Below are 111,693 nucleotides of genomic sequence, written 5' to 3'. Positions count from 1 at the left end.
GTAGACCCGGCCGCCGAACCGCAGGACGCCCAGCGCCGCGGCCACCGGCAGCCGCCTCAGACGGCTCGGGACGTGGAAGCTGCGCCCGCCCGCCGACTTCACGGCGAACTCGACCTTGGGCTCAAGGGCCAGCCGGAACCCGGCCGCGTCGAGGATGCGCCCGGCCGTCTCCAGCGTCGGCGACTTCCTGCCGTGCTCGTAGGCCGACAGCGTGGTGCGCGAGGTGCCGCTCCTGCTAGCCAGCGCCTTCTGGTTCATGCTCGCCGCGTGGCGCGCCTGCCTGAACAGCAGCCCGCCGCGCCTGGCCCAGAAGGCGACGTCGGGCGCGAGCGAAGCCGCCTGGCGCAACGCCCCTTCGGCCGGGGAGGACACCATGCTCACCTCCTGCGAGTATCCGGACGGATACTACGCCAAGATGACACCACGTGGCGACCGCGTCGCGCAAAGTCAGGAGTGCAGCTCAAGCATAGTGATCTCCGGCGGCGCGCCGACGCGTACCGGCGGTCCCCAGAACCCCGCGCCCCTGGTGACGTACACCTGCACGCCGTCGATCGTGGCCAGACCCGACACGACGGGCTGCTGCAGGCCCACCACCAGGTTGAACGGCGCGATCTGGCCGCCGTGCGTGTGTCCCGACAGCTGCAGGTCGACGCCGAAGCCGGCCGCCTGGTCCACCTGTACGGGCTGGTGGGCGAGCAGCACGGTGGAGCGCCCAGGCGTCCGTCCGCCGAGTGCCTTGGCGAAGTCGGGCCCGTCGCCCACGGCCTCGCCGTTGAGGTCGTTCACCCCGGCCAGGTCCAGTACGGCGCCCTGGTGGCTGATCTCCACGCGCTCGTTACGCAACGAGCGAACGCCGAGCTGGTCGAGCTCCTCGATCCATTCCTGGGGGCCGTTCTGGGTGTAGTACTCGTGATTACCGGTCACGAAATATGCCCCGTAGCGGGACTCAAGGCTTTTGAGTGGCTTGGCGAGGGCACCCAACTGGGCCACGGACCCGTCCACCAGGTCGCCGACGATGGCCACCACGTCGGGACGCAGGCCGTTGATCATCCTGACGATGCGCTCGGTGTGGCCGACGCCCGTGAGCGGGCCCAGGTGGATGTCGCTCACCACGGCGAAGCGCAGGCCGTTCAGCCTCGGGTCGAGCTTGGGCAGCCGGACCCGCACCGGCTCCAGCACCGGGTCACCCAGGGCGCTGGTCATGCCGTAACCGACCGTGCCGAGCGCGCCGACCCCGGCCACCGCCGCGGTGGTGCGTCCCAGGAAGAGCCGCCTGCTCATGGTCGGCGCGGTCACGGGCGCAGCGGCGGGCTCAACGGCACGCCCAGTGGCAGGCTCGGAGGGCGCGGGGGCGGACGCCACCGCCGGGACCGGCTCCTGCACCGGGCTCGCCACCGCCACCGCCCCGCGCTCGCCCCTGCGGATGAGCATCGACGCGACGGCCCGCGGCGCCTCCAGCACGAGCAGGAACACCACGAGGTAGAACATCAGCGCCACCCACAGGTAGCCCGGCCAGGCCAGCCAGTTGCCCAGCTCCATCCGCGTGCCCGCGAACGCGGCCACCACGAGCAGGACGAGCCCGACCAGGCCCCAGGTCAGCGCCTTGCGGGCGCGCCCGGGGCGGGTCGCGGAGCGCACCATCCGATGCCACAGATAAAAGTGCGCCCCCACGACGAGAGCGACGAAGACCAGCACGATCACACGTCGATGCTACTTACGATTTGGCCGCCGGCTTCTTCGCGGTCGTCTTCTTCGCCGGGGCCTTCCGCGTGGTCTTCTTCGGCGCGGGCGCCCGCTCGCGGCGCTCGGCCAGCAGCTCGGCGGCCCGTTCGATGGTGATGTCCTCGACCGTGTCGCCCTTGCGCAGCGACGCGTTCGTCTCGCCGTCGGTCACGTAGGGGCCGAAACGCCCCTCCTTGACCACGACCGGCTTCTTCGACGCCGGATCGTCGCCCAGCTCCCGCAGCGGCGCCGCCGCGGCGGCCCGCCGCCCGCGCTGCTTGGGCTGCGCGAACAGCTCCTTGGCCTGCTCGATCGTGACCGTCAGCAGGTCCTCTTCGGAGGTGAGGGAGCGGGAGTCGGTGCCCTTCTTGATGTACGGCCCGAACTTCCCGTTGTGCGCCACGACCTCCTCGCCGTCGAGCTCGCCCACCACCCGGGGGATGGCCAGCAGCTTGAGGGCGTCGTCGAGGGTGATCGTGTCCAGGGACATCGTCTTGAACAGGGAGCTGGTGCGCGGCTTGGGGGCGTCTGCCTTCTTCGTCCGCTTCTTCGGCGTCTCGTCCTCGGCCGGCTCGGGCAGGATCTCCGTCACGTACGGCCCGTAACGGCCGTCCTTGGCCACGACCATGTGCCCGCTCACGGGGTCGCGCCCCAGCTCACGGTCGCCGGTCGGCCGCGAGAACAGCTCCTCGGCCTTCTCCGCCGTCAGCTCGTCGGGCGTGGTGTCCTCGGGCACGTTGACTCGCGCGCCGTCTCTGTCCAGGTACGGCCCATAACGCCCGACCCGCAGGACGATGTCCGTCCCCTTGATCGGGAACGAGCTGATCTCCTTGGCGTCGATGTCACCGAGGTCGGTGACCATCTCCTTCAGGCCCTCGTCGCCGTCGCCCGCGCCGTAGTAGAAGCGCTGCAGCTCGGGCACCCGCTCGGCGCGGTCGTTGGCGATGTCGTCGAGCACCTTCTCCATCTCGGCCGTGAAGTCGTAGTCGACCAGGTTGCCGAAATGCTGCTCAAGCAGGTTGACCACGGCGAAGGCCAGGAAGGACGGCACCAACGCGGTGCCCTTCTTGAACACGTAGCCGCGGTCGAGGATCGTGCCGATGATCGACGCGTACGTCGAGGGCCGCCCGATCTCGCGGTCTTCCATCTCCTTGACCAGCGAGGCCTCGGTGTAGCGGGCCGGCGGCTTGGTGGAGTGGGCGGCCACGTCGAGCCGCGACACGGTCAGCGCGTCGCCCTCGGCCAGGTTGGGCAGCCGCTTCTCGGAGTCGTCGCGGTCGGTCGAGGGGTCGTCGGCCCCCTCCACGTACGCCTTGAGGAACCCGTAGAAGGTGATCGTCCGGCCCGAGGCGCTGAACTCGACGTTCTCGCCGGCGGCCGAACTGCCGATCACCTTGACGCTGATCGACTCGCCGACCGCGTCCTTCATCTGCGAGGAGACGGTGCGCTGCCAGATCAGCTCGTAGAGGCGGTACATGTCGCCGGAGAGGTTGGCCTCGCCCGGCGTGCGGAACTCCTCGCCGGAGGGCCGGATCGCCTCGTGGGCCTCCTGCGCGCTCTTGACCTTGCTGGTGTAGACGCGCGGCTTGTCGGGTACGTACGCGGCGCCGTAGAGCTTGATGGCCTGCGAGCGGGCGGCCGCGATCGCGGTCTCCGACAGCGTGATGCTGTCGGTACGCATGTAGGTGATGAAGCCACCCTCGTACAGCCGCTGGGCCACCTGCATCGTGTACTTGGCGGAGAAGCCCAGCTTCCGGCTGGCCTCCTGCTGCAATGTGGTCGTCCGGAACGGCGCGTACGGCTTGCGCGTGTACGGCTTGCGCTCGACGGACCTGACCGAGAACGACGTGCCCTGGAGCCGCCCGGCCAGCTCACCGGCGGCGGCCTCGGACAGGTGCAGCACGTCGGCCGTCTTGAGCTGCCCGGTGCTGGCGAAGTCGCGCCCCTGGGCCACCCTCTTGCCGTCGACCGAGGTCAGCGTCGCGGTGAAGTCACGCGGCCGCTCCTCGGGCTTGCCCGAGTCGAACAGCGCCTGCAGGTCCCAGTAGTGGGCGGAGGTGAACGCCATGCGCTCCCGCTCACGCTCCACCACCAGCCGCGTCGCCACCGACTGCACCCGGCCGGCCGACAGCCGCGGCTTGACCTTCTTCCACAGGACCGGGCTGACCTCGTAACCGTAGAGCCGGTCGAGGATGCGGCGGGTCTCCTGGGCGTCGACCAGGCGGAGGTTGAGGTCGCGCGGGTTCGCGACGGCGTCGCGGATCGCCTGCGGCGTGATCTCGTGGAACACCATGCGGTGGACGGGCACGGTCGGCTTGAGCACCTCGCGCAGGTGCCAGGCGATCGCCTCGCCCTCCCGGTCCTCGTCAGTGGCCAGGTAGAGTTCGTCAGCGCCCTTCAACAGCTGCCGCAGCTTGCTGACCTGCGCCTTTTTGTCGGGGTTGACGACGTACAGCGGCTCGAACTCGTGCTCGACGTTCACGCCAAGGCGCGCCCAGGACTCCTTCTTGAAGGCCTCGGGGATGTCGTCGGCCCGCTCCGGCAGGTCACGGATGTGGCCGATGCTGGACTCGACGGTGTAGCCGGCGCCGAGGTATTTCTCGATCGTCTTCGCCTTGGCGGGCGACTCGACGATCACCAGGCGTGTTCCGCCGGAGCTGCCGTTCTTGGCTGGCACGCTGCTTCCTACCTCACTGTTCGCTTGCAATCCCCCTGCCGGGAGTCGGCATAGATCTGAAAGGTAACCCGACTCGCGGAAATTTCCTTCCCCCGGGCTACCCACTAGCTTCCGGGTCCACCCACAAGCACGCAGAATAAGCCCCATCGAGCGGCATGGCGCCCTGACTCACCCTGGAGACTAATCGTTGTGCTCGACTACTCCTACATGGATATCTTCATTCCGCGCGACCTCACTCGCGAAGCCGCACGTCAACTGCTGACCGAACACGCAGAGTACGGCCAGTGGGAGCTCGCGCGGGTGCGGGTGCACCCCGATGGGAGCCGGCACGTACGGCTGCGACGCAAGGTCATCCGTGTCCGCAGCACGCTCTGAGCCTGGACATGGCTTTGCCCGCTCCGGGCCGCGCCCCCGGAACGGGCAAAGCATCTATCGCCTACCGCTCCCAGGCGGTGGAGCGGTAGCGGTATCTGTGGTTACCGACCTATGCCGTATATCTACTTACGGCCGAACCGGAACCGGCGGGCGGTCGCGAACAGCGTGGCCGAGGCGGCGAACATCGAGCCGAGCAGCAGCGCGAGCAGCGAGCTGGAGTTCATCCCGGTGAGACCGGCGGGCTGGGCGGCGCTCATCAGGCCCAGGTTGCCGACCGGCAGGCCGCCGGTGGCGGAGGTCACGGCGCCGCCGACCGGGGTGGAGGAGAGCAGGTCGGTGGCCGGGGAGAGCGGCGACGAGGGACGGGCCGGCCCCCTGCGCACGTTGTCGGACCTGTCGGCCATGTGACGCTTGCCGGGCCGGACGGGCACCCGCTTCTCCCAGGACCTGGCCGGCATGTCCACCTCGCCGGGCCTGGCCTGCGCCGGACCCTGCACCGGAGCCTGCGCCTGGCCGGGAAGGCCGGGCAGCTCGGGCAGGGCGGGCAGGCCCAGGGTCTTGGACGCGTCGTCCACGAGCGGCAGCGAGGACAGGCCGCCGCCGACCGGCAGGCCAGAGCCCTGGAGCTGCTGCGTCACGTTGCCGGGAACCGGCAGGCCGCCCGCCTTCGGCAGGCCGCCGACGTCGGGCAGCCCGGGCACGGCGCCGGTGCCGTTGACACCGTTGAGCGCCGGGACGGCGGGCACCGCGGGCAGCAGCCCGCTCTTGGCCGCCGCCTGGTGGCCGGTGGAACGCAGGAACTGGTTGTAGCCGCCGCCCGGGTTGCCCGGCTTGCCGACGTGCGAGCCGCCCAGGCAGCCCGCCGCGGCGTCGCCCAGCACGGCCACGGCGTTGCCGCAGACGTTGACCGGGGCCGTGATCGGCGCGATCACCTGGTTGCCGCTCAGCACGCCAGAACGCCCGGAGGTCGTGTTGCCGCCGCCGCCCACACCGTTGTGCGGCCAGACGGCCGCGCCGCCCTTGCAGTGGGCGGTGGACGCGCCGAGCACCGCGGCCGCGTTGCCGCAGACGTTGAGCGGGGCGGTGATCGGGGCCACGACCTGGTTGCCCGCCCCGACGCCCGACTGCCCGGAGGTGTGGTTGCCGCCGGCGCCCCGGCCGCCGTTCTTGACCGAGACGACGCCCCTGCACCCGGCGAACGCCTTGCCGAACGCGGCCACCGCGTTGCCGCAGACGTTGATCGGAGCCGTGATCGGCGCGATCGCCTGGTTGCCGCTCAGCACGCCAGAACGCCCGGAGGTGGTGTTGCCGCCCGCCCCCGAACCGGCGCGGGTGTTCAGCACCGTCGCGCCGCCCCGGCAGTTGGCCACCGCGTTGCCGACGGCGTTGCCGCAGGCCGTGATGGGCAGGGTGACGGGGGTGATCACCTGGTTGCCGCTGCCCGCGCCGTAACGCCCGTCGGTGTCGTTGCCCGTGGAGCCCGGCGCGGCCATGTGGTGCAGCCAGCCGCCGCCGCCCGAGTTGGTCACGCTGGCGCCGCCCTGGCAGCCCGCGAACGCCCGCCCGAACACCGCCACCGCGTTCCCGCAGATGTTGATCGGCCCGTTGACCGGCGCGATCACCTGGTTGCCGCCCAGCGCGGAGGAGCGCCCGGACGTACGGTTGCCGCCCGCGTTGCCGACGCCGCTGTTGTGCACGGAGGCGCCGCCCTTGCAGCCCGCGGTCGCGTCGCCGAAGATGGCCAGCGCGTTGCCGCAGGCGTTGATCGGAGCCGTGATCGGCGCCGTGAGCTGGTTCCCGCCGATGAGGCTGGAGTCGCCCGAGGTCTGGTTGCCCCCGGCGCCGCCCTTGCCCTTGTTGTGGACGGTCGCGCCGCCCCGGCAGCCCGCGTCCGACTTGCCGAACAGGGAGACCGCGTTGCCGCAGGCGTTCAGCGGCGCGGTGATCGGCGCGTTGACCTGGTTGCCGCCCAGCACGCTGGAGTTTCCGGAGGTGCTGTTGGGGATGTCGCTCGGGCCGACGTTCTCGACCGAGGCGCCGCCCTGGGAACCGGCGGACGACTGGCCGGCCGCGCCGACGGCGTTGCCGCTGATGTCGATGGGCAGGTTGATCGGCAGGTTGACCTGGTTGCCGCCGCCGACGGAGGAGTCTCCCGAGGTGTCGGCGATGGCCGCGCTGCTGCCGAACGACATGACCGCGACCGCCAGAAGGGCCGCAGGAGTAGATGCTTTAGCCCACGTACGCATGGTGAATGCTCCTAGTGGTTCTTGGGGGGATAGCTGAAACGGTTCGCGGGCAGCCGAGGCCGTGCGAGGTCGCACACAACGGTGGCCTCGGATTCGCGAACAGGTTGACTGACGTCTCACCCGCCGACGGAGGGGATCTGACCACGCTCCGCCGTCGCTCTCCGGACGGAACGTCCGGGGCGTGTTGAGATGGCGGGATCAGTCAGGTGAGAAGGAAGGGTCGTCCGCCGCTGTGCGGACGACGGGGGGCAGCACACGCGCCATGACGGCGGACTGGTACTGCAGCCGCGGGTCGACACCGGACCGCGCGACATCCCCCATACCGGGCCCGAACGGGCCGCTGCCACCACCGTTGGGCACCAGTCCATCGGTGTCCAAGATCTTTCCGGCGGAGGATGGTGGTGGCAGGCCAGGATCCTGCTGGCTGTTGAGACCGTCCACGGTGCGGCCCGCCATCGCCTCGGCGTTGTCCGACGCCGAGAGGTAGGCGGGGACCGAAAGTGGAGCGGGGGCCGCGTCGGCGGCTCCTGTGGTGGCCGCGGTGGCATCCGCGGCCGCCGGAGCGGCGGACATGGCTCCGAACACGACGGCGAGCAGCCATCCGGCCGCCACGAGGGCGCCCATCGTGACTGCCCGCACGACAACCCTGCGGGCACCGGCCGCGAACCGCGCCATCCGGTCGGCCCGCTCGGCGGTCGTGTCCTGCTCCGGGAGCGTCGTGGGCACGCGGCGCACAGCGAGGGACGACGCCCTCGACTGCCCGACCTTCGTGCGTGCCACGTGACCTCCCAGCTTCCGGAACCGGCCTCACGTCGTGAGGCCGGTCCGTGGACTCACCCCTCAACGATCCGTAACCGTAGCAGCACCCAAAGTTGCCGCAAGGGCTTTTCAGCAGAGACCCCGAAAATGGCCAAGGACACGCCGGCCCGCTTCACGGAACTCACCTGGGAGGGTCATCCGGACGGTCCGGCGGTGCCGGCGGCGAGCCGCAGGAGAGGCGGCGCCTCTCCCCTGTGCCGATACTTGGTATGACTCACCCCCCAGAGTTTGCTAACCTTACGGAGCCGACGCGAGATGACGGTCCCGCGTGCAGGCACCAAGTCCGGGTGGCGGAATAGGCAGACGCGCTAGCTTGAGGTGCTAGTGCCCAGTGATGGGCATGGGGGTTCAAGTCCCCCCTCGGACACACACCCCACACATGTGGAGGCACCGGTTCAACCGGGCCTCCACATTTTGCTTTCCGGGCAGTGATTCAGTCCGAGGTGCGGGCAGCCCGAGCCTGCGGACTCTCCTCTCCATGACGGCGATGCGCCGCGCCACCGTGAGCGCGCCCAGCTCGATTCCGCTGTAAGGCGGCGCATGGCCATTTCCCGTACGGAGGTACTCCGATCTTGGACATCAACGGTGGAGCCGAGGTCACGTTGCGGCTGCCGGACGCGATCGAGCACTTCAGCGACCTGGAGGAGTTCGTCGTGTCGCTCGACCGGATCCGGTCGCGGATCGCCTTCGCCGACGCGAGCCCGCAGATCCTGGTGGACTACATGGTCGATCGGGAGCTGTTCCAGCGCCTGGCCAGGGCGCGCGGACTCGTCGGCGACGCGGTGGAAGCGGTGATCGGAGCAGCGAGGTTGGAGGAGATCGCCGAGGAGGGATACGTGTACCCCGGCGATCGCTGACCGTTCGGATCCAGGGCCAGTGGGACGCGGCGATGAGTTTCGTCGGTGGGGGTGGTCAGTATGGGGGTGACGAGGACTGCTGACGAGACCGACAACCGCCAGGCCGGCCGTGACGAGGTCAGGCCCGAGACCGATAGAGGTACCGTGTCCAGCCCACAACTCGAATCATCCACCGAGGGCGTGTCCGCCGGTTCGGGGCGTACGCCCGCCGTGATCCGGTTGCTGGTGCTGGCGACGTTCGTGGTCGTGCTCAACGAGACGATCATGATCAACGCGATCCCCCGGCTGATGGACGCCATGCACATCACCGAGCAGACCGCCCAGTGGCTCTCCACGGCCTTCATGCTGACCATGGCCGGGGTCATCCCGATCACCGGCTGGTTCCTGCAGCGGGTCACCACCCGGACGGCGTACACCACCGCCATGGGGCTGTTCCTTCTGGGCACGGCGCTGGCCGCGGTCGCGCCGGTGTTCGGGGTGCTGCTGGGGGCCCGGATCGTCCAGGCGTCCGGCACGGCCGTGATGATGCCGCTGCTGATGACCACGCTGATGCAGGTCGTGCCGGAGAAGGACCGCGGGCGGGTGATGGGCAACGTGACGCTGGCGATCTCCGTCGCCCCTGCCATGGGTCCGGCGATCTCCGGGGTGATCCTGCACTTCGGGTCGTGGCGGCTGCTGTTCGCGGTGGTGCTGCCGATCGCCGGGCTGATCACGTGGAGCGGCCTGCGGCAGCTCAGGAACACCGGCGAGCCCGAGGTCGGCACGATCGACTGGTTCAGCGTGGTGACGGCGGCGGCCGGTTTCGGCGGCCTGGTCTACGGGCTCAGCCGGTTCGAGGGCGGGGACGTGCGCGTCGCCGCCGCGATCACGTCGGCCGGGCTGGTCACCATCGCCGTCTTCGTGGTGCGCCAGCTCGTGCTGCAGAGGCGCGGCGCGCCGCTGATGGACCTGCGCACGTTGCGCCACCGTACGTACACGGTGGCGCTCGTCCTGATGTCGGTGGCCTTCATGGCGATGCTCGGCTCGATGATCCTGCTGCCTCTCTACCTGCAGAACGTCCGGGCGCTCAGCCCGCTGGAGACGGGGCTGCTGGTGATGCCCGGCGGCCTGGCGATGGGCCTGCTCGGCCCGGCCGTCGGCCGGTTGTTCGACAACCACGGCGGCCGGGTGCTGGTCATCCCCGGCGCGATCGGGATCATGCTCGCGCTGGCCGGGTTCACCCAGGTCACGATGACGATGCCCTACTGGCAGCTCCTCGGCCTGCACGCGCTGCTCATGGTGAGCCTGGCCGCGACCTTCACCCCGGTCTTCACGCTGGGCCTCGGGGCGGTCCCGCCGCACCTGTACCCGCACGGCAGCTCGATCCTGAGCACGCTGCAGCAGGTCGCCGCGGCGATCGGCACCGCGCTGGTGGTCACCGTGATGAGCGCGCGGGCCGACACCCTGCGGGCCGAGGGCCTCACGCAGGCACTGGCGACCCTCGGCGGCATGCGGCTGGCGTTCGTGGTGGGCGCGGTCCTGTCGGTGGCGGTGGTGGCGACCGCGCTGCTCCTGCCGTCCCGGGCGGAGCGTGCCGTCGAGCACTAGAGGCCGGTGGCGCCCAGGTAGGTGAGGACGGCGCGCACCCGGCGGTTGGTGTCGTCGTCGGCGGCGAGGCCGAGCTTGGCGAAGATCGTGGTCGTGTACTTGCTGATGGCGCCCTCGCTGAGGAACAGCCGGGCCGCGATCGCCGCGTTCGACAGGCCCTCGGCCATCAGTTCGAGCACCGAGCGTTCGCGTTCGGTGAGGGTGGCGAGGGGGTCGGCGTGGGCGGGGCGGCCGAGCAGCTTCGCGACCACCGTCGGGTCGAGCGCCGTGCCGCCGTCGGCGACGCGGGCGAGCGCGTCCATGAACTGGCCTGCGTCGAGTACGCGGTCCTTGAGCTGGTAGCCGACGCCGCCCTGGCCGTCGGCCAGCAGTTCGCGGGCGTAGAGCTGCTCCACGTGCTGGGAGAGGATCAGCACGGGCAGGCCCGGCACCTCGCGGCGGGCGGCGAGCGCGGCCTGGAGCCCCTCGTCGGAGAAGGTCGGCGGCAGCCGTACGTCCACGATCGCCACGTCGGGACGGTTGCCGACCAGCGCTTCGAGCGCCGCGGGCCCGGAGTCGACGGCCGCGACGACGGTGTGCCCGTACGCCTGGACGAGACGGACGAGCCCGTCGCGGAGCAGGAAGAGATCCTCGGCTATGACAATTCGCACGGCACCGCCACTGAGACGCGGGTGGGACCCCCGAGGGGGCTGTCGATCTCCAGACGGCCGCCGAAGGCAGCCATCCGGCGCCTGACGCCGTCCAGCCCGGAGCCGGAGGACGCGGTGGCCCCGCCGGCGCCGTCGTCGGTGACGGTCGCGGTGAGTGTCCGCGCCTGCGGCTCGTAGCCGAGCTCGACGGTCACCTGGGTGGCGCGGGCGTGTTTGGCCACGTTCGCCAGCAGCTCGGCGACGGCGAAGTAGACCGCGGACTCGACCGGACGCTCGGGCCGTGCGGGCACGGAACTGCGTACGGCGACCTCGACGGGCGCGTCGAGCGCCAGGGCCCGGACGGCGTCGACCAGGCCGCGCTCGGTGAGCACCGGCGGGTTGATGCCGCGGACCAGCGAGCGCAGCTCGGCCAGCGCCGCGATCGAAGAGGCGCGGGCGTCGGCCAGGATGGCGCGGGCGGCGGCGGGGTCGGTCTCCAGGAGGTGTTCCGCGGCCTGCATCGACATGCCCATGCCGACCAGCCGCGCCTGGGCCCCGTCGTGCAGGCCGCGCTCGATGCGTTCGAGCTCGGCGGCCTGGGTCTGGGTCAGGTCGGCGCGCACGGCCTCCAGCTCGGCCACCCGTCGGCCGAGCCGCGAGTCCGGGATCGGGCCGAGGAGCCGGCCGGCCAGGGGGCCGAGGACGCGCCACGCGAACGGCGCGGCGGCCAGCCCGGCGACGATCAGGGCGATGCCCGGGCCGCGGAAGCCGGGGACGAGCGTCAGGTAGGCGCCGCCGGCCAGGCCGACCAGCGGCAGGGCCGCGACCGGCAGCACGGTCAGCCCGGCGAGCACGCACCACAGCCCGTCCCAGTGCAGCTGGGGGTCGTGGAAGCGGGCGTTCATCCGGGCGCGGCGGCGGGCCTCCCGTTCGGACTTGTGGTACTCCTCGCCGTCCCACCAGTGGCCGGTGGCCATGCGGGTGACCGGTGAGGGGGTGCGGTAGGCGACCTCGATGCGCAGGCCGAGCCAGCGCGCGGCGAGCCGGCGGGCGGCCTGGCTGAGGGTGCGGCTGGTCAGCGGGTGCACGACCCACAGGGCCACGGCGATCCACACGATCACCACCAGCGTCTCCCCCAGCAGCGCCAGGGCCACGACGAACGGGGGCGCGGTCAGGTTCGCCGACCAGGAGTAGGCCAGCTTGGCGCCGAAGTGGCCGACGACGACGCCGACGATCGGCATCAGGCAGGTCAGCAGGACCAGGACGGCCGAGCGGCAGAGGCCGAGCACGATCTCGACGCCCCAGCGCAGGGGCCCGCCCCTCGCGGGCGATCTCACCTGCCAGCGTCCTTCGGCACGGCGCCAATTGTGCCAGGGTGCACCTTTTGGTGATGTCCGGGCACCCCATCGGGCTGTCACGTCTGTCTTCTCCGGTTCCCGGGCGGTGCCGCCCGACCTGGGAGAACGTACGACTGAAGAGCCCTCCCCCGGTATCCCGCTACGCCCCCGTACGAAGTGGGCCCAGACCCACCGCGACGGCGACGGCGGCGCGGACGAACGCGGCCACGGCCGGTGAGCGGGACCCCTGCGGCCACCCCACGGCCAGCTCCGACGGCGACAGGTCGGCGACCTCCCGGTAGGCGATGCCCGGCCGGGGATGGCGCCGCGCCACCGAGACGGGGACGAACCAGACGGCGCTGCCCAGCTCCACCAGGTTGCAGATCTGGGCCAGGTCCAGGCCGGTGCGGCGCGGCCGGTGGCCGGGGAGGGGTTCGGCGCCGTCGCGCTCGGCGGGGGTGCCGTCGGGCAGCGGCCGGCCGGTCAGGTCGGCCATGGCCAGGACGGGCCGGGCGGCCAGCGGGTCGGCGGCCGACAGCGCGACCAGGCGGGGCTCGCTCAGCAGCGGCTCGGTGTCGAGGTCGCGGTGGTCGAAGGGGGTGGCCAGCAGTGCGACGTCGGCCCGGCCGTCGCGCAGGGCGGGGGCCTGCTCGTTGCGCCCGCCCAGCAGCAGCTCGACCGGGAGCGCGCCCTCCTCGTCGCGGTAGGCCGCGAGGATCCGCGGCAGCAGCCCGGCGTCATAGTCGGCCTTGAGCGCCACCCGGAGCTCCGGCTCGGGACGGGCCGCGTGCCGGACCCGGCGGGCCGCCGCGGCGACCGCGTCGAGGGCGATCCTGGCGTCGCGCAGGAAGACCTCGCCCGGCGGGGTGAGCGTGACCTGCCGCGTGGTGCGCTCCAGCAGGCGCACGCCCAGCCGCCGTTCCAGCTCGCGGATCGCCCGGGACAGCGGGGGCTGCGCCATGCCCAGCCGCTCGGCGGCCCGCCCGAAGTGCAGCTCCTCGGCCACGGCCACGAAGTAGCGGAGCTCGCGGACCTCCAGGTCATTCATATCCGCAGGGTATCAATGGTGATCGGATCGGTCCTTCAGGTTCGCCGCCGGGCTCGGTTGACTGGCCGTGCCCCCCAGCACGACATCCCCGATTCCCCCTGGAGTTTTCCTTGATCGTCATCACCACGCCCACCGGCCGGATCGGCCGGCAGGTTCTCGACCTCGTCCTGGCCACGGACGAGCCGGTCCGCGTCGTCGTGCGGGACCCGGCCCGTCTGCCTGCGCCCGTGCGCGAGCGGGTGGAGGTCGTGCCGGGTTCGCACGGCGACGCCCGCGTCGTCGAGGAGGCGTTCGCGGGCGCCGACGCCGTGTTCTGGGTCGTTCCGCCCAATCCGCGGGCCGCTAGCCTCGACGCCGCCTACCTGGACTTCAGCCGTCCGGCCTGCGAGGCGTTCGTGCGCCGCGGGGTCGGCCGGGTCGTCGGGGTCTCGGCCCTGGGCCGCGGCCTGCCGCTGAACGCCGGTCTCGTGACGGCCTCCCTGGCCATGGACGACCTGATCGCCGGCACGGGCGTGCACTACCGGGCCCTGACGCTGCCTTCGTTCATGGACAACCTGCTCGAGCAGGCGGCGGTGATCAGGGACCAGGGCGTGTTCTTCTCGCCGATCCACGGTGACCTGAAGGCCCCCGCCTGCGCCACCCGCGACATCGCGGCGGTGGCCGCCGGGCTGCTGCTCGACCGCGACTGGACCGGGCGGGCCGACGTCCCGGTGCTCGGTCCGGAGGATCTGTCGGGCGAGGACATGGCGCGGATCATGTCCGAGGTGCTGGGACGGCCGGTCGCCCTGCGGCACGTGCCGGTGGCGGCGTTCAGGGCCATGATGGCCGAGCAGGGCAGGTCGGAGGCGATGGCCCAGGGGATGGCCGACATGATGGAGGCCAAGAACCAGGGCCTGGACAACGCCGAGCCGCGCACCCCGCACGCCACCACGCCCACCGGTTTCCGCCAGTGGTGCGAGGACGAGCTGCGGCCGGCCGTCCTGGGCTGAGCGGTCCCTTGTGTGCGGCTCCGGTGCGGCGTAGCGTGACTGATGACCAGATTTCATATCTAGTCATGAGGTGTAGCGCATGGTGGAAAGGGCGGACCGGATCCTCGACGCCGCGGGCGAGCTGCTCCTGCGTCACGGCTACCGGAGGGTCACCGTCGACGACATCGCGGGCCGCGCCGGGGTGGGCAAGGGCACCATCTACCTGCACTGGCGGACCAAGAACGAGCTGTTCGAGGCGCTGCTGCTGCGGGAGTCCATCGAGGTCCTGGAGGAGTTCGCGGCGCTGCTGCGGCACGATCCCGCCCAGGTGCTGCCGCATCGTTTCTCGCGGGCGGCCTTCGTCTCCATGAGCCGCAGGCCGCTGCTCCGGGCGCTGTTCACCACCGACATCGAGCTGCTGGGCAAACTGGTCAAGCACCCGCTGCGCAGCCACGACGCCCTCGCGGCCGAGCGGTTCCAGCGGGTGGCCGAGCGGTACGGCCTGCTCAGGTCCGACATGCCGCACCCCCGGTACACGTGGAGCGCCGCGTCCACGGGGTTCTACCTGCTCGACGGCATCGACACCGTCGGGACGGAGCTGAGCGTGGAGGAGCAGGCGGACGCGCTCGCCTTCACCGTGCGCCACGCCTTCGAGCCCGCCGTGCAGCCGTCCGCCGAGGTTCTGGAGGCGGCGGCGGCGGAGTTCATCGCAATTCTCGAGGAACTGATCCCGCCCTACCGAAAGTGGATCTACGACTAAGGAGAGGCGATGTCCGACATCGTCGAACGGTACAACATCTCCAAGCAGCACTTCTGGCTGCATGGGCCGCGATCGGGCCCGTCCGTCGAGTACGACGCCACCGCCGGGATGTACAACGTCCACGGCTACCAGGAAGTGCACGACGTCTTCGCCGACCCCGTCACGTTCTCCTCCGACACCATGCGGCTGATCCCCAAGGGGCTGCTGCCGGAGGGCGACGACTTCTCGATGAAGGGGTTCATCACCCAGATCGACCCGCCGGAGCACGGCAAGCTGCGCAAGCTGGTCAGCAGCGCGTTCACCCGCAAGGTCGTCGCGGACCTCGAACCGCGGATCGCCGAGCTCACCCACGAGCTGCTCGACGCGACCGACGGCCGCGACCGCCTGGAGCTGGTGGCCGACCTGGCCTACCCGCTCCCCGTCATCGTCATCGCCGAGCTGCTGGGGGTGCCGAGCAGCGACCGGGCCCTGTTCAGGCAGTGGGCCGACGGGCTGTTCCAGCGCGATGCCAAGGTCTCGCTCGCCGAGCCGGTGGAGAACCAGAGCGCGAACGTGGCGAACACCCTCAAACCATGGCGGGAGATGACGCACTACCTCGCCGGGCACGCCGCGGAGCGCCGCGCGCGGCCCCGCGCCGACCTGCTCACCAAGCTGGTCGAGGCCGAGGTGGACGGCGAGCGCCTGCCCGACGACCAGGTCGTCAACTTCGCGATCCTGCTGCTGCTCGCCGGGCACATCACCACGACGATGCTGCTCGGCAACACCGTGGTGTGCCTGGACGCCTTCCCCGAGCAGCAGGACAAGGTACGGGCCGACCGCTCCACCGTGCCGGCCGTGATCGAGGAGTCGTTGCGGCTCTTCACCCCGTTCGCCGGGCTGGCCCGGTCGACCACCCGCGAGGTCGAGCTGGGCGGGGTGACGATCCCGGCCGACAAGATGGTCATGCTCTGGCTCGGCGCGGCCAACCGGGACCCCAGGCAGTTCCCCGACCCCGACGTCTTCGACGCCGGCCGCGACCCCAACCCGCATCTCGCCTTCGGCCGGGGCATCCACTTCTGCCTGGGCGCTCCCCTGGCCCGGCTGGAAGGACGGGTGGCGCTGAACATCCTGCTCGACCGGGTCGGCGTCCTGCGCACCGATCCCAGCGACCCGGTGGTCTTCATGCCCACGCCGACCATGACGGGGGTGAACCGGCTTCCGCTCGTGCGGTGACCCGCCGCTCCGCGGCCCGGGGTGAACCGGTTCCCGCCCTCGTCAAGGGCCGGTCCAGGTCGCGGCAAAGCGCCGCGCGTCGCCGTGGGCGTCCCGTCCTGTGGGGGCCAAGGTGGCTTGTTCACCTTCGTCGCACCACAAGAGGGGACGATCCTGGCTATGAGCGGCAAGCAGCGGAAACTGGAGCTGAGCGTGCCGCAGATCGCGGGGAGCGCCCTGGCCGCGGTCACCGCCGCGGTCGCGGCCTCCTACCTCGGGACGGCGGGGACGGTGATCGGCGCCGCGATGATGAGCGTGGCCAGCACCGTCATCGCCGACGTCTACACGCATTACCTCAAGCGCACGGGCGACAGGGTGAAGCGGCGCACGGCGGTCGCCCTGCGCGGGAGAAGGCCGCGGTGGGCCAGGGTGGGCGGGGCCGCGGCCCTGGTGTTCACCGTCAGCATGGGGAGCATCGTGATCTACGAGGTCATCGTGGACCGCACGGTGGCCGACCAGGTCGCCGGACGGGCCCCGGACGAGGCCGGCAAGGCTCCCGGCCGCAAGGACCGCCGGGACGGGCGGGCGGCCGGCGAGCCGCGGCACGAACGTCCCGCGACCCGGCCGCCGAGCCCGACGCCGTCACCCGGGCCGTCCACCGGCCCGGCCGCGACACCCACGCCGTCCGTGCCGGCCACGGTCACGCCGACGCCCACGCCGGGCTGGACGGGCTCGGCCGGCCCCTCCCCCACGGCCACGCCGGAGGCCACCCCCTCGGACCCGGCCCCCACCGCCCTGCCCTCGCCGACCGACAGGGACCCGGGCGAGCCGGCCGACCCGAACTTCGGCGACCTCCTCTTCCGCTGACCCGAGTGTCAGTCGGCCGCCGGCGGGCGGTGCGCCGAGCAGTGGATCCCAAGTGGCTTCCAAGTAGGCGTTCCTAGGCTGGCCGGGACTTGAGTGGAGAGGCAGGTAAGCCATGGGGGTGGCGGGCGACGGTTCCAGGCGGGGGGCGCCGGCCTTGAACGATCCGTACGGCACGACGCGCCCGGCCCCGCGCCACGCGGCACCCCAGACGCGGGACCGGCGGGACGCGCAGGGCATCTACCGGGAGGAGGCGTTGCGGCACCGGGCGATGTCGCGGGTCACCCGGATGCCGCCGGTGATCAGCACCCCGTCGTTCCTCGCGCTGTGGCTGCTGGTGGCCGTGCTCCTCGTCACCGGCCTCCTGCTGACCATGGTCGCGGTCGAGGCGGTCGCCTGATGTTCCGCCGCCTGCCCGTACTGCTCCAGAACACCGACACCGAGTGCGGCGCGGCCTGCCTGGCCATGGTGCTGTGCCATCACGGGCAGCGCACCACGCTCCACCAGGTCGCCGAGCGGCTCCAGGTCGGCAGGGACGGCCTGAGCGCCAAGGCCGTCGTGGACGGCGCCCGCGACCACGGTCTCAAGGCCCGCGCCTTCTCCCTGGCCCCCGAGGACCTGGCCCGCGTGCCGCTCCCCGCCGTCGCGCACTGGGAGTTCAACCACTTCATCGTGGTCGAACGCTGGTCCCCCGACCGCGTGGACGTCGTCGACCCCGGGCACGGCCGCCGCAGGCTGACGCCGGAGGAGTTCGGGGCCGGGTTCACCGGCGTGCTGCTGGTGTTCGAGCCGGGCGAGGGGTTCCGGCGCGGCACGACCTCGGCGGCCGGGGCCTGGCGCAGGGAGTTCGTCCGGACGCTGTTCCGGCGGCGCAGGGGGCTGCTCGCGCAGCTCATCGCGGCCTCGTTGCTGCTGCAGGTGCTCGGGCTCGCGCTGCCGATGTTCTCGCAGCTCCTCCTGGACTCCATCGTGCCCAGGCGGGCGGTGGACGTGCTGTCCCTGCTGGGCGTCTCCGTGCTGCTCGCGGGGGCGGCCCAGCTGGTGATCGGGTACCTGCGGGCGGCGCTGCTCGTCGCCGTACGGGCCCGTGCCGACCAGGAGCTCACCGAGAGCCTGGTCGGCCATCTGGTGACGTTGCCGTACCGGTACTTCCAGCAGCGCGGCAAGGGCGACCTGGTGACCAGGGCGGGCAGCGTCTCGACGCTCGGCGACATCCTCACCGGGCAGGTCGTGGCGGCGCTGCTGGACGGCCCGCTGGCCGTGGGCTACCTGGTGCTGGTCTACCTCTGGGACCCGGTGTTCGGGCTGGCGCTGACCGGGCTGGCCGTGCTGCAGACGGTCCTGCTGCTGGCCACGACGAGCCGGATCGCCACGCTGACCCGGCAGGAGCTGACGGCGCTGTCGGCGTCCCAGACCAGTTTGATCCAGACGATCACCGGCATCGAGACGCTGAAGGCGTCGGGCGCCGAGAAGCGGGCCGTGGACCAGTGGTCGTCCCACTTCGCCAGGCAGCTCAGCGCGGACGTGCGGGCCGGGCTGACCAGGGGGCTGCTGGAGTCGGCGCTGGCCGCGATCCGGGTGACGGCGCCGCTCGGGCTGCTGTGGCTGGGCGCCTGGCGGGTGCTCGACGGGCAGCTCACGGTGGGCGCGCTGGTGGCGCTGAACGCCATCGCGCTCGGCGCGCTGACCCCGCTCGGCTCGCTGATGACCGGGCTGCAGAGCCTGCAGCAGGCGGGCGCGCACTTCGACCGGCTGTCCGACATCCTGGCCTCGGAGCCTGAGCCGAGCAACGGCATCGAGGTGCTGCGGCTGCGAGGCGCGGTCGAGCTGCGCGGGGTCAGTTTCCGCCACGACCCGCGCGCCCCCTGGACCGTGCGCGACGTCTCGGTCTCCGTCCGCCCTGGTCAGAAGGTCGCCCTGGTGGGTGCGTCCGGCTCGGGCAAGAGCACGCTGGCCCGGCTGCTGCTCGCGCTGCACACACCCGTGCTCGGCGAGATCCGTTACGACGGCGTCCCGGCCGCCGAGCTGAACCTGCGCACGCTGCGCCGCCAGTTCGGCGTGGTCACCCAGGACCCGTCCCTGTTCAGCGGCTCGATCAGGGAGAACATCGCGCTGAACGAGCCGGGCGCGTCCCTGGAGCGGGTGGTCGCCGCGGCCCGCCTGGCGGCGCTGCACGACGAGATCATGGACATGCCCATGGGGTACGAGACGATGCTCACCGACGGCGGCGGCCTGTCGGGCGGGCAGCGGCAGCGGCTCGCCCTGGCCCGCGCCGTCCTGTCGCGCCCGAAGGTCCTGCTGCTCGACGAGGCCACCAGCAACCTCGACAGCGCCACGGAGGCGGTCATCGAGGCCAACCTGAGCCGGCTCGTCCAGACCAGGATCGTGATCGCCCACCGGCTCAGCACGGTCAGGGACGCCGACCTGATCCTCGTGATCGACGCCGGCCGGGTGGTGCAACGCGGCACCCACGACGAGCTGACGGCCATGGGCGGCAAGTACGCCGAGCTGGTCGCCGCCCAGGCCGTGCTCTCCTGACCCGTCACGACAGCCGGACGGTCACCGTCACCGAAGCGCCCTCCAGGCCGGCCGTCGGCCCGAAGGTGAGCGCCAGCCGGTCGCCCGTCCTCGCCCCCGCGAGCGGCGGGTCGCCGCGCAGCACACCGGCGACCGGCCGGTCCCAGGTCACGGTCAGCCCGTCCAGGTCGCGCCGGGGATCGGCCACGGTCACGGTGGCCGTGCCCGCGGCGTGCTCCCTGACCAGCACGGCGCAGGGCCCGGAGGCGGAGAGCGGGCCGGCGGCGCCCGCGTTCCAGAAGGCGGCCGCGGTGACGCCCAGCGCGTCCACCCGGACGGCCTGCCGCCGCGCGGTGTTGACGAGCACGCGGACCCACCCGGGATCGGCGGCCCTGGCGACCGTGCGCTCGCGGCTCGCGCCCGGCAGGAGCAGGTAGACGTAGCCGGCCTGGTCGGGGTCGACGCCGTGGTCGAGCCAGAGCGTGACGTAGTCGCGGTCGCCGCGCCGTTCGCGCAGGGTGCGCAGGCCGTCCGGCACCACGTAGCCGCCGTGGCCGTCGAGGTGCGCCCACCCCGCCCGGAGATCGGCGGCCAGCGGGGCGGCGGTCCTGCGGTTGTCCACGATCGTCTCGACCGGCACGCCGTCCGCGCCGCTGATCCCCGCGCCGAGGCAGACCACCGCGTCGTCGAGGAAGAACCACGACTTGAACGCCTCCATCGTGCTGTCGAGGCCATTGAGGTGCTGGCCGACGACGGCGTACGTGCCGTCCGTGGCGCCGCCGACCCAGCGGCCGGGCGGGCAGGTGTCGCCCCAGGCCGGGCCCGCGCCGTCGGGCAGCCGCCGGGTCGAGACGGTCGTGCCGGGCAGCCGGTAGGGGTCGACGGTGGTCCAGAACGAGTCGGAGTACTGGTCGGCGTGGCCGCCGGCCCACCAGTAGAGCATGCCGGAGCCGGTGTGCCAGCCCCGCAGGTTCTCGCCGTTGCCGTGCTCGTAGTGGCCGATGGTGGCGGAGGCCATGCTGAGCGCCGCGCACCAGCCCGGCCTGCGGTGCACGGCCCGCGCGCTCATCGGGAACAGCCGGTGGCCGACGGGCTCCGGCGCGGCGGGCACGGCGTCGTCGGCCAGGACGGCGGTCAGGCGGGCGTGGAAGGCCGGGTCGGCCTCGTCCGTCATGGGCCGGCACGTCCGGCGTACCGCCCAGCCCTTGACCATCGCCTGCCAGCGGGCCCGGTCGGCGGCCGGGGCCACCTCGCCGAGCAGCAGGATCGCGGCGGCCAGCTCGCGGCCCCTGTCGTGGTCGCCGAACGGCTTCCTGCCGATCCCCCTGCCGCGCACCAGGTCCATGCAGAACCCGTCGTGCACGAACGGCGCGAACGACCGCTCCACCATGGCGAACACGGTCGGGTCCACCACCTCCCACGGCGTGCCGCGCAGCACCGCGAACAGCGTCGCCAGCCCGGTGAGCAGCGTCACCCCGTAGGCCCCTTGGTAGGGCACGGTCGAGTGCTGGACGAACGACCCGTCCCGGTAGAAACCATCGCCCTCGGAGACCGTGCGGAACACCGGGGCGAGCGCCGAGACCGCCAGCGCCGCCTTGCCGGGGTCGGCCCTGAGCATGGCGCGCAGCAACATCACCACGCACAGGTCCACCCGGTTGGCGGCGGTGCTGGTGCCGCTGTAGTCGCCGAGGCGGCTCTCGGGCACGAAGTGGTCGACCGCGTCCCGCAGCGCGGCGCTGCGCCGCTCGCCCAGGTGCGGCCCGACCAGCACGGCCGCGTCGAGCAGCGCCTTCGGCACGCCGATCTCCCAGTGCCACCAGTTGCCCGCCGGGTCGGCGCCGTCGGCGTAGACGTGGCGGCGGTAGTGGTCGATCCCGGCGGCGACGGCGGCGGCCAGGGTCGCGTCGCCGGTCAGCCCCGTCCCCGGCAGCGCGTACGCGCGGGCCATGGCCAGCAGCCGCCGCGGCGTCGCGGCGAACGACGGGAACGGCTGGTCCGCCCAGAGCGACGTGCCCGTGTACGCCATGGCCGCGCGGTGCCGGGCCGCCCGCCGCCCCATCTCGGCCAGCCGCGTCCGGTACGGCTCCGCGCCCGCGTCGAACCCCGACCCCGCCGTCACCTCCCGCCACCGGCGACGCAGCCTGACGAAGGCGTCGTCGGGCGTGTGGGCGGGCTCGGACCGGGCGAGCGCCCCCGCCACGGCGGCCACGGCGACCGCGCCCGCTTGGAGGAGGAGTCGCCTGGACGGCCGGTGCACGCCTCGATTATGACCCCGGCATCCCACCGAGAGCCCGCGGGCGGTCAGACCTCCAGAAGGGCCTTGCCGTTCACCGCGCGGGCCTCGATCGCCGCGTGCGCCTCGGCCGCCCGCTCCAGCGGGAACGTGCGCCCGACGACCGCCTTGAGCCGCCCGGCCGCCGCCTCGGCGAGCGCGCGCACGGTCCGCTCGTTCCCGTCCTGGCCCAGGGTCGCCAGTTGCTCCAGGCCGATCACGGTGACGCCGCGGCGGTCGGCCTCCGCCGGATCGACGGTCGTGGCGCTGCCGCTGGACGCGCCGTGCACGGAGAACCGCCCGCCGCGCGCGGTCACCTCGAACGCCTGGCGGCCGAGCTCGCCACCCACGCCGTCGAAGACCACGTCGGGGCCGCGCCCGCCGGTCGCGTCGAGCACCTCCTTGGTCCAGCCGGGACGCGAGTAGTCGACGGTGGCCTCGGCGCCGAGCCCGGCGACCACCGCCAGCTTGGCCGCGCCGCCCGCCGCCCCGACCACCCGCGCGCCGGCCCCGCGCGCGAGCTGCACGAGCAGGCTGCCGAGCCCACCGGCGGCGGCCTGGACGAGCACCCATTCGCCGGGCCGGATCGCGGCGTTCGCGAACAGGCCCACGGCCGTGTTGCCGTCGACGAGCAGCGCCGTGGCGTCGGCCAGCGCGAGCCCGTCCGGCACCTCGATCAGGTCCGCGGCCCTGGCCACGACCAGTTCGGCGTTCCCGCCGCCGAAGCCCGGCGTACGGGTCACCACCCGCCGCCCCACCAGCCCGGCATCGACGTCATCGCCCACGGAGAGCACGAGCCCGCCGACGCCCGCACCCGGCACGTACGGCAGCTCCGGCAGCGGCGGCCCCGGCGTGAACCCCCGCCTGAGCTGCGTCTCGATGAAATTGATCTCGGCGAAGCCGACCCGCACCACGACCTCGCCCGGCCCGGCCACCGGATCCGGGACGTTCCGCGTCTCCAGCACCTCGGGCCCGCCGAACCTCGTCACCTGCACCACTCTCATGACCACTCCTCATCCGGAACGACTCCACGCCCAGCGTGCAACCTCAAGACGACTTGAGGTCAACTCGTCAGCCCGGCGCCCGCCCGCTTGACGGTCCTGATGATCGGCGCGGTCTCGATGTGCCGGATGGCGGGCAGCGCGCCAAGGCTGTCGGTGAGGTAGCGGTAGAAGGCGGTGTCGTCGCGGCACACCACGTTGGCCGCCAGGTTCGTCGGGCCCGTGGTCGCCCCGGCGAAGGCGACCTCCGGGTGCTCGGCCAGCGCCCGGCCGGTCGCGTCGAGGTCGGCGGGCGGCACCGACATCCACAGCTGGGCCTCGACCCGGTAGTCCAGCAGCCGGGGCAGCACGTCCATGTCGAAGAACAGGGCGCCGGCCGCGCAGAGCTGGTCCATCCGCCGCCGGACCGTGGACTCCGACCAGCCGGTCACCGCCGCCAGGTCGGCGTGGCTGGTGCGGCCGTCACGGGACAGCTCGGCCAGCAGCGCGTCGTCGCCGGGGCCGAGCGTCACGTCCTCGCCGGTGTCGCGGGGGCCGTGCACGCGGCCGGCCCGCAGGTGGGCGACCTGGTCGGCGGAGAGCGCGGCGAGCCCGGCCCAGCCGATGCGGCCGCCGACGAACATGTGCAGGGTCCGGTGCGCCGACACCGCGAGCACCCGGTTGGTCCTGGCCAGCTTGGTCAGCAGCAGCGGCTCGCGTTCCCGGTCGAGGCGCTGGATGGCGCCGCAGGAGATCTCGGTGCCGCCGGACAGCAGGTGCACCCAGAACGTGTCGGGCCGCCGTCCGAGGGCCTCGGCGATCGAGGCGCCGGCGTCGGGCGTGCAGCGCAACCGGATGGCCCACGACTGGTGGCCGAGCCGCTGCCGGTCCACCACGCCGACGACCCGGACCGTGCCGCTGGAGCGCAGCCGCCGGTAGCGGCGGGCCACGCGCTGGTCGGACACCCCCAGCACCTCGGCGATCCGGCTGAACGAGGCCCGCCCGTCCACCTGCAACGCGTGCAGCAGCCCGCGGTCGACCTCGTCGAGCGTGACGTTTTCCACCAGCTCAGGCTACAGAGCGCGGAAAACCGGCAGAACGGCCTCGACGGCTAGGGTCATCCCCCGTCCGGGCCGGACCCTTGCCGCCATGACCACGACACTGACCCGTACGAGCTGGTGGCCGCTGACCGCCGCCTGCCTGGGCGCCTTCATGCTCCTGGTGGACGTGACCATCGTCATGGTGGCCCTACCAGGCATCACCGCCGACCTGAAGATGTCCTTCACCGACGCCCAATGGCTCCTGGACGGCTACGCCCTGGCCCTGGCCGCGCTGCTCCTGGCGGCCGGCTCGGTCGCCGACCACGCCGGGCGGCGCAAGGTGTACCTGATCGCCCTCGGCGTGTTCGCGCTCGCCTCCCTGGCCTGCGGCCTCGCGCCCACCGGGGGCCTGCTGCTGGCGGCCCGCGTGCTGCAGGGGGCGGGCGGCGCCGCCATGATGGCCACGACGCTGGCCCTGATCAGCGCCACCTACCACGGCCGGGAGCGCGGCATCGCGTTCGGCGTGTGGGGCGGCGTGAACGGGGCCGCCGCGGCGCTCGCCCCCGTGCTCGGCGGGCTGCTCACCGAGCACCTGCACTGGCGGGCCGTCTTCCTGGTGAACCTGCCCATCAGCCTGGCCGCCGCCTGGATGACCTGGCGCACGGTCGGCGAGTCCCGCCTGCCGGGCGGGGGCCGGCTGGACCGGGCCGGGATGGGCACGTTCACCCTGGCGGCGGGCGCGCTCACGTACGGGCTGATCGAGGCCGGCCCGAACGGCTGGACGTCGGCGCGCACGCTGGTGCCGCTCGCGGTGGCGGTGGTCGCGTTCGCCGCGTTCGTGCTGGTGGAGTCGCGCGGCGCGCATCCCATGGTGGACCTGCGGCTGTTCGCGAACCCGGCGTTCAGCGGGATCATGGCGGGGGCCGGGCTGCTCATGCCGGCCGCGTTCGCCTGCCTGGCCTTCACCTCGCTGTGGTTGCAGCAGGCCGGCGGGCTGGGCCTCGGGCCGGTCCAGGCCGGGCTGGCGCTGACGCCGATGGCCGGCACCTCGCTGGTCGTCTCGGTCGCCGCCGCCCGCCTGCTCCCCCGGCTGACGGCACGTGCCGCGGTCGGCGGCGGGCTGCTGCTGATCGCCGCAGGCGCGCTCCTGCAGGGCATGCTCGACGAGCACTCCACCTGGACGGCGCTCGCGCCGGGCCTGGTGGTGACCGGGATCGGCGTCGGCCTGGCCATCCCGGCGCTCAGCTCGGCCGCCATGGCGCACGTCCCGCCGCACCGGGCCGGGATGGCGGCGGGCGCGGTCAACACCGTCAGGCAGCTCGGGTACGCCCTCGGCATCGCCGCGTTCGGCATCCTGTTCCAGGACGGCATGACCGGGCCGGGCTCGTTCCCCTCGGCGCTGAACGCCGTCTACCTGGCCGCCGCGCTCACCGGGCTGTTCGCCGGCCTGCTGGTGCTGGCCGCCGTCCGGCCCGCGCGGTCAGCGTGAGCGGGGCAGCGGCTCGCGGGCCAGCCAGGTGAGGGCGGCCAGCAGGTGCACCCGCCACCAGTAGCCGTCGTGGCCGCCGATCCACGCCTCGCACCGGTGGGCCACGCCCGCCCCGGCCAGGCGGGCGGCCAGCGAGCGCGCGCAGTCGAGCAGGGCCGGTTCGAGCGTGCCCGCCGCCAGGTAGCGGGGCACCCGTACGGTGGTGTCGAGCAGCTGCGGCAGCAGGTTGGGGCTGAGGGCGACCGCCGCGGCGATCCTGCCGGGGCACCGGTCGGCGGCGGTGAGCGCGAAGCCGGCGCCGTCGGAGAAGCCGGCGCTGATCACGTGACTCGCCTCGGGGAAGCCGGGCAGGACCTCGCCGATGACGAAGGCCAGGTGCGCCGCGAAGCGCCGCGGGTCGGCGTAGGGCAGGTACTCCCTGGCCCGCCCGTCCGGGTACGGCCCCGGCGCGTCGGCGGCGTGCGGGCCGGCCAGGATCAGCGGCGGCAGCGTGCCGGACAGGATCGCCGGCTCCAGCACCCGGGCGTGCGACTCGGCGGCCTGCCCGTCGGCCAGCAGGCACAGGGGCATCGGCCGGATCGGACCTGGCGGCCGGTAGACGGTGATCGCGCGGCGCTCCCCCAGGTGGACGCTGCTGATCTCGCGGGTGACCAGCGTGCCGGCGAGCCGGGCGGCCGTCGCGGGGGCCGGGGCGGCGCGGGAGCCGTGCCAGATGCGCTCCACCGGCCGGCCGCCGGGAGGCACCGCGGTGACGCCGATCACGGCCCGGTCCAGGTGCCGTACGCGCAGGGACAGCTCCCACAGGTCGGCCGCCCCCTTGACCGGCCACATCGGGAACCGCACGCCCGAGACGAGCTGCGCGTTCGGCCCCTGCCAGAGCACGTGCAGCACGTCGTCGTCCTCGCCCCAGACGGCCAGCGGCCCGCCGGTCAGCATGGGCCGCAGCTCGGCCAGGGCACGCCGCCGCCACACGCGCGCGAAGTGCACGCCGTCGGGCAGCTCGTGGGCGTAGCGGCGCCTGGCCCGGCGGCGGTTGCCCCGCAGCAGCGCCTGGTTGCGCTGGGCGAGCGTCTCGCGGCCGGCGGCGGCGCGTTCCTCGTCCGTCACGCCGGCCTCGCCGAAGGCGACCTTGTCACCGTGGAACTCGATGGTCTGCACGGCGAGCCGATCACCTGGGGGCATACCTGTACCAAAGCCTGCCGGCCCGCCCGGCGCAAGAATCCCAGGTCAGTGGACGCGGCTCCGGATCAGCCGGTCGAGCAGGCCGTGCACCTGGGCGGGTGACAGGGCGGCGCCCTGGCGCAGGCACTCGGCCAGCTCGGCGGCGGGCAGCGCGTGCCGGATCAGCTGCTCCCGCTCGGCGCCGTCGGCCGGGTCCAGCTCCGGCGGCGAGAAGCCGACCCGGGCCCCGACCGCCTCGACCGCGCCGAGCAGGCGGGCGCCGTCCCGCGGCAGCCCGCCCGCGGTGAGCACCCCGGCCAGGGTGTGCGCCATGACCAGCCAGGACGTGACGTCCTTGTCCTCGTCGAGCATGCGCAGGATCGGCAGCCCGGACGCCAGCGGCCGGTCGGTACGGCCGCTCAGCAGGTCGATCTTCATCAGCAGCCAGGTCGAGGAGGCGGTGACGAAGCGGTGTCCCGTCCTGGTGGCCACCTCGATCGACCGGGTCAGCCACCCGGCCGCCTCGCCCGTCTCCCGGGCGAACACCAGCAGCATGCCGAGCACCATCAGCGCCTCGGCGTGCAGCCACTCCATGCCGGCCACCTCGGCCAGGTCGAGCGCGGCACGGGCGTCGGCCAGGGCGTTCGGCGCCCCGCACAGGCCGCCGAAGAGCGCGCGGTAGGTGAGGGCGCGCCCCTCGGCGACCAGGTCGTCGGCCAGGCGGGCCATCTCGGCCGCCTCCCTGGCCCGCCGGCTCGCGGCGGGGAAGTCACCGGCCAGGTAGTGCAGGCCGGCCATGCCGATCAGCGCCTGGGAGCGCACGCCGGGCTCGGCGTCGGGGTAGAGCTCCATGGCCGCCGACAGGCTGGCCAGCCCCTCGGCGACGTGGCCCCTGCGGTACCAGAACCACGACAGCAGGCCGGTGAGCCGCAGCGCATACCCGCCGTCGCCGGCCAGCATCGCCGAGGTGAACGCGGCCCGGTGCTCGGCCTGGTCGGCGAGGAGCACCTCCATCGCGGCGGTCGCCCCCTCGCCGCGGATCCTGGCGTCGGCGGCCTCGGCTCGGCCCAGCACCCAGGCGCGATGCGCGGCCTGGGCCTCGGCCAGCTCGGCCGGGTCCTGCCGGGCGCGGGCGAACTCCTTGATCGTCTCCAGCAGCCGGTAGCGACGCGGCGAGGTGCCGGGCTCGACGGCGACCAGCGACTTGCGCACCAGCGCGCCCAGGCCGCCCAGGACCGGCCGCCCGCACACCGCGGCCGCCGCGTCCAGGTCGAAGCCGGAGGCGAACGCGCCGAGCCGGTGGAACAGCTCGCGCTCGGCGGGTTCGAGCAGGTCGTAGCTCCACTCCACGGTACGGGCGAGCGTGCGGTGCCGCCGCGGGCCGGCGCCGTCGGTGAGGACGCTGAACCTGTCGTCCATCGAGGTGAGGATCTGCTCGACCGACAACATGCGGCACTGCCCGGCGGCCAGCTCGACCGCCAGGGGCAGCCCGTCGAGCCCCAGGCAGAGGCGTTCGGCGTTGGCCAGCTCCGCGGGCGTCGGCTCCCAGCCGGGCGCGGCGGCCCTGGCCCGGCTCAGGAACAGGTCGCGGGCGTCCGCCGTGGACAGCGGCGGCACGTCGTACAGGGCCTCGCCCGGCACGCCGAGCGTCTCGCGGCTGGTGGCGAGCACGCGTACGCCGCCCGCCCCGGCCAGCAGCTCCGACACCGTGTCGCGGACGGCCGCCACGAGGTGCTCGCAGTTGTCGATCACCAGCAGCGGGCTCCGGCCGCGCAGCGCGTACGCCAGGCGTTGCCCGGTGACCGGCCCGGTGAGCCCGAGCACCTGGGCGATGGCCCCGGCCACCAGCGAAGGGTCGGCCAGCCCGGCCAGCTCGACCAGCCACGGCCCGTCGGCGTCGTCCCTGGCCCGCGCGGTCTCCAGCGCCAGCCTGGTCTTGCCGATGCCGCCCGGCCCGCTGAGCGTGACCAGCCGGTGCTCGGCGAGCAGCGCGGCCACCTGCTCGACCTCGGCCGCCCGGCCGACCAACGCGGTCACGGGGAAGGGCAGGTTGCCGCCGCGTTCCGGCAGCGGCGCGGCGACGCCGGGGCGCAGCGCGTCGTCCTGGGCCAGCACCGCCGCCTCCAGCTCGCGCAGCCCCGGCCCCGGGTCGATGCCCAGCTCCTCGGCCAGCACGCGGCGGGCGGAGCGCAGCGCGGCCAGCGCGTCGCCCTGGCGGCCCGACCGGTACAGGGCCAGCACCAGCAGCTCCCAGCCGCGCTCGCTCATGGGCTGCTCGGCGGTGAGCTTCTCCAGCTCCGGCACCACGGCCGCGTGCCGCCCGAGCGCGAGCTGCGCGGCGTACAGGCTCTCCCGCGCCGACAGGAACAGCCCCTGGAGCCGCGCGATCTCCGGCACGGCGAAGGCCGCGCCCGCGAACTCCCCGTACGGCTGCCCGCCCCACAACTCCACGGCCTCGCTCAGCACGGCCAGCGCCGAGCTGTGGTCGCCCGACTCCAGCAGGAGCTGCCCTTCCGCGACCTTGCGGGCGAACCGCTCGGCGTCCACGGCGTCGGGCTCGACGCGCAGCGTGTAGCCGTTGCCGACGCGGGCCAGCACGCTCTGCGGCGACCGGCTGGTCCGGCCGGGTTCGAGGGCCTTGCGCAGCCTGGTGATGTAGGAGTGCAGGGTGGGCATCGAGGCGGGCTCGCCCTCGTCCCAGGCGGCGTCGAGCACGCGTTCCGCCGAGACCACCTGCCCGCGCGCCGCGACCAGCACGGCGAGCACCGCGCGCTGTCTCGGGCCGCCGAGCGCGACCTCCACCCCGTCGATCTCGGCCACGATGGGCCCCAGCACCTTGACGCGCAGCGCCACTTTCCACCTCGGTTCAGCGGCCCGGGCCACCCCGGGTCAAGGAAGCTTAAATGAGGTTTGGCACCGATTGCTGCTTTGTTACGACTTGACTTATTCGTCATCTCCCCAGTTCGGAGCCAGGTTCCTGGCGATCCGGATGTCGTCGTTGCTCGTGCCGGCGGGCACCATGGGCCACACCATCGCGTCCCGGTGAGTCGATCAGGCGGCCCTTGTCATCCGCTGGTGGCCAGTTGCAGGTGCTTGCGGCCGGACCCCCGGCGGGCCTCGGCCGCCCGGTCCCGCCACCAGGTCAGGCCATTGCGGGCGGCCAGCCGTTCGAGCTCGGTCAGGTGCCGGAGCGCGCTCTCGTGCCGGCCGGTCGCCTCGGCCAGCAGCGCGAGATGCCAGTCCACCGGCCCCACCCAGGCGCAGGCCGACAGGACGGTGATCCGGCCGCCGAAGGGCAGCAGCGCCTCGTAGAGCACGCGGCACTCGTGCACCCGGCCGAGCGCCGCCGCGGCGGCGGCCCGCAGGCACAGGGTGGACGGGCGCGACCGGTCGAGCAGCGGCTGGCCGTTCAGCTTGCGGGCCTCGTCCATGCGCCCCTGGGCGTGCAGGTGGAGGGTACGCGCGGCCTGGTCGAGGGCGTGGTTCGCGCCGCTCAGGACATCGATGAGCGGCCCTGCGGCGGCCATCGTGCCCCGGTGGTAGGCCAGGGCCAGGCGGCCGGCGGTCACGGCGCGGGTGGCGTGCCAGATGCCGAGGCCGGTCGCCTGGTCGGCGGCATCGGCGTACAGGTCGTCCGCCTCGTCGAAGTGGCCGCCGAGCACCAGCCGGCCCGCCCGCCACAGCGTGTGCTGGAAGCGCGGCCAGGGCAGCGGGAGCCGGTCGAGCAGGTCGTCGCAGCGGGCCGCGGCCAGGTCGGCGCCGGTGACGTCGAAGAGCTCCATCCGGTTGTGGGTGTCCATCATGTTCGCGAGCAGCTGGTAGGCCGGCTCGCCGTCCGCCAGCTCGTGCAGCTCGGCGGCCAGGTCCGTCAGCTCGTGCACGTGCAGGGGACGCGGCAGCGACAGGTGCCTGGCGTTGAGCGCGCGCATCAGCAGCCGCCGGTCACCCAGCCGCCGGGCCATGGCCACGGCCTGCGCGGACAGCCCATGGGCCCGCGGGTCGCCGGAGGCGTCGTAGAGCTCCTGGGCCAGCCCGGCCAGCAGCATCGCGCGCTCTGCGCCGTCCGGTTCGGGCAGCTCGCGCAGCGCGTCCTCGAAGCGGCGGACGAGCAGCGGGTCGGCCGCGCCGTACGGGTCGCGCAGCGTCCAGATCGACGGCGTGTCGAACGAGGTCAGCGCCCGGACCCGGAGCGCCGCTCCCCCGTCCGCGATGCGGTCGGCCGCCCGCACGGCCTGGTCCCTGACCCGGCGGGCCCTGGCCGGCTCGCCCGCCGCGAGCAGCGCGCGCACCTGCCGCAGCAGCAGCTCCACGTGCTCGGCCGGGTCGCCGCCGCAGGCGTCGTGCGCGGTCACCGCGTGCCCCAGCCAGGACGCGGACTCGGCGTAGCCCAGGCGCAGCTCGGCCTGCTCGGCCGCGGCCCGCGCCCACCGCACCGCCTCCCCGTACGCCACCGGCCCGGCCTGCACGGCGTGATGGGCGATCACCTCGACGTCGGTCGCCGGGCGGGCGGACAGGGCGGCGGCGAGGTCGCGGTGCAGCGCGGCCTTGCGCAGCGGCGGCAGGTCCCTGACGAGCGCCTCGCGCACCAGGTCGTGCACGAACGCCAGCCGCCCGCCGGCCCGCGCCGCCAGCAGGCCGCCGCGCACGGCCCGGTCGAGCGGCCCGTACGCCTCCTCCCCCGCGACCCGGGCCACCACGGCCGGGTCGAACTCCCGGCCGGCCAGCGCCGCGACCGCCAGCGCGTCCGTGACCCCGGCGAGCGCGTCCAGCCGCAGCCGGACCAGCTCGGTCACCGCTTCGGGCACCCCGTCCACATCCGGGTTCCGAGCAAGCAGCCTGATGCTCTCGCGCAGGAAGAACGGGTTGCCGCCGGTGCGGTCGGCCATCCTGGCGCACGACTCGTCGTCCAGCTCGACGCCGAGGTCGGCCGCGATGGCGCGGACCGCCTCGGGGCCGACGCCGGTCAGGCGCAGCCGCGACAGGTCGTAGCGGACCAGCCGCCCGAGCACGTCGCCGGTCCCGGTGCGGAAGGCCGCGACCAGCGTGACCGCGCCGCCGCGCAGCAGCATGACCAGGTGCCTGAGCAGGTCGAGCGAGGCGGGGTCGGCCCATTGGAGGTCGTCCAGGACGATGACGAGCGGCTGGGCGCGCGAGGCCGTGACCAGCCACCGGGCGGCGGCCTGGTTCCGGCGCGACAACAACGCCTCGGCCGGGCCCCCGGCGTCCGGCGGCGCTTCGGGGCGGGCGTCGAGGAGGCCGGACAGGGGCTCGCGGTCCGGCGGCGGGCAGTGCGGCTCCAGCGCCTGGAACACCTGCGTCCACGGCCACAGCGCGGGCGTGCCCTCGGCGTCGTGGCAGCGTCCACGGAGCACGAGCCGGCCGAGCCGCGCGCAGTGCTCGCCGAACGCCTCCAGCAGCCGCGTCTTCCCGATCCCCGGCTCACCGCTGACCTCGGCGACCGCGAGCCCGGCGGGCGCGGCCCGCTCGGCCACCGCCACCAGCTCGGCGAGCTGGGCCGCCCGCCCGTGCGGGATGTCCAGCGGGCGTGGCGCGGCCACCAGCGCCGGGGTGTCGTCCACCGGCGCGAGCGAGCCGGCCTGGCGCAGGATGTCCGACTCCAGTGACCGCAGCTCTGGTCCGGGATCCAGGCCGAGCTCGTCGGACAGCCGCCCGGCCGCCGTGCGCAGCACGGCCAGCGCCTCGGCCTGACGCCCGGTGCGGTACAGGGACAGCGCGAGCAGGCACCACAGGCGCTCGCGCAGCGGGTTGGCGACGGTCTCGGCCTCCAGCTCGGTGATCAGCGCCTGGGGGCGGCCCAGGTCGAGCAGCGCGCGGGCCCGCCGCTCGACCGCGACCAGGCGCAGTTCGCGCAGGCGGCTCACCTCGATGATCGCCCACGGCTCGTCCTGGAACTCCTCGTACGGCGAGCCGCGCCACAGCCCGAGCGCCTCCTCCAGGCAGGCCAGCGCCTCCTCGGCCGACCGGAACTCGGCCCGGTTCACCAGCTCGGCGAACCGGAGCGCGTCCACGTCGCCGGCGGCCAGCAGGTAGCCGGGCGGGCGGGCGATCAGCGTCCTGGGCCGGGCGCGCGGCCCTCGGTCCGGCTCGATCGCGCGGCGCAGGTTGGAGACGTAGGAGTGCAGGGTGGGCAGGGCGCTGGGCGGGGGGCGTCGCCGTACAGGTCGTCGATCAGCGTCTCGGCGGGGACCACGGCCCCCTGCGCGACCAGCAGCCGGGCCAGCACGGCTCGCGGACGGGGGCCGCCGAGACCGACCGCGCCCCCGTCGGCGTCGCGGACCTCCAGCGGCCCCAGAACTCGGAATTCCACGTTGTCCCACTCATCGGCTTCGTCCTAATTGATCACAGTATGGTCGGGCCGACTTGAAGGAGACTGGAACCCTCTACGTGCCCGCCCTGATCGGCACGACGTTGCCGGGCCCGCCGCGGCGTGGCAGCGCGAACCAGGTGGCCTTGCCGACCAGGTCGGGATGGGTCAGGTAACGCTGGGGATGGCAGCCGTAGAAGCCGTCGGAGAGCCGGGCGACGATGCGCAGCCCCCGTCCGTGCTCGGCGGACGGGTCGGGGACCGAGGGGGCGGGCAGGGGCGGGCCGGCGTCCACGACGACGCACATGACCTCCTTGGCGTCCACGTGGAGGAGCAGCTCGTAGGGGCCCTCGCCGTACATGAACGCGTTGGTGACCAGCTCGCTCACCATGAGGACGGCGTCGTCCACGACGTCGTCGTGCAGGTCGAGCCCGGACAGCTCGTCCCGGATGATCGACCGGGCGTGGCCGACGGTCCGGGCGTCCGGGCGCAACGGCCATACGTACTGCATCCGGCTCCGCCGGGCCGACCGCAGCCTGGACATGGCCTCTCCATCCTGGGAAGGGCGGCGACGAATGCTCGTTTCAGTCAACACGAGACCTGCCTCCGAGTTGTCGGACATGCGGCTGTCCAAACCTGTACGCACGGAACGGCCATTCGGGTCGAACGTTTTCCGAGAAATCCTGACTTTCTTCGCAGCTCGACATGTCCTCCCAGGTCAGCGGGTACGGACAGGGCCATGAGCAGTCCTGACGAGAGCACCTCCGCAACCGACACCACGCCGCTCCTCGACGCGGCCAGGCGTCCGGCCGAACGTCCGGCCGAACGTCCGGCCGAACGTCCGGGTGAGCGCCCGGCCGGGCGTCCGGACGAGGCGGGGAAGATCGTGGCCGAGCACAAGCCCGCCGGGCAGGCGGCGCTGGAACAGGCCCTGTCGCAGGCGGGCATACACCTGGAGGACCTGACCGGCGAGACGCCCGACCGGCCGCGCGGCTAGGACCGGCCAGGCCCGGGGCGAGCGCCCCGGAACCGGCCAGGCCCGGGGCTACGGGCGGCCGATGCCCGCGCCCACCTCCTCGATGAGGTCGTCGACCCGCCTGGCCAGCTCCACGTCGAGGGCCGTCACCGCGCCCACGGAGACGGTCCTGACCACGATGGCCAGGCCGCCCTCGGTGTCCTGGAGCTGGGGCTGCCGGCCGTGGGTGACCTTGAGCCGGTCGAGCGCGCGGCGGACGGCACGCAGGTTCTCCCGCGGCAGGGCGATCTCCCGGCGCAGCGCCGAGCGGTCGCCGCTCCACAGCGGCAGGGTGGCGAGGGCCGCGGCGATCTCGCCGGCGGTGAGCGGGGCGGCGTGCCCCTTGGGGCCGGTGATGCCGCCGCCGCTGTCCGGCGGGTCGAACAGGGGGCGTACCTGCTCAGGGATGTGCAGCCGGGCGACCAGCTCGGGATCCTGCTCGGCGACGGCGGCCAGCACGGCCTGGGCCCTGATCCTGGCCTGCTCGGGCGGACGGCGGCCGAGCAGCGCCGCCTGCCGGACGAAGCCCTCCTCGGTGCCGTCGTTGCGCGGATGGTCCATGGGGAAGTCGTCGGTCAGCTCGGGCGGCAGGGCGTCGATGAGCTCGCGCCGGTCGTCGTCGTCGAGTGTGCGGGCGAGCGTGGTCAGCGTGGCCTCCGCCGCCGCTCTGGCCGGGCCGGCGCCCAGGCCCGTCATGCGGCCGATGGACGCCAAGAGTGCACGATATTCCATGATTCGTCCCCCGATCCGAACCTTCAGGCTCCCCGTGCCCAGGTCAGAGGTGTCGACACCTCCACACGACCTGCGGGGTGAGGGGCACGTCGGTGAGGCGTCCGGCCAGCTCGGGCATGGCGGCGGCGACCGCGTTGCCGATGGCGGCGGGAGGGCCGATCGTGCCCGCCTCACCCGCCCCCTTCATGCCGCCCGGGGTGAGCGGTGAGGGGGTCTCCAGCAGCACGACCTCGATGTCGGGCACCTCGCGGATGGTCGGCAGCAGGTACTCGGCGAGCGGCTGCCCCTCCTCGGTGTGGACGATCTCCTCGGTCAGCGCCATGCCGATGCTCTGCGCGACCCCGCCGCGGATCTGGCCCTCGACCAGGGACGGGTTGACCAGCGTCCCGGCGTCGTTGACCACCCAGTAGCGCTCCACCTCGACCGCGCCGGTCTCGGGGTCCACCGCGACGGCGGCGGCGTGCGCGCCGTAGGCGAAGGTGTAGGCGGCCGGATCGTAGCTGACCCGCTCCTCCAGGCCCGGCGTGACGCCTTCCGGCAGGTCCCAGGCCCGCCAGGCGGACGTGGCCAGCTCCCGCAGCGACACCGACGCCCGCGGGTCGCCCTTGACGCGCACGGACTCCTCGGCGATCTCCAGGTCGCCGGGCGCCGCCTCCAGCCGGTGGGCGGCGATGGCCAGCAGCTTGTCCCGCAGCCGGGCGGCGGCCTGGACGAGCGCCCCGCCGCCGACCGCGAGCGACCGGCTGGCGATCGACCCGATCGACGAGTACGGCGTCGCCGCCGTGTCCCCCAGCACCACCCGCACCCGCTCGATCGGCACCCCCATCCGGTCGGCCGCCACCTGGGCCAGCGCGGTCTCGATGCCCTGCCCGATCGAGACCACCCCGGACGACACCACCACCGACGCGTCCGGCTCCATCCGCAGCACCGCCGTCTCGTAACCGCCCGCCTGGATGCCCGACGCCTTCATCTCCATCGACGGGCCAAGGCCGGTGGTCTCGACGTGGCAGGAGTAGCCGACGCCGCGCCGGCGCCCGTCGTCCACGCCGGTGACCGGGGTGACCAGGTCACGCAGGGTGCGCAGGGCCCGGGGGTAGTCGCCGGAGTCGTACTGCTGGTAGACCCGGCTCGTGCACGGCAGCTCGTCCGGCGCCAGCATGTTGCGCAGCCGCAGCTCGACCGGGTCGAGGCCGAGCCGCCGGGCCGCCTCGTCGATCAGGCGCTCCCTGGTCCAGGTGCACTCGGGCTGCCCGAAGCCGCGGTAGGAGCCGGTCGGGGTGGTGTTGGTGACCACCCCGCGCACGCGTACGCCCACCCGCTCGAACCGGTACGGCCCCGGCAACAGGGTGGCCGAGACCGCGAAGGGCGAGATGCCCACGTTCGAGGGATGGGCGCCGAGGTCGCCGAGGATGTCGGCGTGCAGGGCGACGAACCGGCCCGCGCCGTCGAGCGCCAGCCTGGCCCGGTGGACGGCGGCCCGCGCGGGCAGGGTCGCCGACAGCCGGTCGCCGGGCGACTCGGTCCAGCTCACCGGGCGGCCCGTCCGCATCGCGGCCAGGCAGACGAGCGCCTCGTCGGGGTAGACGTGCTCCTTGCCGCCGAACCCGCCGCCGGTGTCCCGGCTGATCACGCGTACCCGGTCGTGGACGAGCCCGAACGCGTCGGCCAGGTGCTCGCGCACGTGGTGCGGGGCCTGGGAGGAGATGTGCACGGTCAGCTCGTCGTCGGCGTAGGAGGCCACGACGCCGCGCGGCTCGATGGGATGCGGCGAGATCCGGCCCATCCTGAACGTCATCTCGACGACGTGCTCGGCGGACTCGACGAGCTCCGCGCAGTCGGCGTCGCCGAGCAGGAAGTCGGTGACCAGGTTCGTGCCCCATTCGGGATAGAGCAGCGGCGCGTCCTCGTCGAGGGCGCGTTCCGCGCCGACGGTCGCGGGCGACTGGTCGAGCTCCAGGTCCAGCAGGTCCGCGGCGTCCCGGGCGGCGGCGGGGGTGCCGGCCACGACGACGGCGAGCGGCTGGCCGGCGTACCTGATCGTGTCGTCGAGCACCCGGTAGGAGGCCGACCGCTGGCCGGGGGCGAGGGTGACGCAGGGCAGCCGCAGCCCCGCGGCGTCGGCGGGGGTGATGACGTCGATCACCCCCTCGACCGTCCAGGCCGCCTTGGCGTCGCAGCCGAGGAGCCGTCCGTGCGCGACGGGGCTGCGCACCACCACCGCGTACGCCATGCCAGGCAGGCGTACGTTGCCGACGTATCTCCCCTTTCCGGTCAGCAGTCTGGCGTCTTCCCTGCGAGGCGTCCGCGCGCCGACATAGCCCATGGGCCGATTGTGCGCGCCGCGAGGCGTGCGGTCCATATACGATCTCGCCGGGCGGCAGGCGGGAAAGACCAGGTCAGCGAGGGTATCGATGCAGACTTTTCTTCCATATCCGGATTTCACGGCCAGTGCCGGGGTCCTGGACGCGCTGCGGCTGGGCAAGCAGCGGGTGGAGGCCCTGCAGGTGTTGCGCGCCCTGACCGTCCCCGGCTACGGCTGGCGCCACCACCCCGCCGTCAAGATGTGGGCCGGCTACGAGGAGGCCCTCGTGCGCTACGGGCTCGACGTGTGCGACCGCTGGTGCTCGACCGGCCGGGCCGACACCTGCGCGGCCACGATGTCCGTCGAGCTGGGCCGCGCCTGCGGCACCCCCGTCATCCGCACCCAGCACGAGCTGGCGGCGGCCGGCGAGCTGCCGCCCTGGCTCGGCGACGACGCCTTCCACCGCAGCCACCGCTCCGCCCTGCTGCGCAAGGACCCCGGCCACTACCGCCCGCTCTTCGGCGACGAGCCCGACGACCTCGAATACGTCTGGCCCGCCTCCGGCCGCCCGCCCGCCTGCCTACCGGCCTGACCCCGCTCCGGCGCCGACGCGCGCACCCGTGAGAAGGGCCTCTGCGTGCCGCGTCGCCGTGGCGGCGCCGAAGGCGACGAGCCGCACCAGGTCCTCGTCCGTCGTCGTGGCCCCGCGCCAGGCGGCGACGTCCGCGTCGGTGACCCGGTAGGGAGCCAGGGCGGCGAGCAGCGCGAGCCGAGCTCCCGGCCGTTCCTCGTCGGGCACGCCCGTCAGCGGGCCCGACAACCGGTCGCCGCCCATCGGCGGGTGCTCGCCGTCCCAGGCCGCGACCGCCTCGGTGACGGCCGTCCGCGCCGCCTCGCCGAGCAGGTCCCCGCCCGTCCCCGCGACGGTCATGAGCGTGGCGTACGCCGTGCCGACCGGCGTGCCGCCCACCCAGGCGGGCTCGACCGAGGAGGGCAGGCCGTCCAGCACGTCCAGGCCCGCCCCGGGCGGCAGCTCCCTGCGTACCGTCCGGGACATGGCCCGGCCGCCCACGCTGCGCACCAGGCGCGACTTCTGCAGCTTGCCCGGCAGCAGGTTCTCGGTGAGCAGGGACGAGGCGATCCGGTTGACGAAGTGGAAGGTCAGCGCGGTGCCGACGTACGCGGGCGCCTGGTCCGCGGGGAAGGGGGCGGGCACGCGCCGGTCCTTGGCCCACCGCAGCAGCGCGGCGTGCCCGGGATCCGCCGGCACGCCCCCGGCCGCGACGGTCTCGGCCAGCCGGTGGTCGCCGGTGGCGTGCAGCAGCGTCGTGTGCGCGGCCACGCAGAACGGGCACCGGTTGGCCAGTGACACCCCCAGCGCCACCACCTCCCTGCCGGTCCTGGACCCCGGCCCGGCCAGCAGCGACTCCCGCAGCAGCGCCCAGGTCCCGGCCAGCACGGCGGGGGCGGGCGACAACGTCAGGAAGACCGCCATGCGGGCCATGCCGAAGTCGTCGGCCAGGCGCGCGTAGACCTGGGCCACCCGGCCCGTGGCGTCCTGCGGCCGGACGGGCGTGACGTAGCGGAACTGGCCTGCGGCCGTCGGCGTCGTGTTCATGGCCGCCATGGTGGGGCGCGGGCAGGGCCGGAGTCGTCCTGCCCGGGATGACTCCCGCGGCTACGGCGCGGGGCGCAGAGGCGGGTGGCGTACGACGGCGGGAGTAGTGCCCCATTCCGCCCACGTGAGGACGATTATCGACACATCAGGCTCTACTGTGCTTGGCATGAGCTTGCGATGGCACCCCGCCGTCATGGACGTGGCGCTCGCGGCGGTGGTGGCCGTGCTGCTGACGGCGACCGTGGTGGCCACGCCGGACGCGGGGCCCGCGGACTACGCCGCCGTGCTCGCCGGGTCGCTCGCGCTCGTCGCCTGGCGGCGGGCGCCGATCCCGGCGCTGCTGGTCACCACGCTGTGCATGCTGGTCTACTCCGCGCACGCGCAGCCCGGCCCGCCGGCCGCCTTCCCCGTGATGGTGACCGTGTTCGCCACGGTCAGGGCCGGTCACCGGGCGCTCGCGGCGGTGGCGGGCGCGGTGTTCCTGGGCGGGACCCTGGCGGTCAACCTGGCCACCCCCGACGGGCAGACCGCGCAGGAGATCGTGCAGAAGACGACGCTGCTGCTCGGCTGGTTCCTGGCGGCCGGGGTGACCGCGACCGTGACCCGGCACCGGCAGGCGTACCTTCTGCAGGTCGAACAGCGGGCCGCCGAGGCCGAGCGGACCCGCGAGGAGGCGGCGCTGCGCCGGGCGGGCGAGGAGCGGCTGCGCATCGCCAGGGAGCTGCACGACTCGCTCACCCACACCATCTCGGTCATCAAGGTGCAGGCGGGCGTGGCCGTGCACCTCGCGCGCAAGCGCGGCGAGGAGGTGCCGGCGGCGCTGCTGGCCATCCAGGAGGCCAGCGGCGAGGCCATGCGCGAGCTGCGCGCCACGCTGGAGGTGCTGCGCGAGGACGACGACGCCCCCGCGGCCAGCGGCCTCGACCGGCTCACCCACCTGGTCGAACGGGCCCGCTCGACCGGCGTCCCGGCCACGGTGACGGTCACCGGCGACCGCCGCGACCTGCCGGCCGAGGTCGACCGGGCGGCCTACCGGATCGTCCAGGAGGCGCTGACCAACGTCTCCAAGCACGCCGGGCCCGCCACCGCCTCGGTACGCGTCGACTACGGCAAGGAGGAGCTGATCGTGCAGGTGGACGACGACGGCCGCGCGAACGGCGGCCCCTGCGACCCCGGCGTGGGCCTGCTGGGCATGCGCGAGCGGGTCACGGCGCTCGGCGGGCGGCTGGCGACCGGGCCGCGTCCCGAGGGCGGGTTCACCGTACGCGCCGAGCTGCCGCTGCAGGAGGCCCGGTGATCCGCGTGCTGCTGGTGGACGACCAGGCCCTGATCCGCGGCGGCTTCCGCGCCCTGCTGGAGGCCGAGGACGACATCGAGGTCGTCGCCGAGGCCGCCAACGGGGAGCAGGCGGTCGCCCTCGCCCTGGAACACCGCCCCGACGTGGCGCTCGTGGACGTGCAGATGCCCGTCATGGACGGCATCGAGGCCACCAGGCGGATCGCCGCCGACGACCGCCTGACCGAGGTCCACGTGGTGATCCTGACCAACTACGGCCTGGACGAGTACGTCTTCCACGCCCTGCGCGCCGGCGCGAGCGGCTTCCTGGTCAAGGACACCGAGCCCGCGGACCTGCTCCAGGGCGTCAGGGTGGCCGCCCGCGGCGACGCCCTGCTCTCCCCCGCCATCACCCGCCGCCTGATCGGCGAGTACGTCGCCCGCCGCCCCGAACCCGAACCCCAGGGCCTGGACGTGCTCACCAACCGCGAACGCGAGGTGACCGCCCTGGTCGCCCGCGGCATGTCCAACGACGAGATCGCCGCCCAGATGGTGATCAGCCCGACCACCGCCAAGACGCACGTCAGCCGGGCGATGACCAAGCTGCACGCCCGCGACCGCGCCCAGCTCGTGGTCTTCGCCTACGAGTCCGGCCTGGTGACCCCGCGCGAGCGCTGACCCGAGGCTTGACCGTCAAGGAACGCGGTCCCTCCGCATACCCATCCCGGACTGAGTACACTCGGGCACGTTCAACGGCCGAGACTTGTACGGCGAGGCTCTTGGCCCGGGGCGGTGGCCCCTCGGCCCCCGTCCCTCTGGAGTCACGTGAGCAGCGGGCTTGTCGATGCTCCGCCCTCCAGCGACCCCGGCGCTCCCAAGCGGCGCCGCCGGCGCTGGCTACGCTGGGTGATCGCGATCGCGGTCGCCGTCGTCCTCCTGGTCGCCGGCGTGGCCGTCGGCGTCACCGCCAAACTCAGCGGCAACCTCAAGCGCTCCACGGTCACCAAGGAGGACCTCGGCGAGACGCGGCCGCCGAAGGTCGCCACCTCGGCGATGAACGTCCTGATCGTGGGCTCCGACCAGCGCGACGGCAAGAACGCCAGGTACGGCCGCCGCATCGCGGGCGAGCGCACCGACACGATCATGCTGGCGCACGTGTCGTCCAAGCGGGACAACGCCATGGTGATCAGCTTCCCGCGCGACTCGCTGGTCCAGCTGCCCGCCTGCCGGGCCACGGGCGGCCTGCCCGGCCAGCAGCCGCACCTGGGCATGATCAACGAGTCGTTCAACTCCGGGGGCATCGCCTGCACCTGGAAGACGATCGAGTCGCTCACCCGCATCCACATCGACCACTTCGTGAAGGTGGACTTCACCGGCTTCAAGAGCATGGTCAACGCCGTGGGCGGCGTCGAGGTCTGCCTGCCCTCTCCGGTGAACGACAAGAAGGCCCTGCTCCACCTGCCCGCCGGGCGGCAGACGCTCAACGGCGAGCAGGCGCTCGGCTACGTCCGCGCCCGCTACAGCCTCGGCGACGGCTCCGACATCGGGCGCATCCAGCGGCAGCAGATGTTCATCGCCTCGATGCTCAAGAAGGTGATGAGCGGCGAAACGCTCGCAGACCCCTCCAAGCTGTTCGGCTTCCTCGACGCCGGCACCCGGTCGGTGACCGTCGACGACGACCTGTCGGTGGGCGTCATGAAGGATCTCGCCACCAGCCTCCAGGGCCTCAACGCCGGGCAGATCCGGTTCATCACCACCCCCTGGCACTACTCGCTGACCCAGCCGGGCCGGGTCGAGTGGGTGCAGCCGCAGGCGGGCCGGCTGTTCCAGATCGTCGCCAGAGACCAGAGCGTCCAGGGCGTCAAGGGCGGGCAGGCCAAGGTGGGGCGGTCGAAGATCCAGATCGAGCTGCGCAACGGCACCTACCGCGGCGGCCTCGGCACGCAGGTGGCCGCCTTCCTGGAGCAGCGCGGCTACCACATCAGCAAGATCGGCGACACGGCCAGGAAGCCCCAGCCGAAGACCACGCTGCTCTACGGCCCCAACGCCGAGACGCGGGTGCCCACGCTCACCAACGACCTGCTCGCCGCCACGCCCAAGCTGGTCGCCGGCGCCCGGACGAACCACCTGGTGCTGGTGATCGGCGACGACTGGAAGGGGCTCAAGCCGCTGCGCGCCGACGACACCGAGGCGATCAAGGGCTTCGACGCCACCCACGACACCTGCGCGGCCTGACCCGGCGTCACCCCGGCTCGGCTCGGCTCGGCTCGGCTTACAGGGCGTCGGCGAGGCCGCCCCCGTCGATGGCGGTGAACCCGGCGTCCTCGATGAGCGGCACCACGGCCTTCTTGGCGGACTCGTCGTCGCCCCAGTAGGGCATGTCGGCCCGCGGGCCGCCCCGCTGGCCGGCCGTGCCCAGGTCCAGCAGCTCGTTGGGGTACTTGGTGTTGAACGTGCGCACCAGCCGCACCTCGCGGCCGAGCACGTGCTGCTGGTACTGCGGGCTGGTGAGCCCGTCCGGCACGGCCACCACCGCCTCGGCGCCGTCGAGCCGGGTGATCGGGTTGCTGGGGTCGATGACGATCTTGCCGGCCAGCGCCGCGCCCAGCTCCTCGACCACGGTCGGGAACGCCTCCCACCACACCGCCATGACGACGACCTCGCCGAAGCGCGCCGCCTCGATCGGCGAGCCGCCGCCCGCCTGCCCCTCGGCGGCGGCCGCGGCCTCCTCGGCGAGGGCCAGCCGGGCGTCGCTGAAGAGCACGTCGTGACCGGCCGCCGCGAGCAGCCGGCCGAGCGGTGCGCCGAGCCGGCCCGAACCCACGATTCCTACGCGCATGTCTCGATCTCCTTGTCGGCCCGATCGCCACCTGCCCATCGGCCTTCCCCGCATGCCTGGCTTTGCGCCTGCGCAGCGAGACCTTTGCCCGCCGGTGATCCCTACACTCTTCGTCCATGAACGATCCCGACGTCCACGAACTGCGCAGGGGCAGTGCCGAGCGGGCGCACCTGCGTGCGCGGGGGCCCGAGCTGCCGCAGGTGACCGACCTGACCGGGCCGCGCGGGCTGCCGCTGCGGCACTACCGGCCCGCGCCGGAGCGGCGGCCGCTGGTGGTGTACGTGCACGGCGGCGCATGGGTGTTCTGCGACCTGGACACGCACGACCGGATCTGCCGCCTGCTGGCCCGCGAGTGCGGGGTGGAGGTGCTGGCCGTGGACTACCGGCTGGCGCCCGAGCACCCGTACCCGGCGGCCGTCGAGGACGTCTTGGCCGTGCTGCGCGAGGCCCGTCCGGTCGCGGTGGCCGGGGACAGCGCGGGCGGCTACCTGGCCACGATGGCCTGCCTGGAGCTGCGGGACGCGGGTGACCCGCCGCCCGCCGCCCAGATCCTGATCTGCCCCAACACCGACCTCACGCTCTCCCGGCCCAGCGTGCGGGAGAAGGGCACCGGTCACGGCCTCGACGAGAGCTTCCTCGCCTGGGCGGTGCGGCAGTGGGCGCCCAATCCTGCGCGGCGCGCCGACCCGAGGCTGAGCCCGCTGCTCGTGCCGGACCTGAGCGGGATGCCCGCCACGCTGGTGGTCACCGCCGAGCACGACGCCCTCAGGGACGAGGGCGAGGCGTACGCCCGCCGGCTGGCCGAGGCGGGCGTGCCGGTCACGTGTCGCAGGGAGCCCGGCCTCACGCACGGTTTCCAGCAGAACACCGACCCGGTGTCGCAGGCCGCCACCGGCCGCCTGCTCGCCGACGCGCGCCGCCTGCTCGAAGCGGTGACGGGCTAGCCCGCCGGCCACGGCGGCCCGGCCCGAGCCCTGCGGCACGCCGCCGGGCGGGCACGGGAACACCGCCTGGATCTCGTGGCGACCGGTCAGGTGCCGGAGGCCAGGCGGCCCGAGAACGTCGCGGACGCCCCCGCGAAGCCGGCGCGCGTCATTGCGCGCGCTCGGACTCCTGCTCGGACGCCGTAGACGGGTACATCTCCTCGCGCGGCGTGTCCGCGCCCAGCTCCTCGCGCAGCCGGTCGTAGTCGATGTTGTGGTTGGCGTACTTCAGCTGGCGAGCGACCTTCGTCTGCTTCGCCTTGGCTCTTCCTCGGCCCATGGCTACTCCCTAGTCCCCGCTGTCATGCTATCCAACAACATGGTGACTTGAAGAATTATGCAACTGCGCTCGATTAGTCTTGCAATATGCACGTGGAGGTCCACCAGGCCAAGGCCGACTTCTTCAGGACGCTCGGCCACCCCGCTCGCATCAGAGTGTTGGAGCTACTCCAGGAAGGTCCACTGCCTGTCAGGGACCTGCTGGCCCAGATCGACATCGAGGCGTCGAGCCTCTCACAGCAGCTGGCGGTCCTGCGCAGGGCCGGGATCGTGAGCGCAATCCGCGAAGGCAGCACGGTGGTCTACACCCTGGCCACTCCCGAGCTGGCAGACCTGCTCGGAGCCGCCCGCCGCATCCTCGCCGACATGCTGGCCGACCAGGGGGAGCTCCTGGCCGAGCTGCGGGCGGAGGTCACTTAGCGGCGGCCTCGGCGCGGCGCCTGACCACCTTCGGGTAGCGGGCGGTGAAGACGGCGGGGACGACGAACGAGAGCACCTTGATCGCGATGACGACCATGGTGGCGTGGGGGGCCGCGGCCAGCACGAACGTCAGCGAGACGGCGGCGAGCGTGAACGCCACCGCCCACGCCGTCGTGATCACCACGTTGACGCGGCGGAACGCCGGGGTCTCCCAGATCTCCTTCGGCGCCATCGTGCGCGCGATGCCCAGCGTGAACGGCTTGCCGATGGCCAGCGAGCCCCAGGCGGTGCCGGCCAGCCAGACGTTGACCAGCGCGGGCCCGTACGGCGTGAGCGGCGAGTGCGGGGCCGCCAGGGAGAGCACCGTGAGCAGGGCGAAGAAGGCGGCGGCGCTCGTCTCGATCACGATCTCGTCCCAGGCCCGGCCGGACCGGCGGTCGATGGCCACGAGGGCGAGGGCGATCACGAGGCCGGTGATGGCGCCCCAGCGCCACTCGTCGCCGGTGGCGATGACCGCGTAGACGACCCAGGGGAGGAAACCGAGCAGACCGCGCATCGCGCAACTCCTTTGACATTCCTAAGTAGACATGTCGAATGTAGAACCTCCTGTGGAGATATGTCAATATAGGAATATGAGCTTGAGACACGCCGTGCTTGGTCTGCTCGCCGAGGGGCCGGCCAGCGGCTACGACCTGCTGAAGACCTTCGACGTCTCGTTGTCCAACGTCTGGCCGGCCACGCAGAGCCAGCTCTACGCCGAGCTCGGCAAGCTGGCCGACGTCGGTCTCGTGAGCGTCGCGGCCGAGGGCCCCCGTGGGCGCAAGGAGTACGCGATCACCCAGGAGGGCCGGGCCGAGCTGCGCCGCTGGATCACCGACGTCGAGCCGGTCAGGGTCGGGCGCAGCGACATGCTGCTGCGCGTGTTCTTCCTCGGCCAGGTCGATCCCGAGCAGGCCCGCGCGTACCTGCGCCGCCAGGCCGAGATGGTGGGCAAGCAGCTGGAGCACATGGAGGCCATCAAGGGCTTCGTCGAGAGCGGCCAGGACAACCTGTCGGTCTACGGCCGGCTCGCCCTGGAGTACGGCCTGCGGCTCGGCGCCGTCCAGAAGGCGTGGGCCGAGTGGGCCGAGGAACAGATCCGTTAGGCTCGCACCCATGGTCTCCGAGCTGTTCGATCCGAAGATGTGGCAGGTCGTCGAGGGCTTCGACTTCACCGACATCACCTACCACCGGGCCCTCGACCAGGGCACGGTGCGGGTCGCGTTCAACCGGCCTGAAGTGCGCAACGCCTTCAGGCCCCAGACGGTCGACGAGCTCTACCGGGCGCTCGACCACGCCAGGCAGGCCACCGACGTCGGCTGCGTGCTGCTCACGGGCAACGGCCCCTCGCCCAAGGACGGCGGATGGGCCTTCTGCTCCGGCGGCGACCAGCGCATCAGGGGCAAAGACGGCTACCAGTACGCCGACGGCACCCCCGCCACCGGGCGCCTGCACATCCTGGAGGTGCAGCGCCTGATCCGCTTCATGCCCAAGATCGTGATCTGCGTGGTGCCCGGCTGGGCCGCGGGCGGCGGGCACAGCCTCCACGTCGTGGCCGACCTCACCCTGGCCAGCGCCGAGCACGCCCGCTTCAAGCAGACCGACGCCGACGTGGCCAGCTTCGACGGCGGCTTCGGCTCGGCCTACCTGGCGCGTCAGGTCGGGCAGAAGTTCGCCCGCGAGATCTTCTTCCTGGGCGACACCTACAGCGCGGCCGACGCCCACCGCATGGGCATGGTCAACGCCGTCGTCCCGCACGCGGAGCTGGAGGCCACGGCGCTGGAGTGGGCGCGCAAGGTCAACGGCAAGTCGCCCACCGCACAGCGCATGCTGAAGTTCGCCTTCAACATGATCGACGACGGGCTCGTCGGGCAGCAGGTGTTCGCGGGCGAGGCGACGCGGCTGGCGTACATGACGGACGAGGCGGCCGAGGGGCGCGACTCCTTCCTGGAGAAGCGGGCGCCCGACTGGTCGCCCTTCCCCTGGCACTTCTAGCCGCGGGCGCCCCTGCCGGAGGCAGACTGGGGCGATGAGGATCATGGTTCCCGAGGCGTTGACCGCATCGCATGTGAAGATCGACGGCGAGCGGGGGCGGGCCTGGTCGGCCGGCCTGCCCGCGCTGGCCGAGCGTTACCTGGAGGAGTGGGGGCTGCGGCTGGACGAGGGCCGCCCCATGCACGGCGTGGTCTCCCTCGTGCTGCCCGTCGTACGGCAGGACGGCACCAGGGCGGCGCTCAAGCTCCAGCCCGTCACCGACGAGAACGCCACCGAGGCGCCCGGCCTGCGCACGTGGGCCGGGAAGGGGTCGGTCCTGCTGCTGGACGACGACCCCGAGACCGGCACCCTGCTGCTGGAACGCCTCGACTCCGACCGCCCGCTGTCGGCCGTCCCGGACGACACCGAGGCGCTGAAGATCCTGACCGAGTTGCTGGGCCGGTTGACCGCCTTCCCGGCCCCGCCGGGGCTGCGCCGGTTGGGCGACATCGCCGCGCAGATGCTGGCCGACGTCGACCGCGCGACGGCCGCGCTGCCCCGCGAGCAGGACAGGTTCTGGCTGCGCTGGTGCGCCGACGCGGTCGCCGAACTCGTCGCCGAGCCGGGCGACCGGCTGCTGCACTGGGACCTGCACTACGACAACGTGCTGGCCGCCGAGCGGGAGCCGTGGCTGGCCATCGACCCCAAGCCGCTGGCCGGCGACCCCGGCTTCGACCTGTGGCCCGCCCTGGACAACCGCTGGGACGCCGTCGTCGCCACCGGCGACCCGATCAAGGGCGTGCTGCGGCGGTTCGACCTGATGGTGGATGGATTGGGCCTCGACCCGGCCAGGGCGGCCGGCTGGACCCTCGGCCGGCTCCTGCAGAACGCCCTCTGGGACGTCGAGGACGGCGAGCACGAGCTCAACGAGATCGCCCTGGTGATCGCCGAAGCCATGCGCCACCGCCAGTGACGGGTCACCGCCAGTAGGCGGGATATCTGCGGTCCGGCAGCGCCCTTCCGAGCACCACCCCCGTGGCGATCACCACGACGCTCGCGACGAGGACCGGGTCGAGCAGGTACACCGGGTCGGGGGCGGTGAGCCCGATCAGCGCCGCCGTGGCCCCGGCCGGCGGGTGGGGGGCCCGCAGCAGCAACATCGGGGCCGTGGAGAGCGCCGCCGCGGCGACCGCCGTCCACACCGAGGGGCCGGTGAGGGCGGTGAGCGCCAGGGCGAGGGCGGTGGCGCTCAGGTGGCCGAGGAGGATGCTGCGCGGTTGGGCGAACGGCGCGGCGGGCGCCAGGGCCACGATCCCGGCGGTGGCGGCGAACGGCAGCGCGAACAGCTCCATGCCGGTGAGGGAGGTCAGCAGGGCCAGTAACGACAGTCCGGCCAGCGCTGCCGCGGTGGCCAGGGCCACCGCCCTGCCGGACGGCCGGGCGGGCGCCCCCGATCTCCCGGCCCACCCCCACCTCCGGTGGGGCGGCGGCCCGGCCGTCGGGACCGCCGCGAGCCCGTGGGGGGCGGGCGCGCGGCGGGGGCCAAGGGATCGGTGCGCGTGGGCGGCCGCGGCGGACAAGCCGGTGCGGGCCGTGGTGTTCCCGCGGCGGCGGGGCTGGGCCATCGGAGGCTCCCGTCAGTCGGAGAGGCGGCGGAGGAAGTCTCGGACCAGCGCCGCGATCTGCGGGCCGCGCGTCTCCAGGGCGAAGTGGCCCGCATCCAGGAGCTGGATCTGCACGCGCTTGGTGTCCCGGTCGAAGGCGAGGGCGCCGTCGGGGCCGAAGATCTCGTCGTGCCGCCCCCACACGGCCAGCACCGGCGTCTGGTTGGCACGCAGGTACTCCTGCCACTCCGGGTACCGGCCCAGGTTGCGGCCGTAGTCCACGAAGAGGGCGAGCTGGACGGCGTGGTTGCCGGGCCGGTCGAGCCGGGCCTGGTCGAGGACCGCCTTGTCCGGGTTGACCAGGCCGGCGTCACGGACGCCGTGCGTGTACTGCCAGTGGGTGGCCTCGGGCGTGAGCAGGCCGAGCAGCGCGGAGGTGTTCTCCTCGGACGGGTCGGCCCACGCCTTGCGCAGCGGCTCCCAGAAGGGCGTCAGACCCTCCTCGTACGCGTTGCCGTTCTGGGTGACGATGCCGGTGACGCGGTCCGGATGGCGGACGGCGAGGCGGAAGCCGACCGGGGCGCCATAGTCGTGCACGTAGAGGGCGTACCTGGTGAGGCCGAGGGTGTCGAGCAGCTGGTCGACGACGTCGGCCAGGTGGTCGAAGGTGTAGTCCCACTCGTCGGCGGCGGGGGCCGAGCTGTGGCCGAATCCGGGGTAGTCGGGCGCGATCAGGTGGAACTCGTCGGCCAGCTCGGCGATCAGCTCCTGGTAGGCCACCGACGAGGTCGGGAACCCGTGCAGCAGCACCAGCGTGGGCGCCGAGGGGTCACCCGCCTCCCGGTAGAACACGTCGAGGCCGTCGATCACAGCGGTGCGGTACTGAACAGTCATGTCAACACTCTCCCTAACCGGCTAAATCTGTTTTGCTGGTTAAGTGATAGCATGGCGAGAGTTAACCAGTCAAATCGCTTTGAGGGGTTAGAGGCAGTGAGGATACGGCCGCTCCGCGACGAGCCCTTGGCTCTGGACCTGGTGGACACCGTGTGGGTGGACCACGGCGCCCTCTTGGACCAGTTCGACGACCTGGAAGGCGTGCGCGCCTGGCTCGGCGACCACGGCCTGCCGGGCGCGGACGATCTGGAACGGGTGCGCGACCGCCTCGTCCTGGCACGGGACGCGCTGCGCGGGCTGCTCGAAGGACGTGGGCACGACCGGCTCAACGCGGTGCTCGACGAGGGCGCGACCAGACCGCAGTTGGACGACGACGGGCCGCGCGACACGGTCGTGGTGAGCGATCCGGCCTGGGAGGCGGCCTGGACGGCGGCCGCCGCCGTCGTCCCCCTGCTGCGCGAACGTCCCGAACGGCTGCGCAAGTGCGCGAACCCGGCCTGCGTCCTGTGGTTCCTCGACGTGAGCAAGAACGGCAGCCGCAGGTGGTGCTCGATGGAGGTGTGCGGCAACCGCGCGAAGGCGGGCCGGTTCAACCAGCGCCACAAGAACGCCGGCTGAACCGGCCCGCCCGGAATGCGAGGGGCCGGGAGGGCTCAGTCCGTCACCAGGACGACCTTCCCCCGGCCGTGACCGGTCTCGATCTCGCGGTGGGCGTCGGCGGCCTCCTCCAGCCGGTACGTCCGCCGCACCGGGAAGGCGAAGCGGCCCTCGGCGTACAGGGCGGCGTACCGGCCGAGCCGTTCGGCCGTGCGCTCGCCCTGGACGAGCTTGACGCCCAGCTCGGCCGCCCGGCCGTGCTCGACCAGCGTGACGATGCGCCCGCGGTCGGCGACCAGGTCGAGCGAGACCTCCAGGGCGTGGCCGCCGGCGCCGTCGAGTGCCGCCTGCACACCGCCGGGGGCGAGCGCGCGCACCCGGTCGGCGAGCCCGTCACCGTAGGCGACCGGGATCGCGCCGAGGTCGCGCAGGTGGTCGTGGTTGACCTCGCGGGCGGTGCCGATCACCGTGGCCCCGCGCATGCGGGCGATCTGCACGGCCGCCGTGCCCACGGACCCGGCCGCGCCGTGCACGAGCAGGGTCTCGCCGGCGCCGACCGCCAGGGCGTCGAGTGCCAGCTCGGCCGTCTGCACACCGGAGGTCAGTCCGCCGGCCACCTCCCAGGGCGTCCCGGCGGGCTTGGGAGCCACGTCGGCCGCCGGGACCACGATGTACTCGGCGTAGGCGAACAGGCGCGAGAACCCCAGCACCTCGTCCCCCGCCGACACCCCGGTGACCCCGTCGCCCACCTGGTCGACCACGCCGGCGAACTCGTTGCCCGGGATGCGCGGCCAGGGCACCTCCTCCATGTACGGCGGCAGCCACCCCGCCCGTACGGCCGCGTCGAACGGCTGCACGCCGGCCGCCCGCACGCGGACGCGCACCTGTCCTGGGCCCGCCTGCGGCGCGGGCACCTCCATCACCTTCAGCACCTCGGGGCCGCCCGGCTCGGCGAACGCCGCCGCCCTCATCACGTCAGTCATGTCATCGAGCGTGCTACCTCAACCGCCCTTGAGGTCAAGTCGGCTAACTTTCGATATGAAGTCGGGAACTTTCCGCTTTAGTCGCGCTTTATATGTATATAGTCCGACAGGACACACCGGGGGATGGGGCAAACCGAGGGCTGATGACCGAGTTCTTCCACGCCGCTCTGGGCTTTCCGACCGTCATTTTCACTTTCCTCCTCGCGGCGGTCCTGGCTTATTGGCTGGCCGTCATCGCGGGCCTGTTGGACCTCGACCACGACGCGCCATGGCTGGGGCTCGGGGGCGTCCCCGTCGGGATCGTGATCTCACTGCTGGTCGCGGTCGCCTGGCTGTTGAGTCTGGTCGGCAGCCAGGTGCTGCCGGACGCCGCGCTGGCCGCCGTGCCCTTCGCCGCGGCGGGAGGCGGCTGGCTCGCCACGCGCGCCCTGATCGGGCCGCTGCGCAGGGCGTTCCAGGACGGCGGCCAGCACTCGCGCGGCGACCTCGTGGGCCGCCCGTGCGTCATCCGCACCGGGGCCGCCACCCCCGACTTCGGCCAGGCCGAGGTGACCGCCGAGGACGGCTCGACCGCCGTCGTCCAGGTCCGGACGACCGGACGGGACCGCCTGGGCCGCGGCGACAAAGCACTCATCTTCGAATACGACAAAGACGGCGAATTCTTCTGGGTCATGCCCTACGAAAGCGAGATCTGATGGACGTCATCTCCACGGGCTTCGGCGTATTTCTCGCCGTCGTCCTGGTCATCGTGATTGGCCTGCTCGTCATCATCGGCCGCCTTTTCCGCAAGGTGGAACAGGGCAAGGCGCTGATCGTGTCGAAGGTCAACAAGGTGGACGTGACGTTCACCGGCGCCATCGTGCTGCCGGTCGTCCACAAGGCCGAGACCATGGACATCTCGGTGAAGACCATCGAGATCACGCGTACCGGCCGTGAGGGGCTGATCTGCCGGGACAACATCAGGGCCGACATCAAGATCACATTCTTCGTCCGGGTGAACAAGACCGCCGAGGACGTCATCAAGGTCGCCCAGGCCATCGGCACCGCGCGGGCCAGCGACGAGAACACCCTCCAGGAGCTGTTCAGCGCCAAGTTCTCCGAGGCGCTGAAGACGGCCGGCAAGCAGCTCGACTTCGTCGACCTCTACACCAAGCGGGACGAGTTCCGCGACGAGATCATCCGGCTCATCGGCACCGACCTGAACGGCTACAGCCTCGAGGACGCCGCCATCGACTACCTGGAGCAGACCGCGCTCACCCAGCTCGACTCCAGCAACATCCTGGACGCGCAGGGCATCAGGAAGATCACCGAGCTGACCGCGCTGGAGCACGTACGGACCAACGAGTTCCAGCGGGCCGAGGAGAAGGAGATCACCCGCCAGAACGTGGACGCCCGCGAGGCCATCCTGGAGCTCCAGCGCCGCCAGACCGACGCCGAGCTCAAGCAGCGTCGCGAGATCGAGACCGTCAAGGCCCGCGAGGAGGCGGAGATCGCCCGCGTGCAGGCCGAGGAGCGGCTGCGCGCCCAGACGGCCGGCATCAAGACCGACGAGCAGATCGGCGTGCAGCGGGAGAACCAGGCCCGCGAGGTGGCGGTGGCCGAGAAGAACCGCGAGCGGGTGATCGCGATCGAGAGCGAGCGCATCGAGAAGGACCGCCTGCTGGAGGTCATCGCCCGCGAGCGGGAGACCGAGCTGTCGCGCATCGCCAAGGACAAGGAGGTCGAGACCGAGAAGCGGTCGATCGCCGAGGTCATCCGGGAGCGCATCGCGGTCGACAAGACGGTGGCCGAGCAGGAGGAGAGCATCAAGCGGCTGCGCGTGGTCGAGGAGGCCGAGCGCACCCGCCAGCAGGTGATCATCGCGGCCGAGGCCGAGGCGCAGGAGAACCTGGTCAAGGACATCAAGGCGGCCGAGGCCGCGGAGGCGGCCTCGAAGTTCAGGGCCCGCGAGGAGCTGGTGCTGGCCGAGGCCCGGCAGCAGGCCGCCGAGCTGGAGGCGCGGGCCAAGATCCGGCTCGCGGAGGGCGTGCAGGCCGAGTCCGCCGCGGCCGGGCTGGCGCAGGTGCAGGTCAAGGAGCGCGACGCGGACGCCATCGAGAAGGTCGGCCGCGCGGAGGCCCTGTCCCTGGGCGAGAAGCTGCGGGCCGAGGCCGAGGGCGCGCGGGCCATGGCGCTGATCGAGGGCGACCGGCTCAAGGCGCAGGCCGAGGGCGAGCAGGCCATGGCGCTGGCCGGCGCCACCGCGATCGGCGAGAAGCTGAAGGCCGAGGCCGAGGGCCTGACCCAGAAGGCCGCCGCGATGGCCGCCCTGGACGAGGCCAGCCGGGGCCACGAGGAGTACCGCCTGCGCCTGGAGGCCGACAAGGAGATCAGGCTCAAGCACATCGACGTCACCCGCCAGGTGGCCGAGTCGCAGGCCAGTGTGCTGGCGGCGGGCCTGGCCAAGGCCAACATCGACATCGTCGGCGGCGACACGATGTTCTTCGACAAGGTGGTCGGCTCGATCACCACGGGCAAGGCGGTGGACGGCTTCGTCGGCCACTCGAACGTGGCCGGGGCCCTCGCGGCGCCGTACCTCAACGGGACGGCCAGCCTGGCGGCGGACATCGCGAGCGTGGTCGGCGGGGTGCGCACCGAGGACATCAAGAACCTGACCGTCTCGGCCCTGCTCATGCGGCTCATCCAGGACGGCGGCCCGCAGTCGTCGGCGCTCGGCGAACTGCTGGACACCGCGCGCCGGCTGGGCGTGGCCGACTCCCCCGTGGCCGCGCTGGCGGCGGCGAAGGGCTGACGTGAGCACCACCGAGCTGGAAGCCGGGACCTACGAGGTTCTCCGGAACCGCCTCCAGTCGCAGGCCAAGGCCCTCGCGGTCGCGACGGAGGAGATCAACGGGCAGCGGCTGCGCGTCTTCGGCGGCGCGGAGCTGCGCCTGCTCGGCACCGAGCGGATCAGGACCGAGAACAACTGCGTCCCGAGGGACATCGTCTCGCTGGGCGAGGTGATGTTGTTCGGCTACAACGTCTTCATCGGGCTCAAGCCCGAGACGACCGTGGCCGACGTGTTCGCCGTGCACCGCTTCACCAGGGACGGGGACGCGTTCACGTTCGAGACCGGGAAGCTGGAGACGCTGGAGGAGCCGGCGTTCAGGAAGGACTTCGCGGAGCTGTACCGGTACTACAAGGAGACCAGGCTCCAGCAGCTGCGGCGGGTCGAGGGCAAGCTGCTGGCGGTGTTCCGGACGGGCCCGGCGGACACGCGGGTGCTCAGGTGGACGGTCAGCAACGGCGGTGTCCCGAAATATCTGGATAACAGGGGGGAGCGGGACCACGTCTTTCCCCCGTCCCACGACTTCGAATGGACGCCGGCCACCCGCGACGACCACGTGCTCGGCCGCCATCCGCACATCTCCATCCAGGGCGAGGTCTTCGTCGAGACGATCGGCGGCGACCTCACCATCAAGGTCGAGAACAACACCGAGACCGGCGCGGGCGTCTACTCCGAGCCGGTCACCGAACGCCTCCAGTCGCTGGCCGACGCCGACGTCGAGTACGCCCGGGTCGGGCCGCTCGTCCTCATGCGGATCAGGCCGTACAAGGAGCCGGACTGGCGGCATCTGGTGTTCAACACCCGTACCAAGGCGGTGACCCGGCTCGACGGCATCGGCCAGTCCTGCCAGCGGCTGCCCGAGGACCAAGGGCTGATCTTCCCGGGCGGCTACTACCTGGCCACCGGGATCAGCAAGACGTTCGACACGGACGTGACGGACCTGGAGTTCGAGCGGGTCGTGCGCTCGCCCAACGGCGAGGACGTCCTGTACGTCTTCCACGCCCGGGGCGACGGCCGCTCGCTGCTGCTGCCGTACAACGTGATCAGGAAGGAGGTGGCCAACCCCATCGTCTGCCACGGGTACTCCCTGTTCGACGACGGCACGATGGTGGTCTTCCGCGCCCTCTCCGAGGAGCCGACCCGGGTCCACCCGATGCAGGTGTGGCAGACGCCGTACGTGTCCGACACCTACGCCGCCGCCCAGCCCGCCGGGACCGGGCCGCTGGAGCGCATCGGCAACGCCGAGCTGGTGCGCGGCATCTCCGACTGCCTGTCCGTGGCCCGCATGGTCGAGGAGATGGCGGCCTCGCAGGCCACGTTCGAGGCGCTGATCGCCGCCTGCACCCGCGCCGCCGACTCCTACCACTGGCTCGGCGAGCACGGGCTCGCCGCGCCGCTCGCCGACGTGCGCGCCACCGCCGAACAGGTGCTCGACGAGTACGAGAACGTCGAGCAGCTCACCCGCCAGGCCGCCGACACCCTGGCGGCGGCCGCCGAGGAGACCGCCCACCTGGTACGCCAGGCCGCCGCCGACACCCCCGCCACCGCCGACGCCTGGGTCACCACGCTGGCCGGCCTGCGCAGGCAGCAGGGCCGCCTGGTGACCCTGCGCGACGTCCGCTACCTGGACCTCGCCCGCCTGGACGAGCTGTCCGCCGCCGTGACCGCGGAGCTGGCCGCGACCGGCAGGCGCGCGGTCGCCTTCCTGGAGGGCGCGGAGGCGTTCACCGCCTACCACGCGGCGGTCGAACGGCTGGCCGCCGACGCCGCCGCGATCGCGACCGTGGCCGAGGCCGCGCCCGTCGCCGACCGGCTGGCCGAGCAGGCGGAGGGCCTGGAGGTGGTGACGGAGGTCGTCGGCTCGCTGGAGATCGCCGACGCCACGGTCCGCACGTCGATTCTGGGCCGGATCGCCGAGGTGCTGGCCGGGGTGAACCGAGCGCGGGCCGTGCTGGACGGGCGGCGCCGCGAGCTGCTGGGCTCGGAGGGCCGCGCGGCCTTCGCCGCCGAGTTCGCCCTGTTCGGGCAGGCCGTCTCGGGCGCGCTGGCGATGGCCGACACGCCGGACAAGTGCGACGAGCAGCTCGGCCGCCTGATGCTCCAGGTGGAGAACCTGGAGGCGCGGTTCGGCGAGTTCGACGACTTCGCCGCCCAGCTCGCGGGCAAGCGGGACGAGGTCTACGAGGCGTTCTCGGCCAGGAAGCAGACCCAGCTCGACGGCCTGGCCCGGCGGGCCGACCGGGTCTTCGCCTCGGCCGAGCGCATCCTGGGCAGCGTGACCAGGCGGCTGGCGTCGCTGGGGTCGATGGACGAGGTCAACACGTACTTCGCCACCGATCCGATGGTCGGCCGGGTCCGTACGGCGGCGGCCGAGCTGCGTTCCTTGGGCGACGCCGTCCGGGCCGAGGAGCTGGACGGCCGGGTCAAGGCGGCCCAGCAGGAGGCCGGCCGCGCCCTGCGGGACCGGCTGGACCTGTTCACCGACGGCGGCGAGACGCTGCGCCTCGGCCGTCACCTGTTCGCCGTCAACACCCAGCCGATCGACCTGACGCTGGTCCCGCACGACGGCGAGATGCACTTCGCGATCACGGGCACCGACTACCGCGCGCCCGTGCCGGCGTCGTTCGCCGACACCCGGCCGTTCTGGGAGCAGCTGCTGGTGTCGGAGACGCCGGAGATGTACCGGGCCGAGCACCTGGCCGCCTCGCTCCTGGAGTCCGCAGGGCCCGGCGCTCCCCTGGCCGACCTGGTACGCCAGGCCGCCGAGCAGCGCTACGACGAGGGCTACGAGCGTGGCGTGCACGACCACGACGCGATCCTCGTCCTGGAAAGCCTGGTCCGCCTGCGCGAGGGCGCCGGCCTGCTGCGCTATCCGTCCGAGGCCCGCGCGGCGGCGCAGCTCTTCTGGGCCTTCGGCACGGACGAGGTTTCACGTAAAACATTGGCCACCAGGGCCGCCTCCCTGGTCCGCGCCCGCGCGGTCTTCGGCCGGACGCCCGCCCTGGAAGAGCTGGCCACCGAGCTCGGCACCCGGATCGCCGCCTTCTCCCCCGGCCAGGACACCGGTGAGAACACGGCCGCGCTGGCCGGCGAGTACCTGGTCGAGGAGCTGGGCGCGACGCCGTCCGGCTTCGTGACCGGCAAGGCGGCGCGCGACGTCCTCGACGGCTTCAGGCAGGCGCTCGGCCCGGCCAGGACCCGCGAGTTCGAGGAGGAGCTGGCCGCGCTCCCCCTGCCCGAGCGGCTGCAGCTCGCCCACGCCTGGATCGGTGCCTACCGCCAGGGCCCCGAGGTGGCCGAGGCCGTCGCCGTGCTCCTGTGCGACCTGCCCCGCCACGACTCCGGCGCGGCCGTCGAGGAGACCGTCGAGGGACTGCTCGGCGCGCATCCGCGGGTGCAGGACCGCAGGCTGCGGGTCAGGCTCGACGAGCTGCTGACCAGGGCACGCGCCTTCAGGCAGGACCGGGTCCCGGCCTACCGGGCCTACCAGCGCCGCCGCAACGAGCTGATCGAGCAGGAACGCCGCCGGCTGCGCCTGGAGGAGTACCGGCCCAAGGTCATGAGCGCGTTCGTCCGCAACCGGCTGCTGGACGAGGTCTACCTGCCGCTGATCGGCGACAACCTGGCCAAGCAGCTCGGCGCGGCGGGCGCGGGCAAGCGCACCGACCAGATGGGTCTGCTGCTGCTCATCTCACCGCCCGGCTACGGCAAGACCACGCTGATGGAGTACGTCGCCAGCCGCCTCGGCCTGGTCTTCGTCAAGGTGAACGGCCCGGCGCTCGGCCACGGCGTCACCTCGCTCGACCCGGCCGACGCGCCAGACGCCACGGCCAGGCAGGAGGTCGAGAAGATCTCCTTCGCGCTGGAGAGCGGCAACAACACCCTGCTCTACCTGGACGACATCCAGCACACCTCGCCCGAGCTGCTGCAGAAGTTCATCTCGCTGTGCGACGCCCAGCGCCGCATCGAGGGCGTCTGGAACGGCCGGACCCGCACGTACGACCTGCGCGGGAAGCGCTTCGCGGTGTGCATGGCGGGCAACCCGTACACCGAGTCCGGGCAGCGCTTCCGCATCCCGGACATGCTGGCCAACCGTGCCGACGTGTGGAACCTGGGCGACGTGCTCTCCGGCAGGGACGAGCTGTTCGCGCTGAGCTACGTGGACAACGCGCTGACCTCCAACCCGGTGCTGGCCCCCCTGTCGGGCCGCGACCGGGCCGACGTCGAGCTCCTGGTACGCCTGGCCAAGGGCGACCCGGCCGTCCGGCCTGACCAGCTCAGGCACCCGTACGGCAAGGCCGAGCTGGAGCAGGTGCTCGGCGTGCTGGGCAAGCTGGTGCGGGCGCAGGAGGTGGTGCTGGCCAACAACGCGGCCTACATCGCGTCGGCGTCCCAGGCGGAGGCGTCCAGGACCGAGCCGCCGTACCGGTTGCAGGGGTCGTACCGGAACATGAACAAGCTGGCCGAGCGCATCGTGCCCGCCATGAACGACGAGGAGCTGGAGGCGGTGATCGACGACCACTACCTGGGCGAGGCGCAGACCCTCACCCAGGACGCCGAGGCCAACCTGCTCAAGCTGGCCGAGCTGCGCGGCCGCCTCACCCCCGCCCAGGCGGCGCGCTGGGCGGAGATCAAGGCGGCCTTCCTCAGGGCCAGGGCGCTCGGCGGATCCGGCGACGACCCGATGACCAGAGCCGTCGGCGCCCTCGGCCTCCTCGCCGACCGGGTGAGCGAGGTGGGCACGGCCATCAGGGAGTCGGACCGCTGAGCGCGGCCGTCAGCGGCCCCGGCCGGTGAGGGGGGCGGGTGCGAGCTCCAGGTGGGTGCCGGTGAAGGCGGCGCGCAGGCGGCGGTCGTGGGTGACGACCACCAGCGCCCCCTCATAGTGGGCCAGCGCCTCCTCTAGCTGCTCCACCAGCATCGGCGACAGATGGTTGGTCGGCTCGTCGAGCAGCAGCAGGTCCACCGGGTCGGTGACCAGGCGGGCCAGCTCGACCCGGCGGCGCTGCCCGAACGAGAGGTCGGCCAGCCGCCGCCGCAGGTCGTCCGGCCGGAACAGGCCCAGGCCGAGCAGCCGGTCGGCGTGCTCGTCGGGGCTGCCCGGCCGTCCCTCGGCGAAGGCCGCGAGGACGGTACGGTCCAGCCGGGCCGCCCGTTCCTCCTGGCGGAGCAGACCGGCCCGCCCGGTCCGGCGTACGGTCCCCGCGTCGGGACGCAGCTCGCCGGCGAGCACCCGCATGAGCGTGGTCTTGCCCGCGCCGTTCGGCCCGGTGACGAGCAGCCGCTCCCCCGCCGTACGGCGAGCCCGTCGATCCGCAGCCGCCCCGACACCCGCACCCCGTCGAGCACGACCACCATGGACCGCTGCCCCGACCCGCACACGTCGTCCCGGAGCTGTTCCGGCAGGTGCACGTCGGCGGGCGGCGGCGGGGGTGTGATGGTGGCGGTGAAGCGGAGCGGCACGGGAGGCGGCGGGACCGGGTGCTCTTCGAGCCATCGCATCCGCGCGTGCGACTGCCGGACGCGCCCGGCGGCGCCGTGCGTACGCGACCGCGCCCGCCACGCGCCGGTGCCCATCCCGGCCTTCGCCATCACGCGCGGGACGGCCGCCAGCCGCCCCGCGTTGGCCGCCACCAGCCCGGCGTGCCGGGCCAGCTCGGACCGCCACTCCTCGTGGGCCCGCACATGCGCGGCCCGTTCGGCGGCCTTGGCCGCGAGGTAGCCCGAATAGCCGTCGCCGTAGCGGCGCACCCGCCCGTCTGAGACCTCCAGGATCACCGTGGTGACCCGGTCGAGGAACGCGCGGTCGTGGCTGATCGCGACGACCGTGCCGCGGTGCTCGCGCAGGTGCTGTTCGAGCCAGGCGACGGCCTGGTCGTCCAGGTCGTTGGTCGGCTCGTCGAGCAGCAGCAGCTCGGGCGCGGCGGCCAGCGTCGCGGCCAGGGCGAGCCTGGACCGCTCGCCGCCCGACATCGTCGCGACCGGGCGGTCCCGGTCCAGGCCGGGCAGGCCCAGGCCGTGCAGCGCGACGTCCACCCGGGTGTCGGCCTCGTAGCCGCCGCGCGCCTCGAACTCGGCGACGGCGGCGGCGTAGGCGTCCAGGTCGGTGCCGGCGAGCGCGCGCATGCGCGCCTCGATCTCGCGCAGCTCGGCCAGGGCCAGATCGACGACGTCGGCCACGGTGGCGTGCGGCGGCAGCTCCAGCGACTGCGGCAGGTGCGCCACGCCGCCGGGCGCGACCACGGTCAGCTCGCCGTTGTCCGGACGCTCGACGCCCGCCATGAGCCTGAGCAGCGTGGACTTGCCCGAGCCGTTGTCGCCGATGACCCCGGCCTTCTCGCCGGGCCGGACGGTGAGCGACACACGGTCCAGGACGATCCGGGTGTCGTAACGCTTGGTGATCTCGTTCAGCGCCAATTGGGCAGCGGTACGCATAGAGGCTCCACCTCCTTGTCTCAACGCGGATATGACCGGTACGAGGCGCGGCGGAGCGGTCGGCTCAACGCAAGTGCGCCTCGGGCGTGAGAATCACAGGAAGCAGTAACCCATATCGGCGGACACAATAGCCCATAAGCGGACTTATGTACAGCCCCTTATTCGGCTATTCGGCGCGCAGCTCGGTGGTGGCCGCCCGCTGCAGGGCCGTGGAGCGCCGGAGGAAGTCGACGATCAGGGCCAGCTCGTCGTCGGTGTAGCGGTCGTACAGGCCGGACATCGCGGCCACGAACGGCTCGAACAGCTCGCCGAAACCGGCCAGCCGCTCCCAGTTGATCTCCACGATGACCCGGCGCCGGTCTTTGGTGTCGCGCACCCTGCGGACCAGCCATTTGGCCTCCAGCCGGTCGATCAGCCCGCTGACGGAGGCCGGGGCGAGGCCCGTGTGCTGGGACAGCTCCCCCGCGGTCAGCGGCCCGTGGCGTTGGAGCAGGTCGAGGGTCTTCTCCTCGGTCATCCCCAGGCCCAGCCGCTCGCCCATGGCGCTGTGGTACATGACCGCGGCGTTGCTGCTCTCCCGGCCTGCCTCGACCAGTTCGTCCAACAATTTCTTTCGATGCTCCGAAATATCCCTGGACATCCCGCCACCTCTGCTCATATATTTCGTTCGGCCGAACGAAAGGATACCAGCATGAAGGCTCTGATCATAGGCTGCGGGATCGGCGGGCCCGTCACGGCGATGGCCCTGCAGGCGGCCGGCATCGACGCCGAGATCCACGAGGCGTACCCGCGGGGCGCCGAGAACGTCGGCTCGTTCCTCAACCTCGCCTCCAACGGCCTGGCCGCCCTGCGCGTGCTCGGCGTCCACCGCGAAGTGCTGTCGTCGGCCATCCCCACGCCGCGCATGGTCATGTGGAGCGGCACCGGCAAGCGCCTCGGCGAGGTGGCCAACGGCCTGCGCCTCGACGACGGCACGGTCAGCCACACCGTGCTCCGCTCCGACCTCTACGGCACCCTGCGCGACGAGGCCGCCCGGCGCGGCGTCCCCATCGCGTACGGCAGGCGCCTGGTCTCCTACGACGACACCGGCGACCAGGTCGTGGCGACCTTCGAGGACGGCACCTCGGCCACCGGCGACCTGCTGATCGCCTGCGACGGCGTGCACTCGCGCACCCGTTCACTGCTCGACCCCGGCGCGCCCGGCCCGCGCTACAGCGGCCTGTACAGCTTCGGCGGCATCGTCAGGAACACCGGAAACGACGGCTTCGACGGGTTCGGCGGCGAGCCCGGGGTCTACAACATGGTCTTCGGCAAGCGGGCCTTCTTCGGCTGCACGGTGACCGAGTCGGGCGACACGTGGTGGTTCGCGAACCTGCCCAGGCGGTTCGGCGACGTGCCCGCGGACTGGCGGCCCGTCCTGGCGGCGGCGTTCGAGGGGGACGCGAACCCGTCGGCCGACCTCGTCCGCCGCGGCCCCGTGGGCCCGGCGCTGCCGGTGTACGACCTGCCGCCGGTGCCCGTCTGGCACCGGGGCCGTGTCCTGCTCACCGGGGACGCCGCCCACGCCACCTCGCCCAGCTCCGGCCAGGGCGCCTCGCTGGCCGTCGAGGACGCGGTCGTGCTGGCCAGGTGCCTGCGCGAGGCTAAGGGTCATCGCGCGGCGTTCGAGCGGTTCGAGGCCGAGCGGCGGCCCAGGGTCGAGCGGGTGGTGGCCTACTCCAGGACGATCAGCAACAGCAAGGCCGCGGGCCCGGTCGCCCGGGTCTTCCGCGACCTGATGCTGCCGATGTTCCTGAAGCGGAGCGCGAGCCAGGAGTCACTGGCCTGGATGTACCGCCACCAGGTCGGCCTGTGACACCGCGGCGGCGGAGGCGGGCAGCAGCGGCAGCCGCACGTCCGGCGTCGGGATCAGGCCCCTGGCGTGCAGGACGCCCTTGATCACGGTCGGGTTGGGCTCGGCGAAGAGCGCGCGGGAGACCAGGGCCAGCCGGTGCCCGAGCGGGCGCGCGGTGGCCACGTCACCGGCCAGCCAGGCGTCGACCAGCTCGACGAAGCTCCTGGTCAGCACGTGCGCCGAGGCCAGGATGCCGCCGGAGGCGCCGAGCGCGAGCAGCGGCGAGACGAACGCGTCGTCGCCGCCCAGCACCTCGAAGCCGTCGGGCAGGTCCGCGAGCAGGTCCACCGTGTCCTGGTCGATGCCGCCGGCGGCGTACTTGACGCCCGCGACGTTCGGATGCTCCCCGATCGCCCGCAGCGTCGCGGCGCCCACGGCCTGCCCGGTCCGGTAGGGGATGTGGTAGATCACCAGCGGCACCGGTGACGCCTCGGCCAGCGCCTCGAAGTGCGCGATCACGCCGCGCTCGCCGGGCCGCAGGAAGTACGGCACGGTCACCAGGGCCGCGTCCACCCCGGCGGGCAGCTCGCGCAGCGCCGCGGCGGTCGTGCGGGTGTCGTTCCCGGTCACGCCGACGGTCAGCAGCGCCCGGCGCTCCGCGCACACGCGTACGCAGGTCTCGACCACCAGGGCCCGCTCCTCGGGGTCGAGGGCGGCCACCTCGGCCGTCGTCCCCAGCGCCACCAGACCGGCCGCGCCCTCGTCCAGCATCTGCCGGGCGAGCTTCTCGACCGCGTCGGCGGCCACCTCCCCCGACGACGTGAACGGCGTGACCAGCGGTACGTGGATTCCTCTCAGCATGCTTCGAGCCTGCCGCCCGCAGACCTGTTAGGTCCAGTTCGGATTTCTTCGTTCAAGCTTAAGATGGACTTATGCTCGACCCTCGCAAGCTCCACCTGCTCCGCGAGCTGGCCAGGCGCGGCACGATCACCGCCGTGGCCGAGGCGGTCACGTTCACCCCTTCGGCGGTCTCGCAGCAGCTCAGCGCCCTGGAACGGGAGGCGGGCGTGCCGCTGCTGGAACGCACCGGGCGCACGGTCACGCTCACCCCGGCCGGGCTGCTGCTGGTCGAGCACGCGCAGGCCGTCCTGGAGCAGCTCGAACGCGCCTCGGCCGCGCTCGCCGCCGCCCGGGGCGGGCCGTCGGGGCCCCTGCGGATCGGCGCGTTCCCGACGGCCACCCGCGTGCTGCTGCCGCCCGCGCTCGCCCGCCTGGCCGCGGACTGTCCGGGGCTCGAGCCGATGGTGGCCGAGATCGACCCCGCCGACGTCTCGGCGGCGCTGCGGGCGGGCGAGCTCGACGTCGCCCTCGTGCACGAGTACGACTTCGTGCCCCCGGTCACCGACGCCTCCATCGAGACCGAGCCGCTGTTCACCGAGCCGATGTACCTGACCGACCGCGCCCGCGTCCTCGACGCCCGCGACGACCCGTGGATCATGAGCAAGCCGGGCACGCTCTGCCACACCATGGCGATCAGGGCCTGCCAGGCGGCCGGGTTCGAGCCTCGGGTCCGGCACCACATCGACGACTTCGACACCGTGCTCGCCTTCGCCGCCGCGGGTCAGGGCGTCGCGCTCGTGCCCAGGCTGGCGGCGCTGACCCCGCCGGACGGCGTCTCGCTGACCCGCCTGCCCCTGAGCCGCCGCACGCGGGCCGCCTTCCGCCGCGGCTACGGCGACCACCCGGCGGTCCGCGCGGCCGTCGCCGCCTTCCACACGGCCGCCACCACCCTCCCCCTCTGACGTCCGTACCCGCCGGTCCTCCGGGCTAAGGGGCGGGCCTGCCGAGCAGGCCCTCGGCGAGGGCGGCGAAGCTGCGAGCGAGCCGCGCGCTGTCCCCCGCCCGCAACCGGCTCGCGATCGGCTCCATGTGCAGGGATCCGAGCAGCAGGTGCGCGATCTCGTCCGCGTCCACGTCGGGCCGCCCCTCGGTGATCAGCGCGGTGACGTGCCGGTGCCAGCCGGCGTAGATCGGGTTGGTCTCGCGGGGTTCGGATCTGCTGGTCGCGACCGCGTGCTCGTGCGCCGCCACCAGGTTGCCGTTGCGCGCCGCCAGCTCGGCCACCGCGCCCAGGAAGGCGACCAGCCGCTCGACGGGCGGCGCTCCGGGGCCGAGCGGCGGCGGGCCCTCGGCCACCGCCTTGTCCAACTCGCGGGCCCGCTCGCTCATGAGCTCCCGCATCAGCCCCGTACGGCTGCCGAACCGGTGGAACACCGTGCCCTTGCCCACGCCGGCGGCCACCGCCACACGCTCGACGGAGACCTGGTCGGGCGGGTGGCGGCGCAGCAGTTCCTCCGCCGCCCGCAGGATCGCCCGCCTGTTGCGCGCGGCGTCGGCCCGCTCTTGACGTTCCATCCGGTCATTGTTGCCCATGGACAAACTTGACCAGCGGTTCATATATTAACTGGACCAACGGTTCAGATACAGACGGGAACAACCATGCGTGCCATCCAGCTCGACGCGACCGGCGGCCCCGACACCCTGCGGCCGGTGGACCTGCCCCGACCGCGCCCCGAGGCGGGCCAGGTCCTCGTCCGCGCGCAGGCGATCGGCGTCGGCTACGCCGAGACGCAGATCCGCTCGGGCGCGCTGCCGTTCCCGCTGCCGCTGCCCGTCGTGCTCGGCGCGGAGGCGGTCGGCGAGGTCGTCGAGACGGGCGAGGGCGTGGACGGCGACCTGCTCGGCACCGTACGCGTGGGGGTGACCGGCGGCCTCGGCGCCTACGCCGAGTACGTGGCCATGCCCGCCGCCATGACCTGCCCCGTACCCGAGGCCGTGACGCCCCTGGAGGCCCTGGCCGGGGCCGCGCCCGGCGCGATCGCCCTCGCCCTGCTGCACCGGGCGCGGCTCGGCGGCGAGGAGACCGTGCTGGTCGAGGCGGGCACCAGCGCGGTCGGCGGCTACGTGGTGGCGCACGCCAAGGAGTTCGGGGCGGCCCGGGTGATCGCCACCGCGGGCTCGCCGGCCAAGCGGCAGCGGGCCCTCGATCTCGGCGCCGACCAGGCCCTGGACCACGGCGACCCGGGCTGGCCGGACGCGCTGCCGGACATCGACGTGGCCTTCGAGTCGATCGGCGGCGCGTCGGCCCGGCGGGTGCTCGACCGGCTCGTGCCCGGCACCGGGCGGATGTTGTTCTACGGCATGCTGAGCGGCGAGCCCGCCGCCGTCACGGCCGCCGACCTGATGGACCGGGGCGTGACCGTCATCGGCTGCAGCGGCCCCGGCTGGGCCGGCCAGGTGTTCGGCACGCACTATCCCGAGATGCTGGCCCGGCTCGGCTCAGGACGCAGCCGGGCCGTCGTCCACGAGACCCTGCCGCTGGCCGAGGCGGCCGAGGCCCACCGCCTCCTGGAGTCGCGCGCGGTCACGGGCCGCGTCCTGCTGGTCCCCTGAGCGGCTCAGCGGTCGAGGACGGCGTTCAGCACGGCCGTGGCGCTGACCTGCTCCGCGTTGTAGTCGCCGGCCGTCACCGCGACGACCAGCTCCTCGCCGGCCAGCACGAGCAGCCGCTGGCCGCCGTTCCCGATGGCCTCGGTCCACGGCCGGTCGCCGGTGTTCACGTACCACTGGTAGCCGTAGCGGAAGTCGCCGTCGATGACGACGCGGGGCCGCGTCATCTCGCGCACCCACTGCTCGGGGACGATGCCCAGCCCGCCGCCGAGCACCAGCCGCCCGAGCGCGGCCAGGTCGAGGGGCCGCAGCCGCAGCCCGGCCGCGGCCATCGCCACGCCGTCCGTGCCCTTGACCCACTCGGTCCGGGTGATCCCGAGCGGCTCGAACAGCGCCTTCGCGGCGTACTCCGCCAGCGGTACGCCGGCGCCCCGCTCGATGAGCCCGCCGAGCAGGGCCGAGGCGCCGCCGCAGTACCGCCACCGCTTCCCGGCCTCCTCGACCACGGGACGCTCCAGGACGAACCGGTACCGGTCAGGAGCGAGCTCCATCGCGATCTCGCTGTTGGCCGGGCTCGTGTACGGCAGGTCCTCGTTCCAGTCGATCCCGAGCGTCATGGTGAGCGCGTGCCCGACGGTGAGGTGCGCCCGGCCCGGATCGGCCACCAGGTCCGGATATTCGGGGAACTGCTCCACCAGCCTCGCGTCCGGCGGCGGCACCAGCCCGTCGCGCAGGGCCACGCCGTACAGCAGCGCGACCACGCTCTTGGTGACCGACCGCACGTCGTGCGGCGTGTCGCGGTCGAACACGACGTGCCGGGGCTCCTCGGTGATCCGCTGGTCGACGCCCGCGCCGTAGTGCTCGACGACGACCTCGCCGCCTCGCATGACCACGACCGCGTGCAGATTGGGTGCCGTGCCGGCGTTCAGTACCGCCTCGACCCGCTCCGCCATTCCCATGATGACCTCCTAAGCCCGGGGGACATCCTGTCGTACCGGCCCACACGATGTCAGGGTCAAGGGCTGAGAACGTCCTCAGCGTCTCTCAGGAGCGGCACAGCGGCGCGGGAGCAGGCTTGGTCCCATGGAGCAACTCGTGAACAGCCCCGCCGTCAGCCAAGGTCTGCGCAGGGTCGAGGCCAGGATCAGGCGGCTCAGCGGCTCGTCCGCGCTGCCGGGGATCAACGCGGGCGCCGGGCGGATCGTCAGCGCCGGAGGCAAACGGTTGCGTCCGGCGCTGACGCTGGCGACCTCGCTCGCCCTCGGCAAGGCCCCCGACCGCCGGGTGATCACGGCCGCCGCGTGCGTCGAACTGATCCACGCCGGCTCGCTCGTGCACGACGACCTCATGGACCGGGCGACCGAGCGGCGCGGCACCCGTACGCTCAACGCCGAGCTGGGCGAGGGCAAGGCCCTGGTGATCGGCGACTTCATGCTGGCCAGGGCGGGTCTGGCGGCCATCACCGCAGTGTCCAGGCCGGTCGCCGAGGTGCTCGCGGCCACCGTGGTGGAGCTGGCCGAGGGCCAGTACCTGGAGACGAGCGACCTGTTCAACCCGGCCAGGACCAGGGAGAGCGCGCTGCGTTCGATCACCGGCAAGACCGCCGCGCTGTTCCGGGCCGGCTGCCTGGTGGCGGCCGTCTGCGCGCGGGCCTCCGCCGAGGACCGGGCGCGCGTGTCGGCGTACGGCGAGAAGTTCGGGCTGATCTTCCAGGTGCTGGACGACCTGCTCGACCTGACCGCCTCCAGCGCCCAGCTCGGCAAGCCGGCCGGCAACGACCTGCGGCAGGGCGTCTACAGCCTGCCGCTGCTCCTGTCGGGCACCGACCTCGGCGACCTGCTCGGCCGCGACATGAGCGACGAACAGGTGGACGAGGCGCTGCGCCGGCTGCGCGCGGGCGACCTGGTGGCCAACACGCTGGAGTTCTGCCGCGGCCTGGCCTCGGACGCCCTGGCCGCCCTGCCGGTGATCCACGACAGGGAGATCGCGACCCTCCTGTACGGCCTCCCGACGGCCTACATCGACCACGTCGCGGAGGTGTCGTCGCAGTTGACGGGCGTCAGTTGAGATTTGTTGGAACAATTGGTAGGAATCGCTCCCACAACCCGGCGAATCGCGCTAATACTGGAGTCACGCACTACAGGAGCGCACATGCGAAAGATCCCCCCTCGCATGATGATCCGGGACGACGGGCTTGAGGCCAGTCACTTCCTCCAGCTCGCCGCCGTGGACTTCACCGGCATCTACGCGGTCCACCTGGCCGCGAAGGAAGAACGACTGAAGATGACCAGGCTCGCCATGAGCCTGTTGTCGGGGCCGTTCCTGGCGGCCATCGCCCTGACCAGCGCCAAGGTGGTGGACCCGCAGAGCCTCACGGAGTGGCAGCGCGTGCCGTGGTACCTGTTCGCCCTGGTCACGGCGTTCGGGGTGCTCAGTGTGCTGCCGTTCCTGCGGCTGATCGAGGCGGTCGGCGCGCACGCCAGGACGGCCCGCGCGATCAACAACTTCCGCCTGCTGTACGCCTCCAGGCTCAAGGACCGGCTCGGCTGGAGCCCGAACCTGCCGATCGACCCCCGCTTCCCGGAGACGTACGCGCCACTGGCCTGGCCCGGGATCAACGTGACGACGCTGGCGCTGGCGAACTCGACCTACCTGACGGTGGGCCTCACGGGCCTGTGCGGGCAGGCGCCCAACCTGCCCCTGCTCGCCTTCGGCATCCTCCTCGTCACGCTGGTCCACTACGCCGTCTACTACGTGCGCTGCAACGTGACCAGGCGGCGCCGGCTCCCGCGCGACCCTTACGAGTTCCCGGATCAGGAGACCTGAATGCCCGGCCCTGCGTTATGGGCGTCATGTGGGGAGGCGTGGATGTGGATGATGCGACATGTCTGGACGGCGGGCACGCTCGCCGACGACGACCGCGGCCCCGTGATCGAGGCCCCGTCCGTGCTGTTCGAGATCGCCGAGGTAAGGGGCGACGACCCGATCATCGCACGGTACGGCGACACGGAGCGGCTGGCCCTGTACAGCAGGAAGTTCAGCGAGGACGTGATCGTCCCGCCGTTCAAGTACAGCTACGGCGCCCGGATCAGGGGGCAGCTCACCTGGGCCGCCGACCTGCTGCGGGTCAAGCCGTACAGCAAGAGCGCGTGGATCTCGCTGACCATCCCCGGCGAGCCGTACGACGCGGTGCCCTGCCTGATCGGCGTGGCGTTCCGGATCCGGGACGGCGCGCTCGCCATGACCGCGACCTTCCGCTCCCAGAACGCCTTCACCAGCTACCTCAACTACCTGCCGCTCGCCGAGGTGCACGCGACCATGGCCCGCGACCTGGAACTGGACCGCGGGCCGATGCGGGTGTTCGTGGACGTGCCGCACCTGTACCTGGCCGACAGCACCCAGGTGCTGCGCGTCATGCGGCCCGCGCGGCGGTGAGCGGCGCGGCGATCTCCTCCAGGCCCTTGCGCTCGGCCTTGACCCCGAAGGCCAGCTCGACCAGCCCCGCGACGATCATCACGATCGCGCCGATCGAGAACGCCAGCGCCGTGTCGCCCGGCGCGCCGCTCTCGACCAGCGAGGCGAACACGAGCGGCCCGGCGATGCCGCCGGCGGCCGTGCCGATGGCGAAGAAGAACGCGATCGCCATCGCTCTGGTCTCCATGGGGAAGATCTCGCTCACCGTCAGGTACGCCGCGCTGGCCCCCGCCGAGGCCACGAAGAGCACCACCGACCAGCAGAGGGTCAGCGTCATCGCGGTCAGCGCGCCCTGGTTGAACAGCCAGGCGGTGCCGAGCAGCAGCACCCCGGAGCCGATGTAGGTCGCCGAGATCATGGGCACCCGGCCGACGGTGTCGAAGAGCCTGCCGAGCAGCAGCGGGCCGAGGAAGTTGCCGACCGCGATGATCGCGAAGTAGTAGCCCGTGTGCGAGTCGATCTTGAAGAACGTGGTCAGGATCTGGGCGTACCCGAAGGTGATCGCGTTGTAGAGGAACGCCTGGCCGATGAAGAGCGACAACCCGAGGACCGTGCGCTTGGGGTAGAGCGCGACCATCGTGTGCGCGATCTTCAGGAAGCCGATCGACTTACGCTGGTGGATGGTCATCGACTGGCGCGGCTCGGGCAGGTCCCGGCCGATCTGGCGTTCGATGTCGTCCACGATCTGCTCGGCCTCGCGGTCCCGGCCGTGGATGAACAGCCAGCGCGGGCTCTCCGGGACGTTCCTGCGGACCAGGAGGATGGCCAGGCCGAGCACCACGCCCAGCCCGAACGCCACCCGCCAGCCGATGTTGACCGGCAGGTCGTTCAGCAGCGGCACGGTCAGCAGGGCGCCGCCCGCCGCGCCGAGCCAGTAGCTGCCGTTGATGATGATGTCGATGCGTCCCCGGTGCCGGCTCGGGATCAGCTCGTCGATCGCCGAGTTGATGGCCGCGTACTCGCCGCCGATGCCGAAACCGGTCATGAAGCGGAACAGGAAGAACCACCAGGCGTCGAAGGACAGGGCGGTCATCAGCGTCGCCGCGAGGTAGACCACGAGCGTCAGCAGGAACAGCTTCTTCCTGCCGAACCTGTCGGTCAGCCAGCCGAAGAACAGCGCCCCCACGCAGGCCCCGGCCACGTAGAGGGCCGCGGCGAGGCCGGCCACCTGCGCCTGGGTGATGTCCAGGCCGCTGCCGGGCTTGGCGAGCTGCCCGGACAGGTTTCCGACGATGGTGACCTCTAACCCGTCGAGCACCCATACCGTGCCGAGACCGATGACGATCATCCAGTGCCAGCGGGACCACGGCAGCCGGTCCAGCCGTGCGGGCACCTTGGTAGTTACCGTGCCGGTTTCCACGTCGCTCATAAGGGCATCTGGGTACCCGGTAAACGGACGGCAAACGTTCCCTACAAGGCAGGTTTTCTGGCCTCGACCAGGGTGGTGCCGAACCAGGGGCCGCCGTACCAAAGGCGGGCGCCGAGGTCGCGCCGGCGGATGTCGATCACGCCCAGGTCGCGCAGGACGTCCTCGTAGTCGGGCGCGTACCGGAAGTCCGCGATCAGCATGAGCCCGCCGGGCCGCAGCACGCGATGGGCCTCCCTGACCGCTCGCTCGCGGCCCTCGGCGGAGGGGACGTTGTGGATCGCCAGGCTCGACACGATGACGTCGAACGCGCCGTCCTCGAACGGCAGGTCGCGCATGTCGCCCGTGACCAGGTCGACCCGGTCGGCGACGCCTTCGGCCGCGGCGTTGGCCAGGGTGACGGCCGCGGCGTTGCCCGACTGGTCCTTCGAGCTCCACAGGTCGACGCCGGCAGCCCGTCCGGAGGGGAGCCGGGCGGCGGCGGTCAGCAGCACCGCGCCGCGCCCGCAGCCGAGGTCGAGCACCCGTTCATCGCCTTCGAGCGGCTCCAGCAGCTCGGCCCAGACGGCGAACTTGCCCCGGCGCGTGGTGTAGAGGTAGCTGGCCGCGCTGGCCAGCGTGTAGAGCCCGCCGAAGGCGAAGGCGATCCCGGCGGCGGGGATGTCCAGCATGAAGGAGACCGCCGCGAGAGCCAGCAGGACGATCGCCCCGAAGAGCAGTCCGCCGAGGGCCCACGGCGCGTCGAATCCGTAGCTACCGTGTCGAGTGCTCACTCTCACGTTATATCTCAAGTGGGTCTTGACCGGGAATTGAGCAAACACTTCCCCTTCACCCTCAATTGGCCCGCAACGCAATAACTATGGTGACTTGGATGGGCTGGCATTGGGGGTTTGACCAGGCATGACAGGGAAACAACGCGAATTCGGCCTAGGAGCGAGCATCGCGCTGACGGTCGCGTCGGCCGCGCTCTGGGGGGTGGCGCACCTGGCCACCCACCGTCACCGGATGGGCATCGCCCTCATGGCAGCCTACGTGCTGATGCTGGGCGGCGTCCTGACGGTGTTCACGGCGTTCAGCACCCGCCTGCTGTCGCTGGCGGTCCAGCCCGGCTGGCTCACGGTGCTCACCGTGGCGTTGGTCGGGATCGCGCTCGCCTGGACCGCCGTGATCATCCGGTCGTTCCTGCTGGTCCGTCCCGAGTCCTCCGACACCGCCGGACGTTTCCTGACCACCACGCTCGCGGCCGCCCTCTGCGCGCTCGTCCTGGCGCCCACCGCGTACGCCACCCGCATGGCCTACCTGTCCCGCGACGTCGTCAGCCACGTCTTCGCCACCACCACCAGCAGCGCCCCCGTCGTCGCCCAGGACCCGTGGAACGGCGCGGAGCGCGTCAACTTCCTGCTGATCGGCGCGGACGCCGCCCCCGGCCGGCCCGGCGTGCGCACCGACAGCATGACCGTGGCCAGCGTGGACACCGAGACCGGCGCCACCACCCTGTTCGGCCTGCCGCGCAACCTGCAGAGGGTCCAGCTCCCGCACGGCCCGGCCAGGAGCCGCTTCCCCTTCGGCTTCACCGGCGACGGCCCCAGCACCCCCGGCCTGCTCAACGAGATCTTCCAGTACGCCGAGGACCACCCGGAGATGGTCCCCGGCGTGTCCAAGGGCAAGCGCGGCCCGTCGCTGCTCAAGCGCACCGTCAGCGACATCCTCGGCATCCCGGTCACCTACTACGCCATGGTCGACATGAAGGGCTTCGCCGAGATCATCGACGCGATGGGCGGCGTCCGGGTCACCGTCAAGGACCCCATCGTGTACGGCAAGTACCGCGAGGGCCTGCTGCCCGCGGGCACCCGCAAACTGTCGGGCGAGGAGGCCCTCTGGTACGGCCGGTCCCGCACCGACAGCGACGACTACGTGCGCATGGGCCGCCAGAAGTGCCTGCTCAACGCGGTCGCCAAGCAGGCCGATCCGATGACCGTGCTCAAGAGCTTCGAGAAGCTGGCCGCGGCCACCAAGCGGGCCATCTCCAGCGACGTGCCCCAGGACCTGCTGCCCGCCCTGATCGAGCTGTCGGACAAGGTGAAGGACACCAGGATCCGGAGCCTCAGCTTCGTCCCGCCGCTGATCAGCACAGTCACGCCCGACTGGTACCTGATCCGGCGCAAGGTCTCCGAGACCCTGGACGAGCGCCCCGCCAACCGGTCGGCGAGCGCGCACCACTCCGCCGCCCCGACCCAGAACCCGGAGACCCCGGTCAACCTGGACGCCGCCTGCGGCTGAACCTCACCTTTCCGACAGCCATCACCCGAGTACGGAGTGTGGCATGATGGTGCGCGGGCCCAACGGAAACGATTTTCATCGTCATTTCAGGAGCGCACGTGAGAGTGGCATTCGTCGGCAAGGGCGGCAGCGGGAAGACGACGATCTCGGCGCTGTTCGCGCGGCACGTGGCGGCCCAGGGCGACCCGGTGGTCGTCATGGACGCCGACATCAATCAGCACCTGGCCCTGGTGCTCGGCCTCGACGCCCAGCCCGAGCCGCTCGGGGCCCACCTCACCGAGATCAAAGACCTGCTGCGCGGCGACAACCCGCGCATCGCCTCGGCCGAGACCATGGTCAAGACCACCCCGCCGGGCCGCGGCTCGCGCCTGCTGCGCTTCGACGACCTGGCCGCGCTCGACTACGCCGTGACCACCCCTCATGGCCTGCGCCTGCTGGCCACGGGCCCGTTCAACGACGACGACCTCGGCGTGGCCTGCTACCACTCGAAGGTCGGGGCGGTGGAGCTGCTGCTCAACCACCTGGTCGACGGCCAGGGCGAATACGTCGTGGTCGACATGACCGCCGGCTCCGACTCCTTCGCCTCGGGGCTGTTCACCCGGTTCGACCTGACCTTCCTCGTCGCCGAGCCGACCAGGCAGGGCGTGAGCGTCTACCAGCAGTACCGCGACCACGCCGCCAAGTACGACGTCGCGCTCGCCGTGATCGGCAACAAGGTCCACGGCCCGTCCGACGTGGAGTTCCTCCGCGCGCACGTGGGCGACGACCTGCTGACCTGGATGGAGCACTCCTCGGCGGTGCGCGCCATGGAGCAGGGCCGCCACTTCACGCTCGACGATCTGGAGCCGGCCAACACCGACGCGCTCGCCGTCCTGCGCAAGACCCTCGACGCGCAGGAGAAGGACTGGCCGCGCTTCGGCCGCCAGACCGCGGAGTTCCACCTGCGCAACGCCCGCGCATGGGCCAACGCCCGCACGGGAGCCGACCTGGCCGAGCAGATCGATCCTGACTTCGTCTACGGCCCCTAAACCGCACCTCCAGGCATCTGGAGCTACCCCCTTCTCCCACATAACGTCAGATTCGATCCCCTTCGAGAGGAGACAGCATGTCGCTGACCGTCCCGAACGATCTGCTGGACCAGGCCCGAGCCGGAGACGTGGACGACGCCGCGTTCGTCGCCTGCGTCCGCGACTCACTCCCCTACGCGTGGTCGCTGATCAGTGAGCTGGTCACCGAGCGCGCGCAGAGCGGAGCCGAGTTCGCCGACAACCAGGTGCCACCGCCGTCCGAGGAGGCCCGCGGCCAGCTCCTGCGGTGTCTGGCGAGCGACGCGATGCGCGGCGCGCTCGAACGCCACTTCGGCGTACGGCTGGCCTTCCAGAACTGCCACCGGGTCGCCGTCTTCGACCCGTCGGCCACCAAGGCCCTCGACGAGTTCGTCACCCCGCGGGCCCAGATCCTCAACCAGAAACCGGAGCTGGTCGACTGCTGAACCCACGGGCGAGCCGGGCCGTCCCGGCTCGCCCCCCGGCCTCGTCTCCGCGGCCTCAGCTCCGCAGCAGGGGCAGGACCTCCGCGCCGATGCGGCGCACGTCCTCCAGGGCCCGCCGGTGGTCGCCGATGCCCTCCACGGTCAGGATCACGTGCTCGATCCCGGTGCTGTCGGCCGTGCGCAGCAGCACCTCGGCACAGTGGGCGGGCGAGCCCACCGGATGGATGCGCGTCAGCAGGTCGACGTAGGCGGTGACGTCCCGCGAGGGGCGCGGCCGGCCGTCCACCGGCACGTAGCCGGCCAGCCCGGGGCCCAGCCACGCGGGCATCGACTCCTTCAGCTCCCGGACGGCCGCCTCGGTGGAGTCGGCCACGTGGGCCACCCCGGCCGCCATGTGCCCCGCCGGGCTCCCGCCGCCCGCCACGTGCTCGGCGACCAGCAGGGCCTTGTCCCGGTCGCCGATGTGCATGCCGAGCAACATCGGCAGCCCGCGCTCGGCCGCCACCGCCACCGTCGAGCCCGACGTGCACGCCACCACGGGCCGCAGCCGGGCCCCCGGCACCAGGGCGACCTCCCTGAACCGGAAGAACTCCCCCGCGGCCGCCACCGGCCCCTCGGACAGGGCCTCGACCAGCAGGTCGAGCGACTCGGCGAACCCCCGCTCGAACCGGTCGAGCCCGGTGCCGAACACCTCCAGGTCGACCCACGGGCCGCCCCTGCCGACGCCGGGCGTGAACCGCCCGCCCGACAGGTGGTGGAGCATGGCCGCCTGCTCGGCCAGTGCCACGGGATGCTGCGAGGACAGCACGCTCACCGCCGTGCCGAGCCCGATCCGGCTGGTCCGCCCCGCCGCCACGGCGGCCAGCGTGACGGCCGACGGGCACACGCCGTAGGACATGAAGTGGTGCTCGGCGATCCAGGCGTCGTGAAACCCGGCCGCCTCGGCGGCCTCGATCAGCTCCACCGAGTTCCGCAGGACCTGCCCCGGGTCCTGGCCGGGAAAGCAGGCCGCGATGACGAAGATCCCGATCCGCACTCCCCCGATCCTACGGCTCAGCCGAACAGCGCGGCCTGCCCTTCACCCACGAGCGGATCCCTGACCTGCTTCAGATGCCGCCATTGCGGCAGGTCGTCCAGGTAGGACCAGGAGAGCCGGTGGTGCGGTGTGGGGCCGAGCCGGGCCAGGGCTTCCTGGTGCGCGGGCGAGGGGTATCCGGCGTTCTCCGCGAAGCCGTACTCGTCATGCCCGATCGTCCCCATGTAGGCATCCCGCCGCACCTTGGCGAGGACCGAGGCCGCGGCGACCGAGACGCTGGCCGCGTCGCCCTTGATCTCCAGGCGGACCGGCCAGGGGGCGCCGATGTAGTCGTGCTTGCCGTCGAGGATCACGGCGTCGGGGCGCACCGGCAGGGCTTCGAGCGCCCGGCGGGCGGCCCTGCGCAGCGCCTCGGTCATGCCGACGGCGTCGATCTCGGCGTGGTCGGCCTCGCCGAACCCGATGCCGGCCGCCCACGCGGTCAGCTGGTCGGCGAGCGGGCCACGTTTGGCGGCCGAGACCTGCTTGGAGTCGGTCAGGCCGGGCGGCGGCGCGGACAGGTCGGTCACGACGGCGCAGACCGTCACCGGCCCCGCCCACGCGCCCCTGCCCACCTCGTCGACGCCCGCGACCGTGCGGGTGCTCGGCATGGACAGCAGGAGCTGCTCGATCTCGTACGTCGGCGCCATGGGCAGACGCTACCGCTCGGCCGGGGTCACCGGCTCCAGATCGCCGGCGATGTACCGGGCGGCCACGTGGATCGCCCGCAACGTCACCGACACCGACGGCCGGTGCACGCTGGACCTGCGGGCGACCGCGTGCACGTCACGGCCGACCGGGTTGCCGGGGAACTCCCTGACCGACAACCCGCGCACCCCGGCGGCCAGCGCGAGCGCGGGCACCGCCGCGATGCCGATGCCCTTGGCGACGAGGGAGAGGATCGTCCCGAGACCTTCGAACTCCCAGGGCGTCGGCCGGGTGCCGCCGACGTCCACGAACAGCCGGTCGACGGCCAGGCGCGAGGGCTCGCCGTCGGGGGTGGCCATCCACGGCTCGTCGCGCAGCTCGCGCAGGTCGAGCGGCACTCCGGGGTCGGCCAGCCGGTGCCTGCGCGGCACGACGAGCACGATGGGGTCGCGCAGCAGGGGGAAGACCCGCAGGCTCTCGCTCTCGCGGACCGAGCCGTACCAGTCGTCGACGAGGGCGATGTCCACCTCGCCCGACTGGACCTCCCGCATGCCCCGTCCCGACCTGCTCTGGCCCAGGCGGAGCGTCAGCTCGGTGTGGCGGCGCAGCGAACGGGCGAGCGCCGGCGCGAATGCCACGGCCGCTGTGGGGAAGGCGGTGACGACGACGCGCCCCGAAGGGGTGCCCGCATGGGCGGAGAGGTCGGACTCGGCCTCCTCGACCATTGACAGGATGCGTTCGGCGTGCTGGACGAGCCGGCGTCCGGCGTCGGTCAGCTCCGCGCTGCGCGCGGTTCTGTCGATCAGCGCGGTGCCGGTCTCCCGTTCGAGCGCCGCGAGCTGCTGGGAGACGGCCGAGGGGCTGTAGCCCAGTGACTCGGCGGCGGCCGCGATGCTGCCCCGGCGAGCGAACTCACAGATCAGCGCCAAACGCCGGAATTCGAGCATCAGACTTCCTTACGCCTACCCACAAAAAGCCTCGCTTGTACTGATGCCTTCATACAACCACCCTGGGAACGTGACAAACATGACCGTGACCTTGTCCGCCACCTTGGCGGCGAACGAAGACATCGAACGAAGACGGCGCGCCGGGGAACGCGTGCTGCACCTGGCCTTCGGCGAGGCCGGTCTGCCCGTGCACCCGGCGCTGCGCGACAAGCTGGCCGCCGCTTCCGAGCGCAACGGCTACGGGCCGGTCGCGGGCGCGTCCGGGCTCCGGGCCGCGGCAGCGGGCTACTGGACACGACGGGGGCTCCTGACCGACCCCGAGCTGGTCGTCTGCGGACCTGGCAGCAAGTCGCTGCTGTACGGCCTGCTCCTGGCGATCGGCGGCGACATCGTCCTGCCCATGCCGAGCTGGGTCAGCTACGCCGCGCAGGCCGATCTGGTGGGCTCCCGTCCGATCCTGGTGCCCGCACCGCCAGGAGAGGGCGGGGTGCCCGACCCCGACCTGGTCGTCGCGGCGGTCCGCCGGGCCCGTTCGGAGGGCAGGACGGTCAGCTCCCTGCTGGTCACGCTGCCCGACAACCCGACCGGCCGGCTGGCCACGCCGGAGACCGTCGCCCGCCTGGCGGCCGTGGCGCGCGAGCTGGACCTGATCGTGATCTCCGACGAGATCTACCGCGACCTGGTCCACGACGAGTCGGCCGGCTACACCTCGCCGGCCGACCTCGCGCCCGAGCGCACGATCATCACCACCGGGCTCAGCAAGAGCCTGGCGCTCGGCGGATGGCGGATCGGCGTGGCCCGGCTGCCGGAGGGCGCGCACGGGCTGCGTACCCGGCTGCTGGCGGTGGCCAGCGAGATCTGGTCGGCGCCGGCCGCGCCCGTCCAGGAGGCCGCGTCCTACGCCTTCGACGAGCCGCGCGAGCTGACCGACCGGGTCGCCGGCAGCCGGAGGTTGCACGGCATCGTGGCGCGGGCCGTCCACGAGCGCTTCACGGAGATCGGCGCCTCGGTGCCGCGACCTCAGGGAGGCTTCTACCTCTATCCCGACCTTAGCCACCTCAGGCTCGGCGGCTCCGCCGAGATCACCCGGATCCTGCTGGACGAGCACGGCATCGGCGTCCTTCCCGGACACGCCTTCGGCGACGACCCGTCGGCCGCCCGGGTACGCGTGGCGGTGAGCCTGCTCTACGGCGACACGCCCGAAGAGCGACTTACCGCCCTGAACAGCACCGATCCCCTTCAATTGCCATGGATCGCAGCAAATCTGAACCATCTGTCCATGGGCCTGAAGGAGCTCGCCCTGGTCCGTCACGGCGTCGTGGGTGAACGTCACCCGGCGCTGGTGCCGGCGCCATGTCACGGTTAGGCGAATCTTTCCCCAAGAGCTGGTTTACCACCTACCAAATCAGCCCTCTGACCTGCGGAAACACCGCACATCCAGAAACCCGGGAAAGATGGCTCCGAGAGCCTGGTTACGCGCGCGCCGCGCGAGCCTCATCATGTGCTCATGCCCGCTCTTGTCACCTTGTCCGGGCGCTCCGTGCGCCTGGAACCTCTCAGCCACGCGGTGATCGACGATCTCGTCGCCGCGGCGAGTGAAGACCGCTCCACTTACGCCTTCACTCGCGTCCCGGACGGCCGGGACGAGATGGTCTCCTATGTGGAGGCCGCCATGGCTGAGCAGGCGGAGGGCCGCACGCTGCCCTTCGCCATCCGGTGGCTGAACACCGACCGCGTGGTCGGTGCCACCCGTCTCATGCACCTGGAGTATTGGCAGGGCCCCATGCCCTGGCCTCCGGGTACACGCGGTGCGGTGGGCGACATCCCGTCCGTGGCGGACATCGGTTACACCTGGCTGGGCGCCTGCGCCCAGGGCACCGGCGTCAACCGGGAGAGCAAGTTCCTCATGCTCTCACTCGCCTTCGAGACCTGGAACGTCCACCGCATCACACTCAAGGCAGATGTCAGGAACGTCCGATCCCGGGCCGCCATCGAGGCCCTCGGCGCACACTTCGACGGGGTGCGGCGAGCGGATAGCCGAGGCGCCGACAACACGGTCCGAGATACGGCCTTCTACTCGATCCTGAACTCCGAATGGCCGCTCGTCCGAGAACGGCTGGCCATGCGGCTCGGACTGGTAGAGGCAGCGTAGGAACATCGGCAACGGCCCCGCCCATACTTTTCCGGGCGGGGCCTGTATTTTTCTGCGTCCCCATCGGCTCTACATGACACGCCCCCGTGTCGGTGCGCCATGTACGGCCTGCCATCAGCATGCGGAGGCACGGTCAACACCTGATCAAAGGCGGATCAACGGTTCGTTCCGGCGATCAGCCCAGTTCTAGGTGGTAAGCGGTACTGGATCTATCATTTGGTCACAAATCGTTCCATTGCCCAGGAGACAGACGGCATGGCTGGTCAGAGCGTTGAGGGCGGGCTGTGGTTCGCCGTGCTCGGTCCCGTCCGCGCGTGGCGCGAGGGGCAGGAACTCGACCTGGGCACCCCGCTGCAACGCTCGATCCTCGGCATGCTGCTCCTGCGGGAGGGCCGCGCGGTCACCCCCGCCGAGATGATCGACGCCGTGTGGGGCGAGGACGCGCCGCCCCGCGCCCTGGGCGCGCTGCGCACGTACGTCTCCCGCCTGCGCACGGTGCTCGAACCCGACCGGCCCGCCCGCTCCCGTCCCGAGCTGCTGACCTCCATCGGCCGGGGCTACGCGCTGCGCCTGCCCGACGACGCGCTCGACCTGACCCGCTTCGAACGCGGCATCGCCGAGGCCGAGGCCGCCCGCAAGTCCGGCCGGCTCTCCGCCGCCGCCGAGGGCATGCGGGCCGCGCTGACCCTGTTCGAGGGCGAGCCGCTGGCCGGAGCCGTCGGCCCGTACGCCGAGCACCAGCGCGACCGCCTGGCCGAACGCCGCGTCAGCGTCATCGAGTCGCTCATGGACCTCGACCTGGAGCTGGGCGAGCACGCCGCGGTCGTGTCCGAGCTGATCGCGCTCACCGCCGAGCACCCCCTGCGCGAACGGCTGCGCGCCCAGCTCATGCTGGCCTACTACCGGTGCGGACGGCAGGGCGACGCACTCAACGTGTTCACCGAGACCCGCGAGGCGCTGATCGACGAGCTGGGCATCGAGCCCGGCAGCGAGCTGACCGCGCTCCACCAGCGCATCCTGGCCGCCGACCCGGCGCTCACCCACGTGCCGCCGCCCGCCGCCCCGGCCGAGCAGGCCGCCGGCGAGCCCGAGGCCGAGGAGGAGCCGCCCGCGCTCGAACTGCCCCGTCCGGCGCAGCTCCCGGCCGCGGTCAACGACTTCACCGGGCGCAAGGAGGTGGCCGTCCGCGTCCACACCCTGCTGTCCTCGCAGTCGTCGGCCGAGGGCGTGCCGGTGGTGGCGTTGTGCGGCATCGGCGGCGTCGGCAAGACCACGCTGGCCGTCCACGTGGCGCACGCGGCCGACGACCTGTTCCCCGACGGCCAGCTCTACGCCGACCTGCGCGGCCACAGCGACGAGGTGACCGCTCCCGAGTCGGCGCTCGGCGGCTTCCTGCGCGCGCTCGGCATCCCGCCGGACGTCATCCCCGACGGCCTGGCCGAACGCTCGGCGCTCTACCGCTCGCTGCTGTCCGACCGGCGCATCCTCGTGCTGCTGGACAACGCCCGCGACGCCGACCAGGTCAGCCCGCTGCTGCCGGGCTCGCCGGGCTGCGCCACGATCGTCACCAGCCGGGCCAAGCTGGCCGACCTGCCCGCGGCCCGGCTGATCGACCTCGACGTCATGGAGCCGGACGAGGCGCTGTCGCTGTTCTCCTCCGTGGCCGGGCCCGAGCGGGTGGCCGCCGAGCACGGCGCCGCCATGGACGTGGTCGCCGCCTGCGGTTTCCTGCCGCTGGCCGTCCGGATCGTGGCCGCGCGGCTGGCCGCCCGCCCCTCCTGGACGGTCGCCTCGCTGGTGCCCAGGCTGGCCGACGAGCAGCGCCGCCTCGACGAGCTGCGCGTGGGCAACCTGGCCGTCGAGGCCACCTTCGCCCTCGGCTACGGCCAGCTCGAACCCGCCCAGGCCCGCGCCTTCCGCCTGCTGTCCCTGCCGAAGGGCCCCGACATCTCGATCGGGGCCGCCGCGGCCGTCCTGGCGATGAACATGTACGAGGCCGAGGAGCTGCTGGAGTCGCTGGTCGACATGAGCCTCCTGGAGGCCACCGCGCCCGGCCGCTACCGCTTCCACGACCTGCTCAGGCTGTTCGCCAGGCGCGTCCTGGACAAGACCGAGCGTCCCGAGGACAAGACGCTGGCGCTGCGCCGGCTGCTCGGCTTCTACCTGGCCTCGTCCCGGTCCGCCCACCGGCTGGCCTACGAGGGCAGCATGATCCCCGACAACCTGGCCGTGGTCGGCAGCGGGCTCACCTTCACCACCGTCGACGAAGCCGTGGCCTGGCTGATCTCCGAGGGCGACTCGCTGTTCGCGGCCATCAACCAGGCCGCGACCACGTCCACCGCCGGCGAGCAGCTCCTGCCCGCCGCCGACATGCTGGTGGCCATGGAACCGCTGCTGGAGGCCGGTACCCACACCCGCGAGTTCGACCAGGGCACCCGCGCGGTGCTCGCCGCCGCGCTGGGCCTCGCCGACGAGGCGAGCGAGCTGCGCTCCCGGTACGTGCTGGGCCGGGTGCTGTTCGCCGGCAACCAGCTCTCGGAGTCCGAGACCCACTTCCGCCGCGTCTACGAGCTCTCCGACACCCGCGACGAGAAGATCGTCACCGGCGAGGTGCTCAACGCGCTGGCCGTCGTCGTCGGCCGGCAGCGCCGCCACACCGAGGCCCTCACCCTGTTCGACGCCGCCTCCCGCTACTACCGCGAGAACGGCGTCCCCGCCGGCGAGGCCCTGGTGCTCAGCTACTCGGCCCGCGACCACCTGGGCCTCGGCCACGCCGAGGACGCCATCGCCGCGGCGGAGAAGGGCCTGGCCATCTTCACCGAGATCGGCAGCGGCGCCGGCACCGCCCGCGCCCGCTACCACCTGGGCATCGTGCTCAGCCGGGTCGGCCGGCTCACCGAGGCGGTGCACCACCACGCCGAGTGCCTGGCCTTCTTCCGCTCCAGCAAGCAGCGGGTCTGGGAGCAACGCGTGTGCTCCCGGCTGGCCGAGACGTTCATCGCCGCCGGGCGCTACCCCGACGCCGTACGCCACGCCGAGCAGGCACTCATGGTCTCCCGCGAGATCGGCCACCCCTACGGCGAGGCGCTGTCGCTCACCGTGCTCGGCCGGGCGCTACGCGGACTGGGCAGCGTCGCGCGGAGCCTCGACTGCCTCAGGCAGGCCTACGACGTCTTCACCAGGCTGGGCGCCCCCGAGGCCGGTGACCTGAAGCTCCTGCTGGACGGCTTCGCCGTCGAACGGTCCGTCGTCGAGTCCTGAGTACAGCTCGTCGTCCAGACGTGTCATCCACACATGGTTGATCAAGGCTGTCCTTAGTCAATGCCGATGGCAGCCCGGCCGGTCATCCTGACCGCCACGCGTCGCCAGGGGGCCCGGTCATCCGGATGCTTCGCGTGACGGCTAGCCGCCTCACACAGACGACCGGCCGGACTCGACGCGGACCTTCGAACCCCCCAGGCCCGCGTCTCGGTCAGAAGCCTCCACCCGCGTGGTCAACGTCGGATCAACGGTGAATCAAAGCAGGAAATAACCCTCGGCGATGAGCGGCCGGACCGCGTCGGCGTTGGGGATCTCGCCGTCGCCGACCAGCTCGGCGATCACGTTGAGCAGCGGCCCGAGCGCCAGCTCGCCGTCGCACACGCCGGCCAGGGCGGCCTCGACGGTGCCGACCTCCCTGCTGCGCCGCAGCCCCTGCGTCTGGCGCAGCACGATGCGGATCGGGTCCTCGGCGCCGGGCAGGCCGACGCGTTCGTCGAGCACCCCTTCGGCCGTGCGCAGCAGCGCCGCGTCGAGGTCGGCGGCGCGGTGGGCGGCGGCGATGGAGTCGAGCACGTCGTCGACGTAGTCGCCGACCGGGAGGGCCACCTGGTGGGGCAGGTGCTCCACGCGCACGACCGGGTCGAGGGTGCCCGAGTTGCGCATGGTGATCCAGCCGAAGCCGATGCCCTCGACCTTGCGCTCGTCGAACCAGGCCAGCCACCGGTCGTAGTGGTCGGTGTAGCCCTTGGTGCCCTGCTCGGCCGCGTCCTTGAGCCACAGCTCGACGTATTCGGCCGGGTCCTGCACGTCACGCTGGACGACCCAGGCGTCGCAGCCGGTCTCGCGCAGCCAGCCGCCGACCCGGTCGTGCCAGTCTTCGCCGTCGACGTGGAGCCAGTTGGCCAGGAAGTGGGCCTGCCCGCCGGGCGCGAGGTGGCGCGGGGTGCGCCGGACCAGGTCGCGGCAGAAGTCGTCGGCGTCGCCGCCGGACTCGCGGTAGGTCAGCGTGCGCTCGGCCCCGGGGGCGATGACGAACGGCGGGTTGCTGACGACCAGGTCGAACAGCTCGCCCTCGACCGGCTCGAACATCGACCCCACCCGCGCGTCGACGCCGGTCACGCCGGACAGCTCCCAGCTCAGCCGGGCCAGCTCCACGGCACGCGGATTGAGGTCGGTGGCCACCACCTGCTCGGCCCGCCCGTCCAGGTGGAGCACCTGGACGCCGCAGCCCGTGCCGAGGTCGAGCGCCCGCGTGACGGGCCGGCGGCTGACGAGCTGGGCCAGGTTGGCCGAGGCGCCCCCGGCCCCCACGACGTGGTCGGCCCGCAACGCCGGGTCGCCGGGCCGGACCTTGCGGTCGGAGACCACGTAGCCGCCGGTCTCCCACGGCTGGAGGTGCACGGTCGCCCTGATCAGGTCGCCGTCGGCGGACACCAGCCCCGACTCCAGGACCGCGGCCGGCACGGATCTGGCCGGCACCGGCACGCCGAGCCACCAGAGCCTGATCAGGGTGCCCAGCGGGTCGCCGTCGGCGGTCGCCCGCAGGGCGGGGACGAGCTCCTCCCGCGCCAGGGCCGAGGCCGCCATGGCGCCGAGCCGGTCGCGGACGCCGTCGATCGTGTAGCCGGTTTCGAGAAGGTGATGGCGCAGTCGTTCCACGGGCACCATCCTTTCACCAGCCACCGACAGTGCTCATACTGTTACTTACACACCCAAGCGTTCTGCAAGCCATGGACAAGTGGGTGGCGGTATCTCTAGGGGTGCAAGACGCCGTACCGAGGAGCCCGCCCCCATGCTGATCCCCTGCTTGGCCTGCGAGTCGCGATTCGGGCCCGACGAGTACTTCAACGCCTGCTCCGACTACAACCGGGGCCTGGACCTGGTCTCGTGGACCTGCCCGCGCTGCGGCAACCGCGACGACCTGCGGGTGCTGCCCGGCGAGCTGGGGTTCGGCTACCCCTCGCGGGGCAGGTTCGACGTGCACGACCGGCTGCGCGTGCCCGGTCTGCGCAGGCAGCGCGGCGACCTGCGGCTGGACATCTCCCTCGACCGCTCCCGCTGGCAGGTCAGGACGCGGATCCGGCAACCGGCCTGACCGGCGCGTACGCGTACGCGGGCGGCTCGCCCCGCAGCAACCGCGCGATGTCCTCCACCAGCGCCTCCGCCAGCTCCTCCAGGCTCTCCCCGGTGGCCTCGGCCAGTCTGGGCGTGAGCACCACGTTCGGCAGCCTGGTCAGCGGGTGGGCCGGATCGAGCCATTCGCCCTCGAAGTGGTCGAGCCCGGCGCCGCCCACCTGGCCCTGGCGCAGCGCGTCCACCAGGGCGGTCAGGTCGTGCAGGGCGCCGCGCGAGGTGTTGAGGTAGATGGCGCCCTGGCGCATCGCGCCGAACTCGCTGTAGCCGAACAGGCCCCTCGTGTCCGGGGTCAGCGGCACGTGCAGCGACACCACGTCGGCCTCCGCCAGCAGCGCGGGCAGGGTGTGCGTGGCCTCGGGGACGAACGGGTCGCAGGTGACCACCCGCATGCCCAGCCCCTGGCAGCGCCAGCGCATGGCCCGGCCGACCCGGCCGAGGCCGACGATGCCGAACGTGCGTCCGGTGAGCCGTCTGCCGCGGTGGCGCTGGGCGGGAGGCACCCTGCCGCGGTGGGCGCGGCCCCTGCGCACCTCGCGGTCGGCGGTGACGATGTTCCTGCTGACCGCGAACAGCAGCGCGAGCGTCAGCTCGGCCACCGCCTCCGGGTCGCGGTCGGGGGCGTGCAGGACGGTGACCCCGCGTTCGGCGGCCAGGCGCAGGTCAACCCCCGTGGGGGCGCCCAGGCTGGCCACGATGTCGATGTGGAGTCCGAGTACCGAGGTGCGAACCTGGTCGCCGTCGGTGATGAGCACGTTCGCGCCGGTCTCGATGACCAGGTCGGCGAGCTGCTCGTCGGTGAAGCCGACGCTCGGCCGGGGAGGAGCCTCGGCCACGTCGGCGACCTCGCCCAGACGGGCGAGCGCGCTCTCCGGCAGGTCGGGCAGCACGAGAGCCCGAGGTCTTCTCACATTTGGACAATAACACCACAGACGGTACTCAGATCATTGCTCCCCGCGCTGGCGGAGACTCTGCCAGGCCGCCTCGCCCAGGCCCTTGATCTCTTCCTCCGTCGGAGTGTGCGCCCCGGCGAACCACAGGCGGCACATCTCCTGCGCCGGCCCGAGCCACAGGACGTAGCACATGGTGGCGTGGACGGGCTGGAGCTGCCCGTTCTTCATGTGCGGCTTCCACCAGTCGGAGACCTGGCGGAAGAACGCGCGCCTGGCCTCGGCCACCTCGGCGCCGCCCGGCTCGTGCTTGCGCGGCGGGCGCTCGCTGACCAGGATCCTGGCCCGCTCGGGGTGCTCGCCGGCCCAGCGCATGTGGAAGGCGACCACGGCCTCGATGCCGGCGCGGGCGTCGTCGTGCTGGACCAGCTCGGCGAGGAACTCCTGCTGGTAGGCGTCGAGGATCTCGGCGTAGAGGACGCCGTAGACATGCTCTTTGCTGGCGAAGTGGTGGTAGAAGCTGCCGACGCTTACACCGCTCTCCTCGCGCAGACTGGCCAGCGTGGTGGCCGAGACACCGTCCTGGCTGAAGCGGCGGAGGGCGCCCTCGATGATGCGGGTGCGGCCGTCGCGTCCGTTCTTGACACTCTTCACACTGTCAATGGTGTGCTACCAGAACCTTGTTCCGCAAATACTCCGGCCAGATCGATCATAGCGGTCACCTCGACCGTCCCGGACGCGACCTTCATCTCGGCGTCCGGCCACAGCCTGCGGATGAGCCTGAGCACCCGCCGGTTCTCGCCCAGCACGTCCATCCCGACCGTACGCGCCCCCCGCACGGCGGCCCTGAGCAGCAACGTGTCGACGAGCCGCGGGCCGAGCCCGTTCCCCTGCCAGCGGTCGGCCACCACGACTGCCACCTCGACGTCGGCGCAGCCGCCCCGGTAGCTCATGGCGTGCCCGACGATCTCGTCCCCGGCGGTGACGACGAGCGCGTCGCGGCGTTCGTCCAGGGTCAGCAGGGTGCGTACGAGGTGCGCGGCCGGGACGGCCAGGCCGGTGAAGAACCGCAGCGTCTGGGTGTGCAGCGACAACCCCGTCAGGAAGCGTCTGATCCGTTCCTCGTCGTCCGGGCGGACCGGGCGGATCTGGGTTCCGTGCATAGACTCAGCCTGCTCCTCGGAGCTGAGTCTGTCAATTGAACTCAGATATAATGCCGAGATGAACGTGCCGTTCCGATTGGGCTTCCGGGTGGACAACTGCTCGATCGAGCGCACCCTGGACATCGTCGGGGAGAAGTGGACCTTCCTGGTGCTGCGCGAGGCGTTCAGCGGCGTGCGCAGGTTCGCCGACATGCAGGCGGTCACCGGCGCCCCCCGCCAGGTGCTCAGCGCGCGCCTGGCCCGGCTGGTCGACGAGGGCCTGCTGCGCAAGGAGCCCTACCGCGAGCCCGGCCAGCGCCAGCGCGACGAATACCGGCTGACCGACAAGGGCCGCGACCTCTATCCGCTGCTCGTCGCGCTCATGCACTGGGGTGACAAATACCTGGCCGACGAGGAGGGCCCGCCGGTCCTGCTCACCCACCGCGACTGCGGCGCCCCCATCGAGCTGCACTTCCGCTGCGCCGAGGGCCACGACGTGGCCGGGCCGCGCGAGGTCACGCCGGTGCCCGGCCCGGGCCCCGGGCTGCGCAGCGTCTAGCGGGCGAGCCGCGTGAGGGAGCACCCGCCCCGGTGCCTAACCTTGAAGGCGTGTACCGGTTCCTGCTGACGCCCCGGTGGCTGGCGCTCCACGTCGTGGTGCTCCTGGTCATCCCCGCCTTCGTGTTCCTGGGCAGGTGGCAGTTCGGGCGTTTCGAGGAGCGGTCCGACAACAAGGACAGGGTGACCGCCAACATCGAGGCCGCCGCCGTCCCGCTCGACCGGCTCGCGGCCCCCGGCCGGCAGGTCGGCGAGGGCGACCGTTACCGCACGGTCGTCGCGTCCGGCACGTACGACACGTCCCACGGCCTGCTCGTCCGCCGCCGCCCGCACGAGGGCCGCAACGGCTTCTACGTCCTGACCCCGCTCGTCACCGGCGACGGCTCCGCGGTGATCGTCAACCGCGGCTGGATCCCGGCCGCCGCCAGCGCCGACGCGGCTCCCCAGGTCCCCGCCCCGCCCACCGGACAGGTAACTGTCACCGGGCGGCTACGTCAGAGCGAGACAGAAGACTCCACCGGCATCCGCGAGCGGTCCGGGCTGCCCGATGGCCAGGTGCTGCTGATCGACGCGGCCAAGATCGGGCAGCGCATGCCGTACCGGCTGGTGGGCGGCTATGTCGAGCTCACCGGGCAGCAGCCGCAGGCCGCTTCCGCGCCCGCTCTGGTGCCCGCCCCCGACGTCGGCTCCGGCGGCGGCCTCAACCTGGCCTACGGGGTGCAGTGGTGGCTGTTCATCGGCATCGCGATCGGCGGCTGGATCCTGCTGATCCGGCGCGAGGTGGCCGAGCGGAAGTCCGGGAGACCCGCCGGCGGGTCCGTGGCGACCCAGGAGGCGGAAACCGCCGCCAATTAAGGTGTGGAGGGTGATCCGCCACATTGAGTTCACCAATCTCCGCAACTTTCGTGACGTAGGTGGATATGCCACCGAGGATGGGCGCACCGTCCGGTGGCAGCGGCTCTACCGGGCCGACTCCCTGGGCTGGCTGGCCGGCGACGACCTGCGGGCCTTCCACGCGCTGCGCGTGCGCACCGTGATCGACCTGCGGCAGCCCGCCGAGGTCGAGCGGGCCGGCCGGGTGCCGGAGACCGAGGGGCTGCGCTACCGGAACCTGCCGATCGAGGGCCGGCCCTGGGACATCGCCCAGTTCAGCGAGGAGATCGGCGTCGAGCGCTACCTCGCCGACCGGTACCTGGAGGTGACCGAGGACGGCGTGGAGAACCTGCGCGCCGCCGTGGAGACGGTCGCCGTCGCGGACAACGCGCCGGTCGTCATCCACTGCGCGGTGGGCAAGGACCGCACCGGCCTGCTCACCGCGCTGATCCTCTCGCTCGCCGGCGTCGCCGAGGACGACATCATCGCCGACTACGCCCTGACCGGCCTGGCGACCGAGCGCTTCATCGCCGACCAGCGCACGAGGCATCCGGACGCCCCGCTGTGGCCGGGGTTCGGCCGGGCCCCCGCCCAGGCCATGCGCCTGTTCCTGGACGACCTGATCGACCGACACGGCTCCGTCGAGGGCTACGTCACCGGCGTGCTCCAGGTCGACCGGGCCACCATCGCGGAACTTCGTGAAAATCTCCTGACTGATTCGATCTCCCGCGGGTAGAAGGCGCCGGGGTCCGCAAGGGGCAGCATCCTCAAGGACCCCACAAGCCCGGGATCGCCCCCATCCCCCTCCAGGCGGTCCCGGGTACGAATGCATGGATACCCAACGGATACGTCGCAGCTTGTTCGACGTTATGCCGTCGTCGTACGGTTACCTGCGTGACTACGCCGCTGCTCCCCGACCCTGACCCCCGGCGGCGCGACTATGTGATCATCTCTGCCGACGATCACCTGATCGAGCCTCCTGACCTCTTCGAGGACAGGCTCCCGGAGAAATACGCCGACGTCGCGCCCAAGGTCGTGGAGACGGACGCCGGTCACCAGGTCTGGCGCTACGGCGGGGCCACGTACCCGTGCGCGGGCATCGACGTGGGCGCCGGGCTGCCACGCGAGCAGTGGACCCTGGATCCGGTCAGGTTCGAGCAGATGCGTCCCGGCTGCCACGACATCGAGGCCCGCGTCCAGGACATGGACGTCGCCGGCATCTGGGCCGCACTGTGCTTCCCCGGCATGCTGGCCGGCCAGGCGGGCATGCCGTTCGCCAGGACCCGCGATCAGGAGCTCGGCCTCGCCCTGGTCAAGGCGTGGAACGACTGGCACATCGACGTCTGGGCCGGCACCTACCCCGAGCGGATCATCGGCCTGCAACTGCCCTGGCTGCCCGATCCCGACGTCGCCGCCAAGGAGATCAGGGCCAACGCCGCCCGCGGCTTCAAGGCCGTGGTCTTCCCCGAGTTCCCGACCAGGCTCAGGCTGCCGTCGATCCACACCGGCCACTGGGACCCGTTCTTCGCCGCCTGCGAGGAGACCGGCACGGTCGTGGCCCTGCACACCGGCGACTCCTCCTGGTCGCCCGTGCCCTCGCCCGACACGCCCATCGAGGCGATCACCACGCTGATGCCCACCAGCGCCATGTTCGCCTGCGCCGACTGGCTCTGGTCGGGCCTGCCGCTGCGCTTCCCCGGGCTGCGCATCCTCATCGTCGAGGGCGGGGTCGGCTGGCTGCCGATGCTGGCCGAGCGCGCCGACTACGCGCTCGACCACCCGGTCGCGGGCGAGGCCGCCTGGGACGGCGGCCTCAAGCCCAGCGAGGTGCTGCGCCGCAACTTCTTCTTCGGCACGCTCGACGACCACGCGCTGTCCGGCGTGCGCCTGGCGGTCGGGCTCGACCACGTGCTGCAGGAGAGCGGTTACCCGCACTCCGACTCGACCTGGCCCGACACCCAGAAGGCCGTGGCCGCGAACCTCGGCGCGCTGCCGCCCGCCGACATCGCCAGGGTCGCCTACGGCAACGCCGCCCGCCTGTTCGGGCACCCGCTGCCCTCGCGCGCCTGGTTGCGGATGGAGGAGATCTAACCCTCGTCCTCGACCAGCCTGGCCTGGATGATCCTGCGCTCGTGCTCGACGTAGCGACCGCTCTCGCCGAGCAGCGAGGCGATCAGCCACAGGAACACGCCGAAGTCGTCGGCCACCCCGATGAGCACCAGGAAGTCGGGGATGACGTCGACCGGCGACAGGATGTAGACCACGCCGAGCGCCATCAGGGCGAGCTTGCCCTTGCCCATGCCTTCGTAGCGGCCGCGGGTGACCGCGCCGATCATGCGCGGGATCGCCCGCACCCTGGTCAACATCCCCGGCGTGCCAGGCTTGGTCACCTCGCGGTACGTCCGCCACGCCGCCGCTGCCCGTGCTGCCTTCGCCATCATGAGGATCCTCCTACCCCCGGCTTCTCACGACATAACGCGTCAGCCGGGTGAGGGGTTCCTGACGATCAGCGCATGGCGGCGTGCTCGAACGGCCTGACCTGCTCGATCTGCGTGGCCACCCGGATCAGCAGATCCTCCCGGCCGGCCGCCGCCACGAGCTGCACGCCGACCGGCATGCCCGCCGCGTTCCTGTGCAGCGGCAGCGAGACGGCGGGCTGGCCGGTCGCGTTGATCGGCGAGGTGTAGGCCACCACCTGCGCGGTCCTGCCGAAGGCGGTGCTGAGGTCGGTGGGCGGGATCCAGCCGAGCGGGAACGGCGCCGCCCCCGACGACGGCATCAGCAGCAGGTCGTTGCCCTCGGCCCACCAGGAGGCCATGCGGCGGCGGAAGCCGTCCACCCACTGGGTGGCCAGGATGTGGTCGGCCGCGCTGTTGGCGCGGGCGGCGGTGACCATGGCCGCGTTGCGCGGTTCGAGCTCGTGCAGCTCCACCGGCCTGCCGCGGGCCGCGCCCAGGCTCACGACGTGCGCGGCGAGGTTGTTGGCGACGATCGCGCCGAAATGCCGGGCGAACTCAGGCTCGGCGAGCGCCGGCGGGCCGCCCGGGGTCACGTCGTGACCGAGGCTCTCCAGCAGCGCCGCCGCCCGGGTGACGGCCTCGGCCAGGGCGGGCTCGGCGGGCACGTCCGGCCTGGGGTGGGCGGTCAGGAAGCCGACGCGCAGCCGTCCTGGGTCGGCGTGCAGTTCGGCGGTCAGGGGGCCGGGCAGCGCGGGGGCGTCGTAGGGGTCGCCCGGCTCGTAGCCGGAGACCGCGTCGAGCGCGGCCGCCGTGTCGCGCACGGTCCTGCTCACGAAGCCGGGGCAGGAGAAGCCGCTCCAGCCCTCGCCCATGGACGGGCCGAGGCTCAGCCGGCCGCGCGTCGGCTTGAGCCCCACCAGGCCGCACAGCGAGGCCGGGACGCGGATCGAGCCGCCGCCGTCGCTCGCCGTGGCCAGCGCGACCATGCCCGCGGCCACCGCCGCCGCCGACCCGCCGCTCGACCCGCCCGCCGAGTACGCCGGGTCGTAGGGGTTGCGGGTGGGGCCGTACGCCACCGGCTCGGTCGTGATCGTGCTGCCGAACTCGGGGGTGTTCGTCCGGCCCAGCAGCACGAAACCGGCCCGGCGCAGGCGGACGACGCCGTGGCCGTCCAGGGCGCCGTCGAGGTCGTCGCGGACCCGTGAGCCCGCGGCGTACGGCTCGCCGGCCTGCCGCCAGCCCAGGTCCTTCAGCAGGATCGGCACGCCGCGGAAGGGCGCGTCCGCCGGGAGGTCGTCGATCTCGGCCAGTGCCCGCTCGAACCGCCGGTGGACGACGGCGTTGAGCTCGCCGTCGTGGGCCTCGACGGCGGCGATGGCGGCCTCGGCCAGCTCGCGGGCCGACACCTGCCCGTCCCTGACCGCCTGGGCCTGGCCGACGGCGTCGAGCCGCAGCACGTCGTCCATCAGCCCTCCCGGACCGGGGCCAGGTCGCGCACGGCCTGCTCGATCGGCACCTCGCCGCCGGGGATGGGCGCGAGCACCGGCGTGTCGAGCCCGTTGTCGACGTACCGGCGGATCCTGGCCCGGCAGGTGGCGGCGTCGCCGTGCACGACGAGGGCGTCGACCACCTCGTCGGGGATGGCCTTGAGCGCGGCCTGGCGGTCGCCCGCCGCCCACGCCTCGTGCATGGGACGCAGCACCTCGCCCCGGCCCAGCCAGTCGTGGAAGGCGGCGTAGGCGGGCACGGTCAGGTAGCTCGCCAGCATCCACCTGGCCATCTCGCGCACCTTGTCGGCGTCCTCGCTCACGCAGACGAACAGGCGGGCGATCAGCTCGGTGTCCGGGCCGATCTCGGCGCGCACCTTGGGCACGTCCTCGGGGGCCAGCCAGTTGGTGATCGCGCCGTCGGCCTCCTCGGCGGCCAGGCGCAACATCCGGGGCCGGAGGGCGGCCAGCACGATCTTGGGGGCGGTCTTCGGCGCCCGTTCCAGCTTGAAGCCCTTGATCTCGAACGTCTCGTACCGCTCGGAGACCTTCTCCCCCGCCAGCGCCCTCCTCAGGAAGCGCAGCGTGTCGCGGGTGCGGGCGTACGGCTTGGCGAACTCCACGGCGTTCCACCGCTCGACGATCGCCGGCGAGGAGGACCCGATGCCGAGCACGAACCGGCCGGGGGCCAGGTCGGCCAGGGTGGCCGCGGACATGGCCAGCAACCCCGGCCCCCGCGTGGAGACCGGGACGATCGCGCTCCCGAGCCTCATACCCGGAGCCCACTGCGTGGCCATCGCCAGCGGGACGAACCCGTCGTTCCCGTTGACCTCGGCCGACCAGGCGTCGGTGTAGCCGAGGCCCGGCAGCTCCGCGATCAGCTCCTGCGACCTGGCCAGGGAACGGTCGTAGAAGGGGATGGTCATGCCCCAGTTCGGCGTCATTCATGGCCTCCGGTTCGGCGACGGTGAGCCGACCATACCAAGCGGCCATACCAAGCGGTATGTCACCGCAAGGAGCCCCCTAGGCCCGCAGTTCGTGCACCGCCGCGATGAAGTCCTTCGTTATCCCCTGCAACCCGGGCAGATGCGACAGCCCCACCAGCCGGTCCACCAGCGGCACCGTGACCTCGATCAGCCGGTACGTCCGCGCGCACCCCGGCGAGGTGTCGTGCACCCAGAACAGCACCATGCCCATCGACAACAACCACAGCAGCTCGGGCAGCTCCGCCCGCAACTCCGCGTTCATCCGGTCCTTCGACCCCTCGACCACCTCGCGGTAGATCCCGATGGACGCCTCCCGCGCCGGCGACGACTGCGCGCTGAACGGGCTCAGCGGGTTCGTCGGCTCGGCCGCGTGCTTGAAGAACTTCACCGCGAACTCGTGGTACGGCTCCGACACGCGCACCCACTCGCGCAGCACCCCGCTCAGCCGCGCGGCGAACGACCTCTCCGTGGCCAGGAACTCCCGGCAGGCCTGCTCGTGCTCGGCCTGCGCACGGTCGTAGTAGGCCTGGATCAGCGCCTCCTTGCTCTCGAAGTAGTAGTAGGCGTTGCCCACTGACACCCCTGCCTCGGCGGCGATGGCACGCATGGTCGTCGCGTCGAAGCCACGCTCACGGAACAGTCGCAAGGCCGTCTCGACGATGACCTCTCGGGTGCTCTCCGATCCTCTGTTTCGGGCTTCGGACACGTTCGTCACTTTACGTCTTGAAAGCGCGGTGGGTCATGGAGTGGCACGGTGATCGCCGCCACAGGGCAAAGATGACTATGAGACATGAGTTATCTCCTGGGAATGGTGGGATTGTCGTTTCAGGCGGAAGGGCTCTTTTCCGCGAAAAGGCATCGACATGTGGATACGTGGAACAGCGCGCACCTTCGTGGTGGCGCTCCTCGGCATTCAGATCACCATAATCGCGCTGGCGTCGGCCGCTTCCGCCGCCTCCCACCCATCAGGTGGAGAGCGGGTTCAGGCGCCAACACCGTTCAACCGTCCTGACGAGACCGGGGGGATGCTCGACCTGTCCCTGTGGTTCCCGGAGGGGATCGACGGACCGTGGACGAACATCCGGCAGGCCGCCGTCGAGGCGGCCCTGGCGGAGACATACCAGGTCGAGCACCACCAGGCGGACCCCGCGGCCGCCAAGTCGCAGCTGTCGAAGGAGGATTCCGAGGAGACGGAGGACGCCTGGGCCGAGGCCGAGGAGGCGTTCGCCGAGCAGTCGGACATGCAGGACCGCGCCGAGCGCTCAGAAGCCGTCACGAGGCCCGCGAGCGTCGAGGAGGCGATGACGCCCCGGAGCCGGCCGCAGAGGTCGCAGCAGCGATCTCAGCTTGATCTGGCCCGTGTGCTGCCCAGGCAGGCCGCCATGCACATGACCCACGCCCTGGCCGCCCGCTGGCTGAAGAGCTCGGGCCTGCGCACGAAGTCGTCGGGCCACTGTACGAGCCGCCACATGCACCACTGCACCTCGCTCGACTCCGTAAGGGCCGGCACGATCGCCCGGATCATCGACCTCAAGCATGACAGCGGCTGCCCGGTCATGGTGACCGGCGGCACCGAGGCGGGCCACGCGCCCGGCCAGTACAGCCACGGAAACGGCTACAAGCTCGACATCACGCACAACGCGTGCATCGACCGCTACATCACCAGGCACCACCGCAAGACGGGCGTCCGCGGCGACGGTGCCGCGCTCTACCGCTCCGCCACCGGAACCGTCTTCGCCAACGAGAGCAGCCACTGGGACATCCTCTTCCGGTGACAGGCCCGCCCGCGGGAGGACACGACTCCCCGGGAAGCGCGAATCGCCGGGGAACGCGACTCTTCCGGGACGACAGAACCGTCCGGGAAAACGCGAAGGACGCCGCACCATGGCACGGCGTCCCCACGGAGTCGGCCGGGCTACAGCTCGGAGGCCACCAGCTCGGCGATCTCAGCCGCGTTGAGCGCGGCACCCTTGCGCAGGTTGTCGCCGCAGACGAACAGGTCGAGCGTGTTCGGGAAGTCGATCGCCTGGCGGACGCGGCCCACGTAGGTCGGGTCGTTGCCGACCACCTCGAGCGGCGTCGGGTAGACGCCGTTGGCCGGGTCGTCCATCAGCACCACCGTCGGCGCCGCCGAGAGCACGCGGTGGGCGTCCTCGACCGTGATCTCACGCTCGAAGCGGGCGTGCACGGCCAGCGAGTGGGTGGTGATCACCGGCACGCGGACGCAGGTCGCCGAGACCTTCAGGTCGGGGATGCCGAGGATCTTGCGCGACTCGTTGCGCAGCTTGAGCTCCTCGGACGCCCAGCCGCCGTCCTTGTACGAGCCCGCCCACGGCACCACGTTGAACGCGATCGGCGCCGGGAACGGCGACTCGTCGGGCAGCTTGCCGGCCAGCGCCTTGCGCACGTCGCCGGCCGTCTGGCCGAGCGAACGGTCGCCGGCCAGGGCCTCGACCTCGTCGTAGAGCCGGGCCGAGCCCGCCACGCCCGCGCCCGACACCGCCTGGTAGGAGGCGACGACGAGCTCCTTGAGCACGTACTCGGCGTGCAGCGCGCCCATGGCCGCCATCATCGACAGCGTGGTGCAGTTGGGGGTCGAGATGATGTTCCTGGGCCGCTCGCGCGCGTCGAGCGGGTTGACCTCGGGCACCACCAGCGGAACGTCGGGCTCCATGCGGAACGTGCCGGACTTGTCGATCGCGATCGCGCCGCGCTCGGCCGCGATCGGCACCCACACGGCCGACACCTCGTCGGGCACGTCGAAGATGGCGATGTCGATGCCGTCGAAGACCTCGGGCGCGAGCGCCTGGACCACGACGTCCTCGCCGCGCACGCTCAGCACCTTGCCCGCCGAGCGCGGGGAGGCGACGAGACGGATCTCGCCCCAGATGTCCTCCCGGGTGGACACGATGTCCCGCATGACGGTGCCGACGGCGCCGGTGGCGCCGATCAGGGCGAGATTGGGCCTGCTCATCGTCCGCTACCTCCGTACACCACTGCTTCGACCTGGTCGGCGTCGAGATCGAAGGCACGGTGGGCGGCCGCCACGGCCGCGTCGACACCGTCCTGCTCGACGATCACCGAGATGCGGATCTCCGAGGTGGAGATCATCTCGATGTTGACCCCCGCGTCGGCGAGGGCCGCGAAGAACGTCGCCGTGACGCCGGGGTGCGAGCGCATGCCCGCGCCGATCAGCGACACCTTCCCGATCTGGTCGTCGAAGAGCAGCGACTCGTAGCCGATGCGGCCCTGGATCTTCTTCAGCGCGGTCAGCGCCACCTGGCTGTCGGCCGTGGGCAGCGTGAAGGAGATGTCCGTGCGGCCCGTGGCCGCGGCCGAGACGTTCTGGACGATCATGTCGATGTTGATCTCGGCGTCGGCCAGCGTTTTGAAGATCGAGGCAGCCTCGCCGACCTTGTCGGGGACCCCGACAACAGTGATCTTGGCCTCGCTCCGGTCGTGCGCGACGCCGGAGATGATCGGCTGCTCCATCTCGGTTCCTTCGGTGTAAGGGTCGGAGACGACCCACGTGCCTTCCGTGGTGCTGAACGAGCTGCGTACGTGGATCGGCAGGTCGAACCGCCGAGCGTACTCGACGCAGCGCAGATGCAGGATCTTCGCGCCGCAGGCCGCCATCTCCATCATCTCGTCGTACGAGATCTTGGGGATCTTGCGGGCGACGGGCACGATGCGGGGGTCGGCCGTGAAGATGCCGTCGACGTCGGTGTAGATCTCGCAGACGTCGGCCTCCAGGGCCGCCGCGAGCGCGACCGCGGTGGTGTCGGAGCCACCGCGGCCCAGCGTGGTGATGTCCTTGGTGTCCTGCGAGACGCCCTGGAACCCGGCCACGATCGCGATGTGACCCTGGTCGAGCGCCTCACGGATGCGGCCCGGCGTCACGTCGATGATGCGCGCCTTGCCGTGGGTGGAGTCGGTGATCACGCCGGCCTGCGAGCCGGTGAACGAGCGCGCCTCGTGGCCGAGGTTGGCGATCGCCATGGCCAGCAGAGCCATCGAGATGCGCTCTCCGGAGGTCAGCAACATGTCGAGCTCGCGGCCCGGAGGCAGCGGCGACACCTGCTCGGCCAGGTCGAGCAGCTCATCCGTCGTGTCACCCATCGCAGAGACGATCACGACCACGTCGTTGCCGGTTTTTTTCGTCGCGACGATCCGCTGCGCGACCCGCTTGATGCAGGACGCGTCGGCGACGGACGAACCACCGTACTTTTGCACAACGAGCGCCACGAGAGTCTCCCGGTCTGGACTGTGAACTGCCAGTCTACTGGGGGCCTCTTATGGGCCTGATGGTTCATACCACTATGTGGATGATCATCACACTGTGGTGGCTTCCTCCGCCACGTCGAGCCGCGAGTGCGCGGCGAGGGCCTGCAACGCGCGCATCGCCGCGCCCGCGTGGTTGCCCCAGGTGTTGAAGTAGGAGTACTGCCACCACCACAACGCCTCGTGCGGACGGCCCGCGTGGAAGTGACGCAGCCCGTGGATGAGGTCGGCGGCCACCGCGGTCAGGTCGTCCGACAGCCGGTACGGCGTGACCGACGTGTCCTTGTACGGGTCGAACACCTCGGCGTAGTCGTCGACCGCCTCCAGCCGCTCGGCCAGCGCCGTGCGCACGCCGTCGATGTCGGGGTCCTCGCTCATCGGCGGCTCGTAGTTGCCCGACAGGATCACGTCGCGGTTGGCGCCGAGCTTGGCGCCGGCCAGGCTCACCTGCGCGACCTCCACCAGGAGCAGCGACCAGATCGCGTCGCCGCCCTCACCGCCGGCGACCCTGGTCAGGCCGTCGACGTAGTTCTGTGCGTGCGCGGCGATCTCTTCGGCGAGCACATCCCACATATCAGACATCCAGGAGCCTCCGTCCTTCGAAAGCACGGCCCAGGGTCACCTCGTCGGCGTACTCGAGGTCACCGCCCACCGGCAGGCCGCTGGCGAGTCGTGTCACTTTGATGCCCATCGGCTTGACCAGACGGGCGAGGTATGTAGCGGTCGCCTCGCCTTCGAGGTTGGGGTCGGTGGCGAGGATGAGCTCGGTGACGCGCCCGTCGGCCAGGCGCGTCATGAGCTCGCGGATGCGCAGGTCGTCGGGGCCGATGCCGTCGATCGGGCTGATCGCGCCGCCGAGCACGTGGTACGTGCCGCGGTACTCGCGCGTCTTCTCGATCGCCACGACGTCCTTCGACTCCTCGACCACGCAGATGACGTGCGTGTCGCGCCGCGGGTCACGGCAGATGCGGCACTCCTCCTCGGCGGCCACGTTGCCGCACACCCGGCAGAAGCGCACCTTGTCCTTGACTTCGAGCAGCGCGTGCGCCAGCCGCCTGACGTCGGCCGGATCGGCCGCCAGCAGGTGGAACGCGATGCGCTGCGCGCTCTTGGGACCGACGCCGGGCAGCATGCCGAGCTCGTCGATCAGGTTCTGGACGACCCCTTCGTACATGCCTAGAACCCTGGCAGCTGTCCGAGTCCGCCGCCGCCCAGACCTTGGGCGAGCGGGCCGAGCTTCTCCTGCTGCAGGTCGGCGGCGGCACGCACCGCGTCGCGGACGGCCGCGATCACCAGGTCGGCGATCGTGTCGGCGGTGTCCTGCGGGTCGGTCGCGTCGATCACGCTCGGGTCGATCTTGAGTTCGAGCAGCTCACCTGAGCCGTTGACGACGGCCGTGACCATGCCGCCGCCCGACGAGCCCTCGATCTGCGCGTCGTTGAGCTCCTGCTGGGCGCTCACAAGCTGCTGCTGCATGAGCTGAGCCTGCTCCAGCAGCTGCTGCAGGTTGACATCCCCTGGGTTCACCGTCGTGCGCTCCTCGTGGCTCCGGTTCTTGACTGCCACGAGCCTACGGTGTTTGGGCGGCGTCATGTACTGGGAGGGCTCCCCATGTTTCCCTCCAGGCATTCGTCATGGACCTTTGTCATGGCCGGATCTCGGCCCCCCTCCAGTGTCCGAGACCCGGCCATCACGTCGGACGGAGCGGCCGCACCACGCCGACGCGTGTTTCGGAACGGTAGTGCGCCCAACGTTGCACACACGTTGCGTTCATTCAATCACCCTACGCAATCCCCCTGAACAGCTTGCGCATATCGCCGCCAGGACGGATGCTCGTTGTTGACTACTTGGAGTGACCGATGAGTTACGGCCATCTCGATGCGTACTCCCGCCTTCTACGCGGAGCACACGAAGCGGCGGCTACGGGGCAGACCTCGTCCGATTCGCCCCGCACCCTGATCACGGCCTCGTGGCGGCGATCGCTCGCGGCGGGGATCGACCCGGATGGCCGGAGCGCCCCTTTGGTCTGCGAGTCCTCCGACGTCGTCGACATCCGCGAGGCTCATCCGCTGCGGCCGCTGCTGCCCCTGCTCGCCCAGACGCTCTCCGGCCTGGCCGACGAGGCCGACCACGTCATGATCGTCACAGACCGTGACGGGCGAGTGCTCTGGCGTGAGGGCAAAGGCGGCATCCTGCGCGATGCGGACCAGGTGGGCCTGGCCGACGGCCATCACTGGGGCGAGTACATGGCTGGCACCAACGGCATCGGCACCGCGCTCGCCACCGGCCGGCCGGTCCACGTCTACTCCGAGGAACACCTGATGCGGGTGCTGCACGTCTGGTCGTGCAGCGCGGCGCCGATCAGCGATCCGGAGACGGGCAACGTCATCGGCTGCGTCGACGTCAGCGGCATCGCGCGGTCCCTGCATCCGGCGACGGTCGCCCTGGTCGGCGCGACGGCCAAGCTCGCCGAGTCGCAGCTCGCCGTACAGATGCACGAGCGCGACGAACGCCTGCGCCGCCGCTACGAGTCGCTGCGCAACCGGGGCGGCATCCTGCTGTCGCCCACGGGCCGGGTCATCTCGGGCGATCCCATGGGCCGGCTCGGCGCCCGGCTCCCCCTGTCCGGCCAGCGCATGATCCTGCGGGACGGGAGCGTCGCCTTCCTCGAGCCCTTCTGCGACGGCTACCTGCTGCGCGACACCCCGTCCGCGACGCCGCCCACCCTACGCCTGACCTGCCTCGGCGAGGGCACCCCTACGGCCGACCTGGGCGAGCGCCCGCGTCCGCTCTCACTGCGCCACGCCGAGATCCTCGCCCTCCTCGCCCTGCACCCCCAGGGCCTGTCGGCCGACCAGCTCTCGTTCCACCTGTACGGCGACGACGGCAACCCGGTGACCATCCGGGCCGAGATCCATCGGCTGCGCGGTCAGCTCGGGGAGGTGCTGGCGGCGAAGCCGTACCGGCTGGTCTGCCCGGTCGAGGCGGACTTCCTCGGCATCCGGCGGCTCCTCGCCTCGGGCGACACCGCCGCGCTGGCCCGCGCCTACCCCGGGCCGCTCCTGCCGCGCTCGGAGTCGCCGGACATCCGGCGCGAACGCGAGGAGCTCGAAGCCCAGGTACGCGCGTGCCTCCTGCGCCACGGCTCGCCCGACGACCTGTGGACCTACGCCCAGACCCCCAACGGCCGCGACGACTACCAGATCCTGGAACGCCTGTCGGCCCTTCCGCCGACGGACCCCCGCTCGGCCGCCGCCCGCGCCCGCCTCTTCCCCTGACCCCGCTCGGGCCGAGGGAGCCTTCGGTCAGGTGTGGTCGATCTCGCCGATGACCTGGGCGCCGAGTTCGCGTTGCAGCAGGGCCATGCCGGAGACCGCGTCGACGTCGGCGTCGGCGTCGTTCAGCGGGTCGACCTCGTCGGCGTCGGCGGCCTTGTCACGGCCCGGGATCGCGCTCGGCCACGCCGCCGTGCCACCCGCGCGCGACGCCGGGGTACGCGGACCCGCCTGAGCGGCCGCCTTGGCGGCCGACCGCGCGGCGGCCAGCCCCGCTCCGACCGGCGCGGCGGCGGGCTGCCGGGCGGTCACCGTCTGGGTGGGGTCGGGGCTCGGCGGAGAACCGGGGCTGAGGTCGTCGGGCGCGTCGGGCCACGACTCGTCGGTGGTCGGGCGCGCGGACTCGGCGGCCGGGTGCGCTGACGCGGCGGCCGGAGGTTGGCCCGGGTCCTGGGAGCCCTGGTCGTCCTGGGAGCCGCCGTGCGAGCCGGACCGCCCCTGGGAGGTCGCCTGGACGCCCGTCCCGCCCTGCGGGCTGGTCGTCGCCTGGGCCGCGGCCGGGGCCGCCTGCGGGGCGGGGTTGCCGGGGCCGCCCGACGGCGGCTGCTGGCGTGCGGGGCCGCGGGTGGCCTGGGGCGCCGGAGAGCCGCCGACCACCGCCTCGACCCGCCAGGTGCCGCCGAGCACGTCGCCGAGCGCGGTCGCCACGACGGCGTCCTTGCCGCCGCCCGTGAAGTTCTTCATCGCGCCGACCTGGCTGAACCCGAGCGTGACCAGGTTGCCTTCGACGCCCACGACCTGGGCGTTCGTACTGACGTTGGCCCAGACCACGATGCTGCGCTGCTTGAGCGCGGCCAGCACGGCGGGCCACTGCTGCTGCATGCCGCCCGCCCCGCCCGCGACCGGGCCTGCCGCCGCGGGAGCCTGAGCAGCGGAAGCCTGGGCGACGGGCGCCGGTGCGGGCGCGTCGGAGACCGGAGCCGCCGCCGAACCGGGACGTACGGGCTCGGGCCAGTCGTCGGCCCCTCCGCCCGCCGGCCCCTGACCACCGGCGGAGCCGTTGCTCCCACCGGACGTCGCAGGCTGCGGAACCGCCGCGTCGCCGCCGACCGGCACCGCCGTACCGACGGAGACAGCCGGGGGCGCGGCGGGAACGTGCACGTCGTGGCCGCCGCCCGGGGGGGCCGGACGCGGGATCGTCACCGCGCCCGCCCTGGAGGCCATCTGGGCGACCGTGCCGCCGCGCTCCAGGCGTTCGAGCCGGGCGAGCAGGGACGCCTCGCCCTGCGAGGCGCCCGGCAGCAGGACGCGCGCGCACATCAGTTCGAGCAGCAGCCGCGGCGAGGTGGCGCCGCGCATCTCGGTGAGCCCCGCGTTGAAGATCTCGGCCGCGCGGGTGAGCTCGGCGGGCCCCATCGAGGACGCCTGCCCCACCAGCCGCTCCAGCTCGTCGGCGGGACGGTCGAGCAGCCCGCTGGACGCCGCCTCGGGCACGTTGGCCAGGATCACCAGGTCGCGGAAGCGCTCCAGCAGGTCGGAGGCGAAGCGGCGCGGGTCGTGGCCGCCCTCGATCACCCGGTTGACCGCCTGGAACACCTGGCCGCCGTCTCGCGCGGCGAACGCGTTGACGACCTCGTCGAGCAGGTCGCCGTCGGTGTAGCCGAGCAGGGAGACGGCCTTGGCGTAGGTGATGCCGTCCTCCTCGGCCCCGGCGAGGAGCTGGTCGAGGATGGAGAGCGAGTCACGGGCCGAGCCGGCGCCCGCGCGGACGACCAGCGGCAGGGCGGGCGGCTCGAAGGGCACGCTCTCGGAGGTGAGGATCTCCTCCAGCAGCGCCTTGAGCGTCGCCGGCGGCATCAGCCTGAACGGATAGTGGTGCGTACGCGACTTGATGGTGCCGATGACCTTTTCCGGCTCGGTCGTCGCGAAGATGAACTTCAGGTGCGGCGGAGGCTCCTCGACGAGCTTGAGCAGCGCGTTGAAACCCTCGCGGGTCACCATGTGCGCCTCGTCGATGATGTAGATCTTGTAGCGCGCCGACACGGGCGCGAAGAAGGCACGCTCGCGCAGGTCACGCGCGTCGTCGACGCCACCGTGGGAGGCTGCGTCGATCTCGATGACGTCGAGGTGGCCGGGGCCGGTCGGGGCGAGCGCCACACACGACTCGCAGGTGCCGCAGGGGTCGGGCGTCGGGCCCTGCTCGCAGTTGAGAGAGCGGGCGAGAATGCGCGCGCTGGAGGTCTTGCCACATCCGCGGGGGCCGCTGAACAGGTACGCGTGGTTGATGCGGCCCGTACGCAACGCCTGTCGCAGCGGATCTGTGACGTGTTCCTGACCCTTGACCTCGGCGAAGGTCCCGGGTCGGTACTTGCGGTAAAGCGCAAGGCTCATGCGACCATCCCGCCTGCGAGGGGGCTCTCAACGAAGAGACCCCCGCACACCCGCCAGAGCCCGCTTATCCTTGCTGCCTTCCGGCCCTGGGGAGGTTCACAGGATGACGCCGCGCGAGGGGTCCCTGGACAGTCTAACCGGCCTCAGCAGTGCTCGCTCCACCGTTCGGGGTTGAGCATGTCCTGGAAAAATCGCGGTCACCACAGTGCTGGAAGTCCGGTAAGCTCGTCGGCGGAGGATTCGCCTAGTGGCCGAGGGCGCACGCTTGGAAAGCGTGTATAGGGCAACCTATCAGGGGTTCAAATCCCCTATCCTCCGCCAGTCCAGAAGGGCCATGCCAGGTCAACGGCATGGCCCTTCTGCTTTTCCAGCCTCAGCCGTCCCCTGACGAGGGGCCGGGAGATCGCGGGCATGCGGCCATCTTCGGGTCATCGGCAATCACCAGGACGCGCGACGCGATGAACCGTGATGGGCCGTGAAGACGAATCGGGGGATCGCCGAACAACGGGTGTTCCGATGCAACCGCCTGAAAGGCCAGCATGCATGCCACCTCCCCCGAACCCGGCGCCGACCAGCCAGGACACCGACGCGCAGGTGATCGCGGCGTCGCGGCGTGATCCGGATCGTTTCGGCGCCGTCTTCGATCGCTACTTCGCATCCATCCACCGCTATGTCCACCTGCGCCTGGGCGAGTCGGCCGCGGACGACCTCGCCGCGGAGACCTTTCTGCGCGCCTTCCGCGACCGGGACCGCTTCGACCTGACCTGCCCCAGCGCCCGCCCCTGGCTGTACGGCATCGTCTCCAACCTGGTCGCCGAGCACCATCGCAGCGAGGCGCGCAGATACCGGGCGCTGGCCAGAAGCGCCGACGCCACCGCGGAGGTCGCCAGTCACGACGAACGCGTGGCGCAACGGGTCTCCGCGGCGGTCATGCAGCCGCTGCTGGCCGCAGGGCTCGCCCGGCTCTCGGCCGGGGACAGGGACGTCCTGCTGCTGGTCGCCTGCGCCCAGCTCGGCTACGACGAGGTGGCCGAAGCTCTCGGCATACCTCAGGGAACGGTGGGCTCACGTCTCAACCGCGCCCGCAAGAAGCTCCGCAAGATCATCGGTCCCGCCGTGGAGGCACCGTGACGGACGAACTCGAAGTGATCAAGGCCCACCACGACAGCCTGCCCGGACCCGCGCCCGAGGTGACCGCCCGTGCATGGGTGCTGGTGGCCGAAGAGATCGACGCGGAGCGCGCCGGCGGTGGTCGACGTCAGCCGACGGGGACACGTCAGCGGCCGGCTCGCGGCTTCCTGAGCGGCCGACTGGCGCTGAGGGCCGGCGTGGCCGTGGGTCTGGCGGCGGCGGTGACCGCGGCACTGGTCATGGTGCGTGGCGGTGACGACGCGGCTCCGTTCGGGGCCACTCCGGCCGGCGCCGCCGAGCTGCTCAGGCATGCGGCCTCGGTCGCGGCGCAGGAGGACGTACGGCCCGGGCCGGGGCAGTACTTCTACGTCGATCAGAAGGTCGTGGAGTTCGCCAGTGGCTCCGAAGGCGAGTACACCCAGGAACTGCGCCGAGAGATCTGGATGCCCGCCGGGGATCCCGGCACGGCCGCCCTGACGCGCTCGACGTACGGGCCGACACGCGTCATCAGCGGACGGAAGCCGGAGCACGTGCAGTCGCCGGGAACAGTGGAGTACGAGCGCGCGGGACAGTGCCCCAAGGGCTCCCTGGGCCTGCCTCCGCAGGTCGCCGATCTTCCCGCCGATCCCGATGGGATGCTGGCGAAGATCCGCCAGGGCGCGGCGGCGTTCGTCCGGTCCGACCAGCTCAGACGAGGAGAGACGGACCTGGGCCAGGACGAGATCGACCTGCGGGTCGAGAAGGTCATCGCGAGCCAGTTGCTCAAGCTGGCGGAGACCCCGCTCATCCCCTCCCGGACCAGGGCCACGGTCTTCGGCGCGCTGTCGAAGCTGCCGACCGTGACCGTCGTCCCCGACCTCACCGACACCGCCGGACGACACGGGGTGGGTGCCTCGCTCAAGTCGGAGAGCCCCGGCGGCTGGGAGCGTGGGGAGCTCATCTTCGAGCCGGCCACGTACCGGTTCCTCGGGTACCGGAGCTGGATCGGCCGGCCGGAGGGCGGACAGGTCAAGGAGATCCCGAGCGGCAGCATGGCGGTGATGACGGTGAAGGTCGTCGACTCCATGCCGGAGGTTCCGAAGAACGCCGGAGCGCCGATGTTCTGCTGACGCGCTCACGGGCCCTCGGACGCCTCGACCGGCAGGTCTTCTATGGTCCGGTTCATGGAGGAGCTGTTCGGCAGCGCCGCGCCCTACTACGCCAGGTACCGCCCTGGCCACGGGCAGGCGGCGACAGAGCACCTGGCGAAGACGTTCGGCGCGGACAGCCGGGTGCTGGATCTCGGCTGCGGGCCGGGGACGATCGCGATCCCCCTGGCCCGGCGGACGAGGGCCGTGCTCGCCGTGGATCCGGCGCGGGAGATGCTCGCGGAGGGCAGGCGGCTGGCCGGGGGCGTCGCGAACATCGTCTGGCTGCGTGGTGACTCGACCGATCTGCGGGCTTTGCCGCCGTTCGATCACGTGGTGATGGGGCGGTCCTTCCACTGGATGGACCGCCGGTCCGTACTGGTGGAGCTGGACGGGCTGCTGCCGCCCGGCGGCGCGGTGGCGCTGGTCGGCCCCGCGAGGCAGCAGGGTGAGCCGTGGCAGCCGGACGCGCAACCGTGGCAGCCGATCGAGAGGCGGGTGTGCGAGGAGTTCGGCCTCGACATCCACGCCGCCGCCCGTTCGTTCCACGCCACCGGCGAGCACCACAGCGGCGTGCTCGCCGGCTCACCCTTCGGCAGCCTGGGCGCTGCGACGGGCGCTGCTCGCCGGCAATCCCGCGGGCCGGTGGGAGCAGCGGCTGACGACCGAGGTGCTGGTCGCCAGGCGACCTGGGCGCTGAACCGGTCGTGTCAGGCGGTCAGCGAGTCGTGCAGGGCGTCGAGGCCGTCCCGGAAGATGGTGGTGAACAGGGCGACCGCCTCACTGTCGCTCACCCCCGCCGGGGTGAAAGAGCCGGACCACTGCACCTCGCAGGCGTCCTCGCGGCCGGGGATCGAGTGCACGCGCAGGGTGGAGAGGTAGCCGGTGACCGGGAAGGGCGCTTCGATGATGGAGTAGGTGTAGTGGCGCTCGGTCTCGCTGAAGTGCATGAGGCGTTCGATGATCACCTCGCCGTCCGGGTTCGCCAGCCGGCGGACGCGACCGCCTTCGAGCATGGTGCTCTCGGGAATGTAGGGCAGCCAGTCGGGCAGGGAGTGGAACCCGCCGATGAGGTCCCAGACCCGCTGCGGGGAGGCGGGCAGCACGCGGCTGACCGAGGTCGATGCCATGGTCGTTCTCCTGTGGTGGTGGGTACGGGGCTCAGGCGCCGCCAGGAAGGGGCGCGTCGGGGCTGACCAGGCCGAGGGCGCGCAGCTCCTGCCAGAACGCGGCGGGCACGTCCTCGGCGAGGGCGGCGACGTCCTCGGCGATCCGGCTGGGACGGGTGGCGCCGGGGATCGCCGCGACGGCCGCCGGATGGGCCAGGGAGAACTGCAGGGCGGCCGCCTTGATGCTGACGCCGTACCGCTCGGCGAGCGCCTTGATCTTCCCGACGCGCTCGACGATCTCCGGCGGCGCCTGCTGGTACTCGAAGTGGGTGCCACCGGCGAGTACGCCCGAGCTGTAGGGCCCGCCGACGACCATGCTGACGTCCTGCTCCTGGGCCATGGGCAGCAGCCGTTGCAGGGCGTGCGCGTGGTCGAGGAGCGTGTAGCGCCCGGCGAGCAGGAAGCCGTCGGGCTGGGGTTCGTCCAGGGTGAGGGTCAGCTCGATCGGCTCGGTACGGTTGACGCCCAGCCCCCAGCCCTTGATCACGCCTTCGTCGCGCAGCCGGGCCAGCACCCGGAAGGCCCCGGTACGGGCCTCCTCGAACTTCTGCAGCCACAGATCACCGTGGAAGTCCTGGGCGATGTCGTGGACCCAGACGATGTCCAGCCGGTCGACGCCCAGACGCTTGAGGCTGTCCTCGATCGAGCGCTCGGTGGCGGGGGCGGTCCACTCGTCGAGCATCCGGTTGGGGCGGCCGTGCTCGAACAGCCCGCCCTTCTCCCCCAGCTCCCGGTCGCCGCGGGTTTCGGCGGGGGCCATCTCCTTGCCCTAAAAGGGACAGCTTAACGTGACCATGTGTGCGCTCTTCGTGAAAGCGGTCGTGCCGCGTTCCTGGTGAGCGTCCTGACGTGACCGCGGGGTCGGGCGCCGGGCTGCGCCGCGCCGTCTCCCCGCTGGAGCTCTTCTTCGACCTGGTCTTCGTCTTCGCCGTCGGGCAGCTCGCCGAGCACCTGCACGCCGAGCTGTCCTGGCGCGGCGCCGCCGAGACCGCGGTGATGCTGGTCGCGGTCCTCAGCACGTGGGTCCTCACCAGCTTCGACGCCACCTTCCTGGACATCGCCCGGTCCAGGACGCGCGGGCTGGTGCTGGTGGTGATGGGTCTGGGGCTGTTCATGAACGTGCAGGTCCCGCACGCGTTCGGGGAGCGTCCGTGGGCGTTCGTGGTGCCGCTGGTGGCGATCCTGCTCCTGACCGGCACGACGGCCGCCGTGAGCGCGTCGGTGGCCGTCCTGCGCAGCCACTATCACCGGGTGCTGGTGTGGGCCGCGGTCTCGATCCCGCTGTGGCTGGCCGGGGCCGCGGCGGAGCACGGGCCACGACTGCTCTGGTGGGCCGCGGCCGCCGCGGTGAACCTCGCCGGGACGTGGCTGAGCCCCCCTGCCCGGCCGGGTCTTCCCGTCCCGGTACTTCGTGTTCGACGCCGAGCACATGGTGGAGCGCATCCGCCTGTTCCTCATCCTGCAGCTCGGCGAGACGGTGCTGACCATCGGTTCGGCGATCTCCAGCGCCGCGATCGACGCGCCGACGGTGGCCGCCGCCTTCGGCGTGTTCGTCGCGCTGGTGTGCCTGTGGGCCACGTACTTCCTCGGCGGCGAGGAGATCGTGACGCGGCAGATCGCGACCACGACAGACCCGATGCGCTCGATCCACCGCGCGGTGAACGGCACGTACGGCACGCTGACCGGCCTGGTGGCCCTGGCGGTCGGGGCCGCGCTGGCGATCGGCCACACCACCGGGCCGGGCAGCGCCCAGCTGAGCCTGCTGCTGTTCGGCGGCCCGATCCTGTACCTGATCGCGCAGGCGTGGTGGTACTACGTCACCACCGGCCGGGCATGGGCGGCCCGGCTGCTCGCCTGCGGCGCCTGCGCCGCGGCCGGGTTCGCGGCGCGCTGGTTGTCGCCGCTGCTGTCCGTGCTGATCCTGGACGTCATCCTCGTGGTGCTGGTCATCGCCCTCACCCGGGTGCACCGCCAGGTGGCCGAGACACTGAATCCCGACGACGGATCCTGACGGCCGGCCGCCGCGTGGAGGATATGGAGTGATCATGCTCCTCCCCGACACGAAGGACGCGCCCGTGGCCCGCATGCTCCGCCACCTCGACGAAGAGCTCTACGTGCAGTACGGACAGCTCTGCCTCTACGGCGGCACCGAGTGCCCGGAGTTCACCGACGAGGAGTCGGAGAGCTACCACGCGAACGTCACCGTCCATCTGGAGGCCTGGGACGACGAGCCACCGGAGCCGGGCCCCGACTGGCGGGCGATCGAGCGGACCGGCGGTTTCACGGCCGTGACCGGAGTCGTTCAGGTGGGCGTCATGGACGGCACCGGCGCTGATTTCCTGATCGGCCCGCCCTTGTTCGACTACGGCCTGACCGTGCACGTCCACGCCGTGGAGATCCTGCGATGGCTGTTCCGGTTCTGGCCGATCCGTGATGTCTTCGACCCGCTCGTGCACATGAGGCCCACGCAACTGGACGGGGCCGCGTCCCCGCTGGAGCACCGCCGGGTGCCCGTTCCCGTCACGACGGCCGGGCAGTGGGCGGCGATGCGGCCGGACAGGTTCCGGCCCTCGCAGGAGAGCGTGCGGTGGACGGCCACGCCACAAACGTTCTTCGACACCGATCCGGTCGCCCGCATGTTCCGCCTGACTCAGGAGGGCCCGGTCTCCCGTGCGCTGAACCCCGATCACGCGCCCACCTTCCCCTACGACGAGCCTCACCTGCTGGGCAGAGACCCGGGCGACACCTACCGGATGTGGCGCTGGGAGCGGCAGACCGCCGATGGCCGCCCGCCGGACGGCAACCTTCTGACGGGCCGGATCATGCACGTCCGGGACGTCCACAACGGCCGGATCCTCGCGTCGGGCATCGTGACGATGCTCGGCTCGATGGACGGGCACCCCCACGTCAGGGACGCCGAACCCCACGAGGCCGCCCGGGTCCTGTGCTCGGAGCAGACCTGGCCGGGCTGACGCGGACAGGAGCGCGGACGGAAGGGGTGGCGAGAGCTGGAATCGTCAGGATATCTTGACGGTTATGACTTTGAGCACTGCCGATCTTCCCGGGCACGAGGGGTTCGTCGCGCCCGTTCTGCCCGACGGCGAGCTGGCCTCGTCGTCCAGCGCCTTCACCAGGACGTTCGTCGGGTACCAGGCCGCCTGTTCGTGCGGATGGACCGATCGGCGGCGGTATCCGGCGACGCCGGAGGGGGCCAAGGAGGCGGAGTACCGGTGGTGGAGCAGGCACACGCCGCCGCTGCTCGCCGCCGCCCCGCCCGGCTGGCTGGTGACCAGGTCGAACCTGCTGTGCGAGCAGGTCGTCAAGCTCGCGGCCGACCGGCCGCTGGCCGCGCTCACCCTGCTGTCCCAGGTGGAGAGCTGGCAGCGGACGCTGCTCGACCAGGCGGTCGCCGGGGCGCGGGACAACGGCGCCTCCTGGGCGGAGATCGGGGAGGCCATGGGGATCTCCAAGCAGGCGGCCCACGAGCGTTTCAGGGCCCAGGTGAGCCAGTAGCGCCCGTTCAGGCCGGTACGAGCGCCTTGGAGCGGTCGGCGACCATCCGTACGGCGAAGATGCCGAGCACGGTGCCCATCGCGTACCGCTGCACCCGCAGCCACACCGGACGGCGTGCGAGGAAGGCGGCGAGGCCGCCGGCCGAGATCGCGATCAGCGCGTTGACCAGCGTGCCGATCGCGATCTGCACCGAGCCGAGCGCGAGGCTCTGCAGCAGCACGTGCCCCATGGCGGGGTCGATGAACTGCGGCAGCAGCGACAGGTACAGGATCGCGATCTTCGGGTTCAGCAGGCAGGTGAACAGCCCCATGGCGAACAGTTTCCGCGGCCTCTCGACCGCCAGCTCGCGCGGCTGGAAGACCGAGGCGCCGCCGGGCCTGACCGCGTTCCAGGCCATCCAGAGCAGGTACGCGGCCCCGGCCAGCTTCAGCGCCGTGTAGGCCACCGGCACGTACGCGAACACGGCCGTCAGCCCGAGGCACGTCGCCGTCAGGTACGCCATGAACCCCAGCGCGACGCCGACGAGCGAGATCAGCCCGGCACGACGCCCCTGGCTGATCGAGCGGGAGACCAGATAGATCATGTTCGGTCCGGGCGTCAGAACCATGCCCAGGGACACCAGCGCGATCCCCACCAAGCCACCCGTCATGGCGGCAGATTAGCTGACAAGTCGCAGAAAATCCCAGTCCCATACATTGCCTTGCGTAATCACCCGACTACGGGGGATGACACAGGGCATGCAGTTCGACGATGACGCGCCCCTCGACCCCTCACAGGTCGAGGACGTCCGGGCCTCCGGCTCCCAGCCCGGCCGGGGCGGTGGCGGCTGGGGCGGGATGCCGGGCGGCGGCTGCATGTTGCCCATCGGCGGCCGTGGCGGCGGCTGCCTGCTGCTGGTCCTGGCGGTGGCCGGGCTGTTCCTGTTCAAGCTCGCCCCCACGCCGTTCAGCGGCGACGAGGGCGGCGAGCAGGGCGGCGGACGCTACCCGAGCGCCCCCGGCCAGCTCTCCCCCAGCGGCAACCTGGCCGAACGCTGCCGTACGGGCGCCGACGCCGACCAGGCGGAGGACTGCCGGATCGTCGGCACGGTGAACAGCATCCAGTCCTACTGGCGGCAGGAGTTCAAGGAACGCGACAAGCAGTACACGCCGGCCAAGACCGTGCTGTTCTCGCGGGCCGTGAACACCGGCTGCGGCCCCGCCGACTCGGCCGTGGGCCCGTTCTACTGCCCGCCCGACCGCAAGGTCTACCTGGACCTGGCCTTCTTCGACACGCTCCAGCGCGACTTCGGCGCCGAGGGCGGCCCGTTCGCCCAGGCGTACGTGGTCGCCCACGAGTACGGCCACCACGTCCAGAACCTGCTCGGCACCATGGACAAGGTCGGCAACAACAGCAGGCCGGGCGCCGGCAGCGCGTCCGTGCGCCTGGAGCTGCAGGCCGACTGCTACGCCGGCGTCTGGGCGCACAACGCGGTCAAGACGGGCTTCTACCGCGAGCCGTTCACGCAGGCCGACATCAACCAGGCCCTCGACGCCGCCGCGGCGGTCGGCGACGACAGCATCCAGCGCCGCTCGCAGGGCCGCGTCACGCCTGACGCGTTCACCCACGGCACCTCGCAGCAACGCGAGAAGTGGTTCAGCGTCGGGTACGACAGCGGCCTCCCGGACAGATGTGACACCTTCTCGAATGGCATCTAGGCGCCCTCCTGGGGAAGTCCTCTAGCGGGCAGCACCCAGAAGGGACGTCAGATATGGATTTCAAGGACGACGTCAACCTCGACTCGTCGCAGGTCGAGGACGTCGGCGGTCGCGGTGGCGGCGGGTTCTCGGGCGGCGGCTTCCCCGGCGGCATGGTCCTCGGGGGCGGCGGCATCGTCGGCCTGATCGCCTTAGTGCTGGTCTTCGTGCTCAACAACCTGGGCGGCGGGGACGGCGGCGGCGAGCCGGCGCAGAAGCAACCCCCGGCCAAACTCGCCGAGGAGTGCAAGACGGGCAAGGACGCCGACCAGTCGGAGAAGTGCCGCGTCGTGGGCGTGGTCAACAGCATCCAGGACTACTGGAAGCAGGAGATCTCCGACTACCGGCCGTCGAAGACGGTCCTGTACTCCGGCAGCCTCCGTACCGGCTGCGGCGCGGCCAGCTCCGCCGTCGGGCCGTTCTACTGCCCGAGCGACCAGCGCGTCTACCTCGACCTGAGCTTCTTCGACCAGCTCCACAGCCAGTTCGGCGCCAAGGGCGGCCCCTTCGCCCAGGCGTACGTGATCGCCCACGAATACGGCCATCACGTCCAGGACCTGCGCGGCGCCCTCCAGTCGGACACCGGCAGCTCGGTCCCCGTCGAGCTCCAGGCCGACTGTTACGCGGGCGTCTGGGCGCACAACGCCGTCCGCACCGGCTTCTACGAAAAGCCGTTCACCCAGACGGAAATCGCCGAGGCCCTGGACGCCGCGGCCGCCGTGGGCGACGACAGAATCCAGCAACGCACGAGCGGCAGAATCGATCCCGAATCGTTTACCCACGGCTCGTCCGAGCAACGCGTCAACGCCTTCCAGCGCGGCTACCAAAACGGCCGACCGGGCGACTGTGAACAGTCTGAGCTGGGCCGATAGCCCCCGACAAC

Annotated in this window: 102 protein-coding genes, 2 tRNA genes, 1 other RNA gene and 3 pseudogenes (1 of these 108 running past the window's edge); 53 read left to right on the top strand and 55 right to left on the bottom strand. The window is 72.2% G+C overall.

What is annotated here, in order from left to right; all coding sequences use genetic code 11:
- The 3 genes from ACNF49_RS05610 to topA all read right to left on the bottom strand — a co-directional run.
- Positions 1-375 carry the 5' portion of a helix-turn-helix transcriptional regulator gene (locus ACNF49_RS05610; protein ID WP_482942993.1) on the bottom strand. Its footprint begins 198 nt before the window's first position, so only the first 375 of its 573 coding nucleotides appear in the window; the start codon lies at positions 373-375; the stop codon falls past the left edge of the window.
- 72 nt (positions 376-447) lie between these two features.
- Positions 448-1,701, bottom strand: a complete 1,254-nt coding sequence (locus ACNF49_RS05605; protein ID WP_498702187.1) for a metallophosphoesterase — start codon at positions 1,699-1,701, stop codon at positions 448-450.
- A gap of 13 nt (positions 1,702-1,714) precedes the next feature.
- Entirely contained in the window at positions 1,715-4,399 is a 2,685-nt protein-coding gene (gene topA, locus ACNF49_RS05600) for a type I DNA topoisomerase (RefSeq protein ID WP_482942991.1), read from the bottom strand.
- Positions 4,400-4,588: 189 nt separating this feature from the next.
- On the opposite strand from topA, the gene ACNF49_RS05595 reads away from it, so the two are divergent.
- Entirely contained in the window at positions 4,589-4,774 is a 186-nt protein-coding gene (locus ACNF49_RS05595; protein WP_125641854.1) for a DUF5703 family protein, read from the top strand.
- A gap of 122 nt (positions 4,775-4,896) precedes the next feature.
- Here ACNF49_RS05595 and ACNF49_RS05590 read toward each other — a convergent pair whose 3' ends face one another.
- Together ACNF49_RS05590 and ACNF49_RS05585 are read right to left on the bottom strand one after the other, a co-directional pair.
- Positions 4,897-7,020, bottom strand: a complete 2,124-nt coding sequence (locus ACNF49_RS05590; RefSeq protein ID WP_482942990.1) for a chaplin family protein — start codon at positions 7,018-7,020, stop codon at positions 4,897-4,899.
- Positions 7,021-7,218: 198 nt separating this feature from the next.
- Positions 7,219-7,746 carry a hypothetical protein gene (locus tag ACNF49_RS05585; RefSeq protein WP_357973586.1) on the bottom strand — a complete coding sequence of 176 codons (528 nt, stop codon included), beginning with the start codon at positions 7,744-7,746 and terminating at the stop codon, positions 7,219-7,221.
- 374 nt (positions 7,747-8,120) lie between these two features.
- On the opposite strand from ACNF49_RS05585, the gene ACNF49_RS05580 reads away from it, so the two are divergent.
- The 3 genes from ACNF49_RS05580 to ACNF49_RS05570 all read left to right on the top strand — a co-directional run bounded on the left by ACNF49_RS05580 (position 8,121) and on the right by ACNF49_RS05570 (position 10,283).
- Positions 8,121-8,206: transfer RNA gene (locus ACNF49_RS05580), tRNA-Leu, on the top strand.
- A gap of 205 nt (positions 8,207-8,411) precedes the next feature.
- Positions 8,412-8,696, top strand: a complete 285-nt coding sequence (locus ACNF49_RS05575) for a hypothetical protein (protein ID WP_482942989.1) — start codon at positions 8,412-8,414, stop codon at positions 8,694-8,696.
- A 144-nt stretch (positions 8,697-8,840) separates the two neighbouring features.
- Positions 8,841-10,283 (top strand): MDR family MFS transporter, encoded by a 1,443-nt coding sequence (locus ACNF49_RS05570; RefSeq protein WP_482942988.1) that lies wholly within the window; start codon positions 8,841-8,843, stop codon positions 10,281-10,283.
- Here the strand turns inward: ACNF49_RS05570 and ACNF49_RS05565 are convergent.
- The 3 genes from ACNF49_RS05565 to ACNF49_RS05555 form a co-directional block, all read right to left on the bottom strand.
- Complete coding sequence (locus ACNF49_RS05565; RefSeq protein WP_482942987.1) at positions 10,280-10,933, bottom strand: response regulator transcription factor; 654 nt, start codon at positions 10,931-10,933, stop codon at positions 10,280-10,282. The two genes, ACNF49_RS05570 and ACNF49_RS05565, sit on opposite strands and share 4 nt — an antisense overlap.
- The gene (locus tag ACNF49_RS05560) at positions 10,918-12,249 is read right to left on the bottom strand and encodes a sensor histidine kinase (protein ID WP_482942986.1); all 1,332 of its coding nucleotides are present in this window, start codon (positions 12,247-12,249) and stop codon (positions 10,918-10,920) included. Before ACNF49_RS05560 ends, ACNF49_RS05565 begins: the two co-directional genes overlap by 16 nt.
- Before the next feature lie 160 nt (positions 12,250-12,409).
- Positions 12,410-13,297: a LysR family transcriptional regulator gene (locus ACNF49_RS05555; protein ID WP_482942985.1), complete on the bottom strand. Its 888-nt coding sequence runs from the start codon at positions 13,295-13,297 to the stop codon at positions 12,410-12,412.
- A gap of 110 nt (positions 13,298-13,407) precedes the next feature.
- On the opposite strand from ACNF49_RS05555, the gene ACNF49_RS05550 reads away from it, so the two are divergent.
- From ACNF49_RS05550 to ACNF49_RS05525, 6 genes are all read left to right on the top strand, one after another.
- Positions 13,408-14,286 (top strand): NmrA family NAD(P)-binding protein, encoded by an 879-nt coding sequence (locus ACNF49_RS05550; protein WP_357973670.1) that lies wholly within the window; start codon positions 13,408-13,410, stop codon positions 14,284-14,286.
- A 79-nt stretch (positions 14,287-14,365) separates the two neighbouring features.
- Positions 14,366-15,025, top strand: a complete 660-nt coding sequence (locus ACNF49_RS05545) for a TetR/AcrR family transcriptional regulator (protein WP_357973673.1) — start codon at positions 14,366-14,368, stop codon at positions 15,023-15,025.
- 9 nt (positions 15,026-15,034) lie between these two features.
- On the top strand, positions 15,035-16,237 hold the full coding sequence (locus tag ACNF49_RS05540; RefSeq protein ID WP_482942984.1) for a cytochrome P450: 1,203 nt from the start codon (positions 15,035-15,037) through the stop codon (positions 16,235-16,237).
- Between the two features lie 159 nt (positions 16,238-16,396).
- Positions 16,397-17,083 (top strand): hypothetical protein, encoded by a 687-nt coding sequence (locus ACNF49_RS05535; protein ID WP_482942983.1) that lies wholly within the window; start codon positions 16,397-16,399, stop codon positions 17,081-17,083.
- A 154-nt stretch (positions 17,084-17,237) separates the two neighbouring features.
- On the top strand, positions 17,238-17,480 hold the full coding sequence (locus ACNF49_RS05530; RefSeq protein WP_357973682.1) for a hypothetical protein: 243 nt from the start codon (positions 17,238-17,240) through the stop codon (positions 17,478-17,480).
- Positions 17,480-19,618 (top strand): peptidase domain-containing ABC transporter, encoded by a 2,139-nt coding sequence (locus tag ACNF49_RS05525; RefSeq protein WP_357973685.1) that lies wholly within the window; start codon positions 17,480-17,482, stop codon positions 19,616-19,618. Before ACNF49_RS05530 ends, ACNF49_RS05525 begins: the two co-directional genes overlap by 1 nt.
- Before the next feature lie 4 nt (positions 19,619-19,622).
- On the opposite strand, the gene ACNF49_RS05520 is transcribed toward ACNF49_RS05525, so the two are convergent.
- From ACNF49_RS05520 to ACNF49_RS05510, 3 genes are read right to left on the bottom strand one after another with little or no spacing between them, the layout of a single operon-like run.
- Positions 19,623-21,854 (bottom strand): polysaccharide lyase 8 family protein, encoded by a 2,232-nt coding sequence (locus ACNF49_RS05520; protein ID WP_482942982.1) that lies wholly within the window; start codon positions 21,852-21,854, stop codon positions 19,623-19,625.
- A gap of 44 nt (positions 21,855-21,898) precedes the next feature.
- The gene (locus ACNF49_RS05515) at positions 21,899-22,873 is read right to left on the bottom strand and encodes a zinc-binding dehydrogenase (protein ID WP_482942981.1); all 975 of its coding nucleotides are present in this window, start codon (positions 22,871-22,873) and stop codon (positions 21,899-21,901) included.
- A gap of 59 nt (positions 22,874-22,932) precedes the next feature.
- Positions 22,933-23,913 (bottom strand): Lrp/AsnC family transcriptional regulator, encoded by a 981-nt coding sequence (locus ACNF49_RS05510; RefSeq protein WP_357973696.1) that lies wholly within the window; start codon positions 23,911-23,913, stop codon positions 22,933-22,935.
- An 85-nt stretch (positions 23,914-23,998) separates the two neighbouring features.
- On the opposite strand from ACNF49_RS05510, the gene ACNF49_RS05505 reads away from it, so the two are divergent.
- Positions 23,999-25,378, top strand: coding sequence for an MFS transporter (locus tag ACNF49_RS05505; RefSeq protein WP_482942980.1), 1,380 nt, complete (start codon positions 23,999-24,001; stop codon positions 25,376-25,378).
- Here the strand turns inward: ACNF49_RS05505 and ACNF49_RS05500 are convergent.
- The 5 genes from ACNF49_RS05500 to ACNF49_RS05480 all read right to left on the bottom strand — a co-directional run bounded on the left by ACNF49_RS05500 (position 25,370) and on the right by ACNF49_RS05480 (position 33,408).
- On the bottom strand, positions 25,370-26,560 hold the full coding sequence (locus ACNF49_RS05500) for an alpha/beta hydrolase (protein WP_482942979.1): 1,191 nt from the start codon (positions 26,558-26,560) through the stop codon (positions 25,370-25,372). The genes ACNF49_RS05505 and ACNF49_RS05500 overlap by 9 nt on opposite strands.
- Positions 26,561-26,605: 45 nt before the next feature.
- Positions 26,606-29,392 carry an AfsR/SARP family transcriptional regulator gene (locus ACNF49_RS05495; RefSeq protein ID WP_482942978.1) on the bottom strand — a complete coding sequence of 929 codons (2,787 nt, stop codon included), beginning with the start codon at positions 29,390-29,392 and terminating at the stop codon, positions 26,606-26,608.
- Positions 29,393-29,604: 212 nt separating this feature from the next.
- On the bottom strand, positions 29,605-32,568 hold the full coding sequence (locus ACNF49_RS05490; RefSeq protein WP_482942977.1) for an ATP-binding protein: 2,964 nt from the start codon (positions 32,566-32,568) through the stop codon (positions 29,605-29,607).
- Between the two features lie 38 nt (positions 32,569-32,606).
- Entirely contained in the window at positions 32,607-32,867 is a 261-nt protein-coding gene (locus ACNF49_RS05485; RefSeq protein WP_482942976.1) for an AfsR/SARP family transcriptional regulator, read from the bottom strand.
- Between the two features lie 73 nt (positions 32,868-32,940).
- The gene (locus ACNF49_RS05480) at positions 32,941-33,408 is read right to left on the bottom strand and encodes an ATP-binding protein (RefSeq protein ID WP_357973711.1); all 468 of its coding nucleotides are present in this window, start codon (positions 33,406-33,408) and stop codon (positions 32,941-32,943) included.
- 195 nt (positions 33,409-33,603) lie between these two features.
- Here ACNF49_RS05480 and ACNF49_RS05475 point away from each other — a divergent pair, with 195 nt between their 5' ends.
- Complete coding sequence (locus ACNF49_RS05475) at positions 33,604-33,861, top strand: hypothetical protein (RefSeq protein WP_482942975.1); 258 nt, start codon at positions 33,604-33,606, stop codon at positions 33,859-33,861.
- Between the two features lie 48 nt (positions 33,862-33,909).
- Here ACNF49_RS05475 and ACNF49_RS05470 read toward each other — a convergent pair whose 3' ends face one another.
- Entirely contained in the window at positions 33,910-34,593 is a 684-nt protein-coding gene (locus tag ACNF49_RS05470; RefSeq protein WP_357973717.1) for a DUF2267 domain-containing protein, read from the bottom strand.
- A gap of 61 nt (positions 34,594-34,654) precedes the next feature.
- Positions 34,655-36,934 (bottom strand): xanthine dehydrogenase family protein molybdopterin-binding subunit, encoded by a 2,280-nt coding sequence (locus ACNF49_RS05465; protein WP_482942974.1) that lies wholly within the window; start codon positions 36,932-36,934, stop codon positions 34,655-34,657.
- Positions 36,935-37,022: 88 nt separating this feature from the next.
- Between ACNF49_RS05465 and ACNF49_RS05460 the strand changes: the two genes are divergently transcribed.
- The gene (locus ACNF49_RS05460; RefSeq protein ID WP_357973723.1) at positions 37,023-37,505 is read left to right on the top strand and encodes an MSMEG_6728 family protein; all 483 of its coding nucleotides are present in this window, start codon (positions 37,023-37,025) and stop codon (positions 37,503-37,505) included.
- On the opposite strand, the gene ACNF49_RS05455 is transcribed toward ACNF49_RS05460, so the two are convergent.
- On the bottom strand, positions 37,494-38,531 hold the full coding sequence (locus ACNF49_RS05455) for a carboxymuconolactone decarboxylase family protein (RefSeq protein WP_482942973.1): 1,038 nt from the start codon (positions 38,529-38,531) through the stop codon (positions 37,494-37,496). The two genes, ACNF49_RS05460 and ACNF49_RS05455, sit on opposite strands and share 12 nt — an antisense overlap.
- A gap of 166 nt (positions 38,532-38,697) precedes the next feature.
- On the opposite strand from ACNF49_RS05455, the gene ACNF49_RS05450 reads away from it, so the two are divergent.
- The 3 genes from ACNF49_RS05450 (at position 38,698) to ACNF49_RS05440 (ending at position 42,041) form a co-directional block, all read left to right on the top strand.
- Positions 38,698-39,828, top strand: a complete 1,131-nt coding sequence (locus tag ACNF49_RS05450; protein WP_357973729.1) for a sensor histidine kinase — start codon at positions 38,698-38,700, stop codon at positions 39,826-39,828.
- Positions 39,825-40,484, top strand: a complete 660-nt coding sequence (locus tag ACNF49_RS05445; RefSeq protein WP_357973732.1) for a response regulator — start codon at positions 39,825-39,827, stop codon at positions 40,482-40,484. Before ACNF49_RS05450 ends, ACNF49_RS05445 begins: the two co-directional genes overlap by 4 nt.
- A 147-nt stretch (positions 40,485-40,631) precedes the next feature.
- Positions 40,632-42,041: an LCP family protein gene (locus tag ACNF49_RS05440; RefSeq protein WP_357973735.1), complete on the top strand. Its 1,410-nt coding sequence runs from the start codon at positions 40,632-40,634 to the stop codon at positions 42,039-42,041.
- A 37-nt stretch (positions 42,042-42,078) separates the two neighbouring features.
- On the opposite strand, the gene ACNF49_RS05435 is transcribed toward ACNF49_RS05440, so the two are convergent.
- Entirely contained in the window at positions 42,079-42,645 is a 567-nt protein-coding gene (locus ACNF49_RS05435; protein ID WP_482942972.1) for an NADPH-dependent F420 reductase, read from the bottom strand.
- A 116-nt stretch (positions 42,646-42,761) separates the two neighbouring features.
- Here ACNF49_RS05435 and ACNF49_RS05430 point away from each other — a divergent pair, with 116 nt between their 5' ends.
- Entirely contained in the window at positions 42,762-43,589 is an 828-nt protein-coding gene (locus tag ACNF49_RS05430; RefSeq protein ID WP_482942971.1) for an alpha/beta hydrolase, read from the top strand.
- Positions 43,590-43,737: 148 nt separating this feature from the next.
- Here the strand turns inward: ACNF49_RS05430 and ACNF49_RS05425 are convergent, their stop codons facing one another.
- Positions 43,738-43,908 carry a DUF3073 domain-containing protein gene (locus tag ACNF49_RS05425; protein ID WP_357973744.1) on the bottom strand — a complete coding sequence of 57 codons (171 nt, stop codon included), beginning with the start codon at positions 43,906-43,908 and terminating at the stop codon, positions 43,738-43,740.
- 86 nt (positions 43,909-43,994) lie between these two features.
- Between ACNF49_RS05425 and ACNF49_RS05420 the strand changes: the two genes are divergently transcribed.
- Positions 43,995-44,327: an ArsR/SmtB family transcription factor gene (locus tag ACNF49_RS05420; RefSeq protein ID WP_357973747.1), complete on the top strand. Its 333-nt coding sequence runs from the start codon at positions 43,995-43,997 to the stop codon at positions 44,325-44,327.
- On the opposite strand, the gene ACNF49_RS05415 is transcribed toward ACNF49_RS05420, so the two are convergent.
- Positions 44,320-44,883, bottom strand: a complete 564-nt coding sequence (locus tag ACNF49_RS05415) for a hypothetical protein (RefSeq protein WP_482942970.1) — start codon at positions 44,881-44,883, stop codon at positions 44,320-44,322. The genes ACNF49_RS05420 and ACNF49_RS05415 overlap by 8 nt on opposite strands.
- A gap of 76 nt (positions 44,884-44,959) precedes the next feature.
- Here ACNF49_RS05415 and ACNF49_RS05410 point away from each other — a divergent pair, with 76 nt between their 5' ends.
- The 3 genes from ACNF49_RS05410 to ACNF49_RS05400 are packed head-to-tail and all read left to right on the top strand — an operon-like array spanning position 44,960 to position 47,313.
- Entirely contained in the window at positions 44,960-45,472 is a 513-nt protein-coding gene (locus ACNF49_RS05410; protein WP_482942969.1) for a PadR family transcriptional regulator, read from the top strand.
- Between the two features lie 10 nt (positions 45,473-45,482).
- Positions 45,483-46,361: a 1,4-dihydroxy-2-naphthoyl-CoA synthase gene (locus tag ACNF49_RS05405; RefSeq protein WP_352366206.1), complete on the top strand. Its 879-nt coding sequence runs from the start codon at positions 45,483-45,485 to the stop codon at positions 46,359-46,361.
- A gap of 34 nt (positions 46,362-46,395) precedes the next feature.
- On the top strand, positions 46,396-47,313 hold the full coding sequence (locus tag ACNF49_RS05400; protein WP_357973757.1) for an aminoglycoside phosphotransferase family protein: 918 nt from the start codon (positions 46,396-46,398) through the stop codon (positions 47,311-47,313).
- Positions 47,314-47,317: 4 nt separating this feature from the next.
- On the opposite strand, the gene ACNF49_RS05395 is transcribed toward ACNF49_RS05400, so the two are convergent.
- Positions 47,318-47,965 (bottom strand): HPP family protein, encoded by a 648-nt coding sequence (locus ACNF49_RS05395; protein ID WP_482942968.1) that lies wholly within the window; start codon positions 47,963-47,965, stop codon positions 47,318-47,320.
- Between the two features lie 12 nt (positions 47,966-47,977).
- Entirely contained in the window at positions 47,978-48,838 is an 861-nt protein-coding gene (locus tag ACNF49_RS05390; protein ID WP_482942967.1) for an alpha/beta fold hydrolase, read from the bottom strand.
- Positions 48,839-48,964: 126 nt separating this feature from the next.
- On the opposite strand from ACNF49_RS05390, the gene ACNF49_RS05385 reads away from it, so the two are divergent.
- Positions 48,965-49,456: a CGNR zinc finger domain-containing protein gene (locus ACNF49_RS05385; RefSeq protein ID WP_482942966.1), complete on the top strand. Its 492-nt coding sequence runs from the start codon at positions 48,965-48,967 to the stop codon at positions 49,454-49,456.
- Positions 49,457-49,491: 35 nt separating this feature from the next.
- Here ACNF49_RS05385 and ACNF49_RS05380 read toward each other — a convergent pair whose 3' ends face one another.
- On the bottom strand, positions 49,492-50,406 hold the full coding sequence (locus tag ACNF49_RS05380) for an NADP-dependent oxidoreductase (protein WP_482945486.1): 915 nt from the start codon (positions 50,404-50,406) through the stop codon (positions 49,492-49,494).
- 155 nt (positions 50,407-50,561) lie between these two features.
- On the opposite strand from ACNF49_RS05380, the gene ACNF49_RS05375 reads away from it, so the two are divergent.
- The 3 genes from ACNF49_RS05375 to ACNF49_RS05365 are packed head-to-tail and all read left to right on the top strand — an operon-like array spanning position 50,562 to position 58,013.
- Complete coding sequence (locus ACNF49_RS05375) at positions 50,562-51,113, top strand: hypothetical protein (protein WP_482942965.1); 552 nt, start codon at positions 50,562-50,564, stop codon at positions 51,111-51,113.
- Complete coding sequence (locus ACNF49_RS05370) at positions 51,113-53,209, top strand: flotillin family protein (protein WP_357973773.1); 2,097 nt, start codon at positions 51,113-51,115, stop codon at positions 53,207-53,209. The genes ACNF49_RS05375 and ACNF49_RS05370 overlap by 1 nt, the downstream gene beginning before the upstream one ends.
- Position 53,210: 1 nt before the next feature.
- Positions 53,211-58,013 carry a DNA repair ATPase gene (locus ACNF49_RS05365; RefSeq protein ID WP_482942964.1) on the top strand — a complete coding sequence of 1,601 codons (4,803 nt, stop codon included), beginning with the start codon at positions 53,211-53,213 and terminating at the stop codon, positions 58,011-58,013.
- A 9-nt stretch (positions 58,014-58,022) separates the two neighbouring features.
- On the opposite strand, the pseudogene ACNF49_RS05360 reads toward ACNF49_RS05365, so the two are convergent.
- Together ACNF49_RS05360 and ACNF49_RS05355 are read right to left on the bottom strand one after the other, a co-directional pair.
- Positions 58,023-59,680: pseudogene (locus ACNF49_RS05360) on the bottom strand (ABC-F family ATP-binding cassette domain-containing protein).
- Between the two features lie 166 nt (positions 59,681-59,846).
- A complete protein-coding gene (locus tag ACNF49_RS05355) occupies positions 59,847-60,287 on the bottom strand; it encodes a MarR family winged helix-turn-helix transcriptional regulator (protein WP_357973782.1) in 441 nt (146 codons plus the stop codon).
- An 84-nt stretch (positions 60,288-60,371) separates the two neighbouring features.
- Here ACNF49_RS05355 and ACNF49_RS05350 point away from each other — a divergent pair, with 84 nt between their 5' ends.
- On the top strand, positions 60,372-61,535 hold the full coding sequence (locus ACNF49_RS05350; protein ID WP_482942963.1) for an FAD-dependent oxidoreductase: 1,164 nt from the start codon (positions 60,372-60,374) through the stop codon (positions 61,533-61,535).
- On the opposite strand, the gene ACNF49_RS05345 is transcribed toward ACNF49_RS05350, so the two are convergent.
- Positions 61,497-62,375, bottom strand: coding sequence for a 4-hydroxy-tetrahydrodipicolinate synthase family protein (locus ACNF49_RS05345; protein WP_482942962.1), 879 nt, complete (start codon positions 62,373-62,375; stop codon positions 61,497-61,499). The genes ACNF49_RS05350 and ACNF49_RS05345 overlap by 39 nt on opposite strands.
- A 71-nt stretch (positions 62,376-62,446) precedes the next feature.
- On the opposite strand from ACNF49_RS05345, the gene ACNF49_RS05340 reads away from it, so the two are divergent.
- On the top strand, positions 62,447-63,316 hold the full coding sequence (locus tag ACNF49_RS05340) for a LysR family transcriptional regulator (RefSeq protein ID WP_357973791.1): 870 nt from the start codon (positions 62,447-62,449) through the stop codon (positions 63,314-63,316).
- A 25-nt stretch (positions 63,317-63,341) separates the two neighbouring features.
- Here ACNF49_RS05340 and ACNF49_RS05335 read toward each other — a convergent pair whose 3' ends face one another.
- Complete coding sequence (locus ACNF49_RS05335) at positions 63,342-63,929, bottom strand: TetR/AcrR family transcriptional regulator (protein ID WP_357973794.1); 588 nt, start codon at positions 63,927-63,929, stop codon at positions 63,342-63,344.
- A gap of 84 nt (positions 63,930-64,013) precedes the next feature.
- On the opposite strand from ACNF49_RS05335, the gene ACNF49_RS05330 reads away from it, so the two are divergent.
- On the top strand, positions 64,014-64,967 hold the full coding sequence (locus ACNF49_RS05330) for a quinone oxidoreductase family protein (protein WP_482942961.1): 954 nt from the start codon (positions 64,014-64,016) through the stop codon (positions 64,965-64,967).
- Between the two features lie 5 nt (positions 64,968-64,972).
- Here the strand turns inward: ACNF49_RS05330 and ACNF49_RS05325 are convergent, their stop codons facing one another.
- Positions 64,973-65,923 (bottom strand): serine hydrolase domain-containing protein, encoded by a 951-nt coding sequence (locus ACNF49_RS05325; RefSeq protein WP_482942960.1) that lies wholly within the window; start codon positions 65,921-65,923, stop codon positions 64,973-64,975.
- Between the two features lie 124 nt (positions 65,924-66,047).
- Here ACNF49_RS05325 and ACNF49_RS05320 point away from each other — a divergent pair, with 124 nt between their 5' ends.
- The 3 genes from ACNF49_RS05320 to ACNF49_RS05310 all read left to right on the top strand — a co-directional run bounded on the left by ACNF49_RS05320 (position 66,048) and on the right by ACNF49_RS05310 (position 68,399).
- A complete protein-coding gene (locus ACNF49_RS05320; protein WP_482942959.1) occupies positions 66,048-67,031 on the top strand; it encodes a polyprenyl synthetase family protein in 984 nt (327 codons plus the stop codon).
- An 84-nt stretch (positions 67,032-67,115) separates the two neighbouring features.
- A complete protein-coding gene (locus ACNF49_RS05315; RefSeq protein WP_482942958.1) occupies positions 67,116-67,790 on the top strand; it encodes a hypothetical protein in 675 nt (224 codons plus the stop codon).
- A gap of 48 nt (positions 67,791-67,838) precedes the next feature.
- Positions 67,839-68,399 (top strand): thymidylate synthase family protein, encoded by a 561-nt coding sequence (locus ACNF49_RS05310; protein ID WP_357973808.1) that lies wholly within the window; start codon positions 67,839-67,841, stop codon positions 68,397-68,399.
- On the opposite strand, the gene ACNF49_RS05305 is transcribed toward ACNF49_RS05310, so the two are convergent.
- Positions 68,377-69,807, bottom strand: a complete 1,431-nt coding sequence (locus tag ACNF49_RS05305) for an MFS transporter (protein WP_357973811.1) — start codon at positions 69,805-69,807, stop codon at positions 68,377-68,379. The genes ACNF49_RS05310 and ACNF49_RS05305 overlap by 23 nt on opposite strands.
- A gap of 41 nt (positions 69,808-69,848) precedes the next feature.
- Positions 69,849-70,577 (bottom strand): class I SAM-dependent methyltransferase, encoded by a 729-nt coding sequence (locus ACNF49_RS05300; protein WP_482942956.1) that lies wholly within the window; start codon positions 70,575-70,577, stop codon positions 69,849-69,851.
- Positions 70,578-70,704: 127 nt separating this feature from the next.
- Between ACNF49_RS05300 and ACNF49_RS05295 the strand changes: the two genes are divergently transcribed.
- The 3 genes from ACNF49_RS05295 to ACNF49_RS05285 all read left to right on the top strand — a co-directional run bounded on the left by ACNF49_RS05295 (position 70,705) and on the right by ACNF49_RS05285 (position 73,576).
- Complete coding sequence (locus ACNF49_RS05295; RefSeq protein WP_357973817.1) at positions 70,705-72,084, top strand: LCP family protein; 1,380 nt, start codon at positions 70,705-70,707, stop codon at positions 72,082-72,084.
- 98 nt (positions 72,085-72,182) lie between these two features.
- Positions 72,183-73,112: an ATP-binding protein gene (locus ACNF49_RS05290; RefSeq protein ID WP_357973820.1), complete on the top strand. Its 930-nt coding sequence runs from the start codon at positions 72,183-72,185 to the stop codon at positions 73,110-73,112.
- A 77-nt stretch (positions 73,113-73,189) separates the two neighbouring features.
- Positions 73,190-73,576 (top strand): SCO5389 family protein, encoded by a 387-nt coding sequence (locus ACNF49_RS05285; RefSeq protein WP_125640462.1) that lies wholly within the window; start codon positions 73,190-73,192, stop codon positions 73,574-73,576.
- A gap of 55 nt (positions 73,577-73,631) precedes the next feature.
- Here the strand turns inward: ACNF49_RS05285 and ACNF49_RS05280 are convergent, their stop codons facing one another.
- The 3 genes from ACNF49_RS05280 to ACNF49_RS05270 are packed head-to-tail and all read right to left on the bottom strand — an operon-like array spanning position 73,632 to position 76,246.
- Positions 73,632-74,612 carry an LLM class flavin-dependent oxidoreductase gene (locus tag ACNF49_RS05280; protein WP_482942955.1) on the bottom strand — a complete coding sequence of 327 codons (981 nt, stop codon included), beginning with the start codon at positions 74,610-74,612 and terminating at the stop codon, positions 73,632-73,634.
- A 17-nt stretch (positions 74,613-74,629) separates the two neighbouring features.
- Positions 74,630-75,301: a ribonuclease HII gene (gene rnhB / locus ACNF49_RS05275; RefSeq protein ID WP_357973826.1), complete on the bottom strand. Its 672-nt coding sequence runs from the start codon at positions 75,299-75,301 to the stop codon at positions 74,630-74,632.
- A gap of 9 nt (positions 75,302-75,310) precedes the next feature.
- Positions 75,311-76,246, bottom strand: a complete 936-nt coding sequence (locus ACNF49_RS05270; protein WP_357973829.1) for a LysR family transcriptional regulator — start codon at positions 76,244-76,246, stop codon at positions 75,311-75,313.
- A gap of 79 nt (positions 76,247-76,325) precedes the next feature.
- On the opposite strand from ACNF49_RS05270, the gene ACNF49_RS05265 reads away from it, so the two are divergent.
- The 3 genes from ACNF49_RS05265 (at position 76,326) to ACNF49_RS05255 (ending at position 81,659) form a co-directional block, all read left to right on the top strand.
- Positions 76,326-77,612: a pyridoxal phosphate-dependent aminotransferase gene (locus ACNF49_RS05265; protein ID WP_482942954.1), complete on the top strand. Its 1,287-nt coding sequence runs from the start codon at positions 76,326-76,328 to the stop codon at positions 77,610-77,612.
- A gap of 141 nt (positions 77,613-77,753) precedes the next feature.
- Positions 77,754-78,398, top strand: a complete 645-nt coding sequence (locus tag ACNF49_RS05260) for a GNAT family N-acetyltransferase (RefSeq protein ID WP_352318377.1) — start codon at positions 77,754-77,756, stop codon at positions 78,396-78,398.
- 255 nt (positions 78,399-78,653) lie between these two features.
- On the top strand, positions 78,654-81,659 hold the full coding sequence (locus tag ACNF49_RS05255) for an AfsR/SARP family transcriptional regulator (protein WP_482942953.1): 3,006 nt from the start codon (positions 78,654-78,656) through the stop codon (positions 81,657-81,659).
- Positions 81,660-81,914: 255 nt separating this feature from the next.
- Here ACNF49_RS05255 and ACNF49_RS05250 read toward each other — a convergent pair whose 3' ends face one another.
- On the bottom strand, positions 81,915-83,327 hold the full coding sequence (locus tag ACNF49_RS05250; RefSeq protein WP_482942952.1) for a DUF7059 domain-containing protein: 1,413 nt from the start codon (positions 83,325-83,327) through the stop codon (positions 81,915-81,917).
- A gap of 124 nt (positions 83,328-83,451) precedes the next feature.
- On the opposite strand from ACNF49_RS05250, the gene ACNF49_RS05245 reads away from it, so the two are divergent.
- The gene (locus ACNF49_RS05245) at positions 83,452-83,754 is read left to right on the top strand and encodes a hypothetical protein (RefSeq protein ID WP_352318383.1); all 303 of its coding nucleotides are present in this window, start codon (positions 83,452-83,454) and stop codon (positions 83,752-83,754) included.
- On the opposite strand, the gene ACNF49_RS05240 is transcribed toward ACNF49_RS05245, so the two are convergent.
- Genes ACNF49_RS05240 through ACNF49_RS05230 form a run of 3 tightly spaced genes read right to left on the bottom strand, consistent with a single transcriptional unit; the run spans position 83,726 to position 85,845 of the window.
- Positions 83,726-84,703, bottom strand: a complete 978-nt coding sequence (locus ACNF49_RS05240) for an NAD(P)-dependent oxidoreductase (protein ID WP_357973841.1) — start codon at positions 84,701-84,703, stop codon at positions 83,726-83,728. The two genes, ACNF49_RS05245 and ACNF49_RS05240, sit on opposite strands and share 29 nt — an antisense overlap.
- A 33-nt stretch (positions 84,704-84,736) precedes the next feature.
- A complete protein-coding gene (locus tag ACNF49_RS05235) occupies positions 84,737-85,336 on the bottom strand; it encodes a TetR/AcrR family transcriptional regulator (protein WP_357973844.1) in 600 nt (199 codons plus the stop codon).
- Positions 85,333-85,845: a GNAT family N-acetyltransferase gene (locus tag ACNF49_RS05230; protein ID WP_357973847.1), complete on the bottom strand. Its 513-nt coding sequence runs from the start codon at positions 85,843-85,845 to the stop codon at positions 85,333-85,335. Before ACNF49_RS05230 ends, ACNF49_RS05235 begins: the two co-directional genes overlap by 4 nt.
- Positions 85,846-85,903: 58 nt before the next feature.
- Between ACNF49_RS05230 and ACNF49_RS05225 the strand changes: the two genes are divergently transcribed.
- The 4 genes from ACNF49_RS05225 (at position 85,904) to ACNF49_RS05210 (ending at position 89,346) form a co-directional block, all read left to right on the top strand.
- A complete protein-coding gene (locus ACNF49_RS05225) occupies positions 85,904-86,383 on the top strand; it encodes a winged helix-turn-helix transcriptional regulator (protein ID WP_357973849.1) in 480 nt (159 codons plus the stop codon).
- Positions 86,384-86,415: 32 nt separating this feature from the next.
- Positions 86,416-87,237, top strand: coding sequence for an SURF1 family cytochrome oxidase biogenesis protein (locus tag ACNF49_RS05220; protein ID WP_482942951.1), 822 nt, complete (start codon positions 86,416-86,418; stop codon positions 87,235-87,237).
- Between the two features lie 10 nt (positions 87,238-87,247).
- Entirely contained in the window at positions 87,248-87,991 is a 744-nt protein-coding gene (locus ACNF49_RS05215) for a tyrosine-protein phosphatase (protein WP_482942950.1), read from the top strand.
- 158 nt (positions 87,992-88,149) lie between these two features.
- The gene (locus ACNF49_RS05210; protein WP_352318397.1) at positions 88,150-89,346 is read left to right on the top strand and encodes an amidohydrolase family protein; all 1,197 of its coding nucleotides are present in this window, start codon (positions 88,150-88,152) and stop codon (positions 89,344-89,346) included.
- Here the strand turns inward: ACNF49_RS05210 and ACNF49_RS05205 are convergent.
- From ACNF49_RS05205 to ACNF49_RS05190, 4 genes are all read right to left on the bottom strand, one after another.
- Positions 89,343-89,696 (bottom strand): YkvA family protein, encoded by a 354-nt coding sequence (locus ACNF49_RS05205; protein WP_357973858.1) that lies wholly within the window; start codon positions 89,694-89,696, stop codon positions 89,343-89,345. The genes ACNF49_RS05210 and ACNF49_RS05205 overlap by 4 nt on opposite strands.
- Positions 89,697-89,761: 65 nt before the next feature.
- On the bottom strand, positions 89,762-91,180 hold the full coding sequence (locus ACNF49_RS05200; protein ID WP_482942949.1) for an amidase: 1,419 nt from the start codon (positions 91,178-91,180) through the stop codon (positions 89,762-89,764).
- A complete protein-coding gene (locus ACNF49_RS05195) occupies positions 91,180-92,145 on the bottom strand; it encodes an LLM class F420-dependent oxidoreductase (RefSeq protein ID WP_357973864.1) in 966 nt (321 codons plus the stop codon). Before ACNF49_RS05195 ends, ACNF49_RS05200 begins: the two co-directional genes overlap by 1 nt.
- A gap of 79 nt (positions 92,146-92,224) precedes the next feature.
- Positions 92,225-92,893, bottom strand: coding sequence for a TetR/AcrR family transcriptional regulator (locus tag ACNF49_RS05190; RefSeq protein ID WP_357973867.1), 669 nt, complete (start codon positions 92,891-92,893; stop codon positions 92,225-92,227).
- 319 nt (positions 92,894-93,212) lie between these two features.
- Between ACNF49_RS05190 and ACNF49_RS05185 the strand changes: the two genes are divergently transcribed.
- A complete protein-coding gene (locus tag ACNF49_RS05185) occupies positions 93,213-93,962 on the top strand; it encodes a hypothetical protein (protein WP_357973870.1) in 750 nt (249 codons plus the stop codon).
- Between the two features lie 140 nt (positions 93,963-94,102).
- Here the strand turns inward: ACNF49_RS05185 and ACNF49_RS05180 are convergent, their stop codons facing one another.
- The 5 genes from ACNF49_RS05180 to ACNF49_RS05160 form a co-directional block, all read right to left on the bottom strand.
- Positions 94,103-95,161, bottom strand: coding sequence for an aspartate-semialdehyde dehydrogenase (locus tag ACNF49_RS05180; RefSeq protein WP_357973873.1), 1,059 nt, complete (start codon positions 95,159-95,161; stop codon positions 94,103-94,105).
- Positions 95,158-96,432 (bottom strand): aspartate kinase, encoded by a 1,275-nt coding sequence (locus ACNF49_RS05175; RefSeq protein WP_352318411.1) that lies wholly within the window; start codon positions 96,430-96,432, stop codon positions 95,158-95,160. The genes ACNF49_RS05180 and ACNF49_RS05175 overlap by 4 nt, the downstream gene beginning before the upstream one ends.
- A gap of 87 nt (positions 96,433-96,519) precedes the next feature.
- On the bottom strand, positions 96,520-97,050 hold the full coding sequence (locus ACNF49_RS05170) for a DUF5063 domain-containing protein (RefSeq protein WP_352362187.1): 531 nt from the start codon (positions 97,048-97,050) through the stop codon (positions 96,520-96,522).
- A complete protein-coding gene (gene recR, locus ACNF49_RS05165; protein ID WP_352362189.1) occupies positions 97,043-97,642 on the bottom strand; it encodes a recombination mediator RecR in 600 nt (199 codons plus the stop codon). Before recR ends, ACNF49_RS05170 begins: the two co-directional genes overlap by 8 nt.
- Before the next feature lie 2 nt (positions 97,643-97,644).
- Complete coding sequence (locus ACNF49_RS05160) at positions 97,645-97,995, bottom strand: YbaB/EbfC family nucleoid-associated protein (RefSeq protein ID WP_357974238.1); 351 nt, start codon at positions 97,993-97,995, stop codon at positions 97,645-97,647.
- Positions 97,996-98,327: 332 nt separating this feature from the next.
- On the opposite strand from ACNF49_RS05160, the gene ACNF49_RS05155 reads away from it, so the two are divergent.
- Complete coding sequence (locus ACNF49_RS05155; protein WP_498702159.1) at positions 98,328-99,746, top strand: GAF domain-containing protein; 1,419 nt, start codon at positions 98,328-98,330, stop codon at positions 99,744-99,746.
- Positions 99,747-99,773: 27 nt separating this feature from the next.
- Here ACNF49_RS05155 and ACNF49_RS05150 read toward each other — a convergent pair whose 3' ends face one another.
- Together ACNF49_RS05150 and ffs are read right to left on the bottom strand one after the other, a co-directional pair.
- Complete coding sequence (locus ACNF49_RS05150) at positions 99,774-102,134, bottom strand: DNA polymerase III subunit gamma and tau (RefSeq protein WP_482942947.1); 2,361 nt, start codon at positions 102,132-102,134, stop codon at positions 99,774-99,776.
- Between the two features lie 30 nt (positions 102,135-102,164).
- Positions 102,165-102,261: signal recognition particle sRNA small type (gene ffs, locus ACNF49_RS05145), an RNA gene on the bottom strand.
- 106 nt (positions 102,262-102,367) lie between these two features.
- Here ffs and ACNF49_RS05140 point away from each other — a divergent pair.
- From ACNF49_RS05140 to ACNF49_RS05130, 3 genes are all read left to right on the top strand, one after another.
- Positions 102,368-102,455 (top strand) — tRNA-Ser (locus ACNF49_RS05140).
- Between the two features lie 222 nt (positions 102,456-102,677).
- Positions 102,678-103,265: an RNA polymerase sigma factor gene (locus ACNF49_RS05135; protein WP_357973884.1), complete on the top strand. Its 588-nt coding sequence runs from the start codon at positions 102,678-102,680 to the stop codon at positions 103,263-103,265.
- Positions 103,262-104,374 carry a CU044_5270 family protein gene (locus tag ACNF49_RS05130; protein ID WP_482942946.1) on the top strand — a complete coding sequence of 371 codons (1,113 nt, stop codon included), beginning with the start codon at positions 103,262-103,264 and terminating at the stop codon, positions 104,372-104,374. Before ACNF49_RS05135 ends, ACNF49_RS05130 begins: the two co-directional genes overlap by 4 nt.
- 86 nt (positions 104,375-104,460) lie before the next feature.
- Here the strand turns inward: ACNF49_RS05130 and ACNF49_RS05125 are convergent, their stop codons facing one another.
- Positions 104,461-104,670 (bottom strand): hypothetical protein, encoded by a 210-nt coding sequence (locus ACNF49_RS05125; protein WP_482945737.1) that lies wholly within the window; start codon positions 104,668-104,670, stop codon positions 104,461-104,463.
- Here ACNF49_RS05125 and ACNF49_RS05120 point away from each other — a divergent pair.
- Positions 104,573-104,770 (top strand): annotated as a pseudogene (locus ACNF49_RS05120) (methyltransferase domain-containing protein); the annotation flags it as partial. The gene ACNF49_RS05125 and the pseudogene ACNF49_RS05120 sit on opposite strands and share 98 nt — an antisense overlap.
- Here the strand turns inward: ACNF49_RS05120 and ACNF49_RS05115 are convergent.
- The 3 genes from ACNF49_RS05115 to ACNF49_RS05105 all read right to left on the bottom strand — a co-directional run bounded on the left by ACNF49_RS05115 (position 104,722) and on the right by ACNF49_RS05105 (position 106,321).
- The gene (locus ACNF49_RS05115) at positions 104,722-104,946 is read right to left on the bottom strand and encodes a hypothetical protein (protein ID WP_482945736.1); all 225 of its coding nucleotides are present in this window, start codon (positions 104,944-104,946) and stop codon (positions 104,722-104,724) included. The pseudogene ACNF49_RS05120 and the gene ACNF49_RS05115 sit on opposite strands and share 49 nt — an antisense overlap.
- Positions 104,947-105,102: 156 nt before the next feature.
- Positions 105,103-105,522 (bottom strand): SRPBCC family protein, encoded by a 420-nt coding sequence (locus ACNF49_RS05110; RefSeq protein WP_482942945.1) that lies wholly within the window; start codon positions 105,520-105,522, stop codon positions 105,103-105,105.
- Positions 105,523-105,553: 31 nt separating this feature from the next.
- Positions 105,554-106,321 (bottom strand): aldo/keto reductase, encoded by a 768-nt coding sequence (locus ACNF49_RS05105; RefSeq protein WP_482942944.1) that lies wholly within the window; start codon positions 106,319-106,321, stop codon positions 105,554-105,556.
- A gap of 89 nt (positions 106,322-106,410) precedes the next feature.
- On the opposite strand from ACNF49_RS05105, the pseudogene ACNF49_RS05100 reads away from it, so the two are divergent.
- The 3 genes and pseudogenes from ACNF49_RS05100 to ACNF49_RS05090 all read left to right on the top strand — a co-directional run bounded on the left by ACNF49_RS05100 (position 106,411) and on the right by ACNF49_RS05090 (position 109,074).
- Positions 106,411-107,572 (top strand): annotated as a pseudogene (locus tag ACNF49_RS05100) (low temperature requirement protein A).
- A 34-nt stretch (positions 107,573-107,606) separates the two neighbouring features.
- On the top strand, positions 107,607-108,533 hold the full coding sequence (locus ACNF49_RS05095; protein ID WP_482942943.1) for a hypothetical protein: 927 nt from the start codon (positions 107,607-107,609) through the stop codon (positions 108,531-108,533).
- A gap of 64 nt (positions 108,534-108,597) precedes the next feature.
- On the top strand, positions 108,598-109,074 hold the full coding sequence (locus ACNF49_RS05090) for a hypothetical protein (RefSeq protein WP_357973902.1): 477 nt from the start codon (positions 108,598-108,600) through the stop codon (positions 109,072-109,074).
- Between the two features lie 7 nt (positions 109,075-109,081).
- Here the strand turns inward: ACNF49_RS05090 and ACNF49_RS05085 are convergent, their stop codons facing one another.
- Positions 109,082-109,723 (bottom strand): LysE family translocator, encoded by a 642-nt coding sequence (locus ACNF49_RS05085; RefSeq protein ID WP_357973905.1) that lies wholly within the window; start codon positions 109,721-109,723, stop codon positions 109,082-109,084.
- 88 nt (positions 109,724-109,811) lie between these two features.
- Here ACNF49_RS05085 and ypfJ (ACNF49_RS05080) point away from each other — a divergent pair, with 88 nt between their 5' ends.
- Both ypfJ (ACNF49_RS05080) and ypfJ (ACNF49_RS05075) read left to right on the top strand, forming a co-directional pair.
- Positions 109,812-110,771 carry a KPN_02809 family neutral zinc metallopeptidase gene (gene ypfJ / locus ACNF49_RS05080; protein ID WP_357973908.1) on the top strand — a complete coding sequence of 320 codons (960 nt, stop codon included), beginning with the start codon at positions 109,812-109,814 and terminating at the stop codon, positions 110,769-110,771.
- A gap of 53 nt (positions 110,772-110,824) precedes the next feature.
- Positions 110,825-111,682, top strand: a complete 858-nt coding sequence (gene ypfJ, locus ACNF49_RS05075) for a KPN_02809 family neutral zinc metallopeptidase (protein ID WP_357973910.1) — start codon at positions 110,825-110,827, stop codon at positions 111,680-111,682.
- Positions 111,683-111,693 lie beyond the last annotated feature (11 nt).

It is taken from the genome of Actinomadura sp. ATCC 39365, from assembly GCF_054392275.1.
The sequence above is the reverse complement of the archived record's forward strand: the minus strand, read 5'-3'. Positions and strand labels throughout refer to the sequence as shown.

Bases quoted from the DNA above. Each gene is read 5' to 3' on its own strand.
- ACNF49_RS05370 (WP_357973773.1), top strand. From the start codon at position 51,113: ATGGACGTCATCTCCACGGGCTTCGGCGTATTTCTCGCCGTCGTCCTG.
- ACNF49_RS05200 (WP_482942949.1), bottom strand. From the start codon at position 91,180: ATGGACGACGTGCTGCGGCTCGACGCCGTCGGCCAGGCCCAGGCGGTC.
- ACNF49_RS05205 (WP_357973858.1), bottom strand. From the start codon at position 89,696: ATGATGGCGAAGGCAGCACGGGCAGCGGCGGCGTGGCGGACGTACCGC.
- ACNF49_RS05330 (WP_482942961.1), top strand. From the start codon at position 64,014: ATGCGTGCCATCCAGCTCGACGCGACCGGCGGCCCCGACACCCTGCGG.
- ACNF49_RS05155 (WP_498702159.1), top strand. From the start codon at position 98,328: ATGAGTTACGGCCATCTCGATGCGTACTCCCGCCTTCTACGCGGAGCA.
- ACNF49_RS05525 (WP_357973685.1), top strand. From the start codon at position 17,480: ATGTTCCGCCGCCTGCCCGTACTGCTCCAGAACACCGACACCGAGTGC.
- ACNF49_RS05325 (WP_482942960.1), bottom strand. From the start codon at position 65,923: ATGGGAATGGCGGAGCGGGTCGAGGCGGTACTGAACGCCGGCACGGCA.
- ACNF49_RS05315 (WP_482942958.1), top strand. From the start codon at position 67,116: ATGCGAAAGATCCCCCCTCGCATGATGATCCGGGACGACGGGCTTGAG.
- ACNF49_RS05350 (WP_482942963.1), top strand. From the start codon at position 60,372: ATGAAGGCTCTGATCATAGGCTGCGGGATCGGCGGGCCCGTCACGGCG.
- ACNF49_RS05590 (WP_482942990.1), bottom strand. From the start codon at position 7,020: ATGCGTACGTGGGCTAAAGCATCTACTCCTGCGGCCCTTCTGGCGGTC.
- ACNF49_RS05465 (WP_482942974.1), bottom strand. From the start codon at position 36,934: ATGGGCTATGTCGGCGCGCGGACGCCTCGCAGGGAAGACGCCAGACTG.
- ACNF49_RS05545 (WP_357973673.1), top strand. From the start codon at position 14,366: ATGGTGGAAAGGGCGGACCGGATCCTCGACGCCGCGGGCGAGCTGCTC.
- rnhB (WP_357973826.1), bottom strand. From the start codon at position 75,301: ATGGCGCCGACGTACGAGATCGAGCAGCTCCTGCTGTCCATGCCGAGC.
- ACNF49_RS05265 (WP_482942954.1), top strand. From the start codon at position 76,326: ATGACCGTGACCTTGTCCGCCACCTTGGCGGCGAACGAAGACATCGAA.
- ACNF49_RS05110 (WP_482942945.1), bottom strand. From the start codon at position 105,522: ATGGCATCGACCTCGGTCAGCCGCGTGCTGCCCGCCTCCCCGCAGCGG.
- ypfJ (WP_357973908.1), top strand. From the start codon at position 109,812: ATGCAGTTCGACGATGACGCGCCCCTCGACCCCTCACAGGTCGAGGAC.
- ACNF49_RS05430 (WP_482942971.1), top strand. From the start codon at position 42,762: ATGAACGATCCCGACGTCCACGAACTGCGCAGGGGCAGTGCCGAGCGG.
- ACNF49_RS05390 (WP_482942967.1), bottom strand. From the start codon at position 48,838: ATGACTGTTCAGTACCGCACCGCTGTGATCGACGGCCTCGACGTGTTC.
- ACNF49_RS05400 (WP_357973757.1), top strand. From the start codon at position 46,396: ATGAGGATCATGGTTCCCGAGGCGTTGACCGCATCGCATGTGAAGATC.
- ACNF49_RS05555 (WP_482942985.1), bottom strand. From the start codon at position 13,297: ATGAATGACCTGGAGGTCCGCGAGCTCCGCTACTTCGTGGCCGTGGCC.
- ACNF49_RS05415 (WP_482942970.1), bottom strand. From the start codon at position 44,883: ATGCGCGGTCTGCTCGGTTTCCTCCCCTGGGTCGTCTACGCGGTCATC.
- ACNF49_RS05335 (WP_357973794.1), bottom strand. From the start codon at position 63,929: ATGGAACGTCAAGAGCGGGCCGACGCCGCGCGCAACAGGCGGGCGATC.
- ACNF49_RS05195 (WP_357973864.1), bottom strand. From the start codon at position 92,145: ATGACGCCGAACTGGGGCATGACCATCCCCTTCTACGACCGTTCCCTG.
- ACNF49_RS05340 (WP_357973791.1), top strand. From the start codon at position 62,447: ATGCTCGACCCTCGCAAGCTCCACCTGCTCCGCGAGCTGGCCAGGCGC.
- ACNF49_RS05515 (WP_482942981.1), bottom strand. From the start codon at position 22,873: ATGAGAGTGGTGCAGGTGACGAGGTTCGGCGGGCCCGAGGTGCTGGAG.
- ACNF49_RS05505 (WP_482942980.1), top strand. From the start codon at position 23,999: ATGACCACGACACTGACCCGTACGAGCTGGTGGCCGCTGACCGCCGCC.
- ACNF49_RS05250 (WP_482942952.1), bottom strand. From the start codon at position 83,327: ATGGTGCCCGTGGAACGACTGCGCCATCACCTTCTCGAAACCGGCTAC.
- ACNF49_RS05260 (WP_352318377.1), top strand. From the start codon at position 77,754: ATGCCCGCTCTTGTCACCTTGTCCGGGCGCTCCGTGCGCCTGGAACCT.
- ACNF49_RS05435 (WP_482942972.1), bottom strand. From the start codon at position 42,645: ATGCGCGTAGGAATCGTGGGTTCGGGCCGGCTCGGCGCACCGCTCGGC.
- ACNF49_RS05230 (WP_357973847.1), bottom strand. From the start codon at position 85,845: ATGCACGGAACCCAGATCCGCCCGGTCCGCCCGGACGACGAGGAACGG.
- ACNF49_RS05270 (WP_357973829.1), bottom strand. From the start codon at position 76,246: ATGCTCGAATTCCGGCGTTTGGCGCTGATCTGTGAGTTCGCTCGCCGG.
- ACNF49_RS05090 (WP_357973902.1), top strand. From the start codon at position 108,598: ATGACTTTGAGCACTGCCGATCTTCCCGGGCACGAGGGGTTCGTCGCG.
- ACNF49_RS05380 (WP_482945486.1), bottom strand. From the start codon at position 50,406: ATGAGGGCGGCGGCGTTCGCCGAGCCGGGCGGCCCCGAGGTGCTGAAG.
- ACNF49_RS05455 (WP_482942973.1), bottom strand. From the start codon at position 38,531: ATGAACACGACGCCGACGGCCGCAGGCCAGTTCCGCTACGTCACGCCC.
- recR (WP_352362189.1), bottom strand. From the start codon at position 97,642: ATGTACGAAGGGGTCGTCCAGAACCTGATCGACGAGCTCGGCATGCTG.
- ACNF49_RS05375 (WP_482942965.1), top strand. From the start codon at position 50,562: ATGACCGAGTTCTTCCACGCCGCTCTGGGCTTTCCGACCGTCATTTTC.
- ACNF49_RS05245 (WP_352318383.1), top strand. From the start codon at position 83,452: ATGCTGATCCCCTGCTTGGCCTGCGAGTCGCGATTCGGGCCCGACGAG.
- ACNF49_RS05535 (WP_482942983.1), top strand. From the start codon at position 16,397: ATGAGCGGCAAGCAGCGGAAACTGGAGCTGAGCGTGCCGCAGATCGCG.
- ACNF49_RS05170 (WP_352362187.1), bottom strand. From the start codon at position 97,050: ATGTCTGATATGTGGGATGTGCTCGCCGAAGAGATCGCCGCGCACGCA.
- ACNF49_RS05295 (WP_357973817.1), top strand. From the start codon at position 70,705: ATGACAGGGAAACAACGCGAATTCGGCCTAGGAGCGAGCATCGCGCTG.
- ACNF49_RS05320 (WP_482942959.1), top strand. From the start codon at position 66,048: ATGGAGCAACTCGTGAACAGCCCCGCCGTCAGCCAAGGTCTGCGCAGG.
- ACNF49_RS05410 (WP_482942969.1), top strand. From the start codon at position 44,960: ATGAGCTTGAGACACGCCGTGCTTGGTCTGCTCGCCGAGGGGCCGGCC.
- ACNF49_RS05125 (WP_482945737.1), bottom strand. From the start codon at position 104,670: ATGTTCGCGACGCCCCCGGCCAGCCGCCTGCCCTCCGCGAGCATCTCC.
- ACNF49_RS05150 (WP_482942947.1), bottom strand. From the start codon at position 102,134: ATGAGCCTTGCGCTTTACCGCAAGTACCGACCCGGGACCTTCGCCGAG.
- ACNF49_RS05285 (WP_125640462.1), top strand. From the start codon at position 73,190: ATGTCGCTGACCGTCCCGAACGATCTGCTGGACCAGGCCCGAGCCGGA.
- ACNF49_RS05420 (WP_357973747.1), top strand. From the start codon at position 43,995: ATGCACGTGGAGGTCCACCAGGCCAAGGCCGACTTCTTCAGGACGCTC.
- ACNF49_RS05460 (WP_357973723.1), top strand. From the start codon at position 37,023: ATGCAGACTTTTCTTCCATATCCGGATTTCACGGCCAGTGCCGGGGTC.
- ACNF49_RS05185 (WP_357973870.1), top strand. From the start codon at position 93,213: ATGCTCGACCTGTCCCTGTGGTTCCCGGAGGGGATCGACGGACCGTGG.
- ACNF49_RS05500 (WP_482942979.1), bottom strand. From the start codon at position 26,560: ATGCCCCCAGGTGATCGGCTCGCCGTGCAGACCATCGAGTTCCACGGT.
- ACNF49_RS05095 (WP_482942943.1), top strand. From the start codon at position 107,607: ATGCTCCTCCCCGACACGAAGGACGCGCCCGTGGCCCGCATGCTCCGC.
- ACNF49_RS05085 (WP_357973905.1), bottom strand. From the start codon at position 109,723: ATGACGGGTGGCTTGGTGGGGATCGCGCTGGTGTCCCTGGGCATGGTT.
- ACNF49_RS05480 (WP_357973711.1), bottom strand. From the start codon at position 33,408: ATGTCCAGGCTGCGGTCGGCCCGGCGGAGCCGGATGCAGTACGTATGG.
- ypfJ (WP_357973910.1), top strand. From the start codon at position 110,825: ATGGATTTCAAGGACGACGTCAACCTCGACTCGTCGCAGGTCGAGGAC.
- ACNF49_RS05405 (WP_352366206.1), top strand. From the start codon at position 45,483: ATGGTCTCCGAGCTGTTCGATCCGAAGATGTGGCAGGTCGTCGAGGGC.
- ACNF49_RS05475 (WP_482942975.1), top strand. From the start codon at position 33,604: ATGAGCAGTCCTGACGAGAGCACCTCCGCAACCGACACCACGCCGCTC.
- ACNF49_RS05105 (WP_482942944.1), bottom strand. From the start codon at position 106,321: ATGGCCCCCGCCGAAACCCGCGGCGACCGGGAGCTGGGGGAGAAGGGC.
- ACNF49_RS05540 (WP_482942984.1), top strand. From the start codon at position 15,035: ATGTCCGACATCGTCGAACGGTACAACATCTCCAAGCAGCACTTCTGG.
- ACNF49_RS05345 (WP_482942962.1), bottom strand. From the start codon at position 62,375: ATGCTGAGAGGAATCCACGTACCGCTGGTCACGCCGTTCACGTCGTCG.
- ACNF49_RS05310 (WP_357973808.1), top strand. From the start codon at position 67,839: ATGATGCGACATGTCTGGACGGCGGGCACGCTCGCCGACGACGACCGC.
- ACNF49_RS05135 (WP_357973884.1), top strand. From the start codon at position 102,678: ATGCCACCTCCCCCGAACCCGGCGCCGACCAGCCAGGACACCGACGCG.
- ACNF49_RS05305 (WP_357973811.1), bottom strand. From the start codon at position 69,807: ATGAGCGACGTGGAAACCGGCACGGTAACTACCAAGGTGCCCGCACGG.
- ACNF49_RS05425 (WP_357973744.1), bottom strand. From the start codon at position 43,908: ATGGGCCGAGGAAGAGCCAAGGCGAAGCAGACGAAGGTCGCTCGCCAG.
- ACNF49_RS05395 (WP_482942968.1), bottom strand. From the start codon at position 47,965: ATGGCCCAGCCCCGCCGCCGCGGGAACACCACGGCCCGCACCGGCTTG.
- ACNF49_RS05180 (WP_357973873.1), bottom strand. From the start codon at position 95,161: ATGAGCAGGCCCAATCTCGCCCTGATCGGCGCCACCGGCGCCGTCGGC.
- ACNF49_RS05225 (WP_357973849.1), top strand. From the start codon at position 85,904: ATGAACGTGCCGTTCCGATTGGGCTTCCGGGTGGACAACTGCTCGATC.
- ACNF49_RS05450 (WP_357973729.1), top strand. From the start codon at position 38,698: ATGAGCTTGCGATGGCACCCCGCCGTCATGGACGTGGCGCTCGCGGCG.
- ACNF49_RS05255 (WP_482942953.1), top strand. From the start codon at position 78,654: ATGGCTGGTCAGAGCGTTGAGGGCGGGCTGTGGTTCGCCGTGCTCGGT.